This window comes from Paraperlucidibaca baekdonensis, assembly GCF_003387535.1.
In the GTDB taxonomy this organism is placed as follows: Bacteria; Pseudomonadota; Gammaproteobacteria; order Pseudomonadales; family Moraxellaceae; genus Perlucidibaca; species Perlucidibaca baekdonensis.
On the sequence record NZ_QUNR01000001.1, the window covers coordinates 346030 to 458815 of the forward strand.

A 112786-nucleotide genomic window follows, 5' to 3' on the forward strand; every position below is an offset into this window, starting at 1 on the left:
TCATTGAGTCTCAGGTGTATCAAGGTGTCATTGAAAACGTAGCCTGTGAAATGGCGGCGCGTATGGTCGCTATGAAATCAGCAACCGATAACGCCGGCGATTTGATCCGTAACTTGCAGTTGGTTTACAACAAGGTACGTCAGGCAGCCATCACCCAAGAAATTTCCGAAATCGTTGGTGGTGCGGCGGCCGTTTAGGCGCCACATCACTGCAGATAGCATGTCGAGTTTTAGAGGATAGCCCCATGAGCAGCGGTCGTATTGTCCAGATTATCGGCGCCGTCATTGACGTCGAATTCCCGCGTGATAACGTCCCAAGGGTATATGACGCCCTACACGTTGAAACAACGGGAACCACTTTAGAAGTTCAGCAACAGCTGGGCGATGGTGTCGTACGTACGATTGCCATGGGTTCAACTGAGGGCCTCAAGCGCGGCCTCGAAGTGTCCAACAGCGGCGGCCCAATCAGTGTGCCCGTGGGCCTAGGCACGCTCGGTCGCATCATGAACGTGCTCGGCGAGCCCGAAGACGAAGGCGAAGCCGTGGTATGCGACACGAAAATGTCGATTCACCGCAAAGCGCCATCGTACGACGAGCAAGCCGGCGGTACTGACTTGCTGGAAACCGGCATTAAAGTGATCGACTTACTCTGCCCATTTGCTAAAGGCGGTAAGGTCGGCTTGTTCGGTGGTGCCGGTGTTGGTAAAACCGTGAACATGATGGAGTTGATCAACAACATCGCTAAAGCACACAGCGGTTTGTCGGTGTTTGCTGGTGTTGGTGAGCGGACCCGTGAAGGTAACGACTTCTATCACGAAATGAAAGACTCCGGCGTGCTCGACAAAGTCGCCATGGTTTATGGCCAGATGAATGAGCCACCCGGTAACCGTCTGCGTGTGGCACTGACCGGCTTGACCATGGCTGAGTACTTCCGTGACGAGAAAGGCGAGGACGGCAAAGGCCGTGACGTGCTGTTGTTCGTTGACAACATCTACCGTTACACGCTGGCTGGTACCGAAGTATCTGCACTGCTGGGCCGTATGCCGTCGGCTGTGGGCTACCAACCTACATTGGCTGAAGAGATGGGTGTTCTGCAAGAACGTATCACCTCCACGAAAAATGGTTCGATTACCTCGATCCAAGCCGTATACGTGCCTGCCGATGACTTGACTGACCCGTCGCCTGCCACCACCTTTGCTCACTTAGATGCCACTGTCGTGTTGTCGCGTGACATCGCTTCGCTAGGTATTTATCCAGCGGTTGATCCACTCGACTCAACATCACGTCAGCTCGACCCACTGGTCGTTGGCGATGAGCACTACGAAATCGCTCGCGGTGTGCAAAATGTGTTGCAGCGCTATAAAGAGCTGAAAGACATTATTGCCATTTTGGGCATGGATGAGCTCTCGGAAGACGACAAATTGGTTGTCTACCGTGCACGTAAAATCCAACGCTTCTTGTCGCAGCCTTTCCACGTCGCCGAAGTCTTCACCGGTGCACCTGGCAAGTATGTGTCGCTGAAAGAAACTATCCGTGGCTTCAAAGGTATTTTGGCTGGCGATTACGACAACCTGCCTGAGCAAGCGTTCTACATGGTCGGTGGCATCGAAGAAGCCGTTGAGAAATCCAAAAAGCTGTAATTTGCTAAGGCCCGGGCTTTAGTGGCTCGGGCTTAGGAGTCAGACATGGCGAAAATGATCCATTGCGATATCGTCAGTGCTAACGAATCGATTTTTGCCGGTGCCGCATCGTTGGTAGTGGCCCATGGTTCGTTGGGTGATATCGGTGTGACCCCGGGTCACGCACCATTGTTGTCACAACTCAGCCCTGGCCCTGTGCGCATCATGAGTGAGTCTGGTGAGGAGCTGGTGTATTACGTATCGGGTGGTGTGCTTGAGGTGCAGCCCAATATCGTGACTATTTTGGCCGACACCGCCTTACGTGCGGGTGATGTGGATGAGGCTGCTGCCTTGGAAGCTCGCAAGCACGCGCAAGATGCTCTCGCTAATCAAAAGAGTGAAATGGACACCTCCGTTGCACTCGCTTCATTGGCAGAAGCCGCCGCTCAGCTGCGTACCCTGCAGGCAATGAAAAATCGTACCGGTCGCGGTTAATTAACGCGATGGGTAACTAAAAAGGCAGCTTAGGCTGCCTTTTTTATGTCTGAACGAAAGTGCTTGGATCGACTGAAGTCTGTGCGCGATTATCTCGCGGATATGGGCAAACCGTGATAAACCTATGACTACAAAAACAAGAGCCAAAAGGAGTGCCACGTGAAAACCGTCATGCAACTGCTGCAAGGAAAGTCAGAGCAAGTCACCTACACCATTACGCCGCAAGCGACTGTGCTAGAGGCCATTAGCTTAATGGCTGACAAGGGCATTGGTGCCTTAGTGGTTGCTGAAGGCGAGCGCATGGTGGGTATTGTCAGTGAGCGAGATTATGCGCGAAAAGTGGTGCTGATGGAGCGCTCGTCATACAACACCTTGGTCAAGGATATTATGACCAGTGCCGTGCTGGCAGTGACTGCTGATGAAACCACCGACAAATGCATGGGCATTATGACCGAGAAGCGTTTGCGGCATTTGCCGGTACTCGATGGCGACACGATCATTGGCATAGTGTCTATTGGCGACTTGGTGAAAGAAGTGATTAGTGAGCAACAGCAGATCATTGAGCACTTAGAGCAATATATCCGCGGCGAATAAAACCGTAGCGCCGAGAGCGTTTGCACGCCATCAAGATGCTCGTTATCCGCGACATTAATGGCGCGTATTGAAGAACTTATTCACCACTTCGCACCAGCTACAGCAAACTAAAGTGGTTCGTGTAAAATGCCGGCATTGCAGCAATTAAGCGTTGGCGTTATGGCATTACAGGTCGTTATTTTAGCCGCAGGAAAAGGCACACGCATGCGGTCATCATTGCCAAAGGTCATGCAGCCTTTGGCGGGACAGCCGCTCCTCGCTCATGTCTTGCGGGTCAGTAGGGCGCTCGGCGCTATTCGCCCGATTGTGGTCTACGGCCATGGCGGCGACGTTGTCCAGCAGGCCTTTACCGATGAGGCCATCGACTGGGTGCTTCAAGCTGAGCAAAAGGGCACAGGGCATGCCGTGCAAGTAGCTTTGCCAGTGCTCGAAAGCCATGGTCATACACTTATTTTATATGGCGATGTGCCACTCTTATCGGTGGCGACATTGCAGCGTCTATTGGCGACCTGCGCCGATGACTCAACCGTGGGTGTGCTCACCGTGACGCTTGAAAACCCCACAGGTTATGGCCGTATCGTGCGTGAACAGGGTGAGGTGGCGCGCATCGTTGAGCAAAAAGATGCGAGCGCTGACGAACTGGCAATTAGCGAGGTCAACACCGGTATTTTGTGTGTGCCCAATGCGTTGCTGCACCGCTGGTTGCCTGAGTTACGCAATGCCAATGCGCAAGGTGAGTATTATCTGACCGATCTGATTGGCATGGCGACGCGTGCCGGCGTGGCGGTGAGCGCTGTGCAACCCGATACCGCTTGGGAGGTCGAAGGTGTTAATGACAAGTTGCAGTTGGCCACGCTAGAGCGGATCTGGCAGCGTGCGCAGGCTGATGCGTTGCTCCGTGCGGGTGTAACCATCATTGACCCCGCGCGGCTCGATATCCGCGGTGAGCTGCAGCATGGCCAAGACGTGGTGCTTGAACCGAATGTGCAGATCAACGGTCGCGTGAGCCTCGGCGATAACGTACAGATTGGCATGGGCTCGGTGCTCAGCGACTGCCAGATTGCGGCGGGCACGGTCATCAAACCGTATAGCGTGATTGACTCGGCGCGCATTGGCGAGCGCGCACAGATCGGGCCGTTTGCGCGTATTCGCCCCGGCAGTGATTTGGCCGCTGAAGTGCATATTGGCAATTTCGTTGAAACTAAAGCCACGCAGATGGGCGAGGGCTCTAAAGCCAATCATTTAGCGTATTTGGGCGATGCGGTCATCGGTCGTGGCGTGAATATCGGCGCCGGTAGCATCACCTGCAATTACGATGGCGCTAATAAGCACCAAACGCATATTGGCGACCATGCTTTCATTGGCACCAATAACTCTTTGGTCGCACCTGTCGTTATTGGGGCCAATGCAACAACGGGTGCTGGCTCGACTATTACCAAATCGGTTGATGACGGCACCCTAGCTGTTAGCCGTGCGAAACAGCTATGTGTTGATGGTTGGCAGCGCCCGACCAAAAACGCCGTAAAAAAAGGAACTTAATATGTGCGGAATTGTTGGGGCGATAGGTGAGCGGAACGTTGCTGATGTGCTGATTGAGGGTCTACGTCGCCTTGAATATCGCGGCTATGATTCGGCAGGGCTGGCGGTGGTTCATGAGGGCGACATATTGCGTGAGCGCGAGTCCGGAAAAGTCCAGGCTTTAGCCGACGCGAGCCAGCATGTTCATGGCCATACGGGCATTGCGCACACGCGCTGGGCCACTCATGGCGCACCCACGCAAGATAACGCCCACCCGCATCGCTCCGGCGATATTGCTGTGGTGCACAACGGCATCATTGAAAACTATGAGTCGCTGCGTGAGCGCCTACAGGCTGAGGGCTTTGTTTTTAGCTCACAGACTGATACCGAAGTCGTGCCGCATTTGATTCAGTCGGAGCTACGAAAAAACCCTGACTTTATGGCCGCCGTGAAAGCCGCTGTGGCGCAACTGCATGGCGCCTTTGCGCTCGGCATTATTCGCGCCAATGAGCCAGACCGGCTACTGGCCGTGCGCCAAGGCTCGCCGCTGGTGGTGGGTATTGGCATTGGTGAAAACTTCATTAGCTCTGACCAGCTTGCGCTGCTGCCGGTGACCAATCGCTTTATTTATTTGGAAGAGGGCGACTTTATTGAAGTCGCCGCGAAGCAGATCACGATATGGGATGGACAGGGCGTGGTGACTCAGCGCCCAGTCGTTGAGCTCGATGCCACGCTGCACGCCAGTAGCAAGGCCGGCTATAAACATTACATGCTGAAAGAGATTTATGAGCAGCCGCAGGCGATTGTGCGCACGCTCGCCGGTCGCGTAAGTCACGGGCGCGTGGCGGTGGATGCCTTTGGGCCGCAAGCGGCTGAGTTACTGAAAAAAGCCAAGCACATCCAGATTTTGGCGTGCGGCACCAGCTATCACGCCGGCTTTGTTGCGAAGTACTGGTTTGAAGCCATTGCGGGCGTATCGTGCCATGTTGAAGTGGCCAGTGAGTTTCGCTACCGCACCACGGTGTTGCCGGCCGACACGCTGCTGGTCACTATTTCGCAGTCAGGTGAAACCGCCGATACGCTGGCGGCTTTGCGCGAGGTGAAGTCGCGGGCCTTGGGCTCATTGTGTATTTGCAATGTGCCGACCTCAACCTTGGTGCGCGAATCAGATTTGGCGTTTATCACCCATGCCGGTCCAGAAATTGGCGTGGCCTCTACCAAGGCATTTACCACGCAGCTGGTGGCGCTGATGCTCTTGGTGCTGGCCGCTGGTCGTCAGCAAGGCACACTCAGTGCTGAGCGTGAGCAGACTATTGTCACGCAGTTGCAAGGCATACCGGCGCTGGTCGAGCAGGTGTTGGCAATGGATCCAGCCATTGAGCGAATTGCTGATGAGTTTGCCGAGAAGCATCACACGTTATTTCTAGGCCGCGGCGCGCAGTATCCAGTGGCCATGGAGGGCGCGCTGAAGCTGAAAGAGATTTCCTATATTCATGCCGAGGCGTATCCCGCTGGTGAGCTCAAGCATGGGCCATTGGCGCTAGTGGATCACGATATGCCGGTGGTGGCGGTGGCGCCGAAAAACGATCTCATCGATAAGCTGAAGTCGAATTTGCAGGAAGTTCGCGCGCGGGCTGGTGTTTTGTATGTGTTTGCTGATCATAACGCCGATGTCCGCGAAGAGCCGGGTATTAAGGTATTTTCCATGCCCACCGTGGCCGATGAGGTAGCGCCAATACTCTATACCGTGCCTTTGCAGCTACTGTCGTATCACGTTGCCATTACCAAGGGCACGGATGTTGATCAGCCGCGTAATTTGGCGAAGTCGGTGACCGTGGAGTAAGGCTTGCGAAATTGCCGGTGCTAGATGGTGTCCGGCAATTTCGCAATCAGTAGGTCATATACCGCTCAAAAATGACGGCTGCTGGCGCTCAGCCAGTGCCTGTTCGCGTAGCAGCTGCTCCATGGCCTCGGCGGTCACTGGCCGGCTAATCAAATAGCCCTGCACAATATCGCAGCGCTCCTGCTCCAAGAAGCGGAAATGCTGCTGCGTCTCCACGCCCTCGGCGACCACTTTCATGCCGAGCTCATGGGCCATGGTAATGATGGCGCGCACAATGGCGCCGTCTTCGCTTTGCGAACCAACATCGCGAATAAACGCTTGGTCGATCTTAATAATATCGAGCGGGAAGCGGCGCAAATGGCTCAGCGATGAATAACCCGTGCCGAAATCATCGAGCGCAATGCTCACACCCATGTGGCGAATTTGCCGGAAGAGGCCAATGGCTAACTCCGGATCATCCATGAGTGAGGTCTCGGTGAGCTCGATTTCCAGCTGTCGTGCGGCGAGGCCGCTGTCATCGAGCGCCTGCGTGAGCAGCTGCACCAAATTACCTTTATGCAGCTGCTGCGGGGGAATATTCACCGCCACATGCAGCTTGCCCAAGCCGGCATCGGTCCAAGCCTTGAGCTGCGTGGTGGCCTGCGATAATACGCGTTCGGTAATCACCGAAATTAGCCCGGTTTCCTCTGCGAGCGGAATAAATTTACCCGGATGCAGCAGGCCGAGCGTTGGGTGTTGCCAACGTACTAAGGCCTCCATGCCAACAATACGCTGGCTGGCGAGCGAGAGTTTGGGTTGGTAATGCACGACAAACTCATCACGGAAAATGGCCTTGCGCAGGCTATTTTCCAAATGTAGCTGCTCCACGGTGGCGCTGCGCATATCGGGGCTATAACGCCGCCATTGATTGCCGCCCAAGCGCTTGGCCTGTTGCATGGCGAGGTCGGCATGATTGATCAAAATCGCGAGCTCGCGGCCATGCTCGGGAAACTCGCAAATGCCCACCGAGGCGCCGAGCAGCAGCTCATGATCACCAACACGAAATGGTGCGCGTAGGCTGCCAATGACTTCTTCGCTGAGCCGCTCAAGTTCGTCTTCGTGGCGCACTTCAGGGTAAATCAGCGCGAATTCATCGCCACCGATGCGCGCCAATGTGTCGAGGTTATTGCCAAGTTCGGTGAGGCGACTGCCGGTTTCGCGCAAAATGCTGTCGCCGACCTCAAAGCCAAGCGACTCGTTGACCTGGCGAAAGCGATCGAGGTTAATAAAAATTAAGCCAACCCGGCTTTGTGTTTCGCGTGCCGCACTGATGGCAGCATGTAGACGGTGGCGGAATTGGCGGCGGTTGGTGAGCTGCGTGAGGCGGTCATAATTGGCCAAATAGTCGAGCTTGCGTTGAGTTTCTTCGGCCTCACGCTCGCGAGTGATGTCCCTGCGCGTCCCGAGCATGCGTTCGGGCTTGCCGGTCTGTGTCCAACTCACTACCCGGCCGCGGTCCTCAACCCAGATCCAGTGCCCACGCGCGTGCTTGATACGATAGCGCGCCTCAAAGCGTGGCGTTCGACGGCGTAAATGGCGAATAATATTGCGCTTGACCAAGCGCAGGTCGTCGGGGTGCACCAGACCATTTGCCGCTTCCAGCAACTTCCGATCGCCTATGCCCTCACAGCCGAGCAGCGGCTCCAGATTGGTGTGGGTGATTTCCTGATCGAGAATATGCCAGTCCCAGAGCGCTAAGCCTGAGGCCTCAATAGCCAATGTCAGGCCCTCTTGGCTTTCCATCAGCGCCTCGGTGCGTTGTGCCACGCGCTCTTCAAGTTCGTCATTAAGGCTCTGTAGCTGGGTTTCCGCCAGCGCGCGGGTGTTGACCTCGCGGGCCAATAATCGGTTGGTGTCGAGAGTGCGTGTCTGTGTGTCGCGTAAAAATGTGATCAAATCCTCGTTGCTGAGGCGGAGCACCATGGCGTCATTGACCATGCGGTTTAAATAGCGGGCACTGAGAATCAAAAATACCCACCACACCGCGCCAATGGTCGACACCATCAAGCTGGTGCCGGTTGGATGAAGCAGTAAATACACCACGGCGGGTAAAAATGCGGTGACCGTAAAGCCGGTGAATGAGCGCATGTGGCCTGCGTAAGCCGCCAGCGCGGTGATGCCTTGAGCACCGAGCAGTGCCGTTAATAATATTTGTCTGCTGGTGATGTCGGCGTACAACTCACCATTAGGGAATACACGCGGGTTCAGCGCCACCAACGCAAACGCCCAAAATAGGCCAGTAATAATGGCCGTCAGTAGCAAGATGTTGTCGAGCCAGCGCGCGCGCCATTGTGGGTTACGATTCAGCCCCCACACTAAGAGTCCGCGAAATAGCAAAAAACCAATGAAGCTGCCGCCCCACAGAGCGATGCTTTCGTTGGATGCGTAAGGCCAATCCCAGAGGACCCAAACGGCCAATAAAACCGATACCGCCGTGATGATGAGAAAGCGTGGCAATTGGCGCTGGACTTGCGCGAGTCGGGCTGTGCGCAAACGCTCATTGTGGGCGAATGCACTGGCGCTGATGTGGTCGCTTGTGTCGCCGGAGTTGGATGCGCGTGACATGGATGACGGCCCTCGTCGGTCGCCCTTATGGGTGGGCAATCCGTTGCTGCAGTGGCGCTTACCTTACCATTCTCTGAACATTCGCGGAAACCAGCGGCGCGCTGGTCTACAATAGTCTGATGAATGAATCGACTCTTTTAGACGGGCTGAATCCCGCCCAACGCGATGCCGTGACCTGCGACAGCCAACACCTCTTAGTCTTGGCGGGTGCTGGCTCTGGCAAAACTCGCGTATTGACCTCGCGCATCAGTTATTTTTGTCAGCATTTTGGCGTTTCGCCGTTTGCCGTGCTGGCGGTGACATTTACCAATAAGGCCGCGCATGAGATGCGCGCGCGCCTTGAGCAGCAGCTCGGTATTGCCACGCAGCCGCTGTGGATTGGCACGTTTCATGGCCTCGCGCATCGTTTTCTGCGCGCTCATCATGAGGCTGCGGGCTTGCCAAAAAACTTTCAAATCCTCGACTCTGATGATCAGCTGCGCGTGGTCAAGCGGGTGTTGAAAGAGCTGCAGCTCGACGAAGAAAAGTGGCCAGCGCGGCAGTCATCGAGCTTTATCAATGGCCATAAAGAAGAGGGTCGGCGACCGCAGCACATTGCGCACAATGGCGACCTGTATATCTCCACGCAGCTGCGCGTCTACACCGCCTACGAAACGATTTGCCAGCGTGGCGGACTGATTGATTTTGCAGAAATTTTGCTGCGCTGCCATGAGTTATTTCTCAAACATGCCGATATCTTGGCGCATTACCAAGCGCGCTTTCGCATGATTTTGGTCGATGAGTTTCAGGACACCAACCGCATCCAATACGCCTGGCTGCGGCTGTTGGCGGGCGAGCGCGGCATGCTCACCGCCGTTGGCGATGACGACCAGAGTATTTATGGCTGGCGCGGTGCCTGTATTGAAAATATCCGCACCTATCAGCGTGACTATGCCGATGCTGAGCTCATTCGCCTAGAACAAAACTACCGCTCAACTTCGGTGATTTTGCAGGCTGCCAATGCGGTGATTGCCAACAATGGCGACCGGCTCGGCAAAAACTTGTGGACCGATCGCGGCGAAGGCGAGCGCATCTCGGTGTATGCCGCCTTTAACGATCTCGATGAGGCGCATTACATCGCCAAGCTCATTGAGGCGCGTTTTCGCAGCGGCGTGGCACGTCGTGATATGGCTATTTTGTATCGCTCCAATGCCCAGTCGCGGGTGCTCGAAGAGGCCATGCTGCGCGCGCAAATTCCCTATCGCATCTATGGCGGCTTGCGCTTTTTTGAGCGCGCGGAAATTAAAAATGCCGTGGGCTATTTGCGCTTAATGCTGCAGCGCATCGATGACACGGCGTTTGATCGTGTCGTCAATACGCCCACGCGCGGCATTGGCGATAAAAGCCTAGAAGCGATTCGTCAGCTCGCGCGCGAGCAGCAGGTAAGCCTCTGGTCGGCGGCGGAGCAAGTGGTCGCCGAGCGGCGCTTGCCAGCCTTGGCCACTGGCAAGATTCAGGCCTTTCTGACGCTCATTGATGAGCTCGACAAAAACACCCAAGGCGCCACGCTCGGTGAGCTAGTTGAGGCGGTCATCGAGCAAAGTGGCTTGGTGGCGCATCATGAAAAAGAGAAGGGCGAGAAGGCGCAGGCGCGCGTGGAAAACTTGCGCGAGCTGATCGGTGCGGCCAGTGAATTCGACGCCGATGACTATGCGCCAGATACGGAAATGCCTTCGCCATTGGCGGCATTTCTCGACCATGCCTCATTAGAAGCCGGTGAGCAGCAGGCCGGCGAGTTTGAAGATGCCGTGCAAATGATGACGCTGCACGCCGCCAAAGGCCTAGAGTTTCCGATGGTGTTTTTGGCGGGTATGGAGGAGGGCCTGTTTCCGCACGAAATGGCTTTGCAGGAGAATAATCTCGAGGAGGAGCGCCGGCTTTGCTATGTCGGCATCACCCGCGCCATGCGTGAGTTGGTGATTAGCTATGCCGAGGTGCGCCGGCTGTATGGCACGGAGAGTTATCATGTTGCCTCGCGCTTTTTGGGCGAGATACCCGAGGCGTTATTGGCGCCGGTGCGACAGCAGGCGCCCGGCTTGCGCGCAGGCTTTCGCAACGCCGGCGCGATGGCGTCGACAAGCGCAGGCGCCTCGGCGGCGTCTGGGCTTAGGCAGGAAACCTTGGGTGACGACGATGGCAGCGGCTGGCGCTTAGGGCAGACGGTTAATCATCCGCGCTTTGGCGATGGCGTGATTTTAGCTTTCGAGGGCAGTGGGCCAAACGCGCGCATTCAAGTCAATTTCAACACGCTCGGCAGCAAATGGCTGGTGGCCCAGTACGCCCGCCTCACCCGCGCTTGAGTGAGGCGCTAGTGCTTGGAAAGCTCGCGGGTATTGCCTTGGTCATTGATGGCGACAAAGGTAAACAGGCCTTCGGTGAGCTTGGTGTGAACGCCGGTGAGGTCGCTGACAGCCCATACCTCGACTAAGATTTTCATCGACGAGCGGCCAGTCGATAAAATGTCGGTGTAGAAACCAACAATATCGCCAACTTTCACGGGCCGCAGAAACACCATCGCATCAATGGCAACGGTTGCTGTGCGACCTTTGGCGCGAATACGCGCGGCAACGCCGGCGGCTAAATCCATTTGCGAGACTAGCCAGCCACCGAAAATGTCACCGTTGGGGTTCGCATCGGCCGGCATAGCAATCGTTTGCAAGCACAGCATGCCGCGCGGCATGGGTCGGTTTTCGTTGGTGCTGTGCATGCAGGCTCCGATGTTATTTTAATTAATTCGTAAGCGTACTCCGCCGATATCAATCTGTCATCGGCTTCAGTTATAAAATTACTTTCGTTCATCTCATGACAGAAAAAAGTCAATTAGCCTAGAAATTCAGTGAGCTTGTCATCATTGCGTCATAATTCACCGTCAATATGCGATTCGTGAAATCAAACTATCCCCAGTGGAGAGACACATGAAAGCGAACGTACTGATTGCAGCTTTAGGTTTAGGCCTAGGTTTATCGGCTCAAGCCGCGGTTGATCCAGCATTACCGAGCTACACGAAAACCACAGGCGTTGCCGGTAACCTCACTAGCGTGGGCTCCGACACGCTCAACAATCTGATGACTTTGTGGGCAGAAGATTACAAAAAGCTCTATCCCAACATTAATATTCAAATCCAAGGCGCAGGTTCTTCCACCGCACCGCCCGCACTCACCGAAAGCACCGCCAATCTAGGCCCTATGTCGCGCATGATGAAAGGCGCCGAGATTGCCGCTTTTGAGAAGGCTAAAGGTTATAAGCCAACCGCTGTGCCTGTTGCTATCGATGCGTTGGCGGTGTTTGTGCACAAAGACAACCCTGTTAAGTACATGAATATGAATGTCGTTGATGCGATCTTCTCCGATACCCGTAAATGTGGTTTCAACAAAGCCGTGAATAACTGGGGCGATGCCGGCCTGACCGGCGCATGGGCGAAGCGCGACTTGCAGATTTATGGCCGCAATTCAGTGTCTGGTACCTACGGCTATTTCAAAGAAAAAGCGCTGTGTAAGGGCGATTTCAAAAACAACGTCAATGAGCAGCCCGGTTCGGCATCAGTGGTACAGGCCATTGGTAGCTCAATCAATGGCATTGGCTACTCTGGTATCGGCTATGTCACATCGAGCGTGCGCACGGTGCCGCTGGTTGGTAAAGATGGCGAGATTTACGATGCCAACAAGAAAAACGCATTGAGTGGTAAATACCCCTTAGCGCGCTTCCTCTACGTTTATGTCAACAAGGCACCTAATAAGCCGCTGCAACCTTTAGAAGCAGAGTTTCTGAAGATGGTGTTGTCGAAAAACGGTCAAAGTGTTGTGGAAAAGGATGGCTATATCCCGATGCCCGCGACAGAGGCTGCTAAAGTGTTGAAAATGTTAGGCCTGTAAGTATTCTGCTTACATCGTCTGATAACAAAAAGGGCCACTAGGCCCTTTTTGCCCGATCCTGAAGGTCTACTAGGCCTAGCGTTAGGTTGAGCACATGAACAAAACGTCCGCAAAACAATCTGCCAGCATGCGTCGTAAGCGCGAGATCAAAGATCGCCTAGCAAACCTTACGATTGGTCTTGGTGGTGTTGGCGTTATCGGTGCCATCACGTTAATTTTCTTCTATTTAGTGTTTGAGGTTTGGCCGCTGTTTAGTGGCGCAGACTTAGACAAAAAGGCGCCGGTAGTAACCCAGGCCGCGGCGTTATACTTAGATGCCGATGAGTACAATGAGTCGGGCATACGTATTCTTGCCGATGGCCAAGTGCATATTCTCGATGTCAAAACTGGCCAGGTAGAGTCATCTAGCGAGTTGCCATTGCCCGCTGGTGTGGGCGTGATCAGCGTGCAACGCGGCCCGATATTATCGGGGCTGGTGGGCATAGGCTTGAGTAATGGCCAGCTCATTGTGGCCAAGCCCAATTACGATGTCAGCTATGGCGGCAATAACCGCCGCATCATCAACAGCTCATTGTCCTATCCTTATGGCGAACAGCCACTCACGATAGATCGTAATGGCGCACCGCTGTCGGCGTTTTATCTGCGCGGTAATGAAGATGATCTGCGTGTACTGGCTTTTGCCGAGGGCAAAGTGCAGCGCCTGCACTTCAGTACAGAGGCTGAGACTAGCAATGTCTTATCGCTGTCTTTTGGTGATGACAGCAGCAACGAGGACCTAAGTTTCAACGAGGTTGCGCGCGACGAGCTGCCATATAAAGGCAGTGCGCCACAGCAAATCATCATTGGTCAAGATGGTCACTGGGCCTATGTCTTCCACGATGCCAATCGGGTCAGCGTATTTAATGTGCGCAATGAGCCCATGCATACCCAAGAGGTGACGCTGACACCACCCAATGCCGACGTCACGGCCGTGACGGCGCTGCAGGGTAATGTCTCTCTGATGGTCGGTGACAGCCGTGGTGAAGTCGCGCAATGGTTTATGGTGCGCGACTCGAGCACCGGCGTAGACCGCTTCACGCTGGAGAAAATTCGTAGCATTAAAGCCAGCGACGTTGCCATCACTGCGTTGGCGCCCGAGGCGCGCCGCAAGGGCGTGTTGATTGGCGATGTTAACGGCCAAGTCAGCTACTACTACACCACCTCAAATCGCTTGATTTTGAGTGAGTCCGCTGGCGACAGCCCGATTCGCACCCTTGCCATGAGCGCACGCTCACTCGGTGTGCTGGTGCAGTCCGACAATGCCTATAGCTTTTGGCATATGGATATTGAGCATCCCGATATCTCCCTGCAGTCGACCTGGCGTCCGGTTTGGTATGAGTCTTATGAGGCGCCGACTTACACGTGGCAGTCGTCGTCGGGCACCACCGATTTTGAGTCTAAGTTGTCGTTGATGCCGCTGACCTTTGGCACCATCAAAGCCGCGTTTTACGCGATGCTGTTGGGTGCACCGTTGGCGATTTTCGGTGCCATGTATTCGGCCGTATTTATGTCGCCGGCACTGCGTCGCAAAGTGAAACCAACCATCGAAATGATGGAGGCCTTGCCGACCGTGATCTTAGGCTTCTTGGCGGGTCTGTGGCTGGCACCCACCATTGAAGATAATTTGCCGGGTATTTTCAGCCTGCTGATTCTGACACCCATTACCATTGTTGCGGTGGGTGCGCTCTGGTCGCGCTTGCCATTAGAGCGTCGCGCTTTCGCCGATGGCTGGGCGCCGCTCATTTTGATCGTGCCAATTTTGTTCACAGCCTATGCGTCGTTTGCCTTTTCGCAGCCCATTGAAAATGTGTTTTTCGGTGGCGACGTGCGTTCTTGGCTAGAGACCAGCACCGGCCTCAATTTTGACCAGCGCAACTCATTGATTGTGGGGCTAGCGATGGGCTTTGCGGTGATTCCCAACATTTACGCGATTGCTGAAGATGCGCTATTTGCCGTGCCTAAACACCTGACGAATGGCTCGCTGGCTTTGGGTGCCACGCAATGGCAAACGCTGATGCGCGTGGTCTTACCCACCGCCTCGCCGGGCATTTTCTCCGCGCTGATGATTGGTATGGGTCGCGCTGTTGGCGAGACCATGATCGTACTGATGGCCACGGGCAACACCGCCATCATGGATTGGAATATTTTTGAAGGCATGCGCACCTTATCGGCCAACGTGGCGGTTGAGATGGGCGAGGCAGAAGTTGGCTCCACACATTTCCGGGTGCTGTTTTTATCGGCCTTGGTGCTGTTTGTGCTGACCTTCATTCTCAATACGGTGGCGGAAGTAGTGCGCAGCCGGCTTCGTAAAAAATACGGCTCCTTGTAATGAGCTCGCCTAAAGGAAAACGCAGATGAAAACACGCGAATACTTCAAATCGGGCGAGGCTTGGGTCTGGCTCAACGCAGGCACCGTAGCCATTTCGCTGATCATGGTGATTGGTGTGATTGGCTTAATCGCTGTGCGCGGCTTGGGCCACTTTTGGCCAGCGGATGTCATGCAGGCGAGCTATTCGGCACCGGGCAGCACGCAAACGGAAATTGTGCTGGGCGAGATTTATGACCGTAAATTCGACACGGCGGCACGCTTAAAAGAGGCCGGCTTAAACATCCCGCCCAATAAAGATTCTATTGAGCGCATCTCACTCAAGCTCGGCAATCGTGATGTCACCGGCATGGACTTTCGTTGGGTCTTTGCCGATGGCCTAAGTGACATTAGCTACCCCGAAGATATCGTGGCGCTTGAGCGCCTAGAGTGGGGCAATTTTTATGGTCGCTTGGTCTCGATTAGTGAGAATGGTACTGAAGTAGCTTCTGGTCCAGCAGCTTGGGATGAGCTGCAAGCGCGCATTGAGCGGAGCAATGCGCTGCTTGAGGCGACGGCCGATATCGAAAAAAATGAGATTGGTAAAATCAATTACGGCATCGAGAAATTGCGTTTAGAAGAGCGCCGTTTAGTGATCGACAATGCCTTAACTGATGCCGCTAAAGCCGATTTGCAAGCACGCCGAGATGAGCTTAACGCGAATTACGGTGTGCTTTCCGAGCGCTTGGAGGCTCTGAAAGCACAGGCCGACCGCGACAGCGTGAAACTGACTGCTGGCCAAGGTCAGGAGCTGACGCTGAAGGTGAGCCATATCGTTCACGCCATTAAGCCCAATGACCTCAATGCCCTGCAAAAGTTGGCGGTGTATTTCCACAATGTCTGGGCGTTTTTATCGGGTGACCCACGCGAGGCAAATACCGAGGGCGGTGTTTTCCCAGCCATTTTTGGCACCGTATTGATGGTCTTGATCATGACCGTAATGGTCACGCCGATGGGCGTTATTGCCGCGATCTATCTGCGCGAATACGCCAATCAAGGTGCGGTGACGCAAGTGGTGCGTATTGCGGTCAATAACCTGGCCGGCGTGCCGTCAATCGTCTATGGCGTGTTTGGCTTGGGCTTCTTTGTCTATTTCCTCGGCGCCAATATCGACCAATGGTTCTACCCTGAGGCTGCGCCCGCACCAGTATTTGGCTCGCCAGGCTTGCTCTGGGCATCCATCACATTGGCCCTGCTTACGCTGCCTGTGGTGATTGTTGCCACCGAGGAGGGCTTGGCGCGGATTCCTCGTGCGCTGAAAGAGGGCTCATTGGCGCTCGGTGCCACCAAGGCTGAGACTCTATGGCGAGTGGTCTTACCCATGGCCACGCCGTCGATCATGACCGGTGTGATTTTGGCGATTGCTCGCGCCGCCGGTGAGGTCGCGCCATTGATGTTGGTTGGCGTGGTCAAGCTCGCGCCGACATTACCGCTCGATGGCAACGCGCCGTTCCTGCACATGGAGCGTAAGTTCATGCACTTGGGCTTTCATATTTACGATGTCGGCTTTCAGAGTCCGAACGTGGAAGCCGCACGGCCGTTGGTCTACGCCACCGCGTTTTTACTGGTGGCGGTGGTCGTGGCCTTGAACTTAGGTGCGGTCGGCCTGCGTAATCGTTTACGGGAAAAATATAAGGCACTGGAGTCCTAAGCGACTTCGCCCATTGATTGATGAGGAAGCAATGACCATGAGTGATTATTCGACAGCAGAGCCGCAAAGCATTGACGCCGGCGCTTTTGGCCGCGCACGCCGCGACCGCGATTTGGCCAACGAAGCGATGTGCCTTGAAACACGCCATCTAAATTTGTTTTATGGCAATAAGCAGGCCCTGCATGACATTAATATGCAGGTGCCGAAAAAGCGTGTCACGGCCTTTATCGGGCCATCGGGCTGCGGCAAGTCGACGCTGCTACGCACCTTTAACCGCATGAATGATTTAGTCGATGGCTGTCGTGTGGACGGTGAGATTTTGCTCGATCAGCAAAATATTTTTGACCGCTCAGTTGATGTCACTGGTCTACGCCAGCGCGTGGGGATGGTGTTTCAGAAGCCTAATCCCTTCCCGAAAAGCATTTATGAAAATGTCGCTTACGGTTTGCGTTTGCAGGGCCAAAACGCCAAGCGCGTGCTCGATGAAGCGGTCGAGGAATCGCTGAAAGGTGCGGCCTTGTGGGATGAGGTTAAAGACCGTCTGCATGACAGTGCGCTTGGTCTCTCAGGTGGTCAGCAGCAGCGCTTGGTGATTGCCCGCGCCATTGCCGTGCAGCCTGAAGTGCTGCTGCTCGATGAGCCGTGTTCGGCGCTAGACCCCATTTCCACGTTGAAAGTGGAAGAGCTCATTCACGAGCTGAAAGAGCAGTTCACCATTCTCATCGTGACGCACAATATGCAGCAGGCCGCGCGCGTATCGGATTACACAGCCTTTATGTATCTGGGCAAGATGGTCGAATACGGCGACACCGACACCTTGTTTACCAATCCGACCAATAAGCAAACCGAAGACTATATTACGGGCCGTTACGGCTGATCGTGGAGAGACTGACATGAAGCGTGAAGATTATCGCCAACACATCTCGGCGCAGTTTAATGATGAGCTCGATGAAGTCCGTAGTCACTTTTTGGCTATGGGCGGCTTGGTTGAAAAGCAAGTCACCGATGCCATCACCGCCTTGCTCGATGCAGATTCAGCATTAGCGGCGTCGGTGCAAGATAATGACCGGCGTATTAACCAAATGGAGTCGGGTATCGACGAGGAAATCGTGCGAATCTTGGCGCGCCGTCAGCCGGCCGCTTCGGATTTGCGCATGATTATTGCCATTGGTAAGTCGATTACTGATTTAGAGCGTATGGGCGATGAGGCCGCGAAGATTGCCCGCGCTGCTCAGAGCCTGTGTGAGGAGGGCGAGTCGCCGCGTGGCTATTTGGAGTGTCGCCACATCAGCAATCAAGTTCGCGTGATGATTCATGAGATGCTTGATGCGTTCGCGCATTTCGATGCTGACCAAGCCTTTAAAGTCATGAAAGCCGACGCTGAAATTGATCTTGAATATCGCACCGCCACGCGCGCGTTAGTGACGTATATGATGGAAGATCCACGCTCGATTTCGCGAGTGCTCAGCGTGATGGGTGTGCTGCGCTCCTTGGAGCGCGTTGGCGATCATGCCCGCAATATTGCCGAGCAATTAATCTTCTTGGTGAAGGGTGCTGATGTGCGTCATGCCACATTTGATCAGGTGGCGAAAAAGCTGGAATCTTAAGTCTCACGCTCGATTAGCGTGGGCATAAACGAGCAGGTAAAACGCGAGCCACGCCCGAGTTCAGATTGAATATCGAGCGTGGCTTTGTGTTGCATGAGCACATGTTTAACGATGGCCAAACCGAGGCCGGTGCCGCCCGTGGCGCTACTGCGAGCAGCATCGGCGCGATAGAAGCGCTCGGTTAAGCGTGGCAGGTGAACCTCATCAATGCCGAGGCCGTTATCCGTGACAGAAAAATGAGCGCCTTGGCCGTCGGCCAACCAGCGCACGGCCACCACACCACCATTTGGTGTGTACTTCACGGCATTGGTGACTAAATTCGAAAAGGCTGAGCGCAAGTCGGCCTCCATGCCCAGCACGCAGAGGCCAGGCTCGCATTCGAGGGTTACCGTCTGCTGTTTCGGCGTGGCCAGCGCCACAGCATCCTGATGAATTTGCTTGAGCATGCGCGGCACATGCACGATGTGTGGCTCACGGTCTTCGGGCTGATTTTCTAAGCGCGAGAGCAGTAGTAAATCATTGACGAGATTATTCATGCGTGTGGCTTGCTGCGCCATTTGGCCAAGTGCACGCAGCCAGCGCGGCTCAATGCCTTCGTGCTGATCTTGCAGTGTTTCCAAGTAGCCAGAGAGTACGGTCAGCGGCGTGCGCAGCTCATGCGAGACGTTAGCCACGAAGTCTTTGCGCATTTGTTCGAGATTGTGCAGACGCGTGATGTCGTAGACGATCATCAGTCGGTCATTGTCACCAAATTGTGTGATTTCGAATTGCAGCTGGCGGCCGGAGTGGCGCTGTGAACTGACCTTTAGGCCTTCATCGTAGGGGCCATGTTTAAAATAGCGAATGAAGCTCGGTGTGCGAATTAAGTTGATGACCGGTTGACCGCGATCGACAGCGCGAAATCCCAACAAGGCCTCAGCGGCAGGGTTCCACCACTCGAGATTGCCATCGCTGTCAACTAAGGCCACGGCCTCTTCGAGTGCGGAGACGGAGGCGCGTGCGCGATCAATAATACTCAGCAAGCTGTCGCGGGCGCGCCGTTCATTGCGCCGTAAATAGTAAATACCGCGAAAAACTTCATCCCAGGCGCCTTCACTTTCGGGTACGTCTTGTTCGGTATCGAGTAACCAGTGGCGCAGCCGGGCAAGCTGTTGCAGCTGCCGATACAGTAGCCAAATCAGTACCACGCATAGCCCTAAAACGGCATGTCCAGCCAGGTAGCCAACGCCTAAGCCGAGCGCACCGCTTAAGAGAATTTCGGTGATTTCTTTATCGGATATTTGCCGGCTCACACAGGCTCTGCCTTATCGCCGGTCTGTATTGAAAACCGATAACCTGTGCCGCGCACTGTTTGAATAAAGCGATCATAGCCAAAGGGCTCGAGGGCTTTGCGCAGACGGCGAATATGCACGTCGATGGTGCGGTCTTCGACATAGACATTGCCGCCCCAGACTTGGTCGAGCATCTGTGTGCGAGTATAGGCACGCTCGGGGTGGCTCATGAAAAAGGCCAGTAACCGGTACTCGGTCGGGCCCATGTCCACCGGGTTGTCATCGGCTGTGATGCGATGGCTGACCGGGTCGAGCTTGAGCCCTTCGGCCTCAATGGCATTTTCCTGATGCAGCACATTGGCGCGGCGTAACACCGCCTTAATGCGCGATGCGAGTTCACGCGTGGAAAATGGCTTAGTGATGTAGTCATCGGCGCCGGCATCTAGGCCTTGAATTTTATTGTCTTCCTCGCCACGCGCGGTCAGCATGATGATGGGGATTTCGCGGGTATTTTCATCACGCTTGAGTCGACGTGCCAGCTCAATACCGCTCATGCCCGGCAGCATCCAGTCGAGTAAAATCAGCGCTGGGCGTTCATCTACCACAAGGTGGTGGGCTTGCAAAGCATCTTCGGCCTCCAAGCAGCTGTAGCCAGCCAAGTCCAAGGCAATCGAGATCATTTCGCGAATCGCGGCTTCGTCGTCGACAATCAGAATTTTATCGCTAGGCATAGCAGGTCTCGACTCACTTTAGATGACAAGCCTATTACAGCGCGAAGATATTGCAGAAATATTACGGGCTTATGATGCCAATTGCTGCAACCAAGATATTAATAAGGTGACGAACAGCAGTAAGCCAACCCAATGGTTGTGTTTAAACGCGGCTAAGCACTGATGTTTATCGCGGCTGGCGGTGTGTTGCCATTGCCAGATGAACAGCAGCAAGGCGCCAGCGAGTCCCGCCCACCACATCACTCCCCAGTGCATTTGATGGCCAACAAATGCCAGTGCCGCGAGCCAAAAAAGCTGCAGGCCGGCAATCACCACGCGGTCGAGGTCGCCAAATAAAATCGCCGTGGACTTCACGCCGGCTTTCAGATCGTCATCGCGATCGGCCATGGCGTATTGTGTGTCATAGGCGACCGTCCAGGCTAAGTTGCCCGCGTAAAGCAGCCAGCATAGGTCATCGGGTGTACGGCCTTGCGCCACAAAGGCCATGGGGATGGCCCACGAAAATGCTGCGCCAAGCACCACCTGCGGTAAGTAGGTGACCCGTTTCATAAATGGATACAGCACGGCGAGCGCTAAGGCGCCAAACGACCAGTAAAACACCGCAATGGGCAGCCACAGCAGCAGTAGTGCGCTGAGACTCACCAAGGCGGTAAATAGCATCAGTGCTTCGCTGCCACGGATGCGGCCGGAGGCAAGCGGGCGATCAGCAGTACGCCAGACCTGACCGTCGATATGACGATCGGCGTAGTCGTTAATGACACAACCTGCCGAGCGCATGAGCACCACGCCGAGACTGAAAATCAGGATCAGTTTGGGGTCAGGATGACCATCGCCAGCAATCCACAATGCCATCAGGGTGGGCCACAGCAATAGCCAAATGCCGATGGGCCGGTCGAGGCGCATTAAGGCGATAAAGTCAGGTAAGCGGTCGCGTGAAATCATGGCTTGCGTGTCTCCGTCATGGCGCTGGCGGCCAGCAGCGCTGGCAAAAAAGCCTCGGCTACTAAAACCGCCCGGCCGCGTAAAATAAACCGTGAGCGTCGCGCCCACACCGGTGTTTGTTGATTTGATGTGCTGGGCAACATCAGGCGTGCGTAATAAATGCGGCCGCGCACCAGCGCCGGATCGCGAAAGAGCAGGCTGCCCAAGCTTTGCGTGCCGAGTCGGGTAAGCCGGCGGTTCAGACCCTGCAAACTGTCACGGGGCAATACCGAGCGCGCTTGCACCCAGGGCTGGTTCAGACCACTCAAGACGACCTCACGAATCCACGCAAACTCACCGCGTCGCAGGCCCAGAGCGCGAGCTTCTTCGGCACGTGGTAAGTGCCAGCCTTCGTGTACTACCGTGATGCGCAATTCACCACCAAGCGCATGGGCGAGCGCCGCCAAACGCGCCGTTAATGAACCGGGCTCAGCGAGCCACGAACGCAATGCGCGATGGGACGGTTGGCGCAGTGTCAGCGACGCGTGTTGCCATCGGTGCGGATGTGACCATTTGCTTTGGCTATTTTGCATAAGCTCGGTAATAGTTAAATTCTATCGAAAGTTCTTTGCCAAGTCATTGGCCAGCGTGTGCTGAGCATCATAACCTAGCTACGTTGAAGCAGCAGCCTAACGGCTACCCACGACTGAGGAGCAAGCACATGACATTAGATATCACCGTGACCGGTAAAAATTTAGAAGCCGCTTTTGCCGGCGAGTCTATGGCGTTTATGAAGTATAGCTACTTCGCCAAACTCGCTCGTGCCATGGGCGACGAAGCCACCGCTGCAGCCTTTGAAGAAACGGCGCAACAAGAGATTCAACACGCGTTTGGCCACTTGGATTTGCTCTACCCGAAAGTCATGATGACGCCGGCCAAAATGCTTGAAGTGGCCATTGCCGGCGAAACCTACGAGTACAGCGAAATGTACCCCGGCTTCCGCGACGCGGCGATTAAAGAGCAAAATGCCGAGGCCATGAAAGAGTTTGAAGAGCAAATTGCTGAGTCACAAGAGCATGCTGAATGGTTTAAAGCGGCGTTGAAAAAGGCTGAAAAACGCTTTGCGGCGTTGGCGAAAGTAGAAGAGCGCCACGCCAATCATTACCGCGGGGCATTAGCGGCAGCACAAGCGCGTTAATTTCGGTAACATTGCGCGCTGTTAAGGTCGCCCAGCGCGCCAAAAATTTCCGGCAGCGACTGTTAAAGTCGGGCCAACGAATTACCTAACGATGAGGTGTGTGATGAAAAAGTGGCAATGTATTGTTTGTGGATTTATTTATGACGAAGCCGTGGGCATGCCGTGGGATGGTATTCCAGCCGGTACAGGCTGGAACGACATTCCCGATGATTGGGTCTGCCCAGACTGCGGCGTCGGCAAAGAAGACTTCGAAATGGTGGAGCTCTAAGTCATGGCACCACTCGTTATCTTGGGAACCGGTTTGGCCGGCTACACGTTGGCGCGCGAATTTCGCAAGCTTAACTCGGAGCGCCCGCTAATCATTCTGTCTCAGGATGACGGGCGCAGCTATTCCAAGCCCATGTTGTCGAATGCGTTAGCGAAAGCCAAAACGCCCAATGATTTGGCCATGGCCTCACCCGAAAAAATGGCCGAGCAGCTCAATGCCGAGGTGCGCGCCGCCAGTGCGGTGTCGCACATTGATCCTGCGGCAAAAACGCTGACTGTCAATGGTGAGACGCTGGCCTATGCAGACCTCGTGTTGGCCGTTGGCGCCGATGTGTTCCGCCCACCATTGGGTGGTGATGCCGGTGACAGCGTATTGAGTGTCAATGACTTAGCTGATTACGCCGTATTTCGTGAACAGCTTGGCGAGTCGCCCAAGCGCGTGCTAATCATTGGTGGCGGCTTGATTGGTTGTGAGTTTGCTAATGATTTGGCGTCCAGCGGCCATCAGCTCACGGTGGTTGAGCCGCTGGGCCGGCCATTGCCCACGCTGTTGCCGGAGCGTGCGTCACAGGCTGTGGAGTCTGGCCTGCAAGGCCTAGGCGTCAACTTCCTCTACGGTGCAAACGTCACAGCGGCAGATCATGCCGGCGATGCGATTCGCGTGAGCTTGGCTGATGGCCGTCATGTCGAGGCTGATATAGTGCTCTCGGCGATTGGTCTGCGTCCGCGTTTGGGCTTGGCCGAAGTGGCGGGCTTGCGTGTTGCGCGTGGCATTTGTGTCGATCGCTATTTGCGCACTAGCGATGCCAATATTTACGCCCTAGGTGATTGCGCCGAGGTCGACGGCAAGGTGCTGATGTATGTCTTACCACTCATGGCCAGTGCGCGTGCGCTGGCAAAAACCTTAGCCGGTGATGACACGGTGGTGAACTATCCAGCCATGCCGGTGCAAATCAAAACGCCGATCTGCCCAATTGTGGTGTCGCCGGTGGCACCGGGCACCGAGGGTGCATGGGCTGTTGAGGCCGATGGCGCCAATGTGAAGGCCAGCTTTTTAGCGAAAGATGGCCAGCTCTTGGGCTTCGCGTTGACCGGCAGTTTTGCCAGCGACATGAAGACCAAAATGGAGTTAGCGCGCGCATTGCCGCCGATCTTGGCTTAATGCCTTGGTAAAAAAAGCCCGGCTTATTTGGCCGGGCTTTTTTATGAGCGCGAGATCTAACCGCCAGAGGCGGCGGCCTTGTTGAGCAGGTCTCGCGCACGATCCACATCCATCGCCACCGAATCGCCATTTAAGTACATCTCGCCCAAACGACGCAGCGCTTTTGGGTAGCCGCGGTTGGCTGACTCGGTCATATAGGCCAAACCTTTCGACGTATTTTTGCGCACGCCGTCACCGACCAAGAGCATTTGGGCGAGGTTAAATTGCGCCTCAGAAACACCAGAGTCGGCGGCTTGCTGAAACCATTCGGCCGCTTTGCGCTTGTTGCGCTTTAGGCCAACGCCTTGGTCATACATGATGCCGATGTTGTTTTGTGCCAATGCGGAGCCGAGTTCGGCGGCTTTTAGTACCAATGCGGCGGCGCGATTGCTATCGAGCGTCACGCCATTGCCTTCGTAATAGGCCATGCCAAGGGCATACAGTGCCGGCGGGTAATCTTGATCGGCGGCGGCGCGAAACCAGCTGATGGCGATGTCAAGATTGCGGGGCACGCCAATGCCGCTGGCATGCAAAGCACCCAAGTTGTATTGCGCGCGAGCCAAGCCTTGGCGAGCGGCAAGGTCAAACCATTCGGCGGCTTTAACACGATTGCGCACCACACCATCGCCGTTGTAATACAGCACGCCCAGGTTGTACTGCGCATCGGCGGCGCCAGTCATGGCGAATTGGCGGATTTGGCGTGGGCTGGCATCGACTTTATTGGTGCTCACGCGCGGTGCGGCATCGACAACACCACTGAGCATCAACACACCAAGAAATAGGCCGTTTCGCAAACGCAGCCAGTACATAACGCACCTCGAAAAACATAAAAAAACCAAAACACCCTCAAAGATTAGGGTGCTTAACGCGAGTAAACAAGGATTTAGCGTTTTATGCCAGTGCGTACTGGCCTTCATGGCTGAGCCAGCGGCGTAATAAGTAGTGATAGGTAGGGTTACCGTGTAATGACTCAGCGGTGGTGCGTGCCGGTTCGAGTAGCTCCGCATCACGCACGAGGTCGGCTAAGCGAAATTGCACATCGCCGGTTTGACGGGTGCCCAGTACCTCGCCGGGGCCGCGTAATTCCAGGTCTTTCTCGGCAATAACAAAACCATCCTGGCTATCGCGCAGGGTTTGTAGGCGCGCGCGGCCCAGTGCCGAGACGGGCGTTTGGTAGAGCAGCACACAAAAGCTTGCGAGCTGGCCGCGCCCCACGCGACCGCGTAACTGATGCAGCTGTGAGAGTCCTAGGCGCTCGGGATTTTCAATGACCATCAGCGTGGCATTGGGCACATCAACGCCGACCTCGATGACCGTGGTGGCGACCAAGACCTGAATCTCGCCAGCGACAAAGCGCGCCATGACCTCGGCTTTGTCAGCGGCTTTGAGCTGGCCATGCACCAGCCCCACGCGCAACTCAGGCAGCGCCTCGCTGAGCTCGCTCATCGCCGCCTCGGCAGCTTGCGCCTGAATTTGCTCGGATTGCTCAATCAGCGTGCACACCCAATAGACCTGCTGCCCACCGCCGGCATGATGACGAATGCGTTCAATGAGCGTGTCGCGCCGCGTATTGGCGAGCACCACGGTTTGAATGCCCTGACGCCCGGGCGGCAGCGCATCGATGATGGAGGTGTCGAGGTCGCCATAGGCGCTCATGGCCAGCGTGCGTGGGATCGGCGTGGCGGTCATGATGAGCTGATGCGGCAGCCAGCCAGCGCTCAAGCCTTTCTCAGCGAGCATGAGTCGCTGCGCCACGCCAAAACGGTGCTGCTCATCAATAATGACCAGCCCTAAGCGCGCAAACTGCACGCTGGCTTGAAACAGCGCGTGGGTGCCAATGACCAGTTGGCAATCGCCCGTGGCCAAGGCCGCCAGCGAGGCCGTGTGGGCTTTGGCGGTTTGCTTGCCAGACAGCCATCCAACCGATATGCCGAGCGGCTCGAACCAGCTGCGAAAGCGTGCCAAATGCTGTTCGGCGAGGATTTCCGTTGGCGCCATGATGGCCACTTGCAGACCCGCCGCCAATGCCGGGCAAGCCGCCAGCGCTGCCACCACGGTTTTGCCGGAGCCAACATCGCCCTGTACCAGGCGCAACATGGCGCGGCGCTGGCCGAGGTCGTGATGAATCTCGCCGATCACGCGCTGCTGCGCGGCGGTCAGGGCAAATGGCAGCGCCTGGCGCAGTTGCCCGCTTAAGTCATCATCGCAGATGAGCGCCGGTGCGGCGGTGTGGCGTTGGCGATCGCGGCGTTGCAGCAGGCCCATTTGATGTGCGACCAACTCTTCAAAAACCAAGCGCTGCTGGGCGGGGTGCAGGCCATCACGCAGGGCTTGACGATCACTGTCGGGGCTAGGCGCGTGCACTGTACGCAGGGCATCGGCGAGGCTGGCGTGGGAGGGCAGTTTGTCGATCAGCGAGTGGTCATTGAGCAATGGCAGCGCGCGCTGGATGAGCTCGCGCAGGCGGCGCTGGGTCAGTCCTTCAACGAGTGGATAGATCGGTGTTAGGTGGTCATTAAGGCGCTCATCCGTGGCGCTGAGCGCGTCGGTTAACCACTCAACTTCAGGATGAATCATCTCCGGTCCGGCAGGCCCCGAGCGCACCTCGCCAAACACGCGTAGGCGTAAACCTTTGCTGAAGCTGTCTTTTTGCGCTTGGCGGAAATGATAAAAGCGCAAGGTCAGGCCGCCGGTGCCATCCCGCAGGCGCACTAATAGCGCACGCCGCCGGCCTTGCACGATGTCGGCCAGCGCGACTTCCGCCTCAACCAAAGCGGTCATGCCGGGAATCAGTCCGCCTAACGGCGTGCGCTGCGTGCGGTCTTCGTAGTGGCGCGGCAGCGTAAACAGTAGGTCTTGCACACTGACAATGCCCAAGCGTTGCAAGCGTTCGGCGAGCGCCGGGCCAACGCCGCGCAGGCTCGCCACCGGGCATTCGTGCAATGGCGTGCTGGTCGTCATGCCTGGACCCCGCTCAGCGCCGCACCATGGTGGTGCCGAGCAGGCTTAAGCTCTGCAACAGACGCAACAGTTCCTGCAAGGCACCCGGGCGCGAAAAGCGATGGCGACTGGCCAGCACCACCCGCCGATGCGGGCTCGGCTTCACCGGCCGCGTGGTCAGCTCATCATCGCTAAGTTGCTGCTCGGCACTGGCCGGAATCAGCGTGATGCCAAGCCCAGAGGCGACCATATGGCGCAAGGTCATCAGCGAGCTACCTGAACTCACGCCCGGCGCTTGCCCAACTTGGCAGGTCTCTAGCACTTGGTCACGGAAGCAATGGCCTTCGCCGAGCATCAGCACGGGGCTGCTGGCGAGCACATCGGCGGCAATGATTTTTTTGCTCGCCATGGCATGATCGCGCGGCAGCAGGAGCTGAAAGGGCTCATCAAATAGCGCCGTGACGCGGGTCTCGGGCGGCTCAAAAGGCATCGCCACGATGATGGCATCGAGCTCGCCGCGCGCCAGCCGCTCATCGAGCACATGGGTGTAGTTTTCCTCTAAATACAGCTTTAATGGGCTGGCTTCCTGCTTCATGCGGCGCACCAGCGAGGGAAATAAATACGGCCCGACAGTAAAAATCGCGCCTAAGCGCAGCGGCTCGGCGAACTCATCGCGCGATAAATCGGCCATGCGTTCAAATTTGTCAGCCTCGGAGAGCACGACTTGCGCCTGGGCAATTAACGCTTCGGCCGCGGGTGTGACTAAGACGCCGTGGCGATGGCGCTCAAATAAGCTCAAGCCTAGGGAGTCTTCGAGTTTTTTCACCGCCACTGAGAGTGTTGGTTGGGCAACATGACAACGCTCGGCGGCGCGCCCAAAGTGGCGTTCTTGGGCGAGCGTGACGAGGTAGCGAAGCTCGGTTAAGGTCATGGGCTATCTCGGGTTCATTTAGTCTGCTGTATGTAGGCAAAAACTATCAAAATTTAAAAATATGTCAAAGATATTAATTGTTGGGGCGGGTGATGTGGGTGGGCGTATTGCCCATGAATTGGCGACGCTTGGTCACCAGGTTTGGGCGCTGCGGCGCCGCCTGCCGGATGGCTTGGCTGAGCATCCGGCAACGTTGACGTGGCTGGCCGCCGATGTAACTGAGCCGGCAAGCTTGGTACTGCCCGATGGCCTGGATGTGGTCATCTATGCCTTAGCGCCCGGTGAGTCGGGCGTGGCGGCGTATAAGCGCGTGTATTTGGGCGGCGCTCAGGCTGTGCAGGCGGCGTTGGCGGGGCAGGCGCTATGCCATCAGATTTGGCTGTCGTCGACGGGGGTGTATGGCGAAGAGGCTGGCGAGTGGGTCGACGAGCAGACGCCGGCCTTGCCGCGCCGCGATAGCGCGAAGGTGCTGCTGGCGGCCGAGCAGGTCATTGGCGATGCGCCGTGGCCATCGACTATTGTGCGTTTGGGCGGCTTGTATGGGCCGGGCCGCGAGCGACTGCTGCGCTGGGTGCGCGAGGGCAGAGCAGTGCAGCGCGTGCCGGCAAGTTGGACCAACCGCTTGCACGTTGCCGATGCCAGTGGCTTGGTGGTGCATCTGGTGCAGCAGGTGCTGGCGGGCGAGGCTGTGGCGCCATTAGTTTTGGGCGTCGATGACACACCCACACCGCAATATGAGGTGCTGGCGTGGTTGGCCGAGCAGCTGCAATTGCCCATGCCGCCGGAGCGCGAAGGCGGTAGTCAGGGCAAGCGCGTGCGCAATACCAGTTTGCGAGAGACAGGCTATGCGCTGCAGTACCCGAGTTTTCGCGACGGCTATTTGGCAATTATCAAGAATCTGTAGGTATTTTGTAATTTACGCAGCTGTTATGTTGCGCATCTGTTGTGTCCGGCGTAGGCTTGGCGTTCATAAAAAGAACAATGCGCCGAGGCCGCTATGCATATCTCCAAAACCCTTCCGTTAATGACGCTTACGCTAGTGCTAGCCGCCTGTGGTGGCTCATCGAGCTCGGGTAGCTTTTTTGCCGATGATCCTGCGGATCCACCTGCCGGTGATATGAGTGGCGACAACGGCGGAGGCAATGGCGGTGGCGTTGGCAATGGCAGCGGTGGTGGCAATGGCAGCGGTGGTGGCAATGGCGATGGTGGTGGCAATGGCGATGGTGGCCCCAGCACCGACGCCAATGCCCGCCAAGTTAATTTCATGCGTCCCGGCGTCACCTTGGCCATGCTCGAGCCCAACACCGCATCCTGCGCCAGCACTACCCGCCTCGATGGTGGCCGCAATTATCAAGTCACGCTGCCCTCAGCCAGTGGCGAAACCATCAGCTTCCAAGTCATTGAACCGACAACCATCAATTGCGTGAAAGGCAATCCGCTGGTTTTACATGGCCACGGATTTGGCGGCGCGCGCACAGAAGATCCCGCCGGCACCACGCTTGAGCGTTTGCAAAACAACGGCTATGCGGTCATCAGTATCGATCAGCGCGGCTTCAACGACAGCACCGGCACGGTGCGCGTCATGGACCCGGATTTTGAAGGCGAAGACTTGCTGCAAATTCTCGACTGGGCTGAAGCCAACCTCGATTATTTGGCCTATGACCGGCCTTCTGCCAGCAGCCCCTACAATCTCGCGGCGGGCGCGACCGGCGGCAGTTATGGCGGCATGTATCAGCTGCTCATCCACAACATTGACACGAAAAACCGTCTCGATGTGCTGACCCCAGATATCACGCCGCATGACCTGCGCAGCAGCTTGTATCCTGGCAATGTGGTGAAGTCTGGTTGGGCGGCACTGTTGGTGGTTGGTGGCGAAGCCGGCTCGAACCAGCCTATTGCCATGGGCTTAGATCCGGTCATCAAAGAGACGTTGATTCGTGGCCTGCTGGTGAATGAAATTCCGACGCCGGCGCTGAATTTTTTCTACTACCACAGCGTTGGTTATTTTGCCGATCCCGATGACACCGACGTCAGCGATCAAGACTTTTTGACCTCCATGCTGACCATGACATCGATCATGCCAACCTTTGTTGGTGATGCGAAAAAAGTACCGAAAAAAGTCGACATCCTGTTTTCGCAAGGCATGCGCGACACCTTGTTCAACTTCAATGAAGCGTGGGCGAACTTCTCCGCCTACAAAGCCTTCGGTGGCGATGTGCGATTGATGACCCACGAAAGTGGCCATATTTTGCCCGGCACGCAAACGCTGATCGGTGCATTGGGCCCACTGAATATGCTTACCGATCCATTGCTGGGCGGCCTCAACAGCATTGGTATTTCGCAGCCCGAGTTGCAGGCGCCCGGTGGCCGTCAGAGCTGTGGCCCGCTCAGCGTAGAAGATGCCAATGTGGCGTTTTTAAACCAAAAGCTTAGTCCACCCATGGCAGAAACGGCATCGACTGCCACTGCAATTGGCCTAACGCGCCTGAAAGACAGCGTGTGTTTATCACTGAATGATAGTGATGGTGACGCCGCTGGTGAGGCCGTCTTTGTTCAGGCGGATCAGTTCATGAACACGCGCCCTGCGACGGATATTCCAACAACCATGATTCCAGTACCAAACACGGTGCTGGGCTTGACCAGTCTGTTGCTGCCCACGTTTATCCCGCTCGATGGCATGGTAGGGCCGCTGACGATTGGTGGTATTGGCGTGTTAGATATCACCATTGAGAACATTATTCCGCCGCTCAATGGCTGTGATTTACCGCTTGAGCTGCCGTCTGCACTGACGGGCGCATTGCCGCCACCATTGTCTGGCGTGCTGGGCTTGCTGCCATCGCGCTTGCCGATTAGCGCTTGCGACGCCATTGTTTTTGTTGGTTTTGGCGCCAAATCTGGCCTTGCTGCACCGCGCTTGATCGATGAGCAAATTCAGCCAGTGCGTGCGTTAGGTCAGCAAATTGTGCCTATGGTCGGTGTTGCTGAGAAGCTCGCTGAGGGTGAGCAGTTAGGTCTGATGGTCTATGGCTATAACCTGCAATACCTGACCAGCTTGTCGCGAGACTTGCTAGTGCTTGGCGTCAATATTGGCGGTACGGTACGTGTGCCCACTCTGCAAACTGCGGAAAGCATGGCGTCGAACTGAGCCGTTATTTTCCATAAAAAACGCCTGCAGTTGCAGGCGTTTTTGTTAACAGCGGCCGTTCAGCTCAGCGTTAATTACGTGGTAATCACCACAATGCCATCCATCTCGACCAGCGCACCGCGCGGCAAAGACGCCACGCCAAGGGCAGCGCGTGCGGGGTAGGGCTGCGTAAAGTAGCGAGCCATGAGTTCGTTCACTAAGGCAAAATGACCCAGATCAGTGAGGAAAATATTGAGCTTGGCGATATCTTGCAGCGTGGCACCGGACTCCTCAATGACCGCTTTCAGGTTCTCGAAGACCTGAATAATTTGCGCCTCAATGCCATCAACCAGCTCCATGCTGCTTGGGTTGAGGCCAATTTGGCCAGATAAATACACCGTGCTGCCGACTTTCACGGCCTGCGAGTAGGGGCCAATGGCGGCTGGCGCTTTGTTACTTTGGATGATGGCGCGGTTCATTGAAGCGATACTCCTAAGGGGTTAAGCGTTGACACGGGTGACTTTGTCGACGCCGGGTAAGACACGAATGCGTTTAATCACGCGCGCGAGATGGATGCGGTCACGCACCATTAGCCCGAGTTGCATGACGCCATGGTGTGAGCCTTTTTCTTCGATTTGCACATTGTCGATACTGGCTTCACTGTCGGTGGCTTCGCGGGCAATTTCCGCGAGCATGCCGCGACGATTAATCAATGCGATGCGCAGCTGGCAGAGAAATTCGCGATCGACCTGTTCGGCCCAGCGCAGCGGCACGCATTTATCGGGGTTGCTGCGAATTTCCGACGCCATATTACGGCATTTGTGGCGATGAATAACGATGCCACGACCGGCGCTTAAATGGCCATTGATATCGTCACCGGGCAATGGCCGGCAGCAGCGCGCATACGACACCACCAAACCTTCGGTGCCACGAATGGCAATACCTTTGCGCGCGGCGCGCTTGAGCTTAGGTGTCGCGATATCGTCTTCTTCGGGCACCAATCGACGCGCAATAATTTGAGGTACTTGATTGCCCATGCCGATATTTTCAAGCAGCGTATCGGCACTTGCCATGCCGAGCTCTTTTAGCAATGTGGCGACCTGGCCGGTGGCGAGTTCAGTGTATTTCACGCCAAGCCCAGACAGTGATTTTTCGAGCAAGCGCAAGCCTAGGTCGCGCGACTCATCAGACTGTTGATCTTTGAGGAAATGACGAATTTTGGCGCGCGCTTTACTGGTAATAACAAAATCGAGCCAGCTTGGATTGGGTCGTGCGCCGGGTGCCGTGATGATCTCAACCGTTTGCCCGGTGGCCAGCGGCAAGCTCAGCGGTGCTAAGCGGTTATCGACTCGCGCAGCCACGCAGGTATCACCCACATCGGAGTGCACGGCGTAAGCAAAATCCACCGGCGTAGCACCGCGCGGCAAGGTCATGATGCGGCCTTTCGGCGTGAACAAATAGACTTCATCCGGGAACAGATCGATTTTCACACTCTCAATGAACTCGAGCGAATCGCCGGCATTTTTCTGCAGCTCTTGTAGCGACTTCATCCATTCGCGTGCGCGGGTTTGCGAGGTATTAGTGAAGCCATCAGACTTGTACAACCAATGCGCGGCGATACCGCTACTGGCCATCGCGTCCATGGCCTCTGAGCGCAGCTGCACCTCAATTGGCACGCCACGCGGGCCTTTCAGCACCGTATGCAGGGACTGGTAGCCATTCGTTTTTGGGATGGCGATGTAGTCTTTGAATTTACCTGGGATGGGCTTGTAGAGGTTGTGCATCAAGCCGAGGCCGCGGTAGCACGTGTCGACACTATCGACAATGACGCGGAAGCCATAGACATCCATGATTTCTGAAAATGAGCGGCGTTTCTCGCGCATTTTCTGATAAATGCTGAAGAGGTGTTTTTCTCGGCCTTCCACACGCGCGGTGATACCGGCGCGCGCTAGGCGCTCGCTGATCGCCACTTCTAAGCTAATGACCATTTCGCGGCGATGTCCACGCGCTGCTAACACCGCATGCTGAATTCGTTCGGCACGCATCGGCCAAATGGCATGAAAGCCGAGCTCTTCGTACTCGATGCGGATGTCGTTCATGCCCAAACGCATAGCGATTGGCGCGTAAATATCGAGGGTTTCGCGGGCCACGCGTTTGCGTTTTTCCACGCTTAGCACGTCGAGCGTGCGCATATTGTGCAGGCGGTCGGCGAGCTTCACCACGATCACGCGCACATCGTGGGTCATGGCGAGGATCATTTTGCGAAAATTTTCTGCCTGCGCTTCGGCTTTGCTGGAGAAATGCACTTGCGTGAGCTTGGTCACGCCATCGACCAAGGCCGTGACTTCATCGCCAAATTCGGCGGCCAGCGTTTCTTTGCTTACCCCCGTATCTTCAATGACATCGTGGAGCATCGCGGCCATCAGGCTGTGATGATCCATGTGCATATCGCACAAAATATTGGCTACTGCTAAGGGGTGAGTAACGTAGGGGTCGCCATTGCGGCGAAACTGCCCGCTGTGAGCCTGTTCGGAAAAAATATAGGCGCGACGAATGGCGGCTACTTGATCGGGCGAAAGGTAGTCGGTGAGTCGTGTACAGAGGGCGTCGATGCCAGAATTCATCATTTGAGTGTCGGCATCGCAGCGCGCGCCGTCAAGGGGCTAAGATGAGGAATTCGTTTGAAAAAAGTAGTAAGTACAATAAAAAAATGCGCCGACAAGGGCGCATTTTTTCAGTTACCGAAGGTGTTATAGCTCAATCGGTGGCTGGTATTCGAGATTGCCGAGGTTGCTTAAGTCTGGCAGTGCTTCTTCTTCTGGCATTTCGGTGAGAATGTCGCGTGTGACTAGGCCAGCAGCGATCTCGCGCAGAGCCATCACGGTGGGCTTGTCGTTTTCCCAGGCCAGGCTTGACTCTTTGCCACCGGTGGCGAGTTGACGGGCACGCTTAGAGGCAACCAACACCAACTCAAAACGGTTGTCTAAATTGGTCAGACAGTCTTCGACGGTTACGCGGGCCATGTTCACGCTCCAAGCAGCGGGCAAATAAGGGGCGGGATTCTACCGCCTGTGGTTTTTTTACACAACTGCCGCGTGCGGCACTTAAGCATTTAGCCGCCCGAAAGCAGGCGACGAATGAGGCTGGCTTGGCGCTGGCTTTGCGCGCGATTACTGAGGCGCGCTGCGCGCACGATGCCCTGTAAGTCGGCGAGCGCCGTGGCAAAGTCATCGTTAATCACTAAGTAGTCGAAATCGGCGTAATGGCCAATGTCGGCAATCGCTTCGCTTAAGCGATGGGCAATGACTTCGGCGCTGTCGGTGCCGCGGCCATTTAAGCGTTCAGCGAGCGCCGGCAGCGAGGGCGGCAAAATAAACACCGACTGGGCCTGTGGCATCAAGTCACGCACGATGGCCGCACCTTGCCAGTCGATTTCTAAAATGACATCGAAATCTTGGGCCAACTGGTCTTCGACCCAGCGCCGTGAGGTGCCATATAAGTTGCCAAAGACTTCGGCATGCTCAAGAAATTGGCCGGCACCAACGTCACTTAAAAAAGCCTCACGCGAGACAAAATGGTAATTCACGCCATCGATCTCGCCAGGCCGTGAGGCGCGTGTGGTGTGCGAGATCGACACCCCGAGGCGCGCATCGCTGGCGACCAAGGACTTCACTAACGAGGTTTTGCCGGTGCCAGAAGCGGCGGCGATGATAAATAACGTACCGGACATGAGGGGCTCGCAACGGCATAAATGGGATGGTGCTATTTAAGCAAAAAACAGCCGAGATATCTGCCAGATGACCGCGTGAATGCGCATCTAATCGCTACCCTCGGCTAATGAGCGGTTCCAAAACGCTGGCCGGGGTGGCGGCGTGCTGACACCGGGCTTAGCGCGTAAATGTTGGCTGGTGACTTGCGCCCACAACGCAATAAAGTGCGTGCTGACTTGTTCATCATTGGTCAGATGGCGCTCGAGCGCCATGCCGCGCATCAGCCAATGCGTGAGGATAAACAGCTGCGTGGGTTTGATGCCCTCGACCTCTGGCTCAAAATAATGCTTGGCGGCCATATCGAGTGCCTGTCGACCGGCATCCCAAAGCGTGCGCATGACGCGTGCGAGGTCCTCATCGCGGCGGCTAGCGAGCATCAGCTCCATCAAGGCTAAGCTTTCTGCGCCATCGTGCAATTCGCGCCAAGTCGCCGTAATCATGTCCGCGGCGCGTTGCTCGGAGTCGACCACGCCGCGGGTGGCGCGCGCCAGATGACGATTCATCCAGCGAATTAAATGCTCGGCGGTGGCCTCCAGCAGGCTCGCCTTCGTGGGGAAATGGTGCATAGGCGCGCCGCGTGAGACCCCGGCAGCACTGATGATTTTGCTTACGGTGGTGCCGGCATAGCCTTCATCGGCCAAACACGTCACGGTGGCGTCAATCAGGCGTTGGCGCATGGCTTCGCTGCGTTCGCCTTGGGTGCGGCGCTGAGCTTCTTTTTTTTCGGACTGAACAGTCATTTTTACTTGAAACCTCAGATGAGTCTGCGTATAAAGCACACAAGTTGTACGGCCGTATTGTAAATGGGAGGCCGACAATGTCTAGTTTTTTACTTTGACTGTTTTAGGAGCCTTTATGAGCTTGAACGTCCCCACCCCAATGAATGACATGATTCCGCGTACGTTGTTTACCGCCGACCATGAAGATTTCCGCCGCACAGCGCGCCGTTTTTTTGAAGAAGAATTAGCCCCACATCGTGAAAAGTGGGAAGAGCAGCAGCACATCGACCGTAATCTATGGAACAAAGCCGGTGAGCTCGGCTTGCTCTGCCCGACCATGCCCGAAGAGTACGGCGGCTCCGGCGTGGACCGTCTCTACAGCACGATTTTGATGGAAGAGCAGGCGCGTGCCGGTGATTCCGCTTCGGGTTTTTCGCTGCACTCAGACATTGTTGCTAATTATCTGCTGAACTTCGGCAGCGAAGAATTGAAGCAAGAATGGCTGCCGAAAATGTGTTCCGGCGAGGCCGTGGGCGCGATTGCCATGACCGAACCAGGCACAGGCTCCGACTTGCAAGCCGTGCGCACATCCGCTGTGGCCGATGGCGATGACTACATCGTTAATGGCAGCAAAATTTTCATCACTAACGGTTATCTGTGCGATATCGCCGTGGTGGTGGTGAAAACTGGCGACCCCAGCAAAGGCGCAGAAAGCGTGTCGCTGTTGCTGATTGAAGCCAACCGCGAAGGCTTCAGCAAAGGCCGTCCGTTGAAAAAAGTCGGCATGAAAGGTCAGGACACTTGCGAGCTGTTTTTCGACAATGTGCGCGTGCCCAAGTCGAACTTGATCGGCATGGAAGGCATGGGCTTTATCATGTTGATGAAAGAGCTGGCCTGGGAACGCCTGATGATTGCCATCATGTGTGCCGCTGGTTGCGAGAGTGTGCTGGCTCACACCCTGCGTTATGTGCGCGATCGTAAGGTCTTTGGCAAACCCGTGGCGGCTTACCAAAACACCAAATACAAACTCGCTGAGTTGCGCTCCGAGACGCAAATCGCCCGTGTGTTTGTTGACCGTTGCATCGAAGAGCAGCTCAAAGGCACGTTGCAAGTCGATGCCGCTGCGGCCGCTAAGTACTGGGTGTCGGATTTGATGTCGAAAGTCGCCGATGAGTGCGTGCAGTTGCACGGTGGCTACGGTTTCATGACCGAATACCCCGTAGCGCAAGCCTATATTGATACGCGTGCCAACCGTATCTACGGTGGTACCAACGAAATCATGAAAGAGCTGATTGCGCGGACGTTCTAAGCGGAATTTAGATGGTTAGCGTCAATGAAAAGGGCTGCAGCTACGCTGTGGCCCTTTTTTTGCGCTATAACAAGACACACTCAACACAGAAACGATCATGACTGCAGACACTCCTACGCCGCGCAACAACACACTCGTTACCGCCAGTAGCTTAGGCTCGCAGGTGCCGCGCCGCGGTACGCCCTTTAGCCAACGCATCGGTGAGTTGTGGCTGCGGCTTATTGGCTGGCGCATCACGGGCACGCCGCCGTCGGTGCCGAAAGCGATTTTCATTGGCGCGCCGCACACCTCTAACCGCGATGGCTTCGTGGCGGTGGCTACTACCATGGCGTTGCGTATGCGCATTCATGTCATGGCGAAGGCCGAGGCTTTCAAAGGCCCATTGGCGACATTATTTCGCTGGATGGATGTCATCCCGGTGTATCGCGCCAGTTCGCGCGGCGGCCAAGTGGATCAAATCGTGGCGCGCTTTGCCGCCGAGGAAGCAATTTATATTGGTGTCGCGCCTGAAGGCACGCGCCATGCATCGCCGGCGTGGAAGACCGGTTTTTATCATATGGCGGTGAAAGCCGGCGTGCCCATCGTGCCATTTATCTTGGATTTCGGGCGCAAAGAGTTGCACCTGCTACCGGTGTTTTACCCGACCGGCGATTTAGAGGCTGACTTGAAATACCTGATGGCGCCATATCATGGCATTATTCCCGCCGATCCCTCGCGATTGTCGCTGGCCTTACGACCCACATCGGATGCGCCGCGCGATGATGCTTCATCATCATAAAAACTAACGGACTGTTATGGACGCTTTGATTGCCGATTTTAAGGCCGATATGTGGCTTTACATTTCCATCCCGTTTATCAGCGGCATCATTGGTTACGTCACTAAGGTGGTGGCCATTAAAATGATGTTCTACCCCATCGAGTTTTGGGGCATTAAGCCGTTTTTTGGCTGGCAGGGCATTGTGCCGCGCAAGTCAGAAAAGATGGCGACGATCGCTGTCGATCTGATGACTGAGCGACTCATTAAGCCGGAGGAAATTTTTGCGCGGCTAGATCCGAAGCGCATCGCGCGTGAGATTGAAGCGCCCATGATGGAGGCCTCGGAAGACATCGTGCGCGAGGTCATGCACCAGTACCAACCCGGGCTGTGGGAAGGTATGCCGCTATTTATGCGCGCTGCGATCATTAAGCGTGTGAAGGGCGAGGCGCCGAAAATTGTGCAGACCATCATGGGCGAAGTGCAGCATGACGTGTCGCGCTATTTCGATATTCGCCACATGGTCATCAGCAATCTGCAAAAAGACAAAGCCTTGCTCAACGAAGTTTTCCAAAGTGTCGGCAAAGAAGAGCTAAAGTTTTTCTGCAAGGCCGGGTTTGTATTTGGCTTCATTATTGGCATCGTGCAAATGGTCTGCTGGCTGATTTTCCGCCAACCGTGGATGTTGCCGGCATTTGGTGGCTTTGTTGGGTTTTTCAGCGACTGGCTGGCGCTGCAAATGTTGTTTCGCCCCATGCACCCGAAAAAGATTTTCGGCTTCACGCTGCACGGTCTATTTCTCAAGCGGCAACACGAGGTCGCCGGCGACTATGCCGCGCTGATTTCCAAGCAAATGCTCACGCCTGGCGCCATGATGGAAGAATTGTTTGCCGGCCCGCGCTCCGATCGTGTCATCACGCTGTTGCAAAAACACGTGCGCCGCGTCATTGATGAGCAAGCCGGTCTGGCACGACCCTTGGTGCTCTACGCGGTGGGCACGGAAAAATACATTGCCATGAAAGCCACCGTCGCTGAGCGCATTTTGGAGCGCCTACCGGAGACCATGAAGCATATGGAAGCCTACGCCGAAGACGCCATGGACGTGCGTAATACGCTGATTACGCGCATGCGCCAGCTCACGCCGGAGGAGTTTGAAGGCATGTTGCGGCCGGCATTTAAAGAGGAAGAATGGATCTTGATCTTGGTCGGTGCGGTGCTCGGCTTTATGGTCGGCGAGATGCAAATTACTTTTATGTTGTAGGAGCTTTTATGCGTTGGTTACTGCTGTCGCTCACCGTCTTGATGGCCGCTTGCAGTAGCCATCCGCCGATACGCACCGAAGCGCAGGTCGACATCCCGCGCTTTATGGGCGACTGGCATGTGCATGGGCATATCCCGCTGCTCGTCGACGGCGAGGCCTACAACCAGCTCGAGCGCTACCGCTTCGAGGCGCCAAACATTGTGCACACCACCTTTCAGTTCAATGACGGCAGCCCATCGGGCCCGCTGAAAACGTACACGCCCACCGGCTACGTGGACTTAGCCAGCGGCGGCGGTGTCTGGGGCATGCAATTTCTCTGGCCCTTCAAAGCCGAGTACCGAATTGTCTATGTCGATGCCGATTACAGCGAAACCATCATTGGCCGCAGCGCGCGCGATCTGGTGTGGATCATGTCGCGCTCGCCGTCCATCACCGATGCTGATTATCAGCGCTTGCTGGCGATGGTGAAGGCCGAGGGCTATGACGTCGGGCAGGTGAGGCGGGTGGTGGAGTAGCCATTGTTTCCGGCATCACCCCCCGCTCCACAGGTATACTACGCGCCACTTTGTATTCAGATAGGAATTGCTCATGCGCGCCAGCGGTCGTTTGCCCAACCAACTTCGCCCCGTGACCATCACACGGAATTACACCTGCCACGCCGAGGGCTCGGTGTTGATTGAGTTTGGCAATACCAAGGTGCTGTGCACGGCGTCGGTGGAAACCGGGGTGCCGCGCTTTCTGAAAGGCAAGGGTGAGGGCTGGATTACCGCCGAATACAGCATGCTGCCGCGCGCTACGCATACGCGTAATGGCCGTGAGGCCACGCGTGGTAAGCAGGGCGGGCGCACGCTGGAAATTCAGCGCTTAATTGGTCGCTCGTTGCGCGCCATGGTCGATATGAAGAAGCTCGGCGAGCACACCATCACCATCGATTGCGATGTTATTCAGGCCGATGGCGGCACGCGCACGGCGGCGATTACCGGCGGTGCAGTGGCGCTGGTCGACGCGCTGAGCTGGCTATTGCGCGAAAAGAAAATTAAGCAGGATCCGCTGCAGCACTTGGTCGCGGCGATTTCGGTGGGCATTGTCGATGGCGTGCCATTGCTCGATTTGGAGTACACCGAGGACTCCGCCTGCGACACCGACATGAATGTGGTGATGACGCAGCACGGCGGCCTGATTGAGATTCAGGGCACGGCCGAGGGTAAGTCATTTAGCCGCGATGAAACGATCGCGCTGCTGGATTTGGCCGATGCTGGCGTGAAGGATTTATTGGCGGCGCAGCAACAAGCGCTGGGTTGGTAAGCCGCGGTTTAAAACGCGGAGCCCTGCTTAACCGCTAAGGCTCTGGCATACTCAATGAAGCATTTTCCTGAGGCACTACGATGAGCAATTTTGACTGGTTCTATGTGTTTGTGGCGTTCAACGCGGCGCTGTTGGTATTACTGGCAATGAATGTCTCGCGCGTGCGCATGCGCGAGAAAGTCGCGCATGGCGATGGCGGCAATATTGCACTGAAAGCGGCGATTCGCGCGCATGGCAATGGCATTGAGTTTGTGCCGATGTATGGTCTGGTGATTTTGGCCTTATGTATGGTGCAGACACCGGCAAGCTGGCTGGCGCCATTGGTGGTGGGCTTTAGCGTGGGTCGCGTGTTGCATGCTATCGGCATGTTGACCACGGCCATGCAGGCGCGGCGCATGGGCGCGGCGCTGACCTTTGCTTTGATGCTGGCGGCGGTGGTGTTGCTGACCATCACCATCATCTAAGCACTAAAAAAGGCCTCAATTGAGGCCTTTTTTGTTAGCGCTTTTCCGACACCGCCACGGTGTAGACCTTGCCTTGCTTGAGCTTGTCGTAGTCGCCAAATACCTCTTTCATGGTGCGCGCCATGAACTCGCGCAGGCCATTGATGGTGACCACGTAAAATCGGCCGCCGGGCTTCAGGCGCGCGAGGCTGTCATAGAGAAATAAATAGTGCTGCTCCTTACTGGCCTTGGCCGGCAAATTCGACACGATGATGTCGAATTTTTTATCGGCCGGCACATGCTGCAGGCCATTCGAGAGTATGGCCGTGGCATTTGTGATGCCATTGAGCGCGCAATTCTTGTTGGCGTAATCCACGGCCATGAAGTCTTTATCGACCATCAGCGTGTGGCCTTTGGGCGCGAGCTTGGCCAGCGTCATGCCGATGGGGCCGTAGCCGCAGCCAATATCGAGGCAGTCGGCGGTCTCGGGCACATCCATTAAGTCGAGCAATAACTCGGTGCCGGCGTCGATGCGCTCGGGCGAGAAAATGCCCCAGGTCGTGGTGTAGCGCAGCGTGTGGTCGCGCAGCGTGGCATTAAACGAAATATCTTGGCGCCACTGCGCGAGCAGGGCTTTGTCGGGTGCGGGCATGATGGGCTCAGTCGGCGTAGTCAATAATTAGCGGCGCATGATCGGAGAACTTTTCATCGGTGTAAATGTCTGCCGCTTGCACGCGCTCGCGAAGGTTCTCGCTGATGATGTGGTAGTCGATGCGCCAACCCACGTTATTGGCATAGGCTTGGCCGCGATTGCTCCACCAGGTGTAGCGCTCAGGACGCTGGTCGATGAGCCGGAAGGCATCGACAAAGCCGATGTCATCAAAAAGGGCGGTGAGCCATTCGCGCTCGTGTGGCAAAAAGCCCGAGTTTTTCAGGTTGCCTTTCCAGTTTTTAATGTCGATTTCTTTGTGCGCGATGTTCCAGTCGCCGCAAATAATCAGTTTTTCGCCGGCGGCTTGGCGGGCTTTCAGCATGGGCATGAGCTCGCCGAGAAAAATATCTTTGCGCGCTTGCGCTTCGTCATTGGCCGAGCCGGAGGGCAGGTAGAGCGAGACCACGGTGAGGTCGCCAAATTGCGCTTCAATCCAGCGGCCTTGAGTATCGCAAATCTCAAAGCCTAGGCCGGTGCGCACGGCATCGGGTTTTTGGCGGCTATAAATGGCAGTGCCGGCATAGCCCGGCTTCACGGCATCGAAAAAGTGACGGTGCCAGCTATCGGGGTTAAACACCGCGTCATCGAGCTGATGGATTTGCGCCTTGGTCTCTTGGATGCACAGCACATCGGCGCCGCTACGGTCGAGCAGCCAATCGAAAAAGCCTTTTTTGGCGGCGGAGCGGATGCCATTGAGGTTGGCGGAAATGATGCGCATGTGCGGTCCTGCTCAAGCAAAACCGCAGTGTAACAGCCGCTGCGAAAATAGGCTCAGCGGCTTCAGATTCCGCTCAATACGACCAGCGCAGGCTCATACGCAACGTGCGCGGCTCGGCTGGATGCGTGTGGATATCCTCAACCGGCGCGGCCTCGCCTTGCAGCTGTGATTCGTAGAAATAATCGATGTCGCTCACCTGGCGATCAAAGACATTGAGCAGGTCGCCGGTGAGTTTGAGTTTCGGCGTGATGTCATAGGCTAGGCGGGCATTGACCAAGGTGCTGCTGGCGGAGCGCACGCTATTGTCCTCAATCAATGGCCGCGGGCCGAAATAGCGCAGGCGCAAGCCGCTATGCCAGCGCTCGGCCATTTGCCAGGCCACGCCAACGGAGGCGGTTTTTTCCACCGAGCCGGGAATAAAGCGCTCATTGCTCGGGCCTTCTTGAAAGCGGGCACGTGAATACGCCAGGTCGGCATCGACCGTGAGGCGCTCATTAGGCTGCCAAAAATTGGCAAACTCAATGCCCTCGCGGCGGCTTGGAAAGCTCGGCTCGGTGGTGCCGGCATCACCAATGAAGAGCAGCTCGGAGTCTAAGTCTAAGCGCCAAAACGCCAAACTGCTTTGCAGGCCGCGAATGATGCCGGTACGCAGGCCGAGCTCATAGCTTTTGGCGCGTACCAGCGGGTCGGCCGGCTGTGAGGGGCTTAAAAAACCGGGGTCACGGAAGTCGGGGTTTAAGCGTGTGGTCACGCCGCGTGCGTCATTGCTGTGAAAGCCGTAGCCGGCTTGCGCGTAGAACTCGGTTTTTGCCCACGGGCCAAAGATCAGCGCCGCTTTGGGGCTGGTGATGTGGTCATTGACGCGGCCGCTGTTGATGTCACGGTTACTGTTCACATCGAAGCGATAGGCATCGGTACGCAGACCCAGCACGCTGCGAAATTTCGGGTGCCATTGCAGCTGATGCTCGGCGTAGAGCGCAACGCTGGTTTCATCGACCTCATCGAGGCGAATGGTGCCGGTGCGTTGGCGCGCGGTGCTGGTAAATAGCCCCACAGCATCGATGGCATCGTGGCGAATCTGCGTGCCAACGGTAAATTCGCTGGGCAGGCCGGCGAGCTCGCCAAACCACGTATTTGAAAATGCGCCGCCATACACGCGGCGGTCATCGAGCTGCTCGAATTGGTCGCCATTTACCGGATCATTGAGAAACAGCGTGAAATTGGAAAATAAATTGAGTTTATAATCAACGGCATAAACCGATGCGCGGCGCTGTTGATTGGCGCTGCGCTGAGCCCATTCGGCCGAGATTGAGTAGCGGTGCGTGCGGCCGCCCACGGTGGGGTCGATGAAGCCAAAGCGGTCGATCTGGCCGCTGTTAATGGCGCGTCGCGGCACCTGATCGGTGGCCTGCCAACTCGACGAATACGCCAAGCCGCTTACCGACCAGCCGTTATCGCGCGTGCCTTGGCTATAACGCAGCACGGCATTGCGCTTGATGAGGTCTTCGTCGAGCACCCACGGACCATTGGTCTCGGTCCATTCAAACGCGTGCAATAAATCACCGTCACCGACACGCGTGCTGCCAATCGCTAAGCCGCGCCGATAGCCATCTTCGCCCACGCCCAGCTCTAAAAATGGTGCATCGATGCTGCGCTTATAGTCGATGGCCACTGAGCCGGCCGTGGCAAAATCGCCAACATCGGCGGCAAGCGCGCCCTTGCGGTATTGCACGCTATCGATGAGCTCAGGGATGAGAAACTGCAGATCCAAATAACCCTGGCCGTGGCCGTGCGTGGGCATATTGAGCGGCATGCCAATGAGCGAGGCGGCAAAGTCGGTGCCGTGGTCGAGATTAAAACCGCGCAAATAATACTGGTTGGCTTTGCCGCTGCCACTGTGTTGCGAGACGATCAGGCCGGGCACCACCTCCAGCACCTCGGCAGGCCGCAGCAGCGGGCGCAGCGCTAATTGGTCGCTGAGTACCGTGCCTTCGCTGGCCGAATTCGCCACGCCCACGAGGTCGTGATGCTCTCCACCGTCACCGTTTCCAGTGTTTGCAGGCCGCCGGCCCAGGCATTGCCGAGCGTGAGTGTGGTGAGACCGAGTAGCCAATACCGATTATCCATAATCAACCTTGTGCGGGTTTGCCGGTGAAAATCACCGGGCCGGTGGGCAGGGGTGTGGGCGAGCCGCCCGCGGGTTCATCGCTAATCGCCAGCAGCGTGGCGGTGCGTAACCATTCGCGCTCAGCCAGTGACAGCGTGAGAATGGCGCGATCATCTTGCAGGTTCAGCACACCGAGCGAATGTGGCGTGCCGCTGGCATCGAGCGCCCACAATTGCAGGCTACGCTCAGCAGGCTGTGACCACGGCGCGCTGGCACGGAGTTCGAGCGACTGGCCATCGACCGTGGAGACTTGCCATTGCACGGCTTGCTGCTCGCTGCTCAGTGTCGCGATTAACTGGGTGCTGGACACCGGCGCATCGGGGATGATGAGCGGTTGTGTATTCGGCAGCGCCAGCCACAGCGACAGACCCGCGGCTAGTGCGGCGGCCATCAGCCACGTGCGACGACGCGTAGGGGTGGCACTGCGAGCCGGCGCTGAGATGGCGGGCTTGGCTGCCGGCTGTGGTGAGCCAAATAGTTCGGCTTCAATGCTCTGCCACAATGCTGCCGGCACCGCGTGTTGCGGCAGGCGATTGGCCATGGGCGCGAGCTGCTGTTGCCATTGTGCGGTGAGCTCAGCCAATGCCGGTTGCGCCGCCATGAGACGCTCCCAGCGCTTGCTCACCGTAGGCGGCAGCAGGCCCAGCGCGTATTCGCCACCAATAAGCATGTGCGCATGATCAGACAGTTGCATGATGCAAGCACCTCCGTAGGTTCTCTAAACCACGCCGTACCTGTGACTTCACCGAGCCCAGTGGCAGCTTCAATTTTTTCGCCAATTCGCGATGTGTCAGGCCATGAAAATACGCCAGGCTCAGCGCGCGTTGCTGCGGCGCACCGAGGCCCTGCATGCAGCGCGCGAGATCGGCGGCATCGGCATCGGCTTGCACCAATTGCAGCGGCGAAGGCTCTTGCGCTTCAATTGCCGACCAATCCATCAGCGACAACTCATCCGTGGGCGCGGGTGCATGACGCAGGCGATCAATGCAGCGCCGCCGCACAATGACATTCAGCCAAATCTGCACACTGCCTTTGTCGGCGCTATAGCTTGCTGCCGAGCGCCAAATATTGATGTAGGCCTCCTGCAGCACCTCTTGCGCATGATCGGCGTTGCGCAACACCGCCATTGCCAGCGCATAAAGCGTGGGCGATGTGGCTTGGTAAAGTTCCTCGAAAGCGCGCTGATCACCTTGCGCGGTTGCTGCAATAAGTTCGGCCAAATCGGCAGCCATGGTTACCCCGGAATTAATTGCCACTCAAAAACCCGCTGCACGAGCCAGAGCATTGCCACCACGGCAATGAGCCCAGCAAACAACGGAAGCACAATGCGTTTGTATAGTGAACTATGACGAACGAGCCATAGCACAGGAAAAGCTGCCAGCACCACGCTGAGCTGACCAAGCTCCACACCCACATTGAAGCCCGCCAGAGCTGATAAGCGCGGGCCTGTGGTGAGCGGTAGGCCTTGCAGCACGCCAGCAAAACCGAAGCCGTGGAGCAGGCCAAATCCACCGGCGAGCAGGGCGCGCGAGGCAATAACGCGCGGCCAAATGGTGTGCAGTGCAGCCAGCACAATCGACGCAGCAATAGCCGACTCAACCCATTGCGACGGCAGATTAACGATCTCCAGGGCCGCCAACGCCAGCGTTAGCGAATGCGCCAGCGTGAAGGCCGTGACAATGGCCGTGGTCTGCCACAGCGATTGGCGCAATGACGCGGTGGCCTGCCATTGGCCATTGCGCGCAATCAAGCAGGCCGGTAGCAGCAGACAGAGCAAAAATAAAACGTGGTCGTAGCCGCTCAGCAAATGATGAATGCCTTCTTGGCTAAAGCGCGTGAAGGTCTGCCAGAGGCTGTCATCGGCGGAGATGACTTGCGGGCCCGCATCCGGGCGCAGCACGGCGCTGGTGCTGGCGCCATCGCGGCTGAGGGTGAGCAGGCCGCGATGCAGTGCGTCGATGCCGGCCAGCAGTGTGTAATCAATACTCAATGGCGCCTCTGCGCAGCGCATCAGCCAACGCAAGGCGGCGTAGTTGCCATCGCTATACTGCACGATGGCCAAGGGCGCAGACTGGCCAACAGCTTGGCAATCGGCGATCTGCAAATTGGCCTGCAACAGCGCTTCAATATCGCTCGCGCGCGTGCGCACTTCGCCCCAAGTCAGCTGTTTGTCGTCATTGGCATCGAGCACCAGCAGCAGGTCTAAATCGCGCAGCGCGACATCCCAGGCCACCGTGACCACCGGCCCATCTTGGCTGATCGCCAAATAGCTATCGCCGGCTTTATGTGCCCACGCCGTGAGGCTAAAAATGCTGAGCGCCAACAGCGCAATCACGCGATAAATCATGGCGCCACCGTGGTGTAGTGGTCTTCAAAGCCGGTGCTGCTCAGCCAGTCGCGCAAGATTTTGGCATCGCTAGCGGAATTCGCGGCGCGGGCGGCGCGTGCATATACACGGAAATCGGCGGTTTCGCGCTGGTTTTGCCAATTGCGCACGGCATAGCGCAATGCGGTGTCGGGCTGGTTGGCCACATCCAGATAAAATAGCGCGAGCTCACGTTCGTGGCCGGCTTCATCACGCGCTAAAAATGCCTGCCAACGTGCTTCGGCCTGGGCCTGCGTGGCTTTTGCGCTGGTGCGCTGGAGTTGTTTTTCAACGCGCGCGAGTTGCGTTAGTAGGCCATCGTGGGCTCGCCACGGCGTGAGCAATTGCTCGGCCTCGGCAAAGCGCTGCTGGCGATACAGCCAGTCGGCATAGGCGCCAACCGCTTCTGCACCCGAGGGCTGCGCGGCTTGGTATGCGCGCTCGGCCTGCTCGGTGCGCTGCAAGCGATCGGCAATATCGGCCTGGCTCAGCCACCACCACGCGGCTTGTTGCGGCGTAAACCCGAGTGCTTTCGCAGGAACTTTTTCAAGCGCGGCAAGCGCTTTTTGCGCCTTGCCAGTCGCGCCATCGACCTGTGCTTGGCAGATCAGCGCAAACGGCAGTGTCTCCAAGCCTTTGAGCGCATGGCAGCGCTGGCGGGCCAAGGTATTGTTGCCTTGCACTTGAGCAATGGAGGCGCTCAGCAGCACGGCCTCGGCGGTATTGGTTTGCGTGGCAATGAGCCGCGCCAAGACCTTTTCTGCGGCGGTGAAACGATGATTGGCCTGCAGCAGTCGCGCCTGCGTAAGTTGCACGCGCGGATGACCGGGCTGGCTTGTCAGCCACGGCGCTAGCTGCGCTTCGGCATAGCCCAAATAGCGCGGGTCGCCGGAGCGGCGCGCTTCGCTCAGTAACTGGGCAATGCTATCTAGCGAGGCTGGTAGCGCCTCGCGCGAGGAAGAAGGGGGTGCCACCGACGGGCGTGGGCCCGCCGGCAGCGATTCCAACACCACGTCATCGCTACTCGGAATGAGCAGTGCGCGTGGTGCGCTCGCCGCACCTAACGGCACGACGAGCAGTAACGACACAAGAAAACGCCATCGGATCATAGTGCGTTGGGCTCACCAGTCTCTGGTGTGCCCGCCACGGCTTTATCGAACAACGCTTGCGATGGCTCGGTGGTTTCCGGCGTGTCGTTAATCAGCGCGCGAACCTGCGCCACGATGCCGACATCCTCACGGTTACTATCGCCCCCACAGGCCGCCAGTGTTAGCGCGGCTGCCGTAGCTAAGGCGAGTTTGGTATGAATTTTCATAGCCACTCTCCTTTATTTTGTTGATGCGCGAGCATCAGCGTCAGGCGAGCCGGACAGTGGGGTTGTCAAGTATGGAAATACGTTATCAAATTGAGTCGCTTCTTGTAGTACGCCATCAGTAAACTGAAGGCCACCAGACGGCGCGACAGCCGAATCGCTGGCGTTTAACACACCCATAGCTACGCGCAGCTCAATATCAACAACGTCGTCGCCTGGCCGGCGACCGTTAGGGAAACCGGCAGTATCCATAGCTAGCACACCAAGTCGCTCCTGCATCGCAGCAGGTTTCGCATCGATGCTGGTATTTAGACGTAACATTTCTGCGCCTTGAACATTGGCTGGTTGGTTAAGCATTGGAACACCGGTTAAAAATGCAGCTACCAAGTCTGTTCTTGGGAAATTTGTTGGTGCACCTGTTCCAAAAAGAGCTTCAATCAGAAATGGTAGCGATGGATTGGTCACATAATCTGCAAATTGCGCATCGTCTTTCGGTTGACTTGCATTGAACTTGTCCTTGTCTTTCAGGCCAATGATGACTTCGTTTACCAACGGCATACCTAGGCGTGACACCTGTGTCCAAGCCCCACCTTCTTTACTGGCTGTGTTGTTACTTTGTGGTTTTGGATTCAACAGGCGCGCTTGACGCACACTGGCGGTTGTCCAGCCACCAATAACAGGATCAGATCCGCTGGTTAAACAACTTTTCGGCACTTCCATTGCCAATGTGGTGACGTTTTTATCGGCCAGATCATTTTTGGCGTTTTCAGCGCTCTCAGCGCCAGCAAGCAGCTCAACTGCTGGTGCTGCAATATTGATCAAGTCAAATGTTTCACCCAAATTCACTGCGAATGAGTCTTTTCGCTGACCAACAAATAACCTGGCCTGCATGTCACATCCTGGAATGTTTACGTTGTAGACAAATTTAGCAGCATAGCCTGCATAGTCAGGAATAGTTGCTGCACCAATATTGTCGACTGGTTTGGCAAATGTGCTGCTGCCACCGCTTGCATTTGTAATCGGAAGACGAGAGCTGCTTGCACCACGGCGCGGGCCACGAACGACTGTTACTGTGAACTCTTCATTTACATTCAAAGTTGGTTCAGTTGCACTTTTGGGGATGAAGTTAACGATTGGAATGGAGATATCTTTGCCGCCAACAGGAACGGTGATATCCGCCAGATTGTTTTTAAAGCGGAATTGGAACGTAATGTCCTCCACCGCATCGCCATCGTTATCAATGTGAATCTCATACAGCGCATTGGGGTCTAACGAGAAATAGTTCGGTCCGCCGTAGGCATCTTGCAGGGGCAGGTAGTTGGCGATCAGTGTGACCCATTTATCTCGGCCCTGCTCGTAGCTGTTGAACATGTAAAAGTCGGTGCCATCGACTTTGGGTTGGCTGGTGATGTAGGGCGCTTCACGGTGGCTTGAGGCCTGCACCGTGGTCACGGTGGCGGCGCTGGCCAGTAGCATCATGCTCACAAGTGGCAGTAGGCGCGGGCGTTTACTCATTTTATTGGTCATCTTGACACTCCACGAGGGTGTTGGGTTTAGTCGTTGCCTTAGCTATACGCGAGAGTGCCGACTTTGGATGCCTTTTTAACGAAACATTCACGATGAGTGGTCATTTCGACCGTTCATCGCGTAGTCTAGCCGCCACTTGCCGACAAAATGAGCACCGCTATGGCCACGCTACGCACCCCCGACTCGCGCTTTGCCGATCTGCCCGACTACCCCTTTGCCGCGAATTATTGCGAGCTCGCGCCCAGCGGCCTGCGCATGCATTACGTCGATGAAGGCCCGCGCGATGCCAAGCCGGTGCTCATGCTGCACGGCGAGCCGACCTGGAGCTATTTGTACCGACACATGATTCCGCTGGTCGCCGCTGAGGGCAGTCGCGTGATTGCGCCCGACCTCATTGGCTTTGGTAAGTCCGACAAGCCCAGTGGCATTAAAGATTACAGTTACGCCAACCACATGGCGTGGCTGACCAATCTGATCATTCAGCTCGACCTGCGCGACATCACGCTGGTCTGCCAAGACTGGGGTTCACTGCTTGGCTTGCGTTTGGCGGCGGAGCATCCGGAGCGTTTTGCCGCCATCGTTGTGGGCAATGGCATGTTGCCGACTGGCGATCAGGCCATGCCCAAGGCCTTTAAGATTTGGAAAAATTTCGCGCTTTATAGCCCGTGGTTTCCGATTGCACGCATTGTTGCCTCGGGCTGCTTTAATAGCCTGAGTCCAGCTGAGCGCGCCGCCTACGACGCGCCATTTCCGAGCAGTCGCTACAAGGCCGGTGCGCGTGCCTTCCCGCGCTTAGTGCCGACCACGCCGAATGATCCCGCCACCACCGCCAACCGCGCGGCTTGGCAGGTATTGGAGCAATGGCACAAGCCATTTTTGACCTGCTTCAGTAAGGGTGATCCGATCACGCGCGGCGGCGATACTTATATGCAAGCGCGCATTCCGGGTGCGGCGGGTCAGCCACACATTACTGTGCGCGGCGGGCATTTCTTGCAGGAAAACTCGCCGAAAGAGCTGAGTGCGGCGATTAACGCGCTGGTGAAAACGCTGCGTTAATCATCGCTCGCGCATCCACACCGACGCGTCCGCGCGCTATCATGGCGCCCTGTTTAGCTTCGGAAAGGTTGGTCATGCGCGAGTATCAACGCGAGTTTATTGAGTTTGCCCTCAGCCAAGGTGTGCTGCGTTTTGGCAGCTTCACGCTGAAATCGGGCCGGCAATCCCCATATTTCTTCAATGCCGGGCTGTTTAATACCGGCAAGCGCCTGGCCGCGCTCGGGCAGTTTTACGCCGCCGCCATCATCGATCATCAGCTCGATGGCGATGTGCTGTTTGGCCCGGCCTATAAAGGCATTCCCATTGCTTCGGCCACCGCGGTGCAGCTCTCCGAGCATTTTGGCCGCGATATGCCGTGGTGCTTCAACCGCAAAGAAGCCAAAGATCACGGCGAAGGTGGCCTGATTGTCGGCTCGCCGCTGGCCGGCCGGGTGCTCATCATCGATGACGTGATTACGGCCGGCACCGCCATTCGCGAGGTCATGCAGCTGGTGCAAGATGCGCGCGCGCAAGCGGTTGGCGTGCTGGTTGCGGTTGATCGCCAAGAGCGTGGCAAGGGCATGCTCTCGGCCATTCAAGAGGTGGAGCGCGACTTTGATATTCCGGTGGTGTCGATTATTCGGTTTGAGCAGCTCATTACGTATATTGAGCAAACGGGGCAGCACGCCGAGCATCTCGATGCCATGCGCGCTTATCGCGATCAATTCGGGGTGGTGGCGTAAGCGCCGCTGCACTCAGCACCCCCAATTTAGGAGTTCCGCATGAAGTTGGCCGTAATGATGGACCCGATCGCTCAGGTCACCTACAAAAAAGACTCAACGCTGGCCATGCTCTGGGCGGCGGCCAAGCGCGGCCACGAGCTTTGGTATATCGAGCCCGATGGCCTGTCATTGCGCGCTGGCGAGACTTGGGCGCGCATGGCGCCATTGCAGGTGTTTGAAGACCCCGCGCGTTGGTTTGAGCTCGGCGAATGGATCGAGCAGCCACTCAGCCGCCTCGATGCGCTATTGATGCGTAAAGACCCGCCATTCGATATGAACTTTATCTACGCCACGTATTTGCTCGAGCGCGCCGAGCAGGCCGGCGTGGTGGTGATCAACAAGCCGCAAGCCTTGCGTGATTGCAACGAAAAGCTCTTTGCCACAGCCTTTGCCGAATGCATGGTGCCGACCATTGTGAGTTCGCGCTCGCCGGAGCTGCGCGCGTTTATTGCCGCCGAAAAAGATGTGATTGTGAAGCCGCTCGATGGCATGGGCGGCGCCGGTATTTTTCGCCTCAGCGCTGGCGGCGCCAACATTGGCTCGACGCTGGAGATGCTTACCGACATGGGGCAGCGCCCGATCATGGCGCAGCGCTATATTCCCGAGATTAGCGATGGCGATAAGCGTGTGCTGATGATCGACGGCGAGCCCGTGCCCTATGTGCTCGCGCGCATTCCGCAAGGCGATGAAATTCGCGGCAACTTGGCCGCTGGCGGGCGCGGTGAAGCGCGACCCATCAATGACCATGAGCTGCGCATCGCCAAGCGCGCGGGTCCTGAGCTACGCCGCCGCGGCTTGCTGTTTGTCGGGCTCGATGTCATTGGCGAATACCTCACCGAGGTCAATGTCACCAGCCCCACCTGTATTCGTGAGATCGATGCCGCCTATGGCTTTGGCATCGCCGACAAGCTCATTGCCGCTGTTGAAGTGCGCGTGCAGCAACAGCAGTTGGCGCGCTGCGGCCTATGAGTACAGCGGTCGTCACGCCAGCCGATCGGCTCACCTTCACGCTGGTGTTGGCGCTGCTGCTGCATGCGCTGTTGCTGTTTGGCATTCGTTTTGTGCCGCCAGCGGCGCAGGCGGCAACGTCGTTAGAGGTCACCTTGGTGCCCGCCGAAAGCGCGCAGGCGCCGGCGGAAGCAGACTTTATTGCGCAGGCTAATCAGCAAGGCAGCGGCACGCTGACCGAGGCGCGCCTATTGAGTACGCGCGAGCTCACGCCCTTGCCCGGTGAGGCCGATGCGCAGCGCAAAAAGGCTGAGCAAATGGCCGAGCTGCAAACGCCTGAAGCGCTGATTGTTAGTAGCATCGTGTCGCCTGAAAAGACCTCGCCGCCGCCGAAAGAGCGGCCCACGCCGACCATCGAAAAGCCACGTGCGGCCCCCGAGGACGCGCAAAGCCGTCGCGACAGTGAAATCGCCGCGCTCGAAGCGCGTTTGTCGGCCAGTCGCCAGGCCTATGCCAAACGCCCGCGCATTGAAACCATTACGGCGGTGAGCACTAAGGCCGATGCCTGGGCGGCGTATTTGGAGACATTTAGGCTGCGCATCGAGGCCGTGGGAAATGCCAATTATCCAGCGCAAGCACGCGCGCAGCAGCTCGAGGGCCAAGTGCGCTTGCTGGTGGCGATTTTGCCGAATGGCCGTGTGCAGCGTATAGATGTGCTGCAATCATCTGGCCGACGGGTGCTCGACCAAGCCGCGAAAGCCTCGGTGCGAGAGGCGCAGCCATTTGATGCGTTTCCGCTGGTGCAGCAGGGCCAGGTCGATGTCTTGCAGATCATTCGCACATGGCGCTTTTCCGGTGGCCTAAAAACCACGCAATAAACCGCTGCTAGCGTGTAAATGTCCGAGACTTGCCCCTTGTCAGCACGCGCGCGCGTCCCCATAGTGGCTATATGAAGCCAATCAGCGTTGACCTCACCAATCAGTTTTTAGTCGCCATGCCCGAGCTCGACGACAGCATGTTTGGCCGCGCCGTGGTGTATATTTTTCGCCACGATGAAGACGGTGCTGCCGGGCTTATCGTGAACCATCCGAGCGACGTGCAGTTTGCGCACCTGCTCAGCGAAATTCGCTTGCCGGCGTTGAAGCCTTTGGCGCGCCCAGAGCAGCCGGTGCTGGTCGGCGGCCCGGTGCATCCGGAGCTCGGCTTTGTGCTGCATCGCGGCCATGGCCCATGGACCTCCACGCTGCACAGCAGTGACTCAATCGCGGTGACGCATTCGCGCGATGTCCTCGACGCCATCTCGCAAGGCCACGGTCCCAGCGATTATTTGGTGTCATTGGGCTATGCCGGTTGGCAGCCGGGTCAGCTTGAAGAGGAAATTGCCGATAACCAATGGCTGACCTCGCAGGCATCGACCGATGTGCTGTTTGAGCTGCCCTATGAGGCGCGCTGGGAAGCCGCGATCAATGCCCTCGGGCTCGATTGGCGACTGCTCTCGCACGATGTCGGTCATGCCTGAGCCCGTGTTGCCAGATGGCTCGATGCAGGCATTCGAGAAGCCATTGCCTGAACGCGTGTTGGCGTTTGATTTTGGCACCAAGCGCATTGGCGTGGCGGGCGGCTTGGCGTTGACCGGCACGGGTTCGCCACAAACCCCTATACCTGCGCGCGATGGCATCCCCGACTGGGTAGCACTGGATGCGCTGATAAATAGCTGGTGCCCGACTGCGCTACTCGTTGGCAACCCCTTAAACATGGATGGCACGGCCTCGGAAATTGGCCATCGCGCCTTAAAATTTGCGCGGCGTTTGGCGGCACGTTACCCGGCGCTGCCGGTGTATCGCCAAGATGAGCGGCTGACCACGCGCGCCGCCCGCGAGACCTTGACCGATGTGCGCGCGCAGCGCGGCGGCCGGCTGCCATCGCTCGACTCCACAGCGGCCTGCTTAATTGCTGAATCGTGGCTACAAGCCCCTAACTGGCAGCGCCTATGAAGGTTTTTATTGAGCAGCATGAGTTAGTCATTAAGCCCGGTGGTCTTCGCGCTGAGACGCGTGTACCGCGCGCCGACATTACGCGCTGGGATATGCTCTATGAGGTCACGGGCCGACGTTATTTGGCCTTTCATTTGGGCGATAAAACCGCCTATGCGCAGCTGCCACGACTCAGCCCAGAAGCGCGCGAGACCGTGAGCGCCGAGCTCACCGCGCTGCTCGGTGCATCGCCGGATATCAGCCTGCTCGATAGCGAGCGCGACAATGAGCATTGGCTGAAAGTCTGGGAGTTTGTGAAGTGGGTGGGGCGCTATTTGCGCCTGTTTATTAATCCGCTGCGACCGCCGACGCCACCGCCGAAGCGCCCACCACGGCAGTAGCCGTGAGTTCGGTGCTTATCACCCGCTGATACCCACTTGGGCGCAAGCCGTGTGCGCGCTACAATGCGCCACGCCTTGGCCACCGCCACTTCGGGAATCGCGCTTATGCATCAGTCTCATGCTCATCAAGCCAGCCGCTTACAGCTCAATTCGCAAGGCGATTTAAAGCATTTTCTCAGTACCGAAGGGCTCTCACGCGAGATACTCACGGCCATTTTGGACCGCGCTGATAGCTTTCTCGATGGTCACGGCGGCATCCGCAACGAGCCAGTGCTTGCTGGTCGCACGGTCATGAACCTATTTTTTGAGGCCTCCACGCGCACCCGCACCACCTTTGAGGTCGCCGCCAAGCGCCTCAGCGCCGATGTGCTCAATATCGATATCTCGAAAAGCTCGACCAGCAAGGGCGAGACGCTGCGCGATATGCTCTGGAACTTAGAGGCCATGACCGCCGATATCTTCGTGGTGCGCCATGGGCTCTCCGGCGCCGCGCACTTCATTGCCAGCCAAGTCACGCCGCGCATTGCCGTGATTAACGCTGGCGATGGCCGTCACGCACATCCCACACAAGCCATGCTCGATATGCTCACCATCCGCCGCCATGCCGGCGATTTTACCGGCCTCACGGTGGCCATTATTGGTGATATTCGTCACTCGCGGGTGGCGCGCTCGGAGATCCATGCGCTGCAAACCTTGGGCGCTCGCGAAATCCGCGTGATTGGCCCGCGCACCTTGCTGCCGCGTGATTTTGAGGAGCTCGGCGTGCAGGTGTTTGAAGATTTAAGCGCCGGCCTGAAAGATGTCGATGTGGCGATTGCGCTGCGCATCCAAAATGAGCGCATGGAGTCGGCGTTATTGCCCGGCAGTAGCGAGTTTTACAGCCTCTATGGCCTCACGCGCGAGCGCCTGAAGGTCGCCAAGCCGAATGTGCTGGTGATGCATCCGGGGCCGATCAATCGCGGCGTGGAGATCGAGTCGGAACTCGCCGATGGTCCGCAGTCGCTGATTTTGAAGCAAGTCAATTATGGCATCGCGGTGCGCATGGCGGTGCTGGCGATGTCGGTGGCCGGCCAAGATGCCGAGCGCGCACAGGGAGCCTCGACATGAGCGTTATTTATCGCGGCATTCGGGTGATTGATCCGGCACAGGGCATTGATACCGTGACCGATGCGCGCTTGCATGAGGGTCAGGCGGTGGCGCTCGGTGAGGCCTGCGTGGTTTCGGCTGGCGATGAGATTCTTGATGGCAAAGGCCTGTGGCTCACGCCAGCGTTTGTGGATCTGTGCGCGCGCTTGCGTGAGCCCGGTCCGAAACAGCACGGCACCATTGCTAGCGAAACGCGGGCAGCGCGCGCCGGTGGTTTTGGACATCTGGTGTTGCCGCCAGATACCAACCCGGTTATCGATCACGGCGCGCTCGCGGCACAGGTCATTGAAAAAGCTCAGGCGGCAGGGTTTGCCAAAGTCTATCCGCTCGGCGCCATGACGCGCGGTCTGGAAGGCAAGGCGCTGGCCGGCATGGGTGGCCTGAAAGCCGCCGGCTGTGTGGGCGTGAGTCAGGCGCGCAAGCCATTGGCCAGTGTTGAGACACTGCTGCGTTGCTTGGAATACGCGAGCAGCATGGATATGACGGTATTTTTCTCGCCCGAGGAGGCCTCCTTAGCGCTCGGTAGTGCACACGATGGCTTCATGGCCTCGCGCATGGGCTTGCTGGGCATTCCCGATAGTGCCGAGACAGTGGCTTTGGCGACCACGTTGCTCTTAGTTGAGCAAACCGGCGTGCGTGCGCATATTGGTCAGCTTTCCTGTGCGGCGTCGGTCGAGCTCATTCGCATCGCCAAGGCTAAGGGCTTGCCGGTCACCGCCGATGTCTCTATGCATCAATTGCATCTGACTGAGATGGCCATTGATGGCTTCAATGCCATGGCCCATGTGCGCCCGCCATTGCGCCGCGAAAGCGACCGTTTGGCGCTGATCGCCGGCGTGCGCGAGGGCGTGATTGATGCCATTTGCTCGGATCACCAGCCGCTCAATGCCTCGGCCAAGCTCGCACCGTTTGCCGAAGCCTTGCCCGGTATGTCAACGCTGGAGACGGTGCTGCCACTTGGCCTGCGCTTGGTGGCCAGCGGCGAGCTCGATGCATCACGCTTGATTGAGGCGCTGACCTGTGTACCGGCGCGTATTATTGCGCAGCCGATTGGTAGCCTGCTGCACGCCGGCGGTGCGATGGTCATTGACCCATCGGTGAGCTGGCAGGTTGGCGATGCGCATTGGCAGTCTGTGGGCCGCAACAGTTTGTTTGCCGGGCAAGCGCTGCTCGGGCGTGTGATCGCTAGCGCCTGATGTTCTGCCGCCGCGAGGCGGTGACTTCAAACTGTCATTTAGTCTGATTAGGCTTTGCTTTCATTTTTTGGAGGCAGAGCATGCATCGTCGAGATTTTATTAGTCGTACGGTTGTCATCGGTGCAACGCTGTCGAGCCTAGTTGCTTGCGGCGGCTCGTCTGGAAGTACCACAGGTGCTCAAGCACTGCGTTTAACTGCTGCTGAAGTAGACACATTAACTGCTGGCGAGCGTGCTTTTGAGCATGGTGTGGCAAGCGGTGATCCTACAGCCGACAGTCTTATCGTTTGGACTGCGGTCAGCCCTGCCAGTAGCGCCATTGACTGGGTGCCTGTTTCGCTCGAATACATTACCTCGTCACAGAGTCTTAGCGAGTCGGCAGTGGTGCAAGCCTTTAGTGAGGATCGCGGAGTGCAGCGTTTGGGCGCATTCCTAGCACATCGTGTGCGTGATTTCACCGTGAAAGTCGATTTGGGCAATGTCTCTGAATATGCCGATGCCAGCTTCTCGCAAGGGCGCATGCAGGCTTTACCGCCTGGGCATTATATTTACTATCGCTTTGTGGCGGGTAGCCAGGTATCGCGTATTGGTCGCGGTCGTACCATGGCAGTGGCGCCAGTGGCGCAGGCGCGTTTTGCGGTAGCGAGTTGCGCGAATCTGCCCGCCGGTTTTTTCAGTGTTTATGAGTTGATTAACCAGCAAGACGACTTGGATTTTGTCGTGCATCTGGGGGATTACTTATATGAATACGGGGAAGGCGAGTATGGCGATGGCAGTGCTTTTCAGCGTAACGGAGTAGCGCGTACGCCTGAGCCGGCAACTGAAATGATTGCCGAGCAAGATTATGTGCAACGTCACGCTCAATACAAACGCGATCCTGAGCTGCAAAAGTTACATAGCTTATTTGCCATGATTGCTGTTTGGGATGATCACGAAATCACCAATGATAGTTATCGTGACGGCGCAGAAAATCACACGGAAGGCGAAGAGGGCGATTACCAGGTGCGTAAGGGGCATGCCATTCGGGCGTATTTCAACTGGATGCCGTTGCGTGAGCAGTTTGAACGTATGCCAGAAAGCCTGCGGCCGGATCCTCGCGAGGTAATTTATCGACGCCTACGCGTGGGTGATCTGCTAGATATCATCATGCTTGATACGCGAATTATTGGCCGCGATAAGCAGCCAGAGACGCCCGCGATAGATCCCTCACGTTTCGATGCCAATCGCTCATTATTGGGCGATGATCAGCGCCAATGGCTGCAATTACAGTTATTGGAAGCTAAAAATCAAGGCGCGCACTGGACCTTTCTAGGGCAGCAAGTCATGTTTGGTCAGCTTAATCTTGTTGAATTGCCGCAGTTACAGGTGTTGGGTCAACAAGCGCTGGGTAATTTGGTCTCTGTCAACATGGATCAATGGGATGGCTATGTAGCGGAGCGCAACAATTTACGCAACTTCATTCGTGCCATAGGCCTTGATAATCTCGTGGTGCTCACGGGTGATATTCACACCAGCTGGGCTATGGAGCTTTATGAAAACCCGGCATTGCTTATTGGCGGCGGCCTTGAGCAGCCGTTTGGCGTGGAGCTAGTAACGCCGTCGGTTACCTCGCCAGGCTTTCCAGATGGGGTTGCCGAAGTCGTTAGTCTTGCTGTGCCCTTGGCGAATCCACACATCCGCTACAATGAATTGAAGTCAAAGGGTTTTGTGTTGGTTGATGTGACGCCTGAGCGACTAGTTGCCGATTGGCGCTACGTACAAAGCATTACCGATGAGGCCTTGATTGGTGTTGAAGACTTAGCGAAACGAAAACGCTTTCAAGTACTGTCGGGTACCAATCGTCTTATTTCAGCCACTGAGGGCCCACTCCCCGTGGCTCCCTCGCGTCATTTACCTGCTGTTGTGGAGATTGCCTCGTGAAAATAATGATTCAATCGGCTTTGCTTGTTGGCGTTATAGGTATAAGTGCATGCGGTGGTTCCTCAAGTAATGGCGGCGCACAACTAGCAGGTCCGGGAACCAGTCAGCCCGATATCAATAACCCCGATACGACGCCGGTTGTTCGTCCAGCAACGGTCGATGCCAACCGCGTGCGCTTTTTGGTGGTCGGCGATGCCGGCTCAGGGACTGATGCGCAACTAGCGGTTGGTGCCGCCATGGCCGATGTTTGCGAGGCTAAAGGTCGCGCCACGGGTCGCACCGGTCTGACGCGTGCCGAGGCTATCCGCCAAGGTTGTCAGTTCGTTTTAGGTCTGGGCGATAATATTTATGAGGAAGGTACGCGTTCGGTCAGCGACCCACAGTTTTTCGATAAGTTTGAGCGTGCCTACTTAGGGTTTCCGGCGGATTTACCATTTTTTATGGTGTCTGGTAACCACGATAACAGCGCCTTTTTTGGTGGCGATGGTGCCGGCAATGCGCGTGGCGAAAACCAAGTTGACTATACCTATGCGCCCATTGATACGACGGGCACCGACGCATCGAATCCACGAAAAACAGCACGCTGGCAAATGCCCTCGCGCTATTACAAGTTTTCCGCCGGTGGTACGCCTGCTAAACCATTGCTTGAGTTTTTTGCCATCGATTCCAATCAGGTGGCCGGTGGTTTTCCGGATGCGTCACCAGAATATAGCTATAGCACCTATGGTCTACGTCAACTCAATTGGCTGAAGCAAGGCATGGCGACGAGCCAGGCACGGATGAAGTTTGCCTTTGCGCATCATCCCTACTTATCAAATGGTGAGCATGGTAATGCCGGTAACTATGATGACTTGATTGCCGCTGAGGCTGGGCAATCCACGGCAAACCCTTTGGCGCCGTCGCTTCAGGCGTTGTTGCTGCCGGTGTTAGCGGCTCAGCGTTACAAGGACTTTTTGGAAGAGGCTATCTGCGATAAAGCCGATGTTTACTTCAACGGCCATGATCATGATTTGCAGTGGTTAGCTAGCGTACCCAGCTGCGGGAAAACGGAATTTATTGTATCGGGTGCGGGCGGTAAGCAGCGCGCTGTTGGCGATGAAGACCGTAACTTGGCCCGATTGCAACGCTATGATCAATATGGATTTTTTTGGGTTGAAGTGCGCGTCGCCTCAAACGACGCTCGCCCTCTATTGACGGCAGAAATGTACGAGGTCGTAGATGGTGAGGGCGATCGTCAAGCGGATATCGTCACTATCGATGGCGCGCCCGACAAAACCATTAATTACCGTTTCAGTCGCGTCCAAGACGAGACTACGTCTGATGCATTGCAAGCCTATCTTGTAAGCAATAATGACAGTGCGAATACACTCACCGCACGTGATGCAGTAGGGCTGCAATCGACCAATGCATTTAGCGGGCTGCCCGCCAATAACTGCCAAGCCACGGTATTACCGGCATTTGATTTACCCTCATCACCAATGGTCGACGACGCAATGCCCGCCGCCCGTCGGGCGAATGTGATGCCAGCTGCCGGCCCTTTGGATCCGCTTCAGCAAGCACTCAATGTAGGGCTGTCTCCGCGTATAGCAGCGAGTAGTTCGCCGCAGAATATGCTGAATGCATTCAGCCGTATTACTCAAACCAGCTTAGATATTGCTGATGTCATATTAGTTGCTAGTACCGATTCGGCTCGTCAGCCTCAGTCTGCAGCGGCACTGCAAGAAGCTGCTGGGCGTGATGTGTTGAGTCGTATGCAGGTATTAGGTGACGAGCTTGGCCAAGCATTTGCTACGTCAGAGGCTCTACCAAGTGCCTTCCGTGACATGCCGATCGCCACTCAGCAGTATCGTCATGCAGTGACTAGCAATCGTGCGATGGATGCCTGTCAGCGCCAAGATTTATCGGCAGTGGTTGCACCGTTAGTGATGCTCTCACGCAGCTTAGTGGCTGCAGCCGAGGCGGCTGAGCAAGCCGCTGGGGATACGCCTGTAGCCAGTGGACTGGCGCGCTTGGCGGCTAATGCACTAAATGATACGACTGCGTTGATCAGTGCCTTAGGTACTGTGCAATCAAGCGCCATCAATGATGCCGCCGTAGGGGCCGTGAATCGCTTATTGCGTAATGTGGTTGTTGGTGTTTTACCGCTCGATCAAGCACCAGCCGAGATTGCCGACAATGCGACATTACCGGGTGACGCCTTAAGCGCTGCTGTGCTGGCAGCCACGCGTGAGGTGACATTCCGAGTCGATCAGCTATTAGCGCCTGTGCTCTCGCCGATCCAGCAACTGCTTAGTACGGTACTTGTATCATTAGGCTTGGCGCAGTGAGCGCTTGGCCTGCGCCATGGTTTGCATGCCCAGCGCCGCTTGCGTTTGCATGATGTGCTCAATGTCGCCGAGCCGGTGTTCACGAATTAAGTGACGCACCGCCGGCGTGGCAATCAGCACTTCGCGACAGACCAGAGCGCGCGGTTTCTCGATGTGGTCGGCGTGAGTCATTGGCACGGACCAGACCAGCTCTTGTGCCATCACCGCTTGCAGGCTATCGGCGAGCTGCGCCTGTGCTAGCGTGCGCTCATCGGCGGGAAATAAACTCAGCAATCTATCGATAGCGCCCACGGCGCTGGCGGTGTGCAGCGTGGCCATCACCAAATGCCCGGTTTCAGCAGCCATCAGTGCTAAGCGGGCGGTGTCACGGTCGCGTAGCTCACCGATGAGCAGTACATCGGGGTCTTGGCGCAAGGCTGCGCGCAGGCCATCGGCAAAACTTGTGCAGTCGCGTCCGATCTCACGTTGATTAACCAAGCCCAGCTCGGGGCTGTTGGCGTGCACAAACTCGATGGGATCTTCGAGGCTGATGACATGGCCGCGGCGCTGCGCGCGCCAATGACCGAGCCAAGCCGCCAAGGTGCTGGATTTTCCCGAGCCGGTGGCGCCGGTAACCAATAGCAGGCCATGCGCGGCGAGCACTAAATCGGCCTGTGTAGGGCTTAGTTGCACATCGGCTAGGCTCGGGATGCGCTCACTGATCAGCCGCATGACCAGCAGCCATCCGCCTTGATGCGCGGCTAGGCTGGCGCGCGCACGACCCAGTTGTGGGTGCGTGAGGCTGGCCTCGGCGCCGGTAAAGCGAGGATGCGCCGCGATGGTCTCGCTAGCACTCGCTGCCTCCGGCTCATCGTGGTCGCTGCCGACTGGTGCAAATAATGCCAGCACCTCTGGCCAAGGCGCAGCGGGACAAGCCGGGAGCGAGTCGAGGCAGCCCAGCTCGCCATGCACGCGCAGGCGCACGGGCTCATGACTGACCAAATGCACATCGGCGGCACCGGCTTCTTTGGCCGCGGCCCAGGCGGCATAGAGCCACGGCGGGCCTTGGGCGTTTTCTCGGGGCTCGGCAATTCGCTCGGCCATTGGCAACTCCGCGATGACTGGGCGACAATATCGTCACTCTCATTACCGAGTTAGGCTCATGAATTCAGCAGATGCTAGCTCGTCAGAGCAATTAATTTCGCGCTGGCAACAGGTGCGTGATGAGATCGCGCAAGCCAGTGAGCAGGCCGGCCGCGCGCCCGACGCTGTGCAGCTCTTGGCCGTCAGCAAATTGCATTCGGCGGATGCGATTGCGGCCCTAAACGCGCACGGTCAGCGCGACTTTGGCGAAAACTATGTGCAAGAAGCCTTGGAGAAAATGCAGGCGCTTGCTGGCCGCGACATCGTCTGGCATCTCATTGGCCCGCTGCAAAGTAATAAAACCAGCGAAGTTGCCGCGCATTTTGACTGGGTGCATAGCGTTGACCGGCTGAAAATTGCCCGTCGGCTCAATGATCAGCGCCCGGCCGAGTTAGCGCCGCTGAACATCTGCCTGCAAGTCAATATTGACGATGAAGCCAGCAAGTCCGGCTGCACGCTGGCTGAATTGCCGGCCTTGGTCGAGGCCGTGCTAGTCATGCCGCGCCTGCAGCTGCGCGGGCTCATGGTCATCCCCAAAGCTGGCGATACGCGCGCGTTTGCGACGCTGGCCAAGACACATGCCGCGATACTCGCTAGACTGCCGGCACTGAGCGGCTTTGATACGCTGTCGATGGGCATGAGTGCCGATGTCACCGAGGCGATTGCCGCTGGCAGCACCTGGGTGCGCGTTGGTAGCGCGATTTTCGGCGCACGCCCCACCACATCCTGAGTCGGAAACCCGCATGACAGATTTTCCCCGCATTGGATTTATTGGCGCCGGCAATATGGCCACGGCCTTGGTTGGCGGCCTGCTGGCGAAAGGCTGGCCCGCTAGTGCCTTGATGCTCACCGATGTCTCCGAGCAAGCGCTAAGCGTCCATGCCGCGCGTGGCTTGCGCACCGGCACCGATAACCGTGAGCTGGTCGCTAGCGTCGACATCGTGGTGCTGGCGGTGAAGCCGCAGGCCATGAAAGCCGTGACGCAAGCGCTCGCCGATTGCCCGCAACAGCCTTTATATATTTCCATCGCCGCAGGCATTCCCGCGCAATCATTGGCGCAATGGCTTGGCGGTGATGCCGCCGTGGTGCGCGCCATGCCCAACACCCCAGCCTTGGTGCAAACCGGTGCCACTGGCCTGTTTGCCAATGCCGCCGTCAGCCATGAGCAGCGCGTGCAAGCCGAGCAAGTATTGGGCGCGGTGGGCATTGCGTTGTGGGTCGATACTGAGACTAAAATCGATGCCGTCACCGCCGTCTCGGGCTCGGGCCCAGCGTATTTTTTCTACCTCATGGAAGCCATGATTGAGGCTGGCGTGAAGCTTGGCTTAGCGCGCCACGATGCGCGCGATCTGGCCTTACAGACCGCGCTGGGTGCGGCACAAATGGCCATCACCGCCGATGTAGCACCCGATGAACTGCGCCGCCGCGTCACCTCGCCAAAAGGCACCACCGAGCAGGCCGTGGCCGTGTTTGATGCCGCTGGCTTCGCAGATATTGTCGAGCAGGCCATGCGCGCATGTGCGGCGCGTGGCGTGAGTTTGGCTAACGAATTAACTGGAGCGTAGTAATGGATGCGATGAACCAAATTGGCCTGCTGCTGACCAACACCATTTTCAGCGTGTTGATTTTGCTGGTCTGGCTGCGCTTATTGCTGCAAATCGCTGGGGCTGATTTTTTTAATCCGGTGTCGCAATTTGTCGTGAAATCCACTTCGCCGCTGCTGCATCCGCTGCGCCGTATCATCCCCAGCGTGTTTGGTCTCGATACCGCGGCGCTGGTGCTGATCGTGATTTTGAAGCTGGTGCAACTCAGTGCCTTGGCGCATTTAAGTGGTCAAGCGGTAACACCGAGCCTGCTCTTTGTGACGTCGATTTTTAGCTTATTACTCGCGGCCACGGACTTTTTCTTTTGGATCATCCTCGGCATGGTGATCTTGAGCTGGGTGGCCATGGCCTCGGGCGGCATGAGTCCGGCGATGATGCCATTGATGCAAATTGCTGAGATTGTGCTGGGCCCTTGCCGGCGCTTAATGCCGAGCTTGGGCGGCTTGGACTTATCGCCGATCATCGCGTTTTTGGCCATTCAGATCATCGAGATTTTGCTGAAATCGGCCTATCCGCAAGCCATTGCGCTGCTGGCTGGCTAATGCGCGCGATGAATTATCCGCCGAAAAGTGTGGGGCTGGTGACGCCGCAACATGTGCATGTTACCGAGCCTTTGGCGCTCGCCTGTGGTCGCACGCTGGCGAACTACGATGTGGTCTACGAGACTTATGGCACGCTCAACGCCAACGCCAGCAATGCCGTGCTGATTTGCCACGCGTTGTCGGGGCATCATCACGCGGCGGGCTTTCACGAAGGCGAAGATCCTGACCAAGGCGCCAAGCCGGGCTGGTGGGATAGCGCCATTGGGCCGGGCAAAGTCATTGATACCAATCGCTTTTATGTGGTTGCGCTAAATAACCTCGGTGGCTGTCATGGCTCCACGGGGCCGGCTTCGATCAATCCTGACACCGGCGAGCCGTGGGGGCCAGACTTCCCCATTGTGGCGGTGCGTGATTGGGTAAAAATGCAGGCGCGCCTGAGTGATTATTTGGGCATCGAGCAATGGGCCGCGGTAGTCGGTGGCTCGTTGGGTGGCATGCAAGTGCTGCGCTGGAGCATCGATCAGCCGCAGCGCATCGCCAATGCCGTGATCATTGCCAGCGCACCGAAACTCACCGCGCAAAATATCGCCTTCAATGAAGTCGCGCGGCAAGCGATTCGTCGCGATCCAGACTTTCACGCCGGCCGCTATTATCAGCATGGCGTGGTGCCCGAAGTGGGCCTGTCATTGGCGCGCATGGTCGGCCACATCACCTATTTATCCGATGATGCGATGCGCCAAAAATTCGGTCGTGACCTGCGCAAAGCCACTTACCAATACGGCTTCGATGCCGAATTTCAGGTGGAGTCGTATTTGCGCTATCAGGGCGAAGTGTTTTCCAAGCGCTTCGATGCCAATACCTATTTGCTGATGACCCGCGTGCTCGACTATTTCGATCCCGCGCGCGATTACGGCCACGATTTGGCGAAGACCTTTGCCAAAGCGCAGTGCCGTTTTATGGTCATGTCGTTTACCACTGACTGGCGTTTTGCGCCGGCGCGCTCGCGGGAAATCGTCGATGCGCTGGTGAAGGCCGGCAAAGACGTGAGCTATGCCGAGATTGACGCGCCGCAAGGCCATGACTCATTTTTGCTGGATAACCAACGCTATATGGATCTGTTTGGGGCGTTTATGACGCGCATTGCCAATGAGCGGGAGGCCGCCGATGCGTCTTGATCTCGCCCTTGTGCGGCAATGGATCCGACCCGAATCGCGCGTGCTCGACTTGGGCTGCGGCGATGGCGAGCTGCTCGCGCACCTTCGCGACACACTCAATGTGCGCGGCTATGGCTTGGAAATTGACCACGACAAAATCACCGCCGCCATTGCCCGTGGCGTCAATGTCATTGAGCAAGATCTCAACAATGGCTTGGCCAATATTGAGACCGACAGCTTCGACACGCTGCTGATGGCGCAAGCCCTGCAGGCCGTGCAGCGCCCCGATATTTTGCTCGATGAAATGGTGCGTGTGGCGCGCGAAGTTATCATTACGTTTCCGAATTTTGGCCACTGGAAAACGCGCTGGTATTTGCTCCGCAAAGGCCGCATGCCGGTCTCGCGCGCGCTGCCGTATGGCTGGTTCGACACGCCCAATATCCACCTCTGCACGCTCCATGATTTCGAGGCGCTGTGCCGCAGCAAGGGCTTGAAAGTGGTCGATAAATTGGCGGTGGATCAAGATCAGCAGGGCAGTGTGTTGGCGCGCTGGTTCCCGAATTGGTTTGGCGAAATTGGCATTTTCCGTGTCACTCGGGGCGATGACTAATGGCTAACGAACAGGCCGCCACGCCCGCCAATGCCGCCGAGCGATTAAGCACCGCCACGCCGCGTGAGTTTGTGCTCGCCACCGGCAACGCCGGTAAGCTCAAGGAACTCAGTGCACTGCTCGCCGATATGGCCGTGAGCGTGCGCTCACAAAAAGAATTTGGCGTGCCTGATGCCATCGAAGATGGTCTGAGCTTTATCGAAAATGCGCTAATCAAGGCCCGTCACGCCAGCCGCCTCACCGGCTTGCCAGCGCTTGCTGATGACTCTGGCTTAGCCGTCGATGCGCTTGGCGGCGCGCCCGGTATTTATTCCGCGCGTTATGCCCTGGATGCACACGGACTGCCCGCCGGTGATGCCGCAAATAACGCCAAGCTTTTGGCCACGTTCGCGGGCATGCCCGCTGCGACTTCGCGCCGCGCACAGTTTGTTTGCGTGCTGGCCTTTGTGCGCCATGCCGATGACCCGCTGCCAATCATCTGCCAAGCGCTGTGGGCGGGTGAGATCGCGCACGCACCATCGGGCCAACAAGGCTTTGGCTACGATCCGATTTTCTACGTCGAGAGCGATAACATGACCTCGGCAGAGCTGCCGCGCGAACGCAAAGCCGCGCTCAGTCATCGCGGCCAAGCCTTGGCGCAATTGCGCGCGCGTTGGAGCGAGACTGGGCTGTGAGCGCACTGCCGCCGCTTAGCCTTTATGTGCACATGCCGTGGTGCGTGCGCAAATGCCCTTATTGCGACTTCAACTCTCATGCGGTGAGCGAGGCCGGCGTGCCGGAAGCGGCCTATATCGCTGCCTTGCTCGAAGACCTCGACGCCGATTTGGCCGACTTCTCGCAGCTACAACAAGCCCACGGCGGTGAGCCCATCAACTGGGCCTCCCGCCCGATCCAAACGCTATTCATCGGTGGCGGCACCCCCTCGCTGATCTCCCCAGATGGCTACGCGCGACTCTTTGCCGGCCTGCGTCAGCGCTTGAGTTTTAGCGATGACATTGAGATCACGCTGGAGGCTAATCCCGGCACTGTGGAGCAGGGCTTATTTGAGGGCTATCGCGCGGTGGGCATCAACCGACTGTCGATTGGTGTGCAGACATTTCAAGGCGCGCAGTTGAGCGCGCTCGGTCGTATTCACAGTGGCGATGAAGCGCTGCGGGCGGCCAGTACGGCAAGCGCCGCGGGCTTCACGCGCATCAACCTCGATCTCATGCATGGCTTGCCGGGGCAGAGCGTAGCGGCCGCCTGTGATGATCTGCGCCAAGCCATCGCGCTCGGGGTCACGCACCTGTCGTGGTACCAGCTCACGCTCGAACCCAACACCGTGTTTTATCGCCAGCAGCCCATTCTGCCGGATGACGAGGTGCTCGCCGATATTCAAGAACAGGGCGAGGCGCTGCTGGCCGAGGCGGGCTTTCAGCGCTATGAGGTGTCGGCCTATGCGCAGGCGGGCGAGGGCTGTCGGCATAACCTGAACTATTGGCAGTTTGGCGACTATTTGGGTATTGGCGCGGGTGCGCATGGCAAGCTCACGCTGGCTGTGGCGGCTGATGCAGCTCATGCAAATGATGCCGCCGAATCGATTGCCGCGCGCAGGATTTATCGGCGCAGCAAAACCCGCATGCCAAAAGACTATTTCGCGGCGGCACAGGCAACGCGCGCATCGCTAAGCGATCGGCCACACACCAGCGCTTTTGTGGCCACCAGCGAGGCCATCGCCGCTGCTGACTTGCCCTTCGAATTCATGCTCAATGCCCTGCGCCTAACCGCCGGCGTGCCGCAGGCCTATTGGTCGCAGCGCACCGGTTTACGCCACGATGCCATCCGCCAAACGCTCGCCACACTGCGCGAGCGCGGCTTACTAGAGGAAAATCCCGAACGCTTGCAGGCCAGCGCGCTCGGCCTACGGTTTTTGAATCGCGCCATCGATGCGTTTTTGCCCGACCACAGCGCCTAGTCATCGCGGTAGAATAACGCCACTCACCACGCGAGAGAGTTCATGACGCAAATTTGGGTCGATGCCGATGCCTGCCCGCTGCCGGTCAAAGACATGCTGATTCGTGCCGCCGAGCGCACGGGCGTGCAGATCACGTTTGTCGCCAACCAGCCCATTCGCCTGCCGGCCGGCTTGCCGATGAATGCGGTGCAGGTGCCGCCGGGCTTTGATGTCGCCGACAATTACATCGTGCAGCATGCGCAGGCGAAAGACTTGGTCATCACGCAGGATATTCCGCTGGCGTCGGAGGTGGTTAAGCTTGGCGTGGTGGCGGTGAGTCCGCGCGGGCAGCTGCACACGCCAGAGAGCATTGGTCAGCGCTTGGCCATTCGCGATCTGATGAGCGACCTGCGCGATGCCGGCATGGTGCGCGGCGGCCCACCGCCCTTTGCCAACAGTGATCGCCAGCAATTTGCCAAGCAGCTTGATTCTTGGCTGGCCCATCGCCCGAAAACCTGAGCCCCATTATGTCCGATGCCCTCAGTCAATTAGCTACCCGCTTGCGTCGACCGCAGGCTAGTTTGAGCGATCTCGATGCCCTCAGCGAGGCGCAGATCAGCGAGCTGCAGACACTCATCGACGCCGCCAGCGAGCGCGAGCGCGAACGCGTGCAGAGCCAGCTACGCAGAGGCATTTTTTGGCCGTTGCGCTGGCTCTTGCAGCGCCGACAGGCACAGGTTCTGAGCAAGGCGGCGGTGACTAGCACCTCGCGCGGCGGTCAATCATGAGCCGGCTGGCCAATCGGGCCGAGGTCATCAAACTCGCGCGCGCTTTAGCGGTTGAACCGGAGGCGCTGCAGTATTTGCATGGCTTGCCCTCCGATGCCGTGGCGCAGCTGCGTTCGGCGATTTCCGATGTGATTCACGATGAACAACGCGCGCCGCTGGGTTTGCTCGCCGCGGTGGCGCGCTGGCTGCCCGCGTGGGTATCGGCCTTGTGCGCGCGCTCGTGGTTTGGTGCGCCAATGACCGCGCGACTGGCCAGCGAGCTGCCGGCGTGGCGCGTGGCCGATGTCGCCGGTTATTTGGATGCGGCATTTCTTGCCGATGTGGCGGTGGATCTGGATCCGCGTTGCGCCCGTGAAGTGCTGCAACTGATGGCCGCGAAAAAAATCATGGCCATCAGTCATGTGCTGTTAAAGCGCGATGACTTTGTCACGCTCGGGCGCTTTGTTGCGCTGCTGCCCGATGCCGCACTCAGCGAAGTGGCCGCGAGTATCGATGACGAAGGTGATTTGCTGCAGGTGCTGTTTTTTATCGAGGCGCGCTATCGCATCGATCATATTGTTCGGCTAATGCCCGCTGAGCGTTTGCAACGAGCCGTATTGATTGTCGCCGATGAGTCGCGGCGCGAGCTCTGGCCGAGCGTTTTGGCGCTGATGACGCACGCCGGTTATGGCCTGAAGCGCGAGCTCGGCGACTTGGCGGCGGAGCAGGGCGATGCCGTGCTCAGCGCTATTATTGAGACGGTGCAGCAGGAAGACTTATGGGAAGACGTGCTGCCGGTGGTGGTGTGTTTATCGCCCGATGTGCAGCGCCAAGTAGTGAATCTGCCGGCTCTGCAGCGCGCCGATGTGCTCGAGAAAATCATCGCGGCCACCCAGTATCGACAACTCTGGTCGGCCATGTTGTGTTTGGCGGAAGCCATGAACGATAGTGGCCGCGAGGCCTTGGCGCGAGTCATTGAGCAGACCGATGAGACACTGCTAGCGCAGGCCGCGTATGCCGCGCTGCTGCGCTCTCAGTGGCGCACCTTGCTCGATATTGTCCGGCGCTTATCCAGCGCGCGTCAGCACGATTGCCATGAAGTATTGGCGCACTATTTGCCCACGCTAGATCGCGAAACCGCCGGCTATTTGCAGGCGTTGCTCAATGAATATGGCATTGAGGCCGCGCCAGAAAGTACGCCAGAGCCAGCTCAGTAGCGCCTAGAAAACCCCGCGGCGCGGCGCTTAGCTCAGCAGCTTATCGCGCAATGGTGTGAGAACTTCCAAGCCGTGCTCATAGCCGCGCTGCACCAACTCATCCATGCGCAGCCACTCAAACATGCCGATGTCATCGATCGGCATGCGCAAATAGGTATCGGCGCGGTCAATTGAAGCTTGCAGCGTGATGGTGTCGCTGGTCAGCGTGGCGGTGCGCATGAGGATTTCGGTCAGGCTCGGCGGTTCGCCATCGCTCTGCCAATCCAGCAGCGCGCCTTGATCGGGCGCATCCAAGCCGGCACCCGGCGCCGCCATATCGCCAATGCCGGCAACATTGCAGGCAATAATCACGCCGCGTTCGAGCTGCGCCATGACATCGGTGGGCAAGTTGTTGACCACGCCGCCATCGCACAATAAATCGCCTTCGAAGGCAATCGGCGGCGCCACGCCGGGCACGCACATGCTGGTGCCGACCCAGCTACCCAATGGCCCGCGATCATGTACGCCGGCCATGCCGGTAGTGAGATTAGTGGAGATGCAGTAATAGCTGCGGCGTAACTCCTCGATGCGGCGTTCGCCAAAAATCGCATTTAAGCGCTGATGAAAGCGTTCGCCACGAATCAGCGAGACTTTCGGCAGCGTGTAGTCGTTGAGGTAGTTTTTCGCGACAAAGGTTTCGTGAGCAATGTGAATCATCTCGGTGCTATCGAAGCCACAGGCCAACAGCGCCGCGACAAAGGCGCCCATGCTGGTGCCGCCCACCACATCGACTGGAATGCCGAGCTGCTCGAGCGCCTTGATCAGGCCAATATGCGCAAAGCCGCGCGCGCCGCCGCCACCGAGCACGAGGCCAATGCCGCGGCCAGAAATCTGCCGTGCCAGTGCGGCGATTTCCGGCTTTGCCCACGGGTGCAGGAAGTAGTGCGCGCGCGCGCCAGTGGCTTTCAGCCAATCAATGGTGTGCGGTGCGGCATCGCCCATGGGGCGCAATAACACCAGCTCCACAGGCGCCACCAAGCCACCTTCACGCAGGCGCTCCAGCACCGGCGTGGCTTGTGGTTGCTGGCCGGATTCGGCCACCAGCAAAATGCGGTCGGCTTGACGCAGGCAGCGCAGCGACCAGACATCGGTGCCATTGTCGGCGACATACATGATGAAGCGATGCTGCTGCTCGAGACTGGCCAGCCAAGCGCAAAGCGTGGCATCGGCATCGCTGCCATCTTGCGGAGTTTGCGAGAAGCCGTCGCCAAATACGCTATCGATATGCGCGGCGCTGACTAAACGGGTGTCCGGCCAGCCATTCATGTGGCCGGTGAGTGCCTCGGCGAGCAGCAGCGTGGGAATGTCGCGGATCGCTGGCACCACGGCGAGCGTGCCTCCGCCTGCATTGGCCTGTTGCACGCGGGCGTGCAGGGCATCGCGGCCACGAGAAATGATCAGCCGAGAGATCGCCACCAAGGTGTCTGGATGCTCGCGCATAAGCGCCATAAACGCGCTGGCGGGCAGGTTCAGCAGCAGGCAGTCGCGCAGCGCATAGACCGCGCTATTGCGTGGCTCGGCGGCGACCACGCCCATCTCACCAAGCAGTTCGTAGCGATTCACATAGCCCAAAATGCGCGCGTCATGGCGCACTTGCAGACGGCCATGCACCAACACATGCAAAAATCGCGGCGGATCGCCCGCGCCATAAAGCCGCTCGCCGCTGACCAGGCGTTGCGCTTTCGCCATCTTGGCGAGGGCCTCTAGCGCGGCCTCGGGCAATGCCGCAAAAACCGCCACCTGCTTGAGGCTGGCGATATAGTCGGTGTGGCTCATGCGTGCTTTTTCGCCTCTTTGGCCGCCACCGCTAAGCGGATTTGGTCGATGTTTTCGCGCAATAAGTCCGCGACCAGTTCATCGGTGCGCGGGTCGTGCAGCACCTGCTCAATCACGCGCAATGCCGTTTCGGTCGTGCCTTCGATGATCTCGTTGTAATACGGCAGTCGTTTAAAGCGCCCCGTTTGCGGGTCTTCGCGGAGCTTTTCGCGAATCATGTCGCGCAGCTCGCTTTGGTTTTCTTCCAATGCCCGCGCGATATTGCGCGTGTAAGTGCCCTTCACCAGCACATCGGCGACCTGATCGAGCACCGCTACCGTCACCGAGCCGCTAATCGCGCGCACGATGCCCTGCTTAAAGCGATTGACCAGCCGATAGGTAAACTCCTCGCCGAGCACACGGTCGGCCGCCACGCCCATCCGCGCCAATAAAATCACCACACGAATAAGCCGGAAGCTACGCAGCGCCGGGTCGGAAACGGGGATCATGCCGAGCACGTCGTACCAATTGCGGCCAACGAAACCGAGCGTCCATTGTTCCGCGCGCCAGCGCCACAGGAAATTCAAGAAAAACAGCGCGCAAATGCTGTAGTCGGCCAAAATAATGGCCTCGCGCTGCATCGGTGTGACCGAGCCCCAACTCTCCCAGGCCAGCAGTGCCACGGAAATCAGGGCCAATACCAGCAGGACCCAATCGGCCCAACTGCCGCCGGTTAAGGGTTTTTGTGCGGCGGCTTCGTCAGCGCTTAAGGGGCGATAAGGCGTGCTAGTCGACTCGGACATAAATTAAATCCCAGACCCCGTGGCCTTGCTCGTGGCCGCGTTGCTCAAATTTCGTTAAAGGTCGCCACGCGGGGCGCGGCATGTATTCGCCAGGCGCATGCGCATTGGCAAAACCGGGGGCGGCCTCCATATGCTCGAGCATCCATTCGGCGTAAGGTGCCCAGTCAGTGGCCATGTGAAAGCGCCCGCCAATAGCCAGCGTTTGCCGCACCAGCGCAATCAAATCGGGGCGTACAAAGCGGCGTTTATGATGCCGCGCTTTTTGCCAGGGGTCGGGGAAAAATAGCTGCACCGTGTCGACACTACCGGGCGTGATGGCCTGCTCTAAAACCTGCACGGCATCCTCGCTGTAATAGCGCAAATTCGTCACGCCTTGCGTGCCGGCATCGAAACACAGTTGCGCCACGCCGGGCTTATGAATCTCGATACCGATAAAATCGCGCGCCGGTGCCGCCTGCGCCATCTCGATGAGTGTTTGGCCCATGCCAAAACCAATCTCTACGGTCAATGGCGCCTGTCGACCAAAGACTAGCTCGGGCTTTAGCGTGCCATCTGCTAGCGTCAGCTGCATGGCAGGCGCAAACTCGCGCATGCCCTGTTTTTGTGAGGTGTTGAGCGGCGACGTGCGCGGCATAAAGGTTTTAATGCGATCGGTAAACGGGCGCGCCGGTGACTCACTCATGCCATAGACTCGGTGAAATTAAACTGGTGTCGATTGTACGGCTATCGGCCAATGCCACCAAGTCGCCTAAGGAGGCGAGTTGTGAAACGATTGCCACGATGGATCGAATACGGTGCTTTCACGCTGGCTTTGCTCGCCGGCATGGTCAATGTCGTCGGCGTTTTGGGCGTGGCGCCGCAGGCGCTGTCGCATGTCTCCGGCACCGCCACGTGGCTAGGCGCAAGCGTCTGGCAGTCCGCCGCCGCCGTTGGGCACTTAGCGATGATATTGCTCAGCTTCGTCTGTGGCTCAGCGCTATCGGGCGTCATGCTCGGCAGTCGTGATTTACGCGCCGGACGACCCTACGATGTGCTGCTGGTCATTGAAGGCATCTTGCTTGTAGCCGCTTTCTTCACGCTCGATCACGGCATCGGTGTGTATTTGGCCTCCAGCGCCTGCGGCCTGCAAAACGCGCTGGCCACGCATTACAGTGGCGCCATTGTGCGCACCACGCATGTGACCGGCATCTTCACCGATCTTGGCTTAATGCTCGGCGGCTGGCTGCGCGGCGCGCGCTTCGACGCCCGCAAAGCCCGTCTGTTTGGCCTCATCATTCTCGGCTTTATTGGCGGCGGCGTGCTCGGCGCCAAGCTCTTCGTGCTTTTCGGCGCCATGACCCTGCTGCTGCCGGCGCTACTGTGTTTTTGCTTGGCGGCCCTGTATCGTGTGGTGCTACGCCCCACTTAATTGTTGCCGAGTCTTTTATGTCTAGCTTCATTTTGCATCACTATTTTCTTTCGCCATTTTCACAAAAAGTGCGCAGCATGCTCGGCTATGCCGGGCTGGAATGGCAGTCGGTGCGCATTGAGTCAGCGCCGCCGCGACCGGCGTTGGAGCAGCTCACGGGTGGCTATCGTAAAGTGCCCGTGGCGCAAATAGGTGCCGATATCTTCTGCGATACGGCGCTTATATCCACTGAAATTGCACGATTATCGGGGAAGTCAGACATCAGCTTATTGCGCGCTGGCGATGATGAGCTGGCTTATGCTCGCCACACCGATGTGAAAATGTTCTTTGCCTGCTTGTTTGCGGCAGGCTCGTGGGCGCTGGCGAAAACCGTGTGGCGCGAGATGACGCTAAAAGCCATTGTGAAATTTTTTGCCGATCGCATCCAAATTGGTCGTACCAGCAGTGTCCGTAGCGCGCCGCCGAGCGCAGCAAAAGCGGTGGTGCGCAAGCATTTAGTCGCCAATGAAGCACGCCTGCAAACGCAGGACTTTTTGTTTGGCGATGCGCCGCACCATGCCGACTTTTCTACCTATCACAGCCTGTGGTTTATGCGCGATATGGGCCAATCGCCTTTGCTCGCTGAGTTTCCCAAGGTCAATGCCTGGATGGATCGCATGAAGGCTTTTGGCGATGGCGTGTACGCTGAAATCAGTGCCGATGCGGCCTTGCAAGCAGCGAAAAATGCCGAGCCACGCGCGATTGCTGCGGAGCATCAGCGCGATGAGCGCATTGGTCAGCGCGTGCGCATTTCGCCCGCCGACTACGCCAAAGACCCGACCGAGGGCGTGCTGGTCGGCGTTAGCGATGAGCGTTTTATCATTGCCCGCGAGTCGTCGGCGCTGGGCATGGTGCATGTGCACTTGCCACAAGCGGGGTACCGGATCGATGTCTGCTAAATCAGCCACGATTTATCGGCTCGTCAATGAGCGTCACTGGTGCCCGCACGGGCTCAAAGCCAAGGATTTGCTCGAGCGCTACGGCTACTCGGTGCGCGATGAGCATTTGCGTTCGCCCGAGGCCGCGAACGCATTTAAGGCCAAACACGAAGTCAGCACCACGCCGCAGATTTTTATCGACGGTCAGCGTATTGGCGGCCACGTTGATTTGCGTCGGCACTTAGGCCTGAGCGTGCGCGACCCGAAAGCGCTGAGCTACCGACCCGTCATTGCGATTTTTGCCGTGACCGCGCTGATGGCATTGGCAGTGCAGCTAGCCGGCGGCTTTGTTGGTGCGCAAGGCGCCTCTGGCTCCTGGCTTGCCGCATTCATGCCATGGCTGATGAGTTTCGTGGCCTTCAGCATGTGCGTATTGGCGATCTTAAAGCTGCGTGACCTCGATGCCTTTAGCGGCCAATTTCTCGGCTATGACTTGCTGGCCAAGCGCGTGGTGCGCTACGCCTATGTATACCCGTTTGCCGAGGCGTTTGTTGGCGTCGGCATGTTGCTGCCGGCGCTACATCTGGTGGTGGCGCCGGTGGGCTTATTTATTGGCGGCATTGGCGCGGTGTCGGTCATTAAAGCGGTCTATATTGACCGCCGCGAACTCAAGTGCGCCTGCGTGGGTGGCAATAGCAATGTGCCCTTGGGCTTTGTCTCGCTCACCGAAAACCTGATGATGGTGGTGATGGCGCTGTGGATGCTGGCGGCTTAGCGAAACGCCACGCCATCGAGCGGGCTAGACGCGCTGGCGTATAACTTGCGCGGCATACGTCCCGCCAAATACGCCTCGCGACCGGCTTCCACGGCTTTTTTCATCGCCGATGCCATCAGCACCGGCTGACCGGCGGCGGCAATGGCGGTATTCATCAGCACCCCGGCCGCGCCAAGCTCCATGGCCACGGCAGCATCTGAGGCGGTGCCGACGCCGGCATCAATGAGCACCGGCACCGTGGCTTCTTCCAAAATAATGCGCAAATTATAGGGGTTCACAATGCCTAACCCCGAGCCAATCAGCGAGCCCAAAGGCATTACGGCGACGCAGCCCATGTCGGCGAAAATGCGCGCGGCAATCGGGTCGTCGTTGCAATAGACCATCACCTCAAAGCCCTCGCTGACTAGCGTCTCCGCGGCTTTTAGTGTCTCTGGCATATTGGGGTATAGGGTTTTTTGGTCGCCCAAGACTTCAAGTTTGACGAGCCGATGATCATCGAGCAGTTCGCGCGCTAGCCGGCAGGTGCGCACGGCTTCCTCGGCGCTGTAGCAGCCAGCGGTATTGGGCAAAATCGTGTAGCGGTCCGGCGAGATGACATCGAGCAAATTCGGCTCGCCCGGCGTTTGGCCAATATTGGTGCGCCGCACGGCGACGGTCACGATTTCCGCGCCACTGGCGGCAATCGCCTCGGCGGTCTCGGTCATATCTTTGTATTTGCCGGTGCCCACCAGTAGGCGTGAATGGAAGCTGCGTCCGGCCAGCAGAAAAGCATCCGACATGAAAAATCTCCGCGCGAAAAACTCGATTGTACGGTGTGGGCTTGATCGCGACTAGCGCTATGCTCCTAGGGTGTTTGCTGAACTTCATGTGTATGTGCGTTTGATCAACCAAGGAGATGCTATGCGCGACTTCATATTATTGCGCCGTAAAGCGGTTATTCGCCCGTTTGCGAGGTTGCGGCAAGTCCGCCGGTGCGTCAGCGTCATGGCATTCATCGGGAGCACTGCACTGCTCGCCGCCTGCAGCAGTCACGCACCTTTAGCCACCGTGGCCGCCGTAGACCTCGAGCGCTACGCCGGCGACTGGTACGAGGTCGCGCGCCTGCCCAACCGCTTCCAAACCGACTGCGCTGGCGATGTCATGGCGCGCTACACCCGCGATGGCGATGAGATCCGCGTACTCAACCGCTGCCGCCAAGCCAATGGCGAGGTGATGTCGGCCGATGGCATCGCGAAGGTCGTGCCCAACTCCGGCAATGCCCGCCTGCGCGTTAGCTTCTTTTGGCCATTTTACGGCGACTACTACGTGCTCGCGCTCGACCCCAACTACCAATGGGCACTGGTTGGCGCGCCCGACCGCAGCTATTTATGGCTGCTCTCGCGCACACCGCAGTTGCCCGAGCCGGTCAGCACGACATTAGTCCAGAAAGCACAAAGCCTCGGCTTTAACACCGAGGCTTTGCAGTTCACCAAGCAGCTAAAGCCATTGCCGTGATGGCAGTGGCCGTTGCGGGCTTATTCGAGAGTTAGCGCGATGTCGGAAATCACTGGAGCTGTGGCCCCTGTACCAACTGTGTTTGTAGCGCTTGGATAGGCAGTTGCCACACCCGACGTTAGGTTGACGGTATAAAGACTCGTAGTGCCTGCAGCGCCAGTAGCTAAACCAATTAAAGGTAAGCCATTTGCGCCACCAACGATGTCCATGCTGGCGCGATCAAATGGTACAGGTGTTGCTGTGATAACAGGTGGTGTTGCTGTTGAAGATGAGCTTGTTCTAATTGCGCCCTGAAAAGTGAACGTTCCGACATTTGCATTTTGCAAAGCCAACGATTGATTGCCCACATCCAGATCATACAATTGCGTACCGTTTGGTGGTGCGAAACTGTTTGTATAGGCAGCTGCAACGATGCTAATGGGCTGTGGTGATGTTGGCAGAGCGGCTGCACCCATTGCGGGCATGTCATAAGTTTTACTCAGCATGCCATCGATAGTCGTGCTGAACATATCAACATCAATGCGAAGGTTTAACCCTCTCGTATTCATCACCCGAAGCTTGTCCGCCGCAGGGTTGAAATCTACTGAGTAAGTTACGGGTGTATCTATTGGAGCAGCAGTTGTTCCAGTATTAACGCTAGTCGGTAGGCTCAAGCTCAGTGATCCACCAACGGTTGCCGCACCGGTTGCTTTATTAATGGTGATGATGCGCGACTTCGAGGTGATGCCGTAGAGCTTGCCATCGGCAGGGCGGAAATCGATGCCCAAAACAGTTTCGGCAGCAGTCGTGTCTGATCCAGGCATTAAGCCCGTGATCTGTTTTGCATCTGCTGTACTGGCGGATTGTGGGGCTGTTGGCAGGAAACGCAGAATTTTGCCGTCATCAGTTAATGCATAAGCCGCTGTAGTTTTCGTCTTCAGCGTGATGCCTTTGACAGGAACCATGCCACTGCCGAGTGACTTAATTAACGTCGCTGCTACAGGTGTAGTGGCTGGTGCAATAATTGCTGTTGGCGCTAAATCAATTGCATACAGGCTGGTCGTACCACCAGCTGTGAGTGCGGCATAGCCTTTATTGTTGAAGCCATCAATGTCGAAGCCGTTTACATCCGATGCATCCACACCCAATGCAACGGCACCTGAGAGTTGGCTATCATTGTCTGCTGCATTTTGCTGGAAGAGTCGGTCGCCTTGCGTATCAATATCCCAAAGCCGTGTTGAAACGGGTTTTGAGATACTGTTGGTGTAGGCGGCAGCTGTCATTTTGAAACCAGTGGGCTGCGGTGGCATCGCTGTGCCGCCAGTACCAATTGTGCCGATATCTGCTTGGCGATTCACCGCGCCAGTGTCAACATTGACTACTAAGCTCATGCCCGTGTCGTCAATGACTCGTAGCCGGTCTACCACGGGGTTAAAATCAACGCCGAAGCTTGTGCCTGTCAGTGGGGCAGTGAAGGGGAGGGTGCTATTTACAGGAACCAATGCTTGTCGGCCGCTTACCGCACCTGTTGTGTCATCAATCACATAAACAGCACTTTTAGTGATGCCATAAAGCATACCGTTTGATGGGCGGTAGTCGATGCCGATCAGCTCTTCGCCAGAATTAATGCCGGTAACGGCCATGCGCTTGACAACTTTGTCGGGATTGGCGATATCGATAAGCCAAAGCTCATTGGCAGTTGTTAACGCTACCGCATTGGTGACTACTGGAGTTACGGGATTAAGAACATTATTATCACTACCACCGCAGGCGCTTAATGTCAGCGCTGCCGCAACAGCCATGCTCAAATAAGTCTTTTTCATGATGTCCACATCCGTTGTTGAGAGTTCTTAACCATGCCACGGCCTTAATTGGACATACGGTTATACAGAACCACTACACAATCGCTACAAATAGACTATTTAGTCTAATGTGGTGCTTACCCAAACAAGCGCATGGCGACGAATAGCATGATCATCATCACGCCAATAACGAGCTTGGCGACGATACCCAAGAGCATGCCAATGGTCGCGCCCCAGCCCGCGCGATGTGCCTGACGCCACGGTCGTCCGGTTGATAATTCGCCCAGCATGGCGCCTAGAAAAGGCCCAATTATCAAGCCGATAGGTAGTATGAATAGCCCCAAGATGGCACCGAGCAACGCGCCCACCACCGCGGCCTGAGAGGCCCCTGTGCGTTGGGTGCCGAGCGCGCCGGCAATGAAGTCGAGTGCCACTGCCGCCACACATAAAACGGCCAGCACGATCAGTGTACCGGTGCCTATATAGGCAAAATCTTCCGACCAAGCGGCAGTGAACAAGCCCAGCAATAAGATGGGCGGTCCGGGGATGGCAGGCAGCACCATGCCCACCATGCCGGCGACAATAAGCAGTGCGGAGATGATGATTAGGCTTGGCGTGATCCAATCAATGCCGGTCAGCGCTTCCATTAGCCGCCGCCAATGGCGTGGACAATTTCCAGTGCGTCATTGGCGCTGAGCACGTGGCTGGCGTGTTGGCTGCGCGGCACAATCTCGCCATTGCACTCAATGGCAATGCGCCTGCCAAGCAAGTCTTGGGCGGCAATGAGGTCGCTAATGGTGCTGCCCTCAGCGAGTTCGAGCGACTCGCCATTGAGTCGAATGATCATCGGCTCACCGCCCAGGCGAGCCACAACCAGCCGGCTATGAACGCCAAGCCGCCAATCGGTGTGATGGCGCCAAACCAACGCGGTGCGCCGAGCGCCATGGCGTAGAGCGATCCAGCGAAAATCACGATGCCGACTTGCAGCAACAGCGCCGAGGTTTGCAGACCGGGTGTGGGCAGGGTGGGCGAAAGTGCGGGACTAAAGCGCAACAACAGACCAACGACTAGGAGCCCAAGCGCATGGGTAGTGTGATAGCTGACCGCAGTTTGCCACCACGCCATGTGCTCGGCACTCAAACGCGCTTTCAGTCCGTGCGCGGCAAATGCGCCAGTGGCAATGCACAAGGCCAGATTAAGCGCGGCAATGCAAAGCCAATTCATGCCCTAGGCCACCAGCACAGCGCGGACTTTATCCATGGCGTTTTTCTCAAGCTGACGAATACGCTCGGCCGACACACCAAATTCGGCGGCAAGCTCATGCAGCGTGGCTTTTTGTTCGCTCAACCAGCGCCGCGCGAGAATAGCTTTGCTGCGATCATCGAGGGTGTCGAGGGCAGCCATTAGGCGCTCGCTGTTATTGCTCTCAAAGTCCGACGCTTCAATTTGCACGGCGGGGTCGTAGCGGCGGTCTTCTAAATAATGGATCGGCGCGTGGCTGGCGCGCTCGTCGTCATCGTCGGGGCTGCCGTCGATGGGCGCGTCGTAAGACAGCAGACGACCTTCCATCTCTAAGACATCGCGGGCGCTCACATTTAAGTCGCTGGCAATGGCCTCAGCTTCGCTCAACGTTAGGTTGGCTGAAGACTTTTTCATGGAGCGCAAATTGAAAAATAGTTTGCGCTGCGCCTTGGTGGTGGCGATTTTCACGATGCGCCAGTTTTTGATCACGTATTCGTGAATCTCGGCTTTGATCCAATGCACAGCAAACGACACCAAACGCACGCCCATGGTCGGGTCGAAGCGCTTTACGGCTTTCATCAGGCCAATATTGCCTTCTTGAATTAAGTCGGCTTGCGGCAGGCCATAGCCAGCGTAGCTTTTCGCGATATGCACAACAAAACGCAGATGCGCGAGCACGAGCTGGCGGGCGGCATCGAGGTCGGCCTCAACATGAAAACGCTCGGCGAGCGTGCGCTCTTCATCGGCGGTGAGCACCGCAACGCGGTTGGCAGCATGAATATAGGCGCCTAAATTGGCGCCGGGAACCGCTACTGCAATGGGCGCGAGGGCTTGGCAGTCAGTCATTTTGTGTGATGCCTCCATTGGCAAGTCAATTCACAGCACCCGTAACTATAAGCAGCGATGGTGCTGGCTGCAAGTGATCAGGGCTCCAGTTCGCGCAAATGGCGGCCCACAGCGATCCAGGCACCAACTAAGCCGAGCGCACTGGCACCGACGATCACGGCCACGCCGGTCTCGACGGTGGGGTAGCTCAAGGCAAATTGGCTGCCATATAAACGCGCCAAAGTCAGGACTGGTTCACTGAGCCATGCAATTAAGCCGCTCACCGTGGCCAGCGTAAAAACGCCAGCACTCAGGCCGCACCATAGCCCCATATAAACAAAGGGTCGGCGCACAAAGCCGTGCGTACCGCCGAGCAGGGAGATCACGCGGATTTCATCGCGGCGTGATTCAATACTCAGGCGGATGGTGTTACCCACAACCAACAGCCCGCCTAAAATCAATGTGCCAGCAATGGCCAACAGCAGGCGTTCGCCAATGTCGAGCGCAGTACGCAAGCGCTGCACCCATTCAATATCGACCTCGGCGAGCGCCACTTCAGGCCATTGCGCAAATTGGTCGCGCAGCGCGGTCATGGCTTTGGTGTCGGAGGTGTCTTTTGGGAAGACTTCAAGGACTGCCGGTAATGGGTTGCTGTCGAGCTGCTCGAGCGCGGGGCCGTAGTTGGACTTGGCTTTGAACTCTTCTAGGGCATCTTCTGGCGTAATTAAATTTGCGCGACTAACGCCCGACAGCGCCTGCGCTTGTGCCAGCACGGTGCGTTGTGCGGCGGTGTCGGTGCCTTCATTTAGGTAAATAGACAATCGCGCGTCGGCATCCCAAGTGGCCACGGCTTGGCGTGTGTCATGCAGCAGCTGGCCGAGCGCCAGCGGTAAGCTCAAGGCGATGGTCATCACGGTGACGGTCATTAACGTGGCAAGGGGTACGCGGGCGAGGCGGCCGAAGCTGTCGCTGGCCTCGCGTCGGTGATGACCTAGCCAATGTTGAAAGCGTGAGCCAATGGTGCTTTGTGAGCTACGCGCACCGCTAGGTTTTTTCGGCGAATTCGGTTTTTTGCCGGCGGCAATGGGCTGATTCATGTCGCGGCTCCTGTGTCGGCGACCAACTGGCCGGCTTGCAAGGTCAGTAAGCGATGGCGGAAGCGGGCAATGAGCGCGAGGTCGTGGGTGGCGACCAAAATGCTGACGCCAACGCGCGACAGATCTTCAAAAATATTCATCACTTCCACAGCGAGTTGCGGGTCTAAGTTGCCGGTGGGCTCATCGGCGAGGATGACCGATGGTTTGCCGACCACGGCGCGGGCAATGCCGACGCGTTGTTGTTCGCCGCCGGAGAGCTCCAGCGGCATGGCCTTGGCGCGATGCTTGAGGCCGACCAAGTCGAGCGCCGCATAGACGCGATTGGGGATGTCGCGTGCGGGCATACCGGCAATAATCAGCGGCAGCGCGACATTGTCGAAGACGCTGCGGTCATCGAGCAGGTTGTGATCTTGATAGACCATGCCGATGTCGCGGCGAGCCAGCGCGATTTGCCGGCCTTTGAGCGCGCCTTGGTCGCGGCCATTAACAATGACGCGGCCGCTGCTGGCTTTCTCAATACGCATGATGAGCTTGAGCAGTGTGGATTTGCCGGCACCGGAATGGCCGGTGAGGAAGGCCATTTCACCGGTGGGCAGGTCAAAGCTGAGCTCACGCAGCGCATCGAATTGCGGCGGGTAGCGCTTGCTGACGGATTCAAAACGGATCATTCATGGCTCCTAGAGCGATTACGCGCGGCTGTCGTCAAACAGCGCGCTGACAAATTCGTCGGCCTCAAAGGGGCGCAGGTCATCAATGCCTTCACCCACCCCAACAAAACGGATGGGTAGGTTCGTGCGGCTGGCGATATTAAACAACACGCCGCCTTTGGCGGTGCCATCGAGCTTGGTTACGGTGAGGCCGGTGAGCTTCACCGCTTGGTCAAAATCACGCACTTGGTTGAGCGCATTTTGGCCGGTACCGGCGTCGACCACGAGCATGATTTCATGCGGCGCGCTAGCATCGATTTTTTTCAAAACGCGCACAACTTTACTGAGTTCATCCATCAAATGCGATTTGTTATTTAAGCGCCCGGCGGTGTCGGCAATCAGTACATCCATGCCGCGCGATTTGGCACTGCTGTAGGCATCAAACAGCACCGAGGCAGAGTCGGCGCCTGTGCCTTGCGCCACAACCGGCACGCCATTGCGCTCACCCCAGGACTGCAATTGCTCGACCGCGGCGGCGCGAAAGGTGTCGCCAGCGGCGAGCATGACTGAGCGACCTTCACGCGTGTAGCGCTGCGCAAGTTTACCGATGGTCGTGGTTTTGCCGACGCCATTAACGCCAACCACCAAAATCACGAATGGCTTTTGCAGCTCGCCAATGCGCAGCGGCTGCTGGCGCGGACTTAAAATGTTTGAGAGTTCGGAGCGCAGCGCATCCATGAGCGCGTGCGAATGCAGCAACTCTTGGCGGGAGACTTGCGCGGTGAGGGCATCGACAACACGGCGCGTGGCATCGACGCCCACATCGGCGCTGAGCAGTTGCGTTTCGATATCTTCTAAGAGTTCATCATCGATTTCTTTGGCACCAATGAGCAAGGTGGCCATGCCGGCGCTAAATGACTTTCGGGTTTTGCTTAAGCCCGACTTCATGCGGCCAAAAAAACCGCCGTCATCATTGTTTTCGTGTGAACTCATGCCGGCTTCCAGTCGTAGTACAGGTGTCGCGGCTAGCCGCCCGCGAGGGATGCGCTATGCTACCACCCTTGTTATTGACCCTAAAGGACGAAGCTATGTCTGTTGCGTGGCGATTTGCGTGGATGACGTTGTTGGCCGTGCTGAGCCCGGCGCTGATGGCGCAGTCGGAGGCCGTGCAGTTTCGTCTCGATAATGGCTTGCGCGTGGTCGTGCAGCCCGATTCGCGCGCGCCGGTGGTGGTCACGCAAGTCTGGTATCAGGTCGGCTCGGCCGATGAGCCACCAGGCCTAACCGGTATTTCGCATGTGCTTGAACACATGATGTTTAAGGGCACGCCGACGGTGCCCGCCGGTGAGTTCTCGCGGGTGGTGGCGCATATGGGCGGCGATGACAACGCCTTCACCACCGATAACTACACCGTGTATTACCAAAACCATGTCGCCGATCGGCTGCCCTTGGCGCTGGAAATGGAAGCCGATCGCATGCAGCACGCCATTATCGACCCGAAAGCGTTTGCTAGCGAGCTGCAGGTGGTCATGGAGGAGCGCCGCCTGCGCACCGATGACAACCCGCAGGCGCTGGCCTATGAGCGCTTTCAGTTGCTGGCTTTTCCGAGCAGCTCACAGCGCAGCCCCACCGTGGGCTGGATGAGCGATTTGGAGCAGCTTAGCGCCGACGATGCGCAGCGTTGGTACACGACTTGGTATGTGCCTAACAACGCTATTTTGGTGGTGGTCGGCGACGTTGATCCGCAGCAAGTAAAGGCCTTGGCCGAACGCTATTTTGGTGACATTGCCGCGCGTGATGTGCCACGCCGTTCGACCGGCCGCGAGTTGGTTGCCGCCGGTGAGCGTCGACTCAAGATGACCTTGCCGGGGCAGGTGCCTTCGCTATTTATTGGTTTTAATTGGCCGAGCTTGAGCAGTGCCATTGGCGCGCAAGATGCGTATGCGCTGCGGCTGCTCGCCGGTGTCTTGGACGAGGGCATCAGTGCGCGCTTGGAGCGGCAAGTCGTGCGTGCCGGCAAGGCGGCGGCGATTCGCTCGGGCTACGACATCATGGCGCGCGGCGATACGCTATTTAATATCACGGCGATTCCGGCGAAAGGCCAAACGCTCGATGAGCTCGAGGCGAGCCTATTGGCGCCGGTGCGTGCGCTGCGCGATGAGCTGGTGTCGCCAGCAGAAATTGACCGAGTGCTCGCCAATGTCGTTGCGCAATCCGTATTTGTGCGCGATCAAGTCGATGATCAGGCACAGCTTTTGGGGCGCTTGGCGAGCAACCATTTACCGCTCGATTGGGCCAATGGCTACGCCGATCAGCTCAAGCGCATCACGCCTGAGCAGCTGCGCGATGTGGCGCGGCGCTATATCCAAGATGATCGGCTCAGCATCTTGCAGCTGCGAGTGACAGGAGCTCAGCGATGATCGGGTTTATGCAACGTCTGTTGATGGGTGTTGGCCTGAGCACGGCGCTAGCGCTTCCGGTCTGGGCTGGCCCGGAGCATGGCGGTGTGAGCCCTGGTCCGTTGACAGCACTGACACGCTTGCAGAGTGCGCCGGCGTTATTGGCCGAGCGCGACCAAACGCCTGCCGTGCATGTTGCCCTAAAGCGCTGGACTACGGCGGAAGGCCTGCGCGTGCTGTGGTCGCGTAATACGCAACTGCCATTGCTCGATGTGCGTGTGGTTTTTGATGCCGGCGCCGCGCGTGAGGGTGAGCATGCGGGCGTGGCTGCCGCGGTGTCGAGTTTGCTTGAGGAGGGCACGACAACGCGCAGTGCGCAGCAAGTGGCCGAGGGCTTTGAGGAAGTTGGTGCGCAGTTTTCCGCCGCCAGTTATCGCGATATGGCCTTGGTCAGTGTCCGCGTGATGAGCGATGCAGCTCGCCGTGATGCCGCCACCGCGCTACTGAGCGAGGTCATTAGCGCACCGCGTTTTGCTGACAAGGACTGGCAGCGCATGCAGGAGTCTATGCGCCTGAGCCTGCGCCAGCGCTTGCAATCACCGGCGGGCCGCGCCGGCCAAAGCTTTTATCAATTGCTGTATGGCGCGCACCCGTATGCGCGCATGCCCGGTGGCGATATCGATAGCATTAACGCCATGACGCCCGCCGATCTGCAGGCCTTTCATCAGCGCTATTACACCGCCCAAAATGGCGTGTTGGTGCTGGTCGGCGACATCAGCCGCGCCGATGCCGAGGCCTTAGCTGAGCGTGTCTCACAGGCCTTGCCGGTGGGCGAAAAAGCGCCTGCGTTGCCAGCCGTAAAGCCACTCGCCAAGCCCGAACGCGTGCATCAGGTATTTCCTTCTGAGCAAGTCTCGGTGGTCATGGGCGCTGTCGGCATCAGCCGTGGCGATACCGATTATTTTGCCCTGATGGTCGGCAATGAGCTGCTTGGCGGCAGCGGTTTCGGCACACTGCTAACGCGCGAGCTCCGCGAAAAGCGCGGCCTGACCTATAGCGTCACCAGTCGTTTTATTCCGATGCGCGCCGCTGGGCCATTTCAAATCAGCTTTTCCACACGCCATGACCAAGCCGCAGAAGCATTGAGCCTAACGCGCCAATTGCTCTCAGATTTTGTCCGCCAAGGTCCCAGCGAGGCTGATGTCAGTGCGGCGAAAGCGAACTTATCGCAAGCCTTTCCGCGCAGCGTGGCGAGCAATGCGCAAGTGGCAAGCTTCTTGGCAATGATTGGCTTTTATGAGCTGCCGGATCGCTTCATTGATGACTATATTGGTCAGCTAGCGGCGGTCGACTTGGCCCACGTGCGCGCCGCCATGAGCCGTCATATTCAGCCAGAGCGTCTGCTGGTGGTCACCGTGGGGCGTTTGGCGGCTAGCCCCGAGGCCGCCGAGAAAGGTAACCGTTGGCGTTTGTCGAAATGACAGCAAAACGCGGCGGTACGCGCACCTTGCGCATTATTGGTGGGCGTTGGCGTAGCCGGCAGCTGCACTTTGTCGATGCGCCGGGCCTGCGACCGACGCCCGATCGGGTGCGCGAGACGGTGTTTAATTGGCTGCAGTTTCATATCCCGCATCGACACGTTTTAGATATGTATGCCGGCAGTGGCGCCATGGCTTTTGAGGCGCTCTCGCGCGGCGCGGCCAGTGCCACGCTGATTGAGTCCGATGCCAGTCAGGCTAAGGCGTTACAGGCCAGTGTGCAGGCGCTGAGTGCGGAGCACGCTACCATTGTGCGTGATGACAGTTTGCGTTGGCTGACTTCAGCGCCATTGCCCGACGGCGGCTATGGCTTGATCATCCTCGATCCGCCATTTCATCACGGCCATATTGATAAAGCCCTGGCGGCGTTGCAGGAAAAAGGCTGGCTGCAAGCGGATACCTGGGTCTATGTGGAGACCGAGCTGGCGCCCGAGGAGCTGACGCTGCCGGCGTCTTTGGGCTTGCATCGGCACACGCGCGCAGGCATGGTCTGGGCCTTGTTATTTCGGGTGGAGAGCGCAGGTGACGACGCAAGCTGAAGCATCGGCATTTATTCCCGGGTTAAGCCGTAGTCCATTTAAGCCGGCTTGGTGGTTACACAACGCCCATCTACAAACGCTGTATCCGACCTTGTTTCGTAAGCTTGAGGCGCCCGCCTGCGTGCGCGAGAAAGTCGCCTTGAGCGATGGCGATTGGCTGTACCTCGACTGGCATTTGCCGAAAGACTGGAAAGATTCCGGTATGCCGCTCACGGTCATTGTGCACGGTTTAAGTGGCTGTAGCGGATCACACTACGTGATGGGTTTGCAGAAGGCGCTAGCGCAGCGTGGTTGGGCCAGTGTTGCGATGAATTGTCGCGGGGCCACTGGCGAGGCCAATGATCTGCCGCGCGCTTACCATGCGGGCGCCCACGATGATTTAGCGGCAGTCATGCGCTTGGTGGCCGAGCGCTACGAAACGGTGCCATTGAGCTTGGTGGGCTATTCGTTGGGCGGCGCCATGACGCTGAATTACTTGGCCACCATGCCGTTGCCGGCGCACTTATTTGCCGCCACGGCCGTATCGGTGCCGCTCGATTTGGCGTCATGTGCAGAGCGTTTAGATCAAGGCTTGTCGCAAATTTATCGCAAGCACCTGCTCGATAACCTGATGCGCGCGTGGCGACGTAAAGTCGTGAAATTGCGGGTCTTGGGTCGCGATGCTGATGCCGAACGCGTTGAACATCTGCTCGCGCTCGGGCCATTCAATTCATTTCGCGCCTTTGATGATGCGGTGATTGCGCCGCTGCACGGCTTCCACAGTGCCGATGATTATTATGCGCGATGCAGTCCCTTGCAGCATCTGGACCGCATTCATTGCCCCACACTGATTATTCAGGCTGCCGATGACCCATTTTTAACGCCACTCTGCTTCCCGGAAGCGAGCACCTTGTCGTCATCGATTTATTTAGATGTGTCACCGCAAGGCGGGCATGTTGGTTTCGTCAGTGCTGGCGAGCAGTGGCGCGATCCGGTGTATTTTCTCGAACAACGCATTCCCGCCTTTTTGGATGCCCAGGTGCCAGACAGCGTGCGCCACGCCGAAATGGTGAAGCGCTTGCCGCCGGCATATCAGTCCTCGCTGGCTAAGACGTCGACTTAGCGTAATGCGCCTTGAGCGCGGCCAGACCGGCTTTGGCCTCGCCGCGCAAATACGGTGCCTCTAAGCAAATCACATGCAAAATACCGCGCCGCAACATGTCTTCAGTGATGTCGCCGCTGGCGCGCGGCTCATCCAAAAATAAGCCCGTGGTGTGTAGGAAGTTGACCCAGTTGGTGGCGGTAATCCAAATCGTGATGGCCAAGGTGTCGATGGTTTCAGCGTCAGCCTCGATCATGCCGGCGGCTATTTGCGCGCGATACAGCTCGCGGAGTTGCTCCAGTACACGCAGCGAAAATGCGCGATAGGGCGCGCTCAGCTCAGCGGTTTCAAGCAAATGCGTCATGTCGCGATGCAGGAAGCGAAACTCCCACAGCACCGTCAGCACACGCTCAAACAAGTTGGCTTTGTCGGCTTGCGTGAGCGGATGATCATCGGGGAAGGTCAGCGTGGCCGCCATGCGCTCGGCATAACGCGTAAATAACGCATGGATAATCGCGTCTTTATTTTTGAAGTGGTAGTACAGATTGCCTGGGCTCATGCCCATCGCCGCGGCCAAATGATTGGTGGTGACTTGGCGCTCACCTTGGCCATTAAACAGCTGCAAGCTGGTGGCCAAAATGCGTTCGCGGGTCTTTAGGGGCACAGCAGAATTCATGGGATGCTCAGTCGCGTCATTGACAACTTAGAGTAAATGCTCTAAAAAATTCGCACAAGTCGTCTGATCATTTTAGGCGCATCTACTTTTTGATGAGGTTGTCATGGTTGCTCACAATGCGGCGTTAGCCGAGCAGAATCCACAAGTCGCTGATATGCAGCGTATTTTTAACGCGCAGCGGGCATCTTATGGTCTCCGCCCAATGCCTTCAGCCGAGGAGCGTATCGCCGGCTTGAAACGTCTGCGCGATGTCATTGTCAAATACCAAGATGATTTAGCCGATGCGGTGAGCCAAGATTTTGGCCATCGCTCCACGCATGAAACCAAAATTGCCGAAGTGCTGACCTCGCTCGAAGCCGTGAAATATGCGCTGAAAAATGTCAAAGGTTGGATGAAGCCGCAGAAGCGTCATAGCGGCATTTTAGCGATGCCGGCGAAAGCCCGTGTGCATCCGCAGCCGCTCGGTCTGGTGGGCGTGGTGGTGCCGTGGAACTACCCAATTTTCTTGGCGCTTGGTCCCTTGGTTGGCGCGCTCAGTGCCGGCAACCGCGTGATGATCAAGTCATCGAGCTTCACGCCGCGCTTAGGCGAGACGCTGCGCCGCATGCTGGCAGAGGCTTTTGCCGAAGATAGCGTGGCGGTGATTACCGGTCGCGGCGAAGTCTCCGAAGCCTTCAGCCACATGCCATTTGACCAAATCACCTTCACCGGCTCGACCAATGTCGGTCGCACCATCATGCAAAATGCCGCGGTGAACTTAACGCCGGTGGTGCTTGAGCTAGGCGGCAAATCGCCGACCATCGTGCACGAGTCTTACCCTATGCGCGACGCCGCTGAGCGCATTGCGTTCGGCAAATGCTGGAACGCCGGTCAGACCTGCGTGGCGCCCGATTATCTGCTGCTGCCTCGTGGCAAGACCGATGAATTTGTCATCGCCTTCACCGCGCAAGTCAGCAAAATGTATCCAACGCTGGTCACCAACGCCGACTACACCAGCATTGTTAATGACAAGCAGTACACGCGCATCCAAAGCTATTTGGCTGATGCGCGCGAACAGGGTGCCCGCGTTATTGAAATTAATCCCGCCAATGAGCGCTTTGAAAATACCCGCAAGATTCCGCCCACGATTGTCATCGGTGCCAAGCCCGAGATGCTGATCATGCAAAACGAAATCTTCGGGCCGATTTTGCCGATTTTGGAAGTCGAGTCGCTGTCGCAGGCGCTGGAGTTTGTTAATGCGCGCGCGCGACCGTTGGCGCTGTATTACTTCGATAATGACAGCGCTCGTGCCGACTATGTGGTGACGCATACGCATTCGGGCGCCACCGGCATCAACGATGTGGTCACGCATGTCGGCGTCGATGACTTGCCTTTTGGCGGCGTAGGGCCGTCGGGCATGGGTCGCTACCATGCCTATGAGGGCTTCCAAACTTATTCAAATATGAAGGCGGTGCTGGAGCGCGCGTCGATTTATTCGGTGCGATACATTTTGCCGCCATTTAATAAAGCCACGCACACCTTGATTAAAAAGCTTTTCCTCGGCCAATAAGTTTTATCGGCCCTAACGCTGCAGTAAACGGAGCCTTCGGGCTCCGTTTTGCTATGTGGCAGACGTGAATTTGGCGCGCTAGGCCTTGGTGATGCGCGCGTATTTGGCTTGCAGCTGCTCGCGGCTTTCCACATGCGCCGGGTCTACCGGAATACACGCCACCGGACACAGCTCTACGCATTGCGGCACGTCAAAATGCCCCACGCATTCGGTACACAGCGCGGGGTTTATTTCATAGATTTCCGGGCCCATGGAAATCGCTAGATTCGGGCAGGCCGGCTCACAGACATCGCAGTTAATGCATTCGTCGGTGATCAAAAGCGCCATATATTAGCCTTCGCGTGGGCCGTGGCCGAGCTTCTCAGCAAAGCCGGCGAGCACATTGGGCGAGACAAACTGCTGCACATCGCCGCCGAGAATGGCGATCTCACGGACCAAGCTCGATGAGATAAACGACAGATGCTCTGACGGGGTTAAAAACACCGTCTCGAACTCGCTATTGAGCTGGCGGTTCATATTGGCGAGCTGAAATTCATATTCAAAGTCGGAGACCGCGCGCAGGCCGCGCAGCACCACATTGGCATTCATCTCGGTGACAAAAAACGACAGCAGCTTGTTAAAGCCGACGACGCGCACATTGGGTAGATGCGCGATGACTTCTTGGGCCATTTGCACGCGCTCATCGAGCGAAAATAGCGGCTTTTTCTTTTCGCTGGCAGCCACTGAGACAATCACTTCGCCAAATAAACGCGAGGCGCGCTCGATCAGGTCTTTATGGCCATTGGTGATGGGGTCGAAAGTGCCGGGGTAGATGACGCGTGTGGTCATAGTCATTCCTTGTTCAGTATTTCATCAATGCTAGATAGTGCTACAGTGCGCCCTGTCAGATTAGCAGCGCTCGATGCGTGCATCAGTTCTGCGAACCATACAATAAAAACACGGATAGATAGACATGAAACGCTTAAGTCTTAGCTTAGTCTTTGTGCTCAGTGCCTGCGGTGGCTCGGGCTCATCAAACACGCCCAATGCCCTGCAGCCCGAAGTCACGCCAGTCTCGCGCGCTGAAAATCCCTGTAATCGCAGCTCATGGACAGCCGGTACAGTGGAGTATTGCCGCGGCGAGCTGGTCTATCGCGACTATATTTACGATGACTACGGTGCCGATGCCGGCCTGATTGCGCTCAGCCCCTCCGTGCTCAATGTCACCACGCGTGCCGGTATTCGCGGCAATCCATTCGCCACCACGCCGGGCCTGCTGTCGCCCACCGCTGGCGATGTGACTTACCCAGCCGATAAGCGCAACACCGCCGACTTGGTGCGACTAAGCTTGCGCGAAGACAATGGTCAGCTGCGCATTGAGGCCGAACTCAACACCGTCTTTGCCGCCAATGATGCATTGGTCGCGGTGGCCATCGATACCGATAACGATGCCAGCACCGGCGGTGGTGCTTGGTCGCCACTGAGCGTGCGTAGCGCCGGTTGGGACACGCTCATTGTGCTCGATACCGCCAACCCAGAAACTAATGTGCTGACCACGAGCATGCCGATGCCCGCGGGTAGCACGTGGCGTCTGCAAGCGGCGGTGGCGCAAGCCAATGGCACGGTCATGAATGTGGCCTTTCGCGGCATTGATGAGCAGGCCAAAGCCAATGGCAGTGTCGATCAGTTATTACCGGGCTCCGGTAATTTTTGGGAAGACAAACAGGCCGCTGCGCTGGCCAGTGGCGATATTTCTGCCTTTGGCGAACTGGTCAACACAGCCGATTTACGCAATCGCATCACGCGCGCTGCGCCATTGCCTGAGGGCTTCCATCAGCGCGTCTACACCAGCGCTTACACGGTGGGCGAGGGCATCAATTTTGCCGGTGAGCCCAACCGCAGCGACAACACCAGCGGCTTTTGCTCACAGTCATTTGCGTATTTAGGCAAATACCAACCGTACGGTATCTATGTGCCGCCTTTGGCTGACGGCGAAACCCTGCGCGGTGCGCAGTTGGTCATGCACGGCTGCGAGGCTAATCATGCCAGCCAAATCAATCAACGCAATATGCAGCTGCGCTTCGGCGATGCGCGCCAACGTATTTTGGTCTCGCCATTAGGTCGCGGGCCTTATGGCTTCTACTCAGGCCTGGCCGAGCGCGATGTCCTCGATGCCTTGGCCGACGTGGAGGCGCATTACGAGGTCGACGCCGATCGCGTGGTGTCATCGGGCTATTCCATGGGTGGCTTTGGCGCCATGCACATGGCAGCGATGTATCCCGATCGCTTCAGTGGTGTGGTGAATTGGGTGGGTGCCACGGGAGCATTGACCAATATCCCGAGCATCACGCCAGAGCTCGACGCGCTGCTCGATACCTTGCTGCAAGATGTGGTGTCGCCGCTGCTCATGCCGATTGTTGGCGATGCCCTGAGTGGTGCCAAAGGCTATGAAAACGTCATCAACTATCTGGGTAATTTGCGCCACGTGCCGAGCGCCAACCTCTACAGCGCGCTCGATGAGTTAGTGCAGGTCAACCAAGCTATTGCGTTGGCGAAAACCATGATGAACGAGGGCATTCCCTATCGTTTTTACCTGCATCCGGTGTCTGAGCATCTGACCTTTTTGCTACTCGATGACTGGCAGAAAGAAAGTCAGGCCAGCGCCGACTGGGTGCTGGAGAAAAATCCGCTACAAGTGACTTATCAATTCGATCCGCGCTTTGATTATCCCGAATACGAGCTCGTGCATGACCGCGCCTACTGGCTCTCGGGTCTGCGTTCGCGTGATGGCATGGAGGCGGAAATCGACCTGCGTGGCACCGGTTGCGGTGGCAGCGAGCCGATCTTGGTCGAAGGCACGGATCTTGGTCCAGCACCGACACCTTGGGTGAGCACCAATCGCGTGGAAACGGGCCGCAACACCGTGGCGCCTGAGTCACTGCTGAGCGGTAGCCTGCGCAATGTCTCGGCGGCAAGCATCGATAGCGATCGCATTTGCAGTCGCGGCGAGTCATTGCGCTATGACATTGTCTCCGATGGCCCCGCCACGCTGACTTTCAGCGATGGCCGTGTGCTGAGCTTGGTGGCTGGTCAAAACAGCGGGCAGTTTTAAGTACCGAGGGCGGGGCGGCCTCGCTTGTTACATTTAGCGCTGGCAGCGCGTGCAAAACACCGTGCTGCGCGCGCTTAATCGCACTTCAGTGAGTGGCTTTTGGCAGCGCAGGCAGGGTTCGCCGGCGCGGCCATAAACACTCAGCTGCTGCTGAAAATAGCCCGGCTCGCCCTGACCATTGACGAAGTCGCGCAGCGTGGTGCCGCCTTGTGCAATGGCATTCGCCAAAATCGCGCGCACGGCCACGCTGAGCGCCACATAGCGTTTCTCACTGATGCGCCCGGCCTCTCGCAGCGGGTGTATGCCGACCTCAAACAGCGCTTCATTGGCGTAAATATTGCCAACGCCGACCACCACCTGGCTGTCCATCAGAAAGCTTTTGATGGGCATGGATTTGCCGCGACTCAAGCGAAATAAATGCGTGTCGGTGAAGGCATCAGTCAGCGGTTCTGGCCCGAGTGATGCCAACAACGGATGCTGCTCGGCCGGCAATTCCAGCCATAAGCAGCAGCCAAAGCGCCGTGGGTCGTGGTAACGCAGCTCCCAACGCGGCTCGGCATCGAGGTCATCGGCGGCATCGCTCAAGCTAAACACCAGATGGTCATGGGTTTTGCGCACGCTGCCGGGGTCTACCAAGCGCAAGCTGCCAGACATGCCCAAATGCACCATGAGCACACCGACATGCGCGCTGACCTCATCGAGGCAGTACAGCAAGAGGTATTTGCCGCGTCGCTCGATGCGCTGCACGAGCCGGCCAGTGAGCACATCAGCCAGGTGCTCGGGCACTGGCCAGCGCAGGCGGCCATTGTGCACGATGACGTCGCTGACGCGGCGACCAACACAGTGTGGAGCTAGGCCGGCGCGGGTGGTTTCAACTTCGGGTAATTCAGGCATGGCAATCGTGCGGGAGTTAGCGGGCCTGCAAGCGTAACCCATGCGCGATGAGATCGCGTAGGACAGCGGTGGTCATCTCACGGATCTCAGCAGCTTCGGCCTGCGGCATGGCCGCGCAGACGGCGGCAATCAATGCTGAGCGCCGCACGGGCGCCTCGGCTTCGCTGAGCTGCTCGAGCAAAAATGCCGCGAGCGGGGTGATTTCATGGACCTTGAGCGACAGTGCGGCATCGTCAGCGCGGATGGCCATGAGGCATACCGGTGCTGCGGTGACGGCGCTGAGGTCGGTGTGTTCGCGCCATTCGTGTACGCGCCATTGATAGGCGAGCGCCCAGGCCGGGCCAGCGAGGCTGAGCTTCGGGTCGGAGGCATTGAGCATTGCCAGCACCGCGCTGGCATCAAAGGCCTCGGCCATAGGCGACTCATCGATGTCGGCCACGAGCTCCATCCATTCGTAATGCAGCAGAGATTCAAGCCACGGCAGCGCCGTCAGTTCGGGCCAATCAAGTGCGCCAACAAATTCGCGAAAATGCAGCGAAATATCGTAAAAAAATGGCGAAGTGCAGCTAAAGTCTGCGAAAAATCGCTGCGTTAAGCGACCCCATAAAGCCTCGCCCAGCTGCGCTTTCGCGACCGGGAAAGTGATGTCGACAAAGTTGATGACGTTGTTAAACAGCAGCTCACGATAGGTCGCTAAGCGCTCAGGCTTGATGCCCGTGGGCGCCGCCACGGCGCTGGGGTCGCGCAAATGCGCCGTGAAGGCGAGCTGCTGGCGCTGAAACTCAGGCAGTGCTGAGTCAGCAGCGGTACTGCTTTCAGGGTTCGCCCGCAAGGACTCAGGCGGCACGGCTAGCCGCTCGTGTTTGCGCGTGGCGAATCAGTTGCATCTCATCAAGCAGCTCGGCCATCGGCGGGATATTAAAGTCGCGTTCTAAGAGCGTGGGCAGTACGCCAAAGTGCTGGTAGGCCGCGTCGAGTAATGCCCACACCTCATCGCAGACGGCGTCACCGTGGGTGTCGATGCGCAGGTCATCGGCCTCGTGAAAATGCCCCGCGATATGCACATAGCTGATGCGCTCGGCCGGCAGCGCGGTCAGGTATTGGCGGGCATCGAAGCCGTGGTTGATGCTATTGACGACGATATTATTGACGTCGAGCAGGAGATCGCAGTCGGCGGCTTTTAAGACTTCGCAGACGAACTCATGCTCGGGCATTTCCGAGCCGGGGGCGGCATAGGTGGAGACATTTTCCAGCACCAAGCGCCGGCCCAAAATATCTTGCGCTTGGCGTACGCGCGCGGCGACATAATTGACCGCTTCGCGGGTCATTGGAATCGGTAGTAAGTCGTAGAGGTGGCCGTGGTCTCCGGTGTAGCTTAAGTGCTCGGAGTAGGCGCGAATGTGATGCGTGTCGAGAAAGCCGCGGATGCGCTTGAGCAGGTCCACGTCGAGTGGCGCAGGGCCGCCTATGGAGAGTGATAAGCCATGGCAGACGAAGGGGTAACGCTCAGTCATTTGCCGCAAGTCGCGGGCATAACGACCACCCAGACCGATCCAGTTTTCTGGCGCGATCTCGAAAAAATCGGGGGTATTTACCGGCGTGATGGCCGCCGACCCGGTGAGAAACTCAGCCATAAAGCTGCGTCGCAAACCCAGGCCGGTGCCATTGACCGGAAAACGAGACGCGCTAGGCGCGACGTTCATCCGAGATACTCGTGTTTAAACAAGTAGCTTACTTTTTAGCGCCGCACTTGGCTTCGCCGCATTTGCCTTCATGGCCATCGGCTTTCATGGCGCCGCATTTAGCTTCTTCTGCTTTTTTGGCGCCACATTTCGCTTCGCCGCACTTGGCTTCGCCACATTTTGCTTCGTGAGCTTCGGTTTTGGCGCCGCATTTGGCCTCACCAGCACCGGCTTTATGGGCATCGCCAGCGTGCACAACGCCGGTCATGGAAAGGGCTAACATGGCTGCGATGGGGGTTAGGGTCTGTAACTTTTTCATCGGTCAATCCTCGAAGGTTAAGACGCTTGGCAGCTGCATTGCAGCCATCGTCAAAGCATAGACAACGGCAGGAGAGCCAACGTTACATACACTATACGAAAGATTTTTCTGTGGCCTAGCCGCTGCCACAGCAATTAATGCGGGTGATGATGGTGCTTATGTTCTTCCATAGCCTTTAGCCACGCCTGAACTTGCGCCTCGCTCACTGGCTTGGCTTTGCGTTTGCGCAAGGCCATGAGCATGGTGATGATTTGGATAACCGCGAGTCGGCAATTGCCGCAACGCAATACATGCCAGACCACCAGTAAGTTTGTTTTAAGCGGCAGCGCGCCCGATAAAAATTCGGTCGCATTGGTGCCGACGTCGCGACAATTTAGCATTCGCCGGTCTCCTCATAATGCGACACCATGGAAAATACGCGAATCCGCGCCCTGTGCAGAAGCACACGAAAGTTAGACGGCGAAATATCCAGAGTGTTACAGATTTCTTTTGGCGATAAACCCTCGATATCTTTCAGGGTTAAGGCCAGGCGCTGGCCATCAGGCAGGTCGGCCATGTGATGCTCAAGGCAGTCCTGCAGCACATGCGCCTCTAGCAATGCCTGTGGCGTATCGTCGGTCCAACGCTGAAATTGCACGCCCCAACGCACACCGAATGGCCCGCCCGGCACAAAGGCATTGGCCAATGGATCGTGCTCGCCCTCCAAGCCCTCGAGCGAGACTTCGCGCTTGTGGCTACGCAAAATATTGTAGGACTTGTTCATGGCGATGCGCACCAGCCACGTCTTTAGACCGGAGCGGCCCTCGAAATTGGCGATGGCCGAGTAGGCGGAGATCCAGCTTTCCTGCACGGCATCTTCCGCATGGCGCGGCGCGATACTGCGCGCCGCCGCCACCATAGCGCCACCGAAGCGGCGCATGGCTTCGCCCCAGGCCGACTGTTGGCCCTCCCGCAGGGCATTGAGCAGATCTCGCTCGCTGCTCTTGGCGTTGATTGTTGCATCGGTGGCTGTGGCCATCCGCAGACTCCCTATTATTTTTCGATTTTGAGTTGCTGTGAACCTACCCAATGACGGGCAAATTGCTGTGCCACGCGTCCGCTGCGCGAGGCTCGGGTTTGTGCCCAGCGCAGGGCTTCACCGCGAATGCCAGGGGTCCATTCGGCATAGTTGAGCTGATGTAAATGATGTCGAACCAAGCGCTCATAGTCATCTTGCGAGAATGCGAGGAACGACAGCCACAGACCGAAGCGCTCGGACAGTGAAATTTTCTCTTCAGTCGACTCGCCCGGATGCACTTCGTCGTCTATCCACTGAAATTCGCGATTGTCGGCATGCACGGTGGGCATCAAAAAACGGCGATTGCTGGTGGCATAGATAAGCACATTGTCGGCCGGTGCTTCAATGCCGCCATCGAGTGCGGTTTTCAACGCGATGAGCGCGGGATCGGCGTTGGCAACCGAGAAATCATCGACATAAAGAATGAAGCGCTCGGGCTTATCACGAAGCGGTGCGACGATCTCGGGTAGGTCGATGAGGTCGTGCGGCGGCACTTCGATGAGACGTAGGCCGTCGTTAGCGAATTCATTAAGGAGGGCTTTCACGAGGCTGGACTTGCCGGTGCCACGAGCGCCAGTCATGAGTGCGTGATTGGCGGGCAGGCCGGCGACAAACTGCGCCGTGTTTTGGCGCAAAGCGGCTTTTTGTCGGTCGATGCCGAGCAAGTCGTCTAGGCAAATAGGGTCGACGCGTGGAATGGCTTGCAGGGCGTGTTGGCGCCAGCGCCAAGCGAGCGTGGAAGCGTTATTCATGCGCACCTATCACTGAAAAACAGAAACTGAGTATAGGATGAACAAAGCTGCTTTAGAGCTTAGACAAGTGCACTGCAGTGAAAAATTGCATGAATTATTCGGTCGCGACAAACAAAAAAGCCCGGATCTGACCGGGCTTTTTTGTGAGAAGCAATGAGCAATTACTTGATCTTGGCTTCTTTGAACATCACGTGTTGACGGATTTTTGGATCAAATTTCTTGATTTCCATTTTTTCCGGCATGGTGCGTTTGTTCTTGGTCGTTGTGTAGAAATAGCCAGTGCCAGCAGTGGACACAAGACGGATCTTATCGCGCATGATGTGACTCCTTTACCTGCGGCTTAAACTTTAACGCCCTGAGCGCGCAGATCAGCAACGATCACGTCAACACCCAGTTTGTCGATGGTACGCATGCCTTTAGTGGTCACGCGCAGGCGCACAAAACGCTTTTCGCTTTCCAGCCAAAAACGCTTGTAGTGCAAATTCGGTTCGAAGCGACGCTTCGTTTTGTTGTTCGCGTGCGATACGTTGTTACCAACGATCGGACGCTTGCCGGTTACTTGGCAAACTTTTGACATGATCTGTCTCCGCAATTCATTCAGCTCGCCGCCCAAAACGGCGGCCGAAGCGAGGGCGCGATTTATACCAGAACTCTGCGATCGCTTCAACGCAAATGGCGAAATTTTGTGCCAGATCGCCTATATTGGCTGCTTTCTACGATTCCACTCTCTGGCAAGCGAGCCCTAAAACATGAGCACAGCGATTATCTCTCCCGAATTTACCGGTCTAAAACGCCTACAAAGTCGCGTGGCACAACGCGCCTTGCCGGCGTTTATTCGCGCCACCATCCGGCCATTGTGGGCCAGCACTATGCCGGTGCCTCGCCTGCGGCGCATCACCGAGGTGTTATTGCGCAATGGTCTGGTGCCGCGCGCAGCACAGGTTGGCGAAACCATGCTCGATGGCCGGCCTTGCGAGCTTATAACGCCGGCCACTGGGGCCAGCGAGCAGGTCTTGTTTTTTGTCCATGGCGGCGGCTATGTAGTGTGCTCGCCGCGCACGCATCGCCCGCTCACCAGTCGCATCGGTTTAGCACTCAATGCCACGACCTATGTGCCGACCTATCGTTTGGCGCCGGAAGATCCGTATCCCGCCGGGCTCGATGATGTGCATCGGAGTTATACGGCGCTGCTGGCAAAAGGTGTGGCACCTGAGCACATCACGCTCGCTGGTGACTCTGCTGGCGGTGGCATGGCCTTGGCGTTGGCGCTACGCCTGCGTGACCGCGGCGAGCCATTGCCAGCGCGTATGCTGTTGATCTCACCGTGGGTGGATCTCGCGCTGCAAGGCGAGTCTTTGCAGCGTAATGCCGAGGCCGACCCCATGCTCAGCCTGCCGTGGATTTATGCGAAAACGCCGCTGTATTTGGCCAATACGCCCGCCGATGATCCCGGCGCCTCGCCGCTGTATGCCGATTTAAGCGGTCTGCCGCCGACCTTGGTACAAGTGGGCACGGAGGAGATTTTGCTTAGCGATTCTGAGCGCTTAGCCGAGCGTGCTGAGGCTTGCGGCTGGCCGCTGTCGCTGACCATTTGGGATGGCATGTGGCATGATTTTCAGATGCTCGCTGATCTATTGCCGGAGGCTAATGCGGCGATTGCGGCAATGGCTGAGTTTGTTGAGGGCACGAAATAGCACTGCTAGCTGCTATTGGGCTTTGCTGAACGGCGCTCAGCTCCCTTCGCGCGCGAGCTGGCGCTGGGTTTGCCAGTGTGCCCGGTAGTCGCCGGGCGTCATGCCGGTCCATTGCTTAAAGGCCTTAATAAACACCGCCGCCTCGCGAAAGCCGACCGCTTGCGCGAGCGCATTGATGCTGGTTTGCGGCTCGCGTAGCAGCGCCATGGCGTGCTCACGGCGCAGCTCATCTTTAATTTCTTGGTAACGCGTGCCCTCACTCAAGAGCTGGCGGCGCAATGTGCGGCCTGTCATAAACAGCTCATTGGCTACGGTGTCGAGGCTCGGTAGGTTGGCCATGCCGCCTTGCAATAGGCGGCTGCGTACGCGATGACTCAAGCTGCCCTGAAACACCGGCTTAATGAAAAATCCCAACGGCAGCTCACGAATCAGCACTTTCAGCTCGTCGCGGCTGCGGGTAATCGGCAGTGCCAACATGCGCGCGTCAAAATGCAGCGCGATGCGGTCTTGCTCAAAATGGTGCGGGCAAGGGTAAAGCTGGTGGTATTCCGCTTCATGCGCCGGTGCCGGATAACTAAAGTGCGTGTCAATCAGCAAGATGCGGCGATTGATGAGCCAGCAGGCAAGACGATACCAGCACAGCAAAATCGTCTCGGTGAGCACATGGCCGGCGTCGCGCTCGGGCTCGCGCAGGCGCAATTCAAATTCGGCGATGCCGTCGTGCTCGCGCAGACTCAGCGTGATGTCATCGCTCAAGACCCTATAAAAATGCACGCCGTGGCGCAGTGCTTCACCAAGCGTGGCGGCGCTCAATACGCTGTGCATCATCAGCGGGAAGGTGCCGACGCGACTCGGCGTGGCGGTGAAGCCGAGAAATTCATCGTTGCTGCTGCGCCACAGGGCGCGCATGAGATTGGCGAATTGCACTGGCAGCAGGCGGCCACTGGCGTCATCGAGCCAATGCGCGGGGATGCCGGCCTCGTTTAATAATTGCGCGGGGTTGATGCCCGCGGCAATGGCGCAATGCAGCATGGCCGGCACGACGTGGCCGGAGACGCTTTGGTGCAGCGGATTCATACGCGGGTGGTGCTCATCGATGGTGTCCTAATTTCTAAGGGCATGGCGGCGCTAAATTGGTTAAATACGCTGTTTAATGCATTTGGCTGTCCGAATATATCAATTTTCTTGCCGAATATCTCATTGCCGCCTAAGGCGAAGCTCGCCACACTCGGTGGGTTAATTTTGCCTATCAAAAAGGTGTGCCATGCATTATCCCTCACTCAATCACGACCTCGGCGAGACCGTCGATGCGCTACGCGACAGCGTTAAGCAATTTGTCGATGCCGAAATCCGCCCGATCGCCGATGCGGTCGATCGCAGCAATGACTTCCCCATGCCGCTGTGGCGCAAAATGGGCGATATGGGGCTACTCGGCATCACCGCGCCCGAGGCGTTCGGCGGGGCTGGCTTGGGCTATTTGGCGCATACCGTGGTGGTCGAAGAAATCAGCCGCGCCTCGGCCTCGATAGGGCTGTCTTACGGCGCGCATTCCAACCTCTGCGTGAACCAAATCGCCAAAAATGGCTCACCTGAGCAGCAGCAAAAATACCTGCCCAAGCTCATCAGCGGTGAGCATATTGGCGCGTTGGCGATGTCGGAGCCGAATGCCGGCTCCGATGTGGTGAGCATGAAGCTGCGCGCCGATTTGCACGGCGATCATTATTTACTCAATGGCACGAAAATGTGGATCACCAACGGCCCCGACGCCGATGTGCTGGTGGTCTACGCGAAGACCGATGTGAGCGCCGGCTCGCGCGGCATTACGGCGTTTCTCATTGAAAAAAATATGCCCGGCTTCAGCACGGCGCAAAAGCTCGACAAGCTCGGCATGCGCGGCTCCAACACCGGCGAGCTGGTGTTTCAAGACTGCCGCGTGCCGGTTGAAAACGTGCTGGGCAGCGTTGGTCGCGGCGTTAATGTGCTGATGTCCGGCCTCGATTTCGAGCGCGTGGTGCTCGCTGGCGGGCCAGTCGGCCTCATGCAGGCTTGCCTCGATGTGGTGCTGCCGTATATCCATGAGCGCAAGCAGTTTGGGCAAGCCATTGGCGAGTTTCAGCTCATGCAGGGCAAGCTCGCCGATATGTATGTGGCGCTCAGCACCAGCAAAGCCTATCTCTACAACGTCGCGAAAGCTTGTGACCGTGGCGAGACCACGCGCAAAGATGCGGCCGGCGTGATTCTCTACACCGCCGAGCAAGCCACCTGGATGGCCGGCCAAGCCATTCAATGTTTGGGCGGCAATGGCTATATGAACGAAAACCCCTGCGGCCGCTTCTGGCGCGATGCCAAGCTGTTTGAAATCGGCGCCGGCACCTCGGAAATTCGCCGCATGCTGATTGGCCGCGAGCTGTTTGGCGAAACCCTCTAATGGAGCAAGCGATGAAATCTATTCGTATTGGTTGTGCGTCGGCGTTTTGGGGCGATACCTCCACGGCCGCTGAGCAGTTGGTCAGCAAAGGCCAGTTGGATTATTTGGTGTTTGATTATTTGGCCGAAGTCACCATGTCGATTTTGGCCGTGCAGCGCATGAAAGATCCGGCGCAGGGCTATGCCCGTGATTTTGTTGATGTCATGGCGCCGCTGCTGACGCAGGTGAAGGCGCAGGGCATCAAAGTCATTAGCAATGCCGGCGGTATGAACGTGAATGCCTGCCGTGATGCGCTGGTGGCAGCAGCAACAACGGCTGGCGTGGAGTTGCGCATTGCCGTGGTCGAGGGCGATGACCTGACCGCGCGCCAAGGCGAGTTTCGCGACGCCGGTGTGACGGAAATGGAAACCGGCTCGGCCTTCCCGAGCATGTTGGTGAGCATGAATGCCTACCTCGGCGCGCCCGCCGTGGCCGAGGCGCTGAGCCAAGGCGCTGATGTGGTTATTACTGGTCGCGGCGTCGACAGCGCCGTCACGCTCGGCCCCATGATGTATGAGTTCGGCTGGTCTGCCAGCGACTATGACAAGCTCGCGCAAGGCTCCTTGGCGGGGCATATCATCGAATGTGGCGCGCAGTGCACTGGTGGTAATTTCACCGATTGGGAAACTGTTGCCGATGGCTACGAAAACATGGGCTTCCCGTTCATTGACGTGCGTGAAGATGGCTCATTCCTAGTCGGTAAGCCCGAAGGCACTGGCGGCGCGGTCACCTTGGGCACGGTCGGTGAGCAGATGCTCTACGAGATTGGCGACCCACGCGCGTATTTATTGCCTGATGTGCGCTGCGATTTCACCACCGCGCGCCTAAGCCAAGTCGGCCCTGATTCAGTGCTGATCGACGGTGCCACCGGTTATGCGCCACCCGATACCTACAAAGTCTCTGGTACCACGCCGCGTGGCAATCGCATCACCTCAACCTTCTTAATGGGTGGTCGCGAAGCACCGGCTAAAGCACAGCGAGTGGCATCCGCGCTCATTAAAAAGTGTGAAGGCTTGTTTGCCGCAAAAGGCTGGGGACCGTTCACCGAGACATCCGTGGAGCTGCTCGGCGCCGAAAGCATGTATGGCCCGAATGCCCGTGAAGGCGCCTTGGCGACTCGCGAAGTGGTGGTGAAAATTGCCGCCAAGCACAAAGAAAAAGCTGCCTTAGTGCTGTTTTCAAAAGAGCTGGCGCAGGCCGCCACGGGCATGGCGCCGGGCTTAACCGGCTACTTCGGTGGCCGCCCCAGCGTACAGCCCGTGGTGCAATTGTGGACCTGTAAAGTGCCGAAGCGTGACTTGGCCATCAGTGTCGAGTTTGAGGGCGTGCGCACACCCGTCGTGGTCAATGAGGGCGTGGCCTATGACGCCAGTCAGCTCACGCCACAAGCTGCTGGCGACTCGTGGACGGCAGACGCCGATGCCGTGACGGTGCCCTTGATTCGCTTGGCCGTGGCGCGCAGTGGCGACAAAGGTGATCACGGCAATATTGGCGTGATGGCGCGCAAGCCGGAGTACCTCAAGTACATTCGGGCCGCGCTGAGCGAGCAGGCGGTGGCTGAGTATTTTGCCCACACCTTGTCGGCGAGCAGTACCGTATCGCGCTGGGATTTACCGGCTAGCCACAGTATGAATTTTTTACTTCGCTATGCACTCGGTGGCGGCGGCATTGCCTCTTTACGCACCGACCCACAGGGCAAATGTTTTGCGCAAATGCTGCTTGATTACGCCGTGCCGGTACCTGCTGCGATGGCCGCGAGCTTGCCGGCTGTGAATGCGCCGGTGCAGGGCTGAGCGCGCACTTTTTCAGCGCGGCTAGTGTCGCGCATTAACGGTATTGAGATGACCCATGACAGTGATTGAATCGCGGATTAACCCGCAAGATGACACCTTCAAAGCCAACCGCGAAGGCATGTTCGATGCCATCAACGCGCTGCGCGATGTCGAAAACTCGGTGATTGCCACCGAGGAAAAAGCCCGAGCGAAATACCATAAGCGCGGGCAAATGCTGCCGCGTGAACGCGTGCATTTGCTGCTCGATCGCGGCTCGCCATTTCTCGAGCTCTCCACGCTCTGCGGCTACAAAATGCACGACGACAAAGACGGTTCACTGGCGGGCGGCAATACCATCGCTGGCATTGGCTATGTGGAGGGTATTCGCTGCCTGATCGTGGCATCGAATAGTGCTATTAAAGGCGGCACCATGACGCCGTTTGGCGTGCAAAAAACCCTGCGCTTGCAGGAAATTGCGCTGCAACAAAAGTTGCCTGTGGTGTCATTAATTGAGTCGGGCGGAGCCAACTTGATGTATCAGGCCGAGCTGTTTATTCCGGGCGGCAAAACCTTTGCTAACCAAGCGCGTTTGTCGGCAGCGGGCATTCCGCAAGTTACCGTGGTGCATGGCTCGTCGACTGCGGGTGGCGCCTATATGCCCGGCTTGTCGGACTATGTGGTGATGATTCGCAAAAAAGCCAAGGTGTTTTTGGCAGGCCCACCGCTACTGTTGGCTGCGACTGGTGAGGTCGCTATCGATGAAGATTTAGGTGGCGCTGAGATGCACACCCAGCAAGCCGGCACCGCCGAATTTTTGGCCGAAAGCGATGCCGATGGCATTCGTATGGCGCGTGAGATCGTGCGTAATCTGCACTGGAATGCCGATAAGCCCGAGGTGCCGCGCTTGCCCGTGAAGGCGCCACGCTACGCCATTGATGAGCTTTGCGGCGTGGTGTCGAGCGACTATCGCAAGCCCTTTGATTGCCGCGAGGTCATTGCCCGTTTGGTCGATGACTCCGACTTTATGGAATTTAAAAGCGAGTACGACAAACAAACGGTCTGCGGTCGCGCCACGCTCGATGGCCACGCCATTGGCATCATCTCCAATAACGGCCCGATCACCACCGCCGGCGCCACCAAAGCCGGGCAATTTATTCAGCTCTGCTGCCAGGCCAATATTCCCATCGTCTATTTGATGAACACCACCGGCTTTATGGTCGGCTCGGCCTCCGAGCAAGGCGGCATCGTCAAGCATGGCTCGAAAATGATTCAGGCCGTGGCCAACGCCACGGTGCCGCAAATTACGCTGGTGATGGGCGGTAGCTTCGGTGCCGGCAACTACGGCATGTGCGGCCGCGGCTTCGGCCCGCATTTTATTTTCGCCTGGCCGAATTCGCGCACCGCCGTGATGGGTGGCGAGCAGGCCGCGAAAGTGATGTCGATCATCACGCGGGAAAAATGGGTCAAGCAGGGCAAGGAAATTGGTGAGCAGGAAGAGGGCATTCTGAAAATGTTGGAGATGCAAATCATCAATAAATTCGACGAAGACTCGCATCCGTTTGCCGCCTCGGCACGCTTATTTGATGACGGCATCATTGATCCACGCGATAGCCGTCGCGTGCTGGCGATGACCTTGTCGGTGTGCCGCGAAGCGCAGCGCCGTGAATTGCGCAGCAATAGTTTTGGCGTGGCGCGCTTCTAAGCCGAGGAGAAAATTATGTTACCTGTTTGCCAATTTTTACACCTCAGCCACGATGCTGCCGCGGGCATTTTGCGCGTTACCTTAAACCGCCCAGAGGCGCGTAATGCGCTCACCGTGGAGATGCTGGCTGAGCTCATTGCGCTGTTTGAGCACGTGAAAACCCGTGCCGATTTGCGCGTGGTGTTACTGCGTGGCAATGGCGGGCATTTCTGCGCCGGTGCCGATTTGAAAGGCGTTTTTGGCGATGCGCAAAAGCCCGTGGTGGCCGGCGAAAAAGATCCGGTCATCACCATGAATCGTGCTTTTGGCGAGATGCTGCGTGTCGCTGAGGCCATCCCGCAAGTGCTGATTAGTGTGCTGGAGGGCGGCGTGCTCGGCGGTGGTTTTGGTCTCGCCTGCGTGTCTGATATTGCACTCGCGCATCAGGCCACCAAGTTCGGTATGCCGGAGACCTCGCGTGGCTTGCCGCCGGCGCAAATTGCTCCGTTTGTGGTAGAGCGCATTGGCCTCACGCAAGCGCGCCGACTGTGTTTGACCAGCGCGCAATTTAATGGCGACGCGGCGTTGCGCTACGGCCTCGTGCATGAAGTCTTTGCCGATGAGGCCGCGCTCAACACGCTGCTCGCCGACACGCTCAATCAGGTGCTCCGTTGTGGCCCTGCCGCCAACGCGCGCACCAAGGAAATTTTGCTCAGTGTCGGCCAGCTCGACCCCGATGCCGTGCTCGATAACGCCGCCGCGCATTTTGCCGCCTGCGTGCGCAGCCCTGAGGCGCCCGAGGGCATTGGCGCGTTTTTGCAAAAGCGCGCGCCAACGTGGGCTCACACCTTTACTGCCGATGACGTGGCGCAGGCGCAAGCCGCCGTGCTCGCATCCATTGCTCAGGAGATGGCGCAATGAGCCGTTTTGACACCGTATTAATCGCCAACCGCGGTGAAATTGCCGCGCGCATCATTCGTGGCTGCCGTGCGCAGGGCTACAAAACCGTCGCGGTCTACAGCGATGCCGACGCCCACGCGCTGCATGTGCGCGAAGCCGATACCGCCGTGCGCATTGGTGCCGGGCCGGTGGGCGAGTCGTATTTGTCCATTGAGAAATTGTTGGAAGCGGCGAAGGCGTCGGGCGCTGGCGCGATTCATCCGGGCTATGGCTTTTTGTCGGAGCGCCATGACTTTGCGCAGGCCGTGCAAGATGCCGGCTTGGTGTTTATTGGGCCCGATCCTGCGGCCATTAAAGCCATGGGCAATAAAAGCGCCTCTAAAGAGCTGATGATTGCCGCCAAAGTGCCGTGTGTGCCGGGCTATCAAGGCGATGGTCAGGAAGATGATTTCTTGGCCGCTGAAGCCGTGAAAGTCGGCCTGCCGGTGATGGTCAAAGCCGCCTCCGGTGGCGGTGGTCGTGGCATGCGCTTGGTGCATGAGGCCGCTGAGTTAAAAGCCGCCATTCAGTCAGCGCGCAGTGAGGCTACCAATGCCTTTGGCGATGGCCAGCTGCTCATCGAAAAAGCCGTGCTCAATGCTCGTCATGTCGAGATTCAAGTGTTTGGCGACCGTCACGGCACGGTGGTGTATTTGGGCGAGCGCGATTGCTCGGTGCAGCGCCGCAACCAAAAAGTCATTGAAGAGGCCCCTTCGCCCGCGGTGAGCGACGAGCTGCGTGCGCGCATGGGCGAGGCGGCCGTGGCGGCTGCTAAAGCAGTCAATTATGTCGGCGCCGGCACGGTGGAGTTCATGCTCGCGGCCGATGGCGCGTTTTATTTTCTTGAGATGAATACGCGCTTACAGGTTGAGCATCCGGTCACTGAAATGATTTATGGCGTGGACTTGGTGTCCTGGCAGCTGATGGTCGCTAATGGCGATCCGCTGCCGCTGACACAGGCCGAAATCGATGTGCGTCGCCATGGCCACGCCATTGAAGTGCGCCTGTGCGCGGAAGATCCCGCCGCCGGCTTTTTGCCGCAAACCGGTCGCGTGCTGCGCTGGCACACGCCCACCGGCGATGGCCTGCGCGCCGATCATTGCGTGATTGAAGACGGTGTGATTTCGCCGTTTTATGACTCGCTGCAAGGCAAGCTCATGGCATGGGGCGAGACCCGCCTGCAGGCCATTCAAAAGCTCATTGCCATGCTCGGCGATACCGCGCTGCTCGGTGTGGCGAGCAACCGCGACTTTCTCATTGAGCTGCTCTCGCAGCCTGAGTTTCAAGGCCCGGGCGTGACCACTAGCTTTATTGCCGAGCAGTATCCGGCCGAGCGCATCCAAGCCGCCTTAGCGCCCGACGATGCGCATCAGGCCTTGGCGGCGGCGTTGCTGGTTGAGACCGATGCGCAAGCCTTGCGGGCTGCCAATGACCTCGATGACAGCCTGTTGGGCTGGCACAGCGCCAATACGTCGGCGCTGACCATCAAGCTCGCGCGTGGCGAACACACCGCGGTGCTGGAGGTCGAATGCCTCGGCGATCGGGAGTACCGCACCGACATCATCACCACCGCCGATGAGCAAGACATGGCCGCGCGCGGCGTGCGCTTGCTAAGCATTGATGGCTCGCGGGTCAGTTATATCGCTGAGGGTCGGCGTTTGCAGGCGCATTTTGCCCGTCATGGCAGCCAGCTTTGGTTGGCCACGCCGGTCTGCACCGCCTGCTATGAAGACGTGACCTACGCCGCCGAACAAGGCGCTGAAGCCGGTAGCGATGGCCGCATCCTCGCGCCCATCGACGGCAAAGTCATGAGCGTCTCCGTGGTGTCCGGCCAAGTCGTGGCCAAAGGTGAGCTGCTGTTGGTGTTGGAGGCGATGAAGATGGAGTTCCGTCTGCAAGCGCCGGTGGCTGGCACCGTGGAGCTGGTCAATGTGGGCGAGGGTGCGCAGGTCGGCTTGCGCCAGCTCATGGTGCAGATCACGCCCGCGGCTGAGTAAGTCTGCCGCAAGCTCTGAGCCGCGCCTCTGGCGCGTGCTTGGGGCCGTGTGCGCGCACTATTGCTACTGGGTTAAATACCACTTATGTTCGATTACAAAGAACAATAAGAGCGATTGACTCATGCGCCACACCATTCCGTTATTGTCGCTATGCTTGGCGCTCAGCGCCTGCGGTGGCTCATCGAACTCCGGCGGCTTTTTTGTCTTTGGCGATGGCCAGCCACCAAACGACGAAGGCGCCATCATTGCGATCGGCGATAGCAGCGCCGATATGCCCGAGGCCGGCTCGCCGTTGGCGGCGCTCAGCGCCATTCCGCTAGTCGGTGGCGTGCTCGGCGATACGCTAGGCGGTGGCACGCCCGATGACCCACTGTGCGGCAGCTACGCTTCGCCATCGGCCGAATTTACCGCCTGTGAGGCGAAAAATTTTGCGCGCGTGACCGAAGCGCCGCGCGAACAGCTCACTAACCCCACCTTTATGCAACGCCTAGTCGAGCAAAGCACCGGCAATTTTGTCGATTACCTGATGCGTGGCCTCAGTGATCCCAGTCGCTTAATTGCTAGCCCATCCATGAGCGTGTCGCTCAACACGCCACTGACACCACTATGCGCCACCTATGCCTTACCCTGCGCCGGCGATCCGTTCCGCTACCCCGATATTGATCCGTTTTATCGCGATGAAGCCGTGGTGGAAAAAGTCGATTTCTATGACCGCGAGTGCGCACGCCTATCGGGCCGCGTCTGGCGTCCGCTTGGCAGCGAGGGTCAGAAACTGCCCACCGTGGTCATCGAAAACGGTTCGGTGCAAGCGCCCGAGCCGTTGTATTGGTGGATGGCGCAGGCGCTAGTGCGCAGCGGTTACGCGGTGATGACCTTTGACCCGCGTGGCCAAGGCCGCTCCGATATGCAAACGCCAGCCTTCGGTCAGGGCACCAATATTAACCCGGCGGTATTTTGGGAGGGCTTGGTCGATGCCATTGATTTCTTTCGCTCCACGCCGGATACGCCCTACCCGCACAACATCACCTGTCAGGCCAGCTACCCCACCGCGGTGACGGCATTTAACCCGCAGCATGCCGTGCAAGATCAGAGTCGCTTGGGCATTGCCGGGCACTCGCTCGGTGGCACGGGCGTTAGTGTGGTGCAGTCTTACGGTGCTATGGGTGCGGAGCCATGGCCCGGCAAGCTAGATGCGACCAACCCGGTCGATGTCGCCGTGGCCTGGGATGGTCTGGCGACCCCGGGCCAAGCTCCGGGCGGTTTTGGTGGCGTGATCCCGAGCATGGGCGAGCAGCCTGCCGTGGTGCCTCGCGTGCCGAGCATGGGCCAAAATAGCGAATACGGCCTCACGCCGATGCCCAATTTGCAAGCGCCTGACCCCGACGAAAAGCTCGCGCCATTGCGCGCTTGGCAAGCCGCGGGCGTGCCGGTCTACGAGTTCACCATTCGCGGCTCCACGCATTATGAGTGGTCGCAAATTCCGTTGTTTCCAACTACCTCGTGGTGTCCTGAGGTGGTCGACAACCGCTGCGTGGGCGGATGGGGCCGACCGATGGCCGAGTTTTTCAGCCTAGCGTGGTTAGATCGTTGGCTGAAAGTCGCTGGCGAGCCCGGCTTTGATGACGCCGACGCACGCCTGCAAAGCACGCGGTTCAATGAGCGCTTAAGCTTTTATTCGCATTCGGCGCGCGACTTTCCCCTGCGCAATGGCGCGCGTCAGCGTTGCGATAATCTGCTCGAGGGCTGTGCACCATGAAGACCTATACCAAGCGTTTTGGCTTTATGAATAACCCGGCGGTGGCCGCTGAGATTGCCAGCCTTGATGCGCAAAACGACTGCCAACGCATTGCGCATTTGCTCACCGCCTACGAGTTTTCGTGGGATATCACGCGGTCATTGGAGGTAGCCCTTTTTTACACTTATGGCAGTGAGTCGGTGGCGACATTGCTCGATAAAACCGGCGAGTTCGAGCAGCACGGCCAGAAGCGCTACGACGACACGCGCTTGCTCATTGCACACTTTATGGACACCGGCTGGGAGCACGGCGAGGGCGCACGGGCATTAGCGCGCATGAATAAAACCCACGGCAATTATCGCATTCCGCAAGCTGACTTTCGCTTTGTGCTGTGGACCTTTATCGCCTTTCCCATCGACTGGATGGCCAAGTACGCGCGCCGCGCCATGACTGTGCACGAGCAGCAGGCTTGGTTTCACTTCTGGATAGGTATTGGCGAGCGCATGGGCTTGACGGATTTGCCGGCCAATAAAGCCGATTTCGATGTCTGGGTCGATGACTATTGCGCCGAGCAGATGACGCCCAATGACGCCAGCGAGCGCGTGGCGGCGGCGACCGTGCGCATCATGGAAAATTGGCTGCCAAAACCTTTGCGTGGCTTAGTCAGTCCATCGGTCTATAGCCTGATGGACGATGATCGTTTCGTGGCGGCGGTGCGTCGCCAGCGGCCATCAGCGGCGTTTGCCACGGTGACGAAAATAAACCTCAAGCTGCTGGGTAATTTGCGCAAGGTCTGGGCCATCGGCGCCTATCCGCAAACCGTGCAGAGTCCAATTAACCGGACTTACCCCAATAATCGCTACGAAATTGAAAACCTGAAGCCGGTGCACTTGCAACGTCGTGAGGCGGGCAATGCGGTAGACTAGAGCCCTCATTGCTATCGGGAGCGCCCCATGCGCAGCGTTTCGCTACACCCCATTGCCCTTGTTTTGCTGATTTTGCGGGTCGCCGCACTGAGTGCATGGCTGGTCGGCGAGCTGCATTGGGGGCCGCTGATGGCGGGTATTGTGGCGGTGCTGGGGTCGCTGTATTTGCCATTGGCGGCGACCATTTTGGGCTGCTTTGGCGCGGTGCAAGTTTGGGGATGGCCGGTTTGGGTGGCGGTGCTGGTGTTCTTGCCGGGCGTGGTGATGGCTATCGCCGCGCTCATGGGCATAGGCGCAGCGGGCCTGATGGCCTGGCGCAAGCCCGAGGTGCGCCAAGCTTTCCGATGGGCACGAGGCCAGCGCGCCGCGCAGCAAGAGCGCTACACGCGTGCGTCATCGACGCCGGAAGATGAGCCGACCTATACCAATCGCCGACCGAAACAACCCGCCAGTGGTCGCACATTAGAAGGTGAGGTGATTAGCTCACGGGTTGATCCACCAACGTAATAGTCATGCATAAAAAAGGCCTGCGAGATGCAGGCCTTTCCGTGTCAGCGAGCGTAATTGCCACGCGCTGTGAGCGCTCGGTATTTCAGGCGCGCTTTTTCAGCTGGCCGTCATCAAGCACTTGCTGGAAATGCTCAATAAAGGTTTGCTCAACGGGGGTGTACTCCACGCCTAACGCCAGGCTGCGCTGGTTATCAAAGGCTAACGGGTGACCGACATTTTTGCTGATGAAGGTGCGCGTGACTGGGCCCATCATGGGGCCAAATGTCCACACCAGCGCCTTGGGCACCACGGCTTTCGGGAACGGATATGCCTTGCCGAAATGAGCACGCAATGTTTTTGCAATCTCAATCATGGTCAGGGTTTTCGCGACCAGCAGATGTCGACCTTCGGCGTCGGATTTGAAGGCTGCCAAGATATGCGCTTTCGCGACATCACGCACATCAACCACGCCATAGCTTAAGTCAGGCACACCAGTGCGCAGGCGGCCATCGCCCATGGAAATGAGGGTGTCGATGCTCGCCGATTGGCTGCCGGTGGTCAGCGAAGGACCATAGACCATGCCGGGATTGATGGTGACTAAGTCCCAGCGATTTTGCACGGCGTGCATGTCCCAGGCTTCGCGTTCGGCGGCGACTTTTGAGTATTGGTAGGGGTTGTGATCGACGCTGCTGGTGGTGTTCCAGTTGGCTTCGGTAAGCACGCCGCCGGGCACTTGTTGCAAGTCAACATTGTCGCCAAACACCGATGCCACGCTGCTGGTCAGCACCACGCGCTTGACCGACTCGGTGCGGTTCACAGCATCGAGGACATTGCGCGTGCCTTCCACCGCGGGACGTAC

113 protein-coding genes and 1 pseudogene (2 of these 114 running past the window's edge) are annotated in these 112786 nt (G+C 57.5%); 63 read left to right on the plus strand and 51 right to left on the minus strand.

Annotated features, from left to right (window positions below):
- The 6 genes from atpG to glmS all read left to right on the plus strand — a co-directional run.
- Positions 1–197 carry the 3' portion of a F0F1 ATP synthase subunit gamma gene (atpG, locus tag DFR26_RS01645; protein ID WP_116207198.1) on the plus strand. It extends 673 nt beyond the left edge of the window, so the window shows 197 of its 870 coding nt (coding positions 674–870); its start codon lies off the left edge, out of view; its stop codon occupies positions 195–197.
- A gap of 47 nt (positions 198–244) precedes the next feature.
- Complete coding sequence (gene atpD, locus DFR26_RS01650) at positions 245–1639, plus strand: F0F1 ATP synthase subunit beta (protein ID WP_116207199.1); 1395 nt, start codon at positions 245–247, stop codon at positions 1637–1639.
- A 45-nt stretch (positions 1640–1684) separates the two neighbouring features.
- Positions 1685–2113: a F0F1 ATP synthase subunit epsilon gene (locus DFR26_RS01655; protein ID WP_116207200.1), complete on the plus strand. Its 429-nt coding sequence runs from the start codon at positions 1685–1687 to the stop codon at positions 2111–2113.
- A gap of 159 nt (positions 2114–2272) precedes the next feature.
- Entirely contained in the window at positions 2273–2707 is a 435-nt protein-coding gene (locus DFR26_RS01660) for a CBS domain-containing protein (protein WP_116207201.1), read from the plus strand.
- Positions 2708–2866: 159 nt separating this feature from the next.
- Complete coding sequence (gene glmU, locus DFR26_RS01665) at positions 2867–4246, plus strand: bifunctional UDP-N-acetylglucosamine diphosphorylase/glucosamine-1-phosphate N-acetyltransferase GlmU (protein ID WP_116207202.1); 1380 nt, start codon at positions 2867–2869, stop codon at positions 4244–4246.
- A 1-nt stretch (position 4247) separates the two neighbouring features.
- On the plus strand, positions 4248–6068 hold the full coding sequence (gene glmS, locus DFR26_RS01670; protein WP_116207203.1) for a glutamine--fructose-6-phosphate transaminase (isomerizing): 1821 nt from the start codon (positions 4248–4250) through the stop codon (positions 6066–6068).
- Positions 6069–6122: 54 nt separating this feature from the next.
- Here the strand turns inward: glmS and DFR26_RS01675 are convergent, their stop codons facing one another.
- A complete protein-coding gene (locus DFR26_RS01675; protein ID WP_116207204.1) occupies positions 6123–8672 on the minus strand; it encodes a putative bifunctional diguanylate cyclase/phosphodiesterase in 2550 nt (849 codons plus the stop codon).
- Positions 8673–8791: 119 nt separating this feature from the next.
- On the opposite strand from DFR26_RS01675, the gene uvrD reads away from it, so the two are divergent.
- Positions 8792–11011: a DNA helicase II gene (uvrD, locus tag DFR26_RS01680; protein WP_116207205.1), complete on the plus strand. Its 2220-nt coding sequence runs from the start codon at positions 8792–8794 to the stop codon at positions 11009–11011.
- Positions 11012–11019: 8 nt separating this feature from the next.
- Here the strand turns inward: uvrD and DFR26_RS01685 are convergent, their stop codons facing one another.
- Positions 11020–11418, minus strand: a complete 399-nt coding sequence (locus DFR26_RS01685; protein ID WP_116207206.1) for an acyl-CoA thioesterase — start codon at positions 11416–11418, stop codon at positions 11020–11022.
- 208 nt (positions 11419–11626) lie between these two features.
- On the opposite strand from DFR26_RS01685, the gene DFR26_RS01690 reads away from it, so the two are divergent.
- The 5 genes from DFR26_RS01690 to phoU all read left to right on the plus strand — a co-directional run bounded on the left by DFR26_RS01690 (position 11627) and on the right by phoU (position 18245).
- Positions 11627–12583, plus strand: coding sequence for a PstS family phosphate ABC transporter substrate-binding protein (locus tag DFR26_RS01690; protein ID WP_116207207.1), 957 nt, complete (start codon positions 11627–11629; stop codon positions 12581–12583).
- Positions 12584–12677: 94 nt separating this feature from the next.
- Positions 12678–14951, plus strand: a complete 2274-nt coding sequence (locus DFR26_RS01695; protein ID WP_116207208.1) for an ABC transporter permease subunit — start codon at positions 12678–12680, stop codon at positions 14949–14951.
- 25 nt (positions 14952–14976) lie between these two features.
- On the plus strand, positions 14977–16638 hold the full coding sequence (pstA, locus tag DFR26_RS01700; RefSeq protein ID WP_116207209.1) for a phosphate ABC transporter permease PstA: 1662 nt from the start codon (positions 14977–14979) through the stop codon (positions 16636–16638).
- A 31-nt stretch (positions 16639–16669) separates the two neighbouring features.
- Entirely contained in the window at positions 16670–17515 is an 846-nt protein-coding gene (gene pstB / locus DFR26_RS01705; RefSeq protein ID WP_425453339.1) for a phosphate ABC transporter ATP-binding protein PstB, read from the plus strand.
- Positions 17516–17531: 16 nt separating this feature from the next.
- Positions 17532–18245 (plus strand): phosphate signaling complex protein PhoU, encoded by a 714-nt coding sequence (gene phoU, locus DFR26_RS01710; protein WP_116207210.1) that lies wholly within the window; start codon positions 17532–17534, stop codon positions 18243–18245.
- On the opposite strand, the gene phoR is transcribed toward phoU, so the two are convergent.
- The 4 genes from phoR to DFR26_RS01730 all read right to left on the minus strand — a co-directional run bounded on the left by phoR (position 18242) and on the right by DFR26_RS01730 (position 21761).
- A complete protein-coding gene (phoR, locus tag DFR26_RS01715; protein WP_116207211.1) occupies positions 18242–19537 on the minus strand; it encodes a phosphate regulon sensor histidine kinase PhoR in 1296 nt (431 codons plus the stop codon). The genes phoU and phoR overlap by 4 nt on opposite strands.
- The gene (phoB, locus tag DFR26_RS01720) at positions 19534–20247 is read right to left on the minus strand and encodes a phosphate regulon transcriptional regulator PhoB (RefSeq protein ID WP_116207212.1); all 714 of its coding nucleotides are present in this window, start codon (positions 20245–20247) and stop codon (positions 19534–19536) included. The genes phoR and phoB overlap by 4 nt, the downstream gene beginning before the upstream one ends.
- Positions 20248–20316: 69 nt before the next feature.
- Positions 20317–21189 carry a 4-hydroxybenzoate octaprenyltransferase gene (ubiA, locus tag DFR26_RS01725; RefSeq protein ID WP_116207213.1) on the minus strand — a complete coding sequence of 291 codons (873 nt, stop codon included), beginning with the start codon at positions 21187–21189 and terminating at the stop codon, positions 20317–20319.
- A complete protein-coding gene (locus DFR26_RS01730) occupies positions 21186–21761 on the minus strand; it encodes a chorismate--pyruvate lyase family protein (protein WP_116207214.1) in 576 nt (191 codons plus the stop codon). The genes ubiA and DFR26_RS01730 overlap by 4 nt, the downstream gene beginning before the upstream one ends.
- Positions 21762–21889: 128 nt before the next feature.
- Here DFR26_RS01730 and DFR26_RS01735 point away from each other — a divergent pair, with 128 nt between their 5' ends.
- The 3 genes from DFR26_RS01735 (at position 21890) to DFR26_RS01745 (ending at position 23795) form a co-directional block, all read left to right on the plus strand.
- A complete protein-coding gene (locus DFR26_RS01735) occupies positions 21890–22366 on the plus strand; it encodes a rubrerythrin family protein (RefSeq protein ID WP_116207215.1) in 477 nt (158 codons plus the stop codon).
- Between the two features lie 103 nt (positions 22367–22469).
- Positions 22470–22634 carry a rubredoxin gene (locus DFR26_RS01740; protein ID WP_116207216.1) on the plus strand — a complete coding sequence of 55 codons (165 nt, stop codon included), beginning with the start codon at positions 22470–22472 and terminating at the stop codon, positions 22632–22634.
- A gap of 3 nt (positions 22635–22637) precedes the next feature.
- Positions 22638–23795 (plus strand): FAD-dependent oxidoreductase, encoded by a 1158-nt coding sequence (locus DFR26_RS01745; RefSeq protein ID WP_116207217.1) that lies wholly within the window; start codon positions 22638–22640, stop codon positions 23793–23795.
- Between the two features lie 56 nt (positions 23796–23851).
- Here the strand turns inward: DFR26_RS01745 and DFR26_RS01750 are convergent, their stop codons facing one another.
- From DFR26_RS01750 to DFR26_RS01760, 3 genes are all read right to left on the minus strand, one after another.
- A complete protein-coding gene (locus DFR26_RS01750) occupies positions 23852–24643 on the minus strand; it encodes a tetratricopeptide repeat protein (RefSeq protein WP_181898951.1) in 792 nt (263 codons plus the stop codon).
- 82 nt (positions 24644–24725) lie between these two features.
- The gene (recG, locus tag DFR26_RS01755) at positions 24726–26795 is read right to left on the minus strand and encodes an ATP-dependent DNA helicase RecG (protein ID WP_116207219.1); all 2070 of its coding nucleotides are present in this window, start codon (positions 26793–26795) and stop codon (positions 24726–24728) included.
- Positions 26796–26808: 13 nt separating this feature from the next.
- On the minus strand, positions 26809–27705 hold the full coding sequence (locus tag DFR26_RS01760; RefSeq protein WP_116207220.1) for a LysR substrate-binding domain-containing protein: 897 nt from the start codon (positions 27703–27705) through the stop codon (positions 26809–26811).
- Positions 27706–27766: 61 nt separating this feature from the next.
- Here DFR26_RS01760 and DFR26_RS01765 point away from each other — a divergent pair, with 61 nt between their 5' ends.
- Positions 27767–28609 (plus strand): NAD-dependent epimerase/dehydratase family protein, encoded by an 843-nt coding sequence (locus DFR26_RS01765; RefSeq protein WP_116207221.1) that lies wholly within the window; start codon positions 27767–27769, stop codon positions 28607–28609.
- A 93-nt stretch (positions 28610–28702) separates the two neighbouring features.
- On the plus strand, positions 28703–30850 hold the full coding sequence (locus DFR26_RS01770; RefSeq protein ID WP_116207222.1) for an alpha/beta hydrolase: 2148 nt from the start codon (positions 28703–28705) through the stop codon (positions 30848–30850).
- Between the two features lie 74 nt (positions 30851–30924).
- Here the strand turns inward: DFR26_RS01770 and DFR26_RS01775 are convergent, their stop codons facing one another.
- The 5 genes from DFR26_RS01775 to DFR26_RS01795 all read right to left on the minus strand — a co-directional run bounded on the left by DFR26_RS01775 (position 30925) and on the right by DFR26_RS01795 (position 35339).
- A complete protein-coding gene (locus DFR26_RS01775; RefSeq protein WP_116207223.1) occupies positions 30925–31308 on the minus strand; it encodes a RidA family protein in 384 nt (127 codons plus the stop codon).
- A gap of 21 nt (positions 31309–31329) precedes the next feature.
- On the minus strand, positions 31330–33456 hold the full coding sequence (locus DFR26_RS01780) for a RelA/SpoT family protein (protein WP_245952984.1): 2127 nt from the start codon (positions 33454–33456) through the stop codon (positions 31330–31332).
- A gap of 123 nt (positions 33457–33579) precedes the next feature.
- Complete coding sequence (gene rpoZ / locus DFR26_RS01785; RefSeq protein ID WP_116207224.1) at positions 33580–33852, minus strand: DNA-directed RNA polymerase subunit omega; 273 nt, start codon at positions 33850–33852, stop codon at positions 33580–33582.
- An 89-nt stretch (positions 33853–33941) separates the two neighbouring features.
- Positions 33942–34559 (minus strand): guanylate kinase, encoded by a 618-nt coding sequence (gene gmk, locus DFR26_RS01790; protein WP_116207225.1) that lies wholly within the window; start codon positions 34557–34559, stop codon positions 33942–33944.
- Positions 34560–34646: 87 nt separating this feature from the next.
- Entirely contained in the window at positions 34647–35339 is a 693-nt protein-coding gene (locus DFR26_RS01795) for a TetR/AcrR family transcriptional regulator (RefSeq protein ID WP_116207226.1), read from the minus strand.
- A 115-nt stretch (positions 35340–35454) separates the two neighbouring features.
- Between DFR26_RS01795 and DFR26_RS01800 the strand changes: the two genes are divergently transcribed.
- From DFR26_RS01800 to DFR26_RS01825, 6 genes are all read left to right on the plus strand, one after another.
- Positions 35455–36627: an acyl-CoA dehydrogenase family protein gene (locus DFR26_RS01800; protein WP_245952985.1), complete on the plus strand. Its 1173-nt coding sequence runs from the start codon at positions 35455–35457 to the stop codon at positions 36625–36627.
- Positions 36628–36724: 97 nt separating this feature from the next.
- Complete coding sequence (locus tag DFR26_RS01805) at positions 36725–37405, plus strand: lysophospholipid acyltransferase family protein (RefSeq protein ID WP_116207227.1); 681 nt, start codon at positions 36725–36727, stop codon at positions 37403–37405.
- Between the two features lie 16 nt (positions 37406–37421).
- Positions 37422–38642, plus strand: a complete 1221-nt coding sequence (locus DFR26_RS01810) for a DUF445 domain-containing protein (protein WP_116207228.1) — start codon at positions 37422–37424, stop codon at positions 38640–38642.
- 8 nt (positions 38643–38650) lie between these two features.
- Positions 38651–39157 (plus strand): lipocalin family protein, encoded by a 507-nt coding sequence (locus DFR26_RS01815; protein ID WP_116207229.1) that lies wholly within the window; start codon positions 38651–38653, stop codon positions 39155–39157.
- Between the two features lie 73 nt (positions 39158–39230).
- Positions 39231–39947, plus strand: coding sequence for a ribonuclease PH (rph, locus tag DFR26_RS01820; RefSeq protein WP_116207230.1), 717 nt, complete (start codon positions 39231–39233; stop codon positions 39945–39947).
- An 80-nt stretch (positions 39948–40027) separates the two neighbouring features.
- Entirely contained in the window at positions 40028–40411 is a 384-nt protein-coding gene (locus DFR26_RS01825) for an MAPEG family protein (protein ID WP_116207231.1), read from the plus strand.
- 34 nt (positions 40412–40445) lie between these two features.
- On the opposite strand, the gene DFR26_RS01830 is transcribed toward DFR26_RS01825, so the two are convergent.
- From DFR26_RS01830 to DFR26_RS01870, 10 genes are all read right to left on the minus strand, one after another.
- Positions 40446–41042 (minus strand): class I SAM-dependent methyltransferase, encoded by a 597-nt coding sequence (locus DFR26_RS01830; RefSeq protein WP_116207232.1) that lies wholly within the window; start codon positions 41040–41042, stop codon positions 40446–40448.
- 7 nt (positions 41043–41049) lie between these two features.
- Positions 41050–41820, minus strand: coding sequence for an exodeoxyribonuclease III (locus DFR26_RS01835; protein ID WP_116207233.1), 771 nt, complete (start codon positions 41818–41820; stop codon positions 41050–41052).
- A 73-nt stretch (positions 41821–41893) separates the two neighbouring features.
- Positions 41894–43831, minus strand: a complete 1938-nt coding sequence (locus DFR26_RS01840) for a TonB-dependent receptor (RefSeq protein WP_220375677.1) — start codon at positions 43829–43831, stop codon at positions 41894–41896.
- Entirely contained in the window at positions 43786–43947 is a 162-nt protein-coding gene (locus DFR26_RS11125; protein WP_220375678.1) for a hypothetical protein, read from the minus strand. Before DFR26_RS11125 ends, DFR26_RS01840 begins: the two co-directional genes overlap by 46 nt.
- Positions 43948–43949: 2 nt before the next feature.
- A complete protein-coding gene (locus DFR26_RS01845) occupies positions 43950–44681 on the minus strand; it encodes an anti-sigma factor (RefSeq protein ID WP_116207234.1) in 732 nt (243 codons plus the stop codon).
- Positions 44668–45219: a sigma-70 family RNA polymerase sigma factor gene (locus DFR26_RS01850; protein WP_116207235.1), complete on the minus strand. Its 552-nt coding sequence runs from the start codon at positions 45217–45219 to the stop codon at positions 44668–44670. The genes DFR26_RS01845 and DFR26_RS01850 overlap by 14 nt, the downstream gene beginning before the upstream one ends.
- 2 nt (positions 45220–45221) lie before the next feature.
- Entirely contained in the window at positions 45222–46334 is a 1113-nt protein-coding gene (locus DFR26_RS01855) for a HupE/UreJ family protein (protein WP_116207236.1), read from the minus strand.
- Positions 46331–47440 carry a tetratricopeptide repeat protein gene (locus DFR26_RS01860; protein ID WP_116207237.1) on the minus strand — a complete coding sequence of 370 codons (1110 nt, stop codon included), beginning with the start codon at positions 47438–47440 and terminating at the stop codon, positions 46331–46333. The genes DFR26_RS01855 and DFR26_RS01860 overlap by 4 nt, the downstream gene beginning before the upstream one ends.
- A 17-nt stretch (positions 47441–47457) precedes the next feature.
- Positions 47458–47667: a hypothetical protein gene (locus DFR26_RS01865; protein WP_116207238.1), complete on the minus strand. Its 210-nt coding sequence runs from the start codon at positions 47665–47667 to the stop codon at positions 47458–47460.
- Positions 47668–47679: 12 nt separating this feature from the next.
- Complete coding sequence (locus DFR26_RS01870; protein WP_245952986.1) at positions 47680–49191, minus strand: DUF4331 domain-containing protein; 1512 nt, start codon at positions 49189–49191, stop codon at positions 47680–47682.
- Positions 49192–49350: 159 nt separating this feature from the next.
- On the opposite strand from DFR26_RS01870, the gene DFR26_RS01875 reads away from it, so the two are divergent.
- From DFR26_RS01875 to DFR26_RS01925, 11 genes are all read left to right on the plus strand, one after another.
- Positions 49351–50247, plus strand: a complete 897-nt coding sequence (locus DFR26_RS01875) for a haloalkane dehalogenase (RefSeq protein WP_116207239.1) — start codon at positions 49351–49353, stop codon at positions 50245–50247.
- Between the two features lie 74 nt (positions 50248–50321).
- Positions 50322–50969 (plus strand): orotate phosphoribosyltransferase, encoded by a 648-nt coding sequence (gene pyrE / locus DFR26_RS01880; RefSeq protein WP_116207240.1) that lies wholly within the window; start codon positions 50322–50324, stop codon positions 50967–50969.
- 39 nt (positions 50970–51008) lie between these two features.
- Entirely contained in the window at positions 51009–51977 is a 969-nt protein-coding gene (gene gshB, locus DFR26_RS01885) for a glutathione synthase (protein ID WP_116207241.1), read from the plus strand.
- Entirely contained in the window at positions 51974–52834 is an 861-nt protein-coding gene (locus DFR26_RS01890) for an energy transducer TonB (RefSeq protein WP_116207242.1), read from the plus strand. The genes gshB and DFR26_RS01890 overlap by 4 nt, the downstream gene beginning before the upstream one ends.
- A 71-nt stretch (positions 52835–52905) precedes the next feature.
- The gene (locus DFR26_RS01895) at positions 52906–53475 is read left to right on the plus strand and encodes a YqgE/AlgH family protein (protein WP_116207243.1); all 570 of its coding nucleotides are present in this window, start codon (positions 52906–52908) and stop codon (positions 53473–53475) included.
- Positions 53468–53950: a Holliday junction resolvase RuvX gene (gene ruvX, locus DFR26_RS01900; protein ID WP_245952987.1), complete on the plus strand. Its 483-nt coding sequence runs from the start codon at positions 53468–53470 to the stop codon at positions 53948–53950. The genes DFR26_RS01895 and ruvX overlap by 8 nt, the downstream gene beginning before the upstream one ends.
- Complete coding sequence (locus DFR26_RS01905; RefSeq protein ID WP_116207244.1) at positions 53947–54330, plus strand: hypothetical protein; 384 nt, start codon at positions 53947–53949, stop codon at positions 54328–54330. Before ruvX ends, DFR26_RS01905 begins: the two co-directional genes overlap by 4 nt.
- A 105-nt stretch (positions 54331–54435) precedes the next feature.
- A complete protein-coding gene (locus DFR26_RS01910) occupies positions 54436–55437 on the plus strand; it encodes an aspartate carbamoyltransferase catalytic subunit (protein WP_116207626.1) in 1002 nt (333 codons plus the stop codon).
- On the plus strand, positions 55434–56672 hold the full coding sequence (locus DFR26_RS01915; RefSeq protein ID WP_116207245.1) for a dihydroorotase: 1239 nt from the start codon (positions 55434–55436) through the stop codon (positions 56670–56672). Before DFR26_RS01910 ends, DFR26_RS01915 begins: the two co-directional genes overlap by 4 nt.
- Positions 56673–56752: 80 nt before the next feature.
- A complete protein-coding gene (locus DFR26_RS01920; RefSeq protein WP_116207246.1) occupies positions 56753–58591 on the plus strand; it encodes an alkaline phosphatase D family protein in 1839 nt (612 codons plus the stop codon).
- A gap of 5 nt (positions 58592–58596) precedes the next feature.
- Positions 58597–60918 (plus strand): metallophosphoesterase, encoded by a 2322-nt coding sequence (locus tag DFR26_RS01925; protein WP_116207247.1) that lies wholly within the window; start codon positions 58597–58599, stop codon positions 60916–60918.
- On the opposite strand, the gene DFR26_RS01930 is transcribed toward DFR26_RS01925, so the two are convergent.
- Complete coding sequence (locus tag DFR26_RS01930) at positions 60901–62001, minus strand: type IV pilus twitching motility protein PilT (protein ID WP_116207248.1); 1101 nt, start codon at positions 61999–62001, stop codon at positions 60901–60903. The two genes, DFR26_RS01925 and DFR26_RS01930, sit on opposite strands and share 18 nt — an antisense overlap.
- 58 nt (positions 62002–62059) lie before the next feature.
- On the opposite strand from DFR26_RS01930, the gene DFR26_RS01935 reads away from it, so the two are divergent.
- From DFR26_RS01935 to DFR26_RS01980, 10 genes are read left to right on the plus strand one after another with little or no spacing between them, the layout of a single operon-like run.
- Positions 62060–62770: a YggS family pyridoxal phosphate-dependent enzyme gene (locus tag DFR26_RS01935; RefSeq protein WP_116207249.1), complete on the plus strand. Its 711-nt coding sequence runs from the start codon at positions 62060–62062 to the stop codon at positions 62768–62770.
- A gap of 13 nt (positions 62771–62783) precedes the next feature.
- The gene (gene proC / locus DFR26_RS01940; protein WP_116207250.1) at positions 62784–63605 is read left to right on the plus strand and encodes a pyrroline-5-carboxylate reductase; all 822 of its coding nucleotides are present in this window, start codon (positions 62784–62786) and stop codon (positions 63603–63605) included.
- A 2-nt stretch (positions 63606–63607) separates the two neighbouring features.
- Positions 63608–64186, plus strand: coding sequence for a YggT family protein (locus DFR26_RS01945; RefSeq protein WP_116207251.1), 579 nt, complete (start codon positions 63608–63610; stop codon positions 64184–64186).
- Between the two features lie 8 nt (positions 64187–64194).
- Positions 64195–65361: a homoserine O-succinyltransferase MetX gene (metX, locus tag DFR26_RS01950; protein ID WP_116207627.1), complete on the plus strand. Its 1167-nt coding sequence runs from the start codon at positions 64195–64197 to the stop codon at positions 65359–65361.
- Positions 65351–65950, plus strand: a complete 600-nt coding sequence (metW, locus tag DFR26_RS01955) for a methionine biosynthesis protein MetW (RefSeq protein ID WP_116207252.1) — start codon at positions 65351–65353, stop codon at positions 65948–65950. The genes metX and metW overlap by 11 nt, the downstream gene beginning before the upstream one ends.
- Positions 65950–66624: an RdgB/HAM1 family non-canonical purine NTP pyrophosphatase gene (gene rdgB / locus DFR26_RS01960; RefSeq protein ID WP_116207253.1), complete on the plus strand. Its 675-nt coding sequence runs from the start codon at positions 65950–65952 to the stop codon at positions 66622–66624. Before metW ends, rdgB begins: the two co-directional genes overlap by 1 nt.
- On the plus strand, positions 66621–67904 hold the full coding sequence (hemW, locus tag DFR26_RS01965; RefSeq protein WP_281269867.1) for a radical SAM family heme chaperone HemW: 1284 nt from the start codon (positions 66621–66623) through the stop codon (positions 67902–67904). Before rdgB ends, hemW begins: the two co-directional genes overlap by 4 nt.
- A 42-nt stretch (positions 67905–67946) precedes the next feature.
- Positions 67947–68402 carry a YaiI/YqxD family protein gene (locus DFR26_RS01970; RefSeq protein WP_116207254.1) on the plus strand — a complete coding sequence of 152 codons (456 nt, stop codon included), beginning with the start codon at positions 67947–67949 and terminating at the stop codon, positions 68400–68402.
- Between the two features lie 8 nt (positions 68403–68410).
- Positions 68411–68671, plus strand: coding sequence for a hypothetical protein (locus tag DFR26_RS01975; RefSeq protein WP_116207255.1), 261 nt, complete (start codon positions 68411–68413; stop codon positions 68669–68671).
- Positions 68668–69867 carry a hypothetical protein gene (locus tag DFR26_RS01980; RefSeq protein WP_116207256.1) on the plus strand — a complete coding sequence of 400 codons (1200 nt, stop codon included), beginning with the start codon at positions 68668–68670 and terminating at the stop codon, positions 69865–69867. Before DFR26_RS01975 ends, DFR26_RS01980 begins: the two co-directional genes overlap by 4 nt.
- A gap of 27 nt (positions 69868–69894) precedes the next feature.
- Here the strand turns inward: DFR26_RS01980 and DFR26_RS01985 are convergent, their stop codons facing one another.
- Genes DFR26_RS01985 through trmB form a run of 3 tightly spaced genes read right to left on the minus strand, consistent with a single transcriptional unit; the run spans position 69895 to position 73146 of the window.
- On the minus strand, positions 69895–71682 hold the full coding sequence (locus tag DFR26_RS01985; protein WP_116207257.1) for a patatin-like phospholipase family protein: 1788 nt from the start codon (positions 71680–71682) through the stop codon (positions 69895–69897).
- Entirely contained in the window at positions 71679–72464 is a 786-nt protein-coding gene (locus DFR26_RS01990) for a hypothetical protein (RefSeq protein ID WP_220375680.1), read from the minus strand. Before DFR26_RS01990 ends, DFR26_RS01985 begins: the two co-directional genes overlap by 4 nt.
- Complete coding sequence (gene trmB, locus DFR26_RS01995) at positions 72448–73146, minus strand: tRNA (guanosine(46)-N7)-methyltransferase TrmB (RefSeq protein WP_116207258.1); 699 nt, start codon at positions 73144–73146, stop codon at positions 72448–72450. The genes DFR26_RS01990 and trmB overlap by 17 nt, the downstream gene beginning before the upstream one ends.
- Before the next feature lie 81 nt (positions 73147–73227).
- Between trmB and DFR26_RS02000 the strand changes: the two genes are divergently transcribed.
- Genes DFR26_RS02000 through DFR26_RS02010 form a run of 3 tightly spaced genes read left to right on the plus strand, consistent with a single transcriptional unit; the run spans position 73228 to position 75564 of the window.
- Positions 73228–73872, plus strand: a complete 645-nt coding sequence (locus DFR26_RS02000; protein WP_220375681.1) for a YoaK family protein — start codon at positions 73228–73230, stop codon at positions 73870–73872.
- A gap of 17 nt (positions 73873–73889) precedes the next feature.
- Positions 73890–74810 carry a glutathione S-transferase family protein gene (locus DFR26_RS02005; protein WP_116207260.1) on the plus strand — a complete coding sequence of 307 codons (921 nt, stop codon included), beginning with the start codon at positions 73890–73892 and terminating at the stop codon, positions 74808–74810.
- A complete protein-coding gene (locus tag DFR26_RS02010; RefSeq protein ID WP_116207261.1) occupies positions 74800–75564 on the plus strand; it encodes a glutaredoxin family protein in 765 nt (254 codons plus the stop codon). The genes DFR26_RS02005 and DFR26_RS02010 overlap by 11 nt, the downstream gene beginning before the upstream one ends.
- On the opposite strand, the gene DFR26_RS02015 is transcribed toward DFR26_RS02010, so the two are convergent.
- The gene (locus tag DFR26_RS02015) at positions 75561–76343 is read right to left on the minus strand and encodes a thiazole synthase (protein WP_116207262.1); all 783 of its coding nucleotides are present in this window, start codon (positions 76341–76343) and stop codon (positions 75561–75563) included. The genes DFR26_RS02010 and DFR26_RS02015 overlap by 4 nt on opposite strands.
- A gap of 205 nt (positions 76344–76548) precedes the next feature.
- On the opposite strand from DFR26_RS02015, the gene DFR26_RS02020 reads away from it, so the two are divergent.
- On the plus strand, positions 76549–77058 hold the full coding sequence (locus DFR26_RS02020) for a lipocalin family protein (RefSeq protein WP_116207630.1): 510 nt from the start codon (positions 76549–76551) through the stop codon (positions 77056–77058).
- 20 nt (positions 77059–77078) lie between these two features.
- Here the strand turns inward: DFR26_RS02020 and DFR26_RS02025 are convergent, their stop codons facing one another.
- The 8 genes and pseudogenes from DFR26_RS02025 to ftsY all read right to left on the minus strand — a co-directional run.
- The gene (locus DFR26_RS02025) at positions 77079–78860 is read right to left on the minus strand and encodes a DUF4394 domain-containing protein (RefSeq protein WP_116207263.1); all 1782 of its coding nucleotides are present in this window, start codon (positions 78858–78860) and stop codon (positions 77079–77081) included.
- Positions 78861–78976: 116 nt separating this feature from the next.
- Positions 78977–79486, minus strand: a complete 510-nt coding sequence (locus DFR26_RS02030) for a DUF456 domain-containing protein (RefSeq protein WP_116207264.1) — start codon at positions 79484–79486, stop codon at positions 78977–78979.
- Complete coding sequence (gene thiS / locus DFR26_RS02035; RefSeq protein ID WP_116207265.1) at positions 79486–79686, minus strand: sulfur carrier protein ThiS; 201 nt, start codon at positions 79684–79686, stop codon at positions 79486–79488. The genes DFR26_RS02030 and thiS overlap by 1 nt, the downstream gene beginning before the upstream one ends.
- The gene (locus DFR26_RS02040; RefSeq protein ID WP_116207266.1) at positions 79683–80063 is read right to left on the minus strand and encodes a DUF423 domain-containing protein; all 381 of its coding nucleotides are present in this window, start codon (positions 80061–80063) and stop codon (positions 79683–79685) included. The genes thiS and DFR26_RS02040 overlap by 4 nt, the downstream gene beginning before the upstream one ends.
- A 3-nt stretch (positions 80064–80066) precedes the next feature.
- Entirely contained in the window at positions 80067–80927 is an 861-nt protein-coding gene (rpoH, locus tag DFR26_RS02045) for an RNA polymerase sigma factor RpoH (RefSeq protein WP_116207631.1), read from the minus strand.
- Between the two features lie 77 nt (positions 80928–81004).
- Positions 81005–82003 (minus strand): permease-like cell division protein FtsX, encoded by a 999-nt coding sequence (gene ftsX / locus DFR26_RS02050; RefSeq protein ID WP_116207267.1) that lies wholly within the window; start codon positions 82001–82003, stop codon positions 81005–81007.
- Complete coding sequence (gene ftsE / locus DFR26_RS02055) at positions 82000–82671, minus strand: cell division ATP-binding protein FtsE (protein ID WP_116207268.1); 672 nt, start codon at positions 82669–82671, stop codon at positions 82000–82002. The genes ftsX and ftsE overlap by 4 nt, the downstream gene beginning before the upstream one ends.
- An 18-nt stretch (positions 82672–82689) precedes the next feature.
- Positions 82690–83616, minus strand: a pseudogene (ftsY, locus tag DFR26_RS02060) (signal recognition particle-docking protein FtsY); the annotation flags it as partial.
- A gap of 122 nt (positions 83617–83738) precedes the next feature.
- Between ftsY and DFR26_RS02065 the strand changes: the two are divergent.
- Genes DFR26_RS02065 through DFR26_RS02080 form a run of 4 tightly spaced genes read left to right on the plus strand, consistent with a single transcriptional unit; the run spans position 83739 to position 88228 of the window.
- On the plus strand, positions 83739–85070 hold the full coding sequence (locus tag DFR26_RS02065; RefSeq protein ID WP_181898952.1) for a M16 family metallopeptidase: 1332 nt from the start codon (positions 83739–83741) through the stop codon (positions 85068–85070).
- Between the two features lie 8 nt (positions 85071–85078).
- Entirely contained in the window at positions 85079–86530 is a 1452-nt protein-coding gene (locus tag DFR26_RS02070) for a M16 family metallopeptidase (protein WP_181898953.1), read from the plus strand.
- On the plus strand, positions 86527–87126 hold the full coding sequence (gene rsmD, locus DFR26_RS02075; RefSeq protein ID WP_116207272.1) for a 16S rRNA (guanine(966)-N(2))-methyltransferase RsmD: 600 nt from the start codon (positions 86527–86529) through the stop codon (positions 87124–87126). The genes DFR26_RS02070 and rsmD overlap by 4 nt, the downstream gene beginning before the upstream one ends.
- Positions 87110–88228, plus strand: coding sequence for a hydrolase (locus tag DFR26_RS02080; protein ID WP_245952988.1), 1119 nt, complete (start codon positions 87110–87112; stop codon positions 88226–88228). Before rsmD ends, DFR26_RS02080 begins: the two co-directional genes overlap by 17 nt.
- Here the strand turns inward: DFR26_RS02080 and DFR26_RS02085 are convergent.
- On the minus strand, positions 88212–88883 hold the full coding sequence (locus DFR26_RS02085; RefSeq protein WP_116207273.1) for a TetR/AcrR family transcriptional regulator: 672 nt from the start codon (positions 88881–88883) through the stop codon (positions 88212–88214). The two genes, DFR26_RS02080 and DFR26_RS02085, sit on opposite strands and share 17 nt — an antisense overlap.
- 103 nt (positions 88884–88986) lie before the next feature.
- Here DFR26_RS02085 and DFR26_RS02090 point away from each other — a divergent pair, with 103 nt between their 5' ends.
- The gene (locus DFR26_RS02090; protein WP_220375682.1) at positions 88987–90432 is read left to right on the plus strand and encodes a coniferyl aldehyde dehydrogenase; all 1446 of its coding nucleotides are present in this window, start codon (positions 88987–88989) and stop codon (positions 90430–90432) included.
- A gap of 78 nt (positions 90433–90510) precedes the next feature.
- Here DFR26_RS02090 and DFR26_RS02095 read toward each other — a convergent pair whose 3' ends face one another.
- Positions 90511–90759 (minus strand): YfhL family 4Fe-4S dicluster ferredoxin, encoded by a 249-nt coding sequence (locus DFR26_RS02095; protein WP_116207274.1) that lies wholly within the window; start codon positions 90757–90759, stop codon positions 90511–90513.
- 3 nt (positions 90760–90762) lie between these two features.
- Positions 90763–91260, minus strand: coding sequence for a pantetheine-phosphate adenylyltransferase (gene coaD / locus DFR26_RS02100; protein ID WP_116207275.1), 498 nt, complete (start codon positions 91258–91260; stop codon positions 90763–90765).
- A 124-nt stretch (positions 91261–91384) separates the two neighbouring features.
- Here coaD and DFR26_RS02105 point away from each other — a divergent pair, with 124 nt between their 5' ends.
- Entirely contained in the window at positions 91385–93523 is a 2139-nt protein-coding gene (locus tag DFR26_RS02105; RefSeq protein WP_116207276.1) for a prolyl oligopeptidase family serine peptidase, read from the plus strand.
- 33 nt (positions 93524–93556) lie between these two features.
- Here the strand turns inward: DFR26_RS02105 and mutM are convergent, their stop codons facing one another.
- The 9 genes from mutM to rpmB all read right to left on the minus strand — a co-directional run bounded on the left by mutM (position 93557) and on the right by rpmB (position 98804).
- Entirely contained in the window at positions 93557–94417 is an 861-nt protein-coding gene (gene mutM, locus DFR26_RS02110) for a bifunctional DNA-formamidopyrimidine glycosylase/DNA-(apurinic or apyrimidinic site) lyase (RefSeq protein WP_116207277.1), read from the minus strand.
- Positions 94418–94433: 16 nt separating this feature from the next.
- The gene (locus DFR26_RS02115) at positions 94434–95264 is read right to left on the minus strand and encodes an HvfC family RiPP maturation protein (RefSeq protein ID WP_116207278.1); all 831 of its coding nucleotides are present in this window, start codon (positions 95262–95264) and stop codon (positions 94434–94436) included.
- Positions 95254–96120, minus strand: a complete 867-nt coding sequence (locus DFR26_RS02120; RefSeq protein WP_116207279.1) for an HvfB family MNIO-type RiPP peptide maturase — start codon at positions 96118–96120, stop codon at positions 95254–95256. Before DFR26_RS02120 ends, DFR26_RS02115 begins: the two co-directional genes overlap by 11 nt.
- A gap of 28 nt (positions 96121–96148) precedes the next feature.
- Positions 96149–96418, minus strand: coding sequence for an HvfA family oxazolone/thioamide-modified RiPP metallophore (locus tag DFR26_RS02125; RefSeq protein WP_116207280.1), 270 nt, complete (start codon positions 96416–96418; stop codon positions 96149–96151).
- 134 nt (positions 96419–96552) lie between these two features.
- Positions 96553–96798, minus strand: coding sequence for a hypothetical protein (locus tag DFR26_RS02130; protein WP_116207281.1), 246 nt, complete (start codon positions 96796–96798; stop codon positions 96553–96555).
- Positions 96792–97436, minus strand: a complete 645-nt coding sequence (locus DFR26_RS02135) for an RNA polymerase sigma factor (RefSeq protein WP_116207282.1) — start codon at positions 97434–97436, stop codon at positions 96792–96794. Before DFR26_RS02135 ends, DFR26_RS02130 begins: the two co-directional genes overlap by 7 nt.
- Positions 97437–97450: 14 nt before the next feature.
- Complete coding sequence (locus tag DFR26_RS02140) at positions 97451–98227, minus strand: ATP-binding protein (RefSeq protein WP_116207283.1); 777 nt, start codon at positions 98225–98227, stop codon at positions 97451–97453.
- Between the two features lie 161 nt (positions 98228–98388).
- Positions 98389–98544 (minus strand): 50S ribosomal protein L33, encoded by a 156-nt coding sequence (gene rpmG / locus DFR26_RS02145; RefSeq protein ID WP_116207284.1) that lies wholly within the window; start codon positions 98542–98544, stop codon positions 98389–98391.
- A gap of 23 nt (positions 98545–98567) precedes the next feature.
- Positions 98568–98804: a 50S ribosomal protein L28 gene (gene rpmB / locus DFR26_RS02150; protein WP_116207285.1), complete on the minus strand. Its 237-nt coding sequence runs from the start codon at positions 98802–98804 to the stop codon at positions 98568–98570.
- Between the two features lie 172 nt (positions 98805–98976).
- Between rpmB and DFR26_RS02155 the strand changes: the two genes are divergently transcribed.
- Positions 98977–99921, plus strand: a complete 945-nt coding sequence (locus DFR26_RS02155; RefSeq protein WP_116207286.1) for an alpha/beta hydrolase — start codon at positions 98977–98979, stop codon at positions 99919–99921.
- A gap of 36 nt (positions 99922–99957) precedes the next feature.
- Here DFR26_RS02155 and DFR26_RS02160 read toward each other — a convergent pair whose 3' ends face one another.
- Positions 99958–100998: an AraC family transcriptional regulator gene (locus tag DFR26_RS02160; RefSeq protein ID WP_116207287.1), complete on the minus strand. Its 1041-nt coding sequence runs from the start codon at positions 100996–100998 to the stop codon at positions 99958–99960.
- 187 nt (positions 100999–101185) lie between these two features.
- On the opposite strand from DFR26_RS02160, the gene DFR26_RS02165 reads away from it, so the two are divergent.
- The 8 genes from DFR26_RS02165 to DFR26_RS02200 all read left to right on the plus strand — a co-directional run bounded on the left by DFR26_RS02165 (position 101186) and on the right by DFR26_RS02200 (position 111945).
- Positions 101186–102349, plus strand: a complete 1164-nt coding sequence (locus DFR26_RS02165) for an isovaleryl-CoA dehydrogenase (protein WP_116207288.1) — start codon at positions 101186–101188, stop codon at positions 102347–102349.
- Positions 102350–102360: 11 nt separating this feature from the next.
- Complete coding sequence (locus tag DFR26_RS02170) at positions 102361–104181, plus strand: acyclic terpene utilization AtuA family protein (protein ID WP_220375683.1); 1821 nt, start codon at positions 102361–102363, stop codon at positions 104179–104181.
- Between the two features lie 55 nt (positions 104182–104236).
- On the plus strand, positions 104237–105862 hold the full coding sequence (locus DFR26_RS02175) for an acyl-CoA carboxylase subunit beta (protein ID WP_116207290.1): 1626 nt from the start codon (positions 104237–104239) through the stop codon (positions 105860–105862).
- A gap of 15 nt (positions 105863–105877) precedes the next feature.
- Positions 105878–106762 (plus strand): enoyl-CoA hydratase/isomerase family protein, encoded by an 885-nt coding sequence (locus DFR26_RS02180; RefSeq protein ID WP_116207291.1) that lies wholly within the window; start codon positions 105878–105880, stop codon positions 106760–106762.
- Positions 106759–108777 carry an ATP-binding protein gene (locus DFR26_RS02185; protein ID WP_116207292.1) on the plus strand — a complete coding sequence of 673 codons (2019 nt, stop codon included), beginning with the start codon at positions 106759–106761 and terminating at the stop codon, positions 108775–108777. Before DFR26_RS02180 ends, DFR26_RS02185 begins: the two co-directional genes overlap by 4 nt.
- Before the next feature lie 121 nt (positions 108778–108898).
- Complete coding sequence (locus DFR26_RS02190; RefSeq protein ID WP_116207293.1) at positions 108899–110533, plus strand: alpha/beta hydrolase family protein; 1635 nt, start codon at positions 108899–108901, stop codon at positions 110531–110533.
- Entirely contained in the window at positions 110530–111438 is a 909-nt protein-coding gene (locus tag DFR26_RS02195) for an oxygenase MpaB family protein (protein WP_116207294.1), read from the plus strand. The genes DFR26_RS02190 and DFR26_RS02195 overlap by 4 nt, the downstream gene beginning before the upstream one ends.
- A 27-nt stretch (positions 111439–111465) precedes the next feature.
- Positions 111466–111945: a hypothetical protein gene (locus DFR26_RS02200; RefSeq protein WP_116207295.1), complete on the plus strand. Its 480-nt coding sequence runs from the start codon at positions 111466–111468 to the stop codon at positions 111943–111945.
- Between the two features lie 85 nt (positions 111946–112030).
- On the opposite strand, the gene DFR26_RS02205 is transcribed toward DFR26_RS02200, so the two are convergent.
- Positions 112031–112786, minus strand: the 3' portion of a protein-coding gene (locus tag DFR26_RS02205; protein WP_116207296.1) for an NAD-dependent epimerase/dehydratase family protein. It continues 294 nt past the right edge of the window; only the last 756 of its 1050 coding nucleotides appear in the window; its start codon lies beyond the right edge, outside the window; it ends in the stop codon at positions 112031–112033.

Coding starts and splice junctions, on each gene's coding strand:
- DFR26_RS01890 (WP_116207242.1), top strand. CDS start 51,974: ATGAGTACAGCGGTCGTCACGCCAGCCGATCGGCTCACCTTCACGCTG.
- DFR26_RS01895 (WP_116207243.1), top strand. CDS start 52,906: ATGAAGCCAATCAGCGTTGACCTCACCAATCAGTTTTTAGTCGCCATG.
- ubiA (WP_116207213.1), bottom strand. CDS start 21,189: ATGATTTCACGCGACCGCTTACCTGACTTTATCGCCTTAATGCGCCTC.
- ftsE (WP_116207268.1), bottom strand. CDS start 82,671: ATGATCCGTTTTGAATCCGTCAGCAAGCGCTACCCGCCGCAATTCGAT.
- rpmG (WP_116207284.1), bottom strand. CDS start 98,544: ATGCGCGATAAGATCCGTCTTGTGTCCACTGCTGGCACTGGCTATTTC.
- glmU (WP_116207202.1), top strand. CDS start 2,867: ATGGCATTACAGGTCGTTATTTTAGCCGCAGGAAAAGGCACACGCATG.
- DFR26_RS01690 (WP_116207207.1), top strand. CDS start 11,627: ATGAAAGCGAACGTACTGATTGCAGCTTTAGGTTTAGGCCTAGGTTTA.
- DFR26_RS01925 (WP_116207247.1), top strand. CDS start 58,597: ATGATTCAATCGGCTTTGCTTGTTGGCGTTATAGGTATAAGTGCATGC.
- DFR26_RS01735 (WP_116207215.1), top strand. CDS start 21,890: ATGACATTAGATATCACCGTGACCGGTAAAAATTTAGAAGCCGCTTTT.
- DFR26_RS02160 (WP_116207287.1), bottom strand. CDS start 100,998: ATGAATCCGCTGCACCAAAGCGTCTCCGGCCACGTCGTGCCGGCCATG.
- metX (WP_116207627.1), top strand. CDS start 64,195: ATGAATTATCCGCCGAAAAGTGTGGGGCTGGTGACGCCGCAACATGTG.
- atpD (WP_116207199.1), top strand. CDS start 245: ATGAGCAGCGGTCGTATTGTCCAGATTATCGGCGCCGTCATTGACGTC.
- DFR26_RS01930 (WP_116207248.1), bottom strand. CDS start 62,001: ATGGCCGAGCGAATTGCCGAGCCCCGAGAAAACGCCCAAGGCCCGCCG.
- DFR26_RS01765 (WP_116207221.1), top strand. CDS start 27,767: ATGTCAAAGATATTAATTGTTGGGGCGGGTGATGTGGGTGGGCGTATT.
- DFR26_RS02165 (WP_116207288.1), top strand. CDS start 101,186: ATGCATTATCCCTCACTCAATCACGACCTCGGCGAGACCGTCGATGCG.
- DFR26_RS02200 (WP_116207295.1), top strand. CDS start 111,466: ATGCGCAGCGTTTCGCTACACCCCATTGCCCTTGTTTTGCTGATTTTG.
- DFR26_RS02180 (WP_116207291.1), top strand. CDS start 105,878: ATGTTACCTGTTTGCCAATTTTTACACCTCAGCCACGATGCTGCCGCG.
- coaD (WP_116207275.1), bottom strand. CDS start 91,260: ATGACCACACGCGTCATCTACCCCGGCACTTTCGACCCCATCACCAAT.
- DFR26_RS01865 (WP_116207238.1), bottom strand. CDS start 47,667: ATGAAAATTCATACCAAACTCGCCTTAGCTACGGCAGCCGCGCTAACA.
- DFR26_RS01800 (WP_245952985.1), top strand. CDS start 35,455: ATGAGCTTGAACGTCCCCACCCCAATGAATGACATGATTCCGCGTACG.
- pstB (WP_425453339.1), top strand. CDS start 16,670: ATGACCATGAGTGATTATTCGACAGCAGAGCCGCAAAGCATTGACGCC.
- DFR26_RS01985 (WP_116207257.1), bottom strand. CDS start 71,682: ATGAGCCACACCGACTATATCGCCAGCCTCAAGCAGGTGGCGGTTTTT.
- DFR26_RS02095 (WP_116207274.1), bottom strand. CDS start 90,759: ATGGCGCTTTTGATCACCGACGAATGCATTAACTGCGATGTCTGTGAG.
- mutM (WP_116207277.1), bottom strand. CDS start 94,417: ATGCCTGAATTACCCGAAGTTGAAACCACCCGCGCCGGCCTAGCTCCA.
- DFR26_RS02090 (WP_220375682.1), top strand. CDS start 88,987: ATGGTTGCTCACAATGCGGCGTTAGCCGAGCAGAATCCACAAGTCGCT.
- DFR26_RS01750 (WP_181898951.1), bottom strand. CDS start 24,643: ATGTACTGGCTGCGTTTGCGAAACGGCCTATTTCTTGGTGTGTTGATG.
- DFR26_RS02065 (WP_181898952.1), top strand. CDS start 83,739: ATGTCTGTTGCGTGGCGATTTGCGTGGATGACGTTGTTGGCCGTGCTG.
- DFR26_RS02140 (WP_116207283.1), bottom strand. CDS start 98,227: ATGAATAACGCTTCCACGCTCGCTTGGCGCTGGCGCCAACACGCCCTG.
- DFR26_RS01655 (WP_116207200.1), top strand. CDS start 1,685: ATGGCGAAAATGATCCATTGCGATATCGTCAGTGCTAACGAATCGATT.
- DFR26_RS02105 (WP_116207276.1), top strand. CDS start 91,385: ATGAAACGCTTAAGTCTTAGCTTAGTCTTTGTGCTCAGTGCCTGCGGT.
- DFR26_RS01815 (WP_116207229.1), top strand. CDS start 38,651: ATGCGTTGGTTACTGCTGTCGCTCACCGTCTTGATGGCCGCTTGCAGT.
- DFR26_RS01835 (WP_116207233.1), bottom strand. CDS start 41,820: ATGCGCATCATTTCCGCCAACCTCAATGGCATCCGCTCCGCCGCCAAA.
- phoB (WP_116207212.1), bottom strand. CDS start 20,247: ATGCCTAGCGATAAAATTCTGATTGTCGACGACGAAGCCGCGATTCGC.
- glmS (WP_116207203.1), top strand. CDS start 4,248: ATGTGCGGAATTGTTGGGGCGATAGGTGAGCGGAACGTTGCTGATGTG.
- phoU (WP_116207210.1), top strand. CDS start 17,532: ATGAAGCGTGAAGATTATCGCCAACACATCTCGGCGCAGTTTAATGAT.
- DFR26_RS01920 (WP_116207246.1), top strand. CDS start 56,753: ATGCATCGTCGAGATTTTATTAGTCGTACGGTTGTCATCGGTGCAACG.
- DFR26_RS01970 (WP_116207254.1), top strand. CDS start 67,947: ATGACGCAAATTTGGGTCGATGCCGATGCCTGCCCGCTGCCGGTCAAA.
- rpoH (WP_116207631.1), bottom strand. CDS start 80,927: ATGACTGACTGCCAAGCCCTCGCGCCCATTGCAGTAGCGGTTCCCGGC.
- DFR26_RS01805 (WP_116207227.1), top strand. CDS start 36,725: ATGACTGCAGACACTCCTACGCCGCGCAACAACACACTCGTTACCGCC.
- DFR26_RS01855 (WP_116207236.1), bottom strand. CDS start 46,334: ATGATTTATCGCGTGATTGCGCTGTTGGCGCTCAGCATTTTTAGCCTC.
- DFR26_RS02175 (WP_116207290.1), top strand. CDS start 104,237: ATGACAGTGATTGAATCGCGGATTAACCCGCAAGATGACACCTTCAAA.
- DFR26_RS01675 (WP_116207204.1), bottom strand. CDS start 8,672: ATGTCACGCGCATCCAACTCCGGCGACACAAGCGACCACATCAGCGCC.
- thiS (WP_116207265.1), bottom strand. CDS start 79,686: ATGATCATTCGACTCAATGGCGAGTCGCTCGAACTCGCTGAGGGCAGC.
- DFR26_RS01695 (WP_116207208.1), top strand. CDS start 12,678: ATGAACAAAACGTCCGCAAAACAATCTGCCAGCATGCGTCGTAAGCGC.
- DFR26_RS01825 (WP_116207231.1), top strand. CDS start 40,028: ATGAGCAATTTTGACTGGTTCTATGTGTTTGTGGCGTTCAACGCGGCG.
- DFR26_RS02135 (WP_116207282.1), bottom strand. CDS start 97,436: ATGGCCACAGCCACCGATGCAACAATCAACGCCAAGAGCAGCGAGCGA.
- DFR26_RS02015 (WP_116207262.1), bottom strand. CDS start 76,343: ATGTCGGATGCTTTTCTGCTGGCCGGACGCAGCTTCCATTCACGCCTA.
- rpoZ (WP_116207224.1), bottom strand. CDS start 33,852: ATGGCCCGCGTAACCGTCGAAGACTGTCTGACCAATTTAGACAACCGT.
- DFR26_RS01910 (WP_116207626.1), top strand. CDS start 54,436: ATGCATCAGTCTCATGCTCATCAAGCCAGCCGCTTACAGCTCAATTCG.
- DFR26_RS01795 (WP_116207226.1), bottom strand. CDS start 35,339: ATGACTGTTCAGTCCGAAAAAAAAGAAGCTCAGCGCCGCACCCAAGGC.
- DFR26_RS02005 (WP_116207260.1), top strand. CDS start 73,890: ATGTCTAGCTTCATTTTGCATCACTATTTTCTTTCGCCATTTTCACAA.
- metW (WP_116207252.1), top strand. CDS start 65,351: ATGCGTCTTGATCTCGCCCTTGTGCGGCAATGGATCCGACCCGAATCG.
- gmk (WP_116207225.1), bottom strand. CDS start 34,559: ATGTCCGGTACGTTATTTATCATCGCCGCCGCTTCTGGCACCGGCAAA.
- DFR26_RS02085 (WP_116207273.1), bottom strand. CDS start 88,883: ATGAATTCTGCTGTGCCCCTAAAGACCCGCGAACGCATTTTGGCCACC.
- DFR26_RS01915 (WP_116207245.1), top strand. CDS start 55,434: ATGAGCGTTATTTATCGCGGCATTCGGGTGATTGATCCGGCACAGGGC.
- rph (WP_116207230.1), top strand. CDS start 39,231: ATGCGCGCCAGCGGTCGTTTGCCCAACCAACTTCGCCCCGTGACCATC.
- DFR26_RS01770 (WP_116207222.1), top strand. CDS start 28,703: ATGCATATCTCCAAAACCCTTCCGTTAATGACGCTTACGCTAGTGCTA.
- proC (WP_116207250.1), top strand. CDS start 62,784: ATGACAGATTTTCCCCGCATTGGATTTATTGGCGCCGGCAATATGGCC.
- DFR26_RS02070 (WP_181898953.1), top strand. CDS start 85,079: ATGCAACGTCTGTTGATGGGTGTTGGCCTGAGCACGGCGCTAGCGCTT.
- trmB (WP_116207258.1), bottom strand. CDS start 73,146: ATGAGTGAGTCACCGGCGCGCCCGTTTACCGATCGCATTAAAACCTTT.
- gshB (WP_116207241.1), top strand. CDS start 51,009: ATGAAGTTGGCCGTAATGATGGACCCGATCGCTCAGGTCACCTACAAA.
- DFR26_RS01685 (WP_116207206.1), bottom strand. CDS start 11,418: ATGCACAGCACCAACGAAAACCGACCCATGCCGCGCGGCATGCTGTGC.
- DFR26_RS01745 (WP_116207217.1), top strand. CDS start 22,638: ATGGCACCACTCGTTATCTTGGGAACCGGTTTGGCCGGCTACACGTTG.
- DFR26_RS01905 (WP_116207244.1), top strand. CDS start 53,947: ATGAAGGTTTTTATTGAGCAGCATGAGTTAGTCATTAAGCCCGGTGGT.
- DFR26_RS01780 (WP_245952984.1), bottom strand. CDS start 33,456: ATGATGAATTCTGGCATCGACGCCCTCTGTACACGACTCACCGACTAC.
- pstA (WP_116207209.1), top strand. CDS start 14,977: ATGAAAACACGCGAATACTTCAAATCGGGCGAGGCTTGGGTCTGGCTC.
- DFR26_RS01760 (WP_116207220.1), bottom strand. CDS start 27,705: ATGACCTTAACCGAGCTTCGCTACCTCGTCACGCTCGCCCAAGAACGC.
- DFR26_RS02030 (WP_116207264.1), bottom strand. CDS start 79,486: ATGGAAGCGCTGACCGGCATTGATTGGATCACGCCAAGCCTAATCATC.
- DFR26_RS01810 (WP_116207228.1), top strand. CDS start 37,422: ATGGACGCTTTGATTGCCGATTTTAAGGCCGATATGTGGCTTTACATT.
- ftsX (WP_116207267.1), bottom strand. CDS start 82,003: ATGAATCAGCCCATTGCCGCCGGCAAAAAACCGAATTCGCCGAAAAAA.
- DFR26_RS01935 (WP_116207249.1), top strand. CDS start 62,060: ATGAATTCAGCAGATGCTAGCTCGTCAGAGCAATTAATTTCGCGCTGG.
- DFR26_RS02190 (WP_116207293.1), top strand. CDS start 108,899: ATGCGCCACACCATTCCGTTATTGTCGCTATGCTTGGCGCTCAGCGCC.
- DFR26_RS02130 (WP_116207281.1), bottom strand. CDS start 96,798: ATGCTAAATTGTCGCGACGTCGGCACCAATGCGACCGAATTTTTATCG.
- DFR26_RS02125 (WP_116207280.1), bottom strand. CDS start 96,418: ATGAAAAAGTTACAGACCCTAACCCCCATCGCAGCCATGTTAGCCCTT.
- DFR26_RS02020 (WP_116207630.1), top strand. CDS start 76,549: ATGGCATTCATCGGGAGCACTGCACTGCTCGCCGCCTGCAGCAGTCAC.
- DFR26_RS02010 (WP_116207261.1), top strand. CDS start 74,800: ATGTCTGCTAAATCAGCCACGATTTATCGGCTCGTCAATGAGCGTCAC.
- pyrE (WP_116207240.1), top strand. CDS start 50,322: ATGCGCGAGTATCAACGCGAGTTTATTGAGTTTGCCCTCAGCCAAGGT.
- DFR26_RS01875 (WP_116207239.1), top strand. CDS start 49,351: ATGGCCACGCTACGCACCCCCGACTCGCGCTTTGCCGATCTGCCCGAC.
- DFR26_RS01975 (WP_116207255.1), top strand. CDS start 68,411: ATGTCCGATGCCCTCAGTCAATTAGCTACCCGCTTGCGTCGACCGCAG.
- DFR26_RS01980 (WP_116207256.1), top strand. CDS start 68,668: ATGAGCCGGCTGGCCAATCGGGCCGAGGTCATCAAACTCGCGCGCGCT.
- DFR26_RS02040 (WP_116207266.1), bottom strand. CDS start 80,063: ATGAATTGGCTTTGCATTGCCGCGCTTAATCTGGCCTTGTGCATTGCC.
- ruvX (WP_245952987.1), top strand. CDS start 53,468: ATGCCTGAGCCCGTGTTGCCAGATGGCTCGATGCAGGCATTCGAGAAG.
- uvrD (WP_116207205.1), top strand. CDS start 8,792: ATGAATGAATCGACTCTTTTAGACGGGCTGAATCCCGCCCAACGCGAT.
- rpmB (WP_116207285.1), bottom strand. CDS start 98,804: ATGTCAAAAGTTTGCCAAGTAACCGGCAAGCGTCCGATCGTTGGTAAC.
- DFR26_RS02195 (WP_116207294.1), top strand. CDS start 110,530: ATGAAGACCTATACCAAGCGTTTTGGCTTTATGAATAACCCGGCGGTG.
- DFR26_RS01990 (WP_220375680.1), bottom strand. CDS start 72,464: ATGTCCGAGTCGACTAGCACGCCTTATCGCCCCTTAAGCGCTGACGAA.
- DFR26_RS01945 (WP_116207251.1), top strand. CDS start 63,608: ATGGATGCGATGAACCAAATTGGCCTGCTGCTGACCAACACCATTTTC.
- DFR26_RS01845 (WP_116207234.1), bottom strand. CDS start 44,681: ATGCAACTGTCTGATCATGCGCACATGCTTATTGGTGGCGAATACGCG.
- DFR26_RS02025 (WP_116207263.1), bottom strand. CDS start 78,860: ATGAAAAAGACTTATTTGAGCATGGCTGTTGCGGCAGCGCTGACATTA.
- DFR26_RS01850 (WP_116207235.1), bottom strand. CDS start 45,219: ATGGCTGCCGATTTGGCCGAACTTATTGCAGCAACCGCGCAAGGTGAT.
- DFR26_RS11125 (WP_220375678.1), bottom strand. CDS start 43,947: ATGGATAATCGGTATTGGCTACTCGGTCTCACCACACTCACGCTCGGC.
- rdgB (WP_116207253.1), top strand. CDS start 65,950: ATGGCTAACGAACAGGCCGCCACGCCCGCCAATGCCGCCGAGCGATTA.
- DFR26_RS02120 (WP_116207279.1), bottom strand. CDS start 96,120: ATGAACGTCGCGCCTAGCGCGTCTCGTTTTCCGGTCAATGGCACCGGC.
- recG (WP_116207219.1), bottom strand. CDS start 26,795: ATGACGACCAGCACGCCATTGCACGAATGCCCGGTGGCGAGCCTGCGC.
- rsmD (WP_116207272.1), top strand. CDS start 86,527: ATGACAGCAAAACGCGGCGGTACGCGCACCTTGCGCATTATTGGTGGG.
- DFR26_RS01740 (WP_116207216.1), top strand. CDS start 22,470: ATGAAAAAGTGGCAATGTATTGTTTGTGGATTTATTTATGACGAAGCC.
- DFR26_RS01870 (WP_245952986.1), bottom strand. CDS start 49,191: ATGACCAATAAAATGAGTAAACGCCCGCGCCTACTGCCACTTGTGAGC.
- DFR26_RS02155 (WP_116207286.1), top strand. CDS start 98,977: ATGAGCACAGCGATTATCTCTCCCGAATTTACCGGTCTAAAACGCCTA.
- DFR26_RS01830 (WP_116207232.1), bottom strand. CDS start 41,042: ATGCCCGCACCCGACAAAGCCCTGCTCGCGCAGTGGCGCCAAGATATT.
- DFR26_RS01730 (WP_116207214.1), bottom strand. CDS start 21,761: ATGCAAAATAGCCAAAGCAAATGGTCACATCCGCACCGATGGCAACAC.
- DFR26_RS02185 (WP_116207292.1), top strand. CDS start 106,759: ATGAGCCGTTTTGACACCGTATTAATCGCCAACCGCGGTGAAATTGCC.
- DFR26_RS02170 (WP_220375683.1), top strand. CDS start 102,361: ATGAAATCTATTCGTATTGGTTGTGCGTCGGCGTTTTGGGGCGATACC.
- DFR26_RS01775 (WP_116207223.1), bottom strand. CDS start 31,308: ATGAACCGCGCCATCATCCAAAGTAACAAAGCGCCAGCCGCCATTGGC.